General features: G+C 63.8%; 86 protein-coding genes, 2 tRNA genes and 4 pseudogenes (2 of these 92 only partly in view). 57 read left to right on the forward strand and 35 right to left on the reverse strand.

The window, feature by feature from the left end; genetic code table 11:
* From ACTXG5_RS15350 to ACTXG5_RS15370, 5 genes and pseudogenes are all read right to left on the reverse strand, one after another.
* Window positions 1–533 carry the 5' portion of an NAD-dependent malic enzyme gene (locus ACTXG5_RS15350; RefSeq protein WP_445159626.1) on the reverse strand. The gene continues 1114 nt to the left of window position 1, outside the view, so only the first 533 of its 1647 coding nucleotides appear in the window; it begins with the start codon at window positions 531–533; its stop codon lies off the left edge, out of view.
* 96 nt (window positions 534–629) lie between these two features.
* Window positions 630–1221, reverse strand: a pseudogene (locus ACTXG5_RS15355) (rhodanese-like domain-containing protein).
* A 93-nt stretch (window positions 1222–1314) separates the two neighbouring features.
* Window positions 1315–2664 (reverse strand): MBL fold metallo-hydrolase, encoded by a 1350-nt coding sequence (locus ACTXG5_RS15360; RefSeq protein ID WP_445164436.1) that lies wholly within the window; start codon window positions 2662–2664, stop codon window positions 1315–1317.
* Window positions 2665–2808: 144 nt separating this feature from the next.
* Window positions 2809–3069 (reverse strand): hypothetical protein, encoded by a 261-nt coding sequence (locus ACTXG5_RS15365; RefSeq protein WP_445159627.1) that lies wholly within the window; start codon window positions 3067–3069, stop codon window positions 2809–2811.
* A 120-nt stretch (window positions 3070–3189) separates the two neighbouring features.
* A complete protein-coding gene (locus tag ACTXG5_RS15370; protein ID WP_445164437.1) occupies window positions 3190–7347 on the reverse strand; it encodes a molybdopterin-dependent oxidoreductase in 4158 nt (1385 codons plus the stop codon).
* A gap of 367 nt (window positions 7348–7714) precedes the next feature.
* Between ACTXG5_RS15370 and ACTXG5_RS15375 the strand changes: the two genes are divergently transcribed.
* Together ACTXG5_RS15375 and ACTXG5_RS15380 are read left to right on the forward strand one after the other, a co-directional pair.
* Window positions 7715–8182: an LppP/LprE family lipoprotein gene (locus ACTXG5_RS15375; RefSeq protein WP_445164438.1), complete on the forward strand. Its 468-nt coding sequence runs from the start codon at window positions 7715–7717 to the stop codon at window positions 8180–8182.
* A gap of 111 nt (window positions 8183–8293) precedes the next feature.
* Complete coding sequence (locus tag ACTXG5_RS15380) at window positions 8294–9703, forward strand: nitrate/nitrite transporter (RefSeq protein WP_445159628.1); 1410 nt, start codon at window positions 8294–8296, stop codon at window positions 9701–9703.
* A gap of 30 nt (window positions 9704–9733) precedes the next feature.
* Here ACTXG5_RS15380 and ACTXG5_RS15385 read toward each other — a convergent pair whose 3' ends face one another.
* Window positions 9734–11674 (reverse strand): acyl-CoA dehydrogenase family protein, encoded by a 1941-nt coding sequence (locus tag ACTXG5_RS15385; RefSeq protein WP_445159629.1) that lies wholly within the window; start codon window positions 11672–11674, stop codon window positions 9734–9736.
* Between the two features lie 59 nt (window positions 11675–11733).
* Between ACTXG5_RS15385 and ACTXG5_RS15390 the strand changes: the two genes are divergently transcribed.
* Entirely contained in the window at window positions 11734–12456 is a 723-nt protein-coding gene (locus tag ACTXG5_RS15390; RefSeq protein ID WP_445159630.1) for a VIT1/CCC1 transporter family protein, read from the forward strand.
* A 72-nt stretch (window positions 12457–12528) separates the two neighbouring features.
* Here the strand turns inward: ACTXG5_RS15390 and ACTXG5_RS15395 are convergent, their stop codons facing one another.
* Window positions 12529–15186, reverse strand: coding sequence for an ATP-binding cassette domain-containing protein (locus ACTXG5_RS15395; RefSeq protein WP_445159631.1), 2658 nt, complete (start codon window positions 15184–15186; stop codon window positions 12529–12531).
* A gap of 101 nt (window positions 15187–15287) precedes the next feature.
* On the reverse strand, window positions 15288–15764 hold the full coding sequence (locus ACTXG5_RS15400) for a MarR family winged helix-turn-helix transcriptional regulator (protein WP_445159632.1): 477 nt from the start codon (window positions 15762–15764) through the stop codon (window positions 15288–15290).
* A gap of 117 nt (window positions 15765–15881) precedes the next feature.
* Here ACTXG5_RS15400 and ACTXG5_RS15405 point away from each other — a divergent pair, with 117 nt between their 5' ends.
* The 4 genes from ACTXG5_RS15405 to ACTXG5_RS15420 are packed head-to-tail and all read left to right on the forward strand — an operon-like array spanning window position 15882 to window position 21061.
* Window positions 15882–17924, forward strand: coding sequence for an ATP-binding cassette domain-containing protein (locus ACTXG5_RS15405; protein ID WP_445159633.1), 2043 nt, complete (start codon window positions 15882–15884; stop codon window positions 17922–17924).
* Window positions 17921–18787, forward strand: a complete 867-nt coding sequence (locus tag ACTXG5_RS15410) for a CbiQ family ECF transporter T component (protein WP_445159634.1) — start codon at window positions 17921–17923, stop codon at window positions 18785–18787. Before ACTXG5_RS15405 ends, ACTXG5_RS15410 begins: the two co-directional genes overlap by 4 nt.
* 32 nt (window positions 18788–18819) lie before the next feature.
* Window positions 18820–19272, forward strand: coding sequence for an SRPBCC family protein (locus ACTXG5_RS15415; RefSeq protein WP_445159635.1), 453 nt, complete (start codon window positions 18820–18822; stop codon window positions 19270–19272).
* Window positions 19265–21061: a sulfatase-like hydrolase/transferase gene (locus ACTXG5_RS15420; RefSeq protein WP_445159636.1), complete on the forward strand. Its 1797-nt coding sequence runs from the start codon at window positions 19265–19267 to the stop codon at window positions 21059–21061. The genes ACTXG5_RS15415 and ACTXG5_RS15420 overlap by 8 nt, the downstream gene beginning before the upstream one ends.
* 75 nt (window positions 21062–21136) lie before the next feature.
* On the opposite strand, the gene ACTXG5_RS15425 is transcribed toward ACTXG5_RS15420, so the two are convergent.
* On the reverse strand, window positions 21137–21583 hold the full coding sequence (locus tag ACTXG5_RS15425; RefSeq protein ID WP_313863507.1) for an Lrp/AsnC family transcriptional regulator: 447 nt from the start codon (window positions 21581–21583) through the stop codon (window positions 21137–21139).
* A 122-nt stretch (window positions 21584–21705) separates the two neighbouring features.
* Here ACTXG5_RS15425 and ddaH point away from each other — a divergent pair, with 122 nt between their 5' ends.
* From ddaH to ACTXG5_RS15445, 4 genes are read left to right on the forward strand one after another with little or no spacing between them, the layout of a single operon-like run.
* A complete protein-coding gene (gene ddaH / locus ACTXG5_RS15430) occupies window positions 21706–22584 on the forward strand; it encodes a dimethylargininase (protein ID WP_445159637.1) in 879 nt (292 codons plus the stop codon).
* The gene (gene rocD, locus ACTXG5_RS15435; protein ID WP_445159638.1) at window positions 22581–23822 is read left to right on the forward strand and encodes an ornithine--oxo-acid transaminase; all 1242 of its coding nucleotides are present in this window, start codon (window positions 22581–22583) and stop codon (window positions 23820–23822) included. Before ddaH ends, rocD begins: the two co-directional genes overlap by 4 nt.
* A gap of 29 nt (window positions 23823–23851) precedes the next feature.
* Entirely contained in the window at window positions 23852–25291 is a 1440-nt protein-coding gene (locus tag ACTXG5_RS15440) for an amino acid permease (protein ID WP_445159639.1), read from the forward strand.
* Window positions 25288–26166: a universal stress protein gene (locus ACTXG5_RS15445; protein WP_445159640.1), complete on the forward strand. Its 879-nt coding sequence runs from the start codon at window positions 25288–25290 to the stop codon at window positions 26164–26166. Before ACTXG5_RS15440 ends, ACTXG5_RS15445 begins: the two co-directional genes overlap by 4 nt.
* Window positions 26167–26171: 5 nt before the next feature.
* Here the strand turns inward: ACTXG5_RS15445 and ACTXG5_RS15450 are convergent, their stop codons facing one another.
* The 3 genes from ACTXG5_RS15450 to ACTXG5_RS15460 are packed head-to-tail and all read right to left on the reverse strand — an operon-like array spanning window position 26172 to window position 29201.
* Entirely contained in the window at window positions 26172–27509 is a 1338-nt protein-coding gene (locus tag ACTXG5_RS15450; RefSeq protein ID WP_445159641.1) for an ABC transporter substrate-binding protein, read from the reverse strand.
* On the reverse strand, window positions 27506–28330 hold the full coding sequence (locus ACTXG5_RS15455; RefSeq protein WP_445159642.1) for a carbohydrate ABC transporter permease: 825 nt from the start codon (window positions 28328–28330) through the stop codon (window positions 27506–27508). The genes ACTXG5_RS15450 and ACTXG5_RS15455 overlap by 4 nt, the downstream gene beginning before the upstream one ends.
* Window positions 28317–29201 carry a carbohydrate ABC transporter permease gene (locus ACTXG5_RS15460; protein ID WP_445159643.1) on the reverse strand — a complete coding sequence of 295 codons (885 nt, stop codon included), beginning with the start codon at window positions 29199–29201 and terminating at the stop codon, window positions 28317–28319. The genes ACTXG5_RS15455 and ACTXG5_RS15460 overlap by 14 nt, the downstream gene beginning before the upstream one ends.
* Before the next feature lie 58 nt (window positions 29202–29259).
* Here ACTXG5_RS15460 and ACTXG5_RS15465 point away from each other — a divergent pair, with 58 nt between their 5' ends.
* Genes ACTXG5_RS15465 through ACTXG5_RS15480 form a run of 4 tightly spaced genes read left to right on the forward strand, consistent with a single transcriptional unit; the run spans window position 29260 to window position 33349 of the window.
* Window positions 29260–30777 (forward strand): TldD/PmbA family protein, encoded by a 1518-nt coding sequence (locus ACTXG5_RS15465; RefSeq protein WP_445159644.1) that lies wholly within the window; start codon window positions 29260–29262, stop codon window positions 30775–30777.
* Complete coding sequence (locus tag ACTXG5_RS15470) at window positions 30774–32147, forward strand: metallopeptidase TldD-related protein (RefSeq protein ID WP_445159645.1); 1374 nt, start codon at window positions 30774–30776, stop codon at window positions 32145–32147. The genes ACTXG5_RS15465 and ACTXG5_RS15470 overlap by 4 nt, the downstream gene beginning before the upstream one ends.
* Before the next feature lie 16 nt (window positions 32148–32163).
* Window positions 32164–33030, forward strand: coding sequence for a carboxymuconolactone decarboxylase family protein (locus tag ACTXG5_RS15475; protein WP_445159646.1), 867 nt, complete (start codon window positions 32164–32166; stop codon window positions 33028–33030).
* Window positions 33031–33067: 37 nt separating this feature from the next.
* Entirely contained in the window at window positions 33068–33349 is a 282-nt protein-coding gene (locus tag ACTXG5_RS15480) for a CDGP domain-containing protein (RefSeq protein ID WP_445159647.1), read from the forward strand.
* Window positions 33350–33468: 119 nt separating this feature from the next.
* On the opposite strand, the gene ACTXG5_RS15485 is transcribed toward ACTXG5_RS15480, so the two are convergent.
* Entirely contained in the window at window positions 33469–33699 is a 231-nt protein-coding gene (locus ACTXG5_RS15485; RefSeq protein ID WP_445159648.1) for a ferric uptake regulation protein, read from the reverse strand.
* Between the two features lie 508 nt (window positions 33700–34207).
* On the opposite strand from ACTXG5_RS15485, the gene ACTXG5_RS15490 reads away from it, so the two are divergent.
* Complete coding sequence (locus ACTXG5_RS15490) at window positions 34208–34633, forward strand: MmpS family transport accessory protein (RefSeq protein WP_445159649.1); 426 nt, start codon at window positions 34208–34210, stop codon at window positions 34631–34633.
* Window positions 34630–37566, forward strand: a complete 2937-nt coding sequence (locus ACTXG5_RS15495; RefSeq protein ID WP_445159650.1) for an MMPL/RND family transporter — start codon at window positions 34630–34632, stop codon at window positions 37564–37566. Before ACTXG5_RS15490 ends, ACTXG5_RS15495 begins: the two co-directional genes overlap by 4 nt.
* A 326-nt stretch (window positions 37567–37892) precedes the next feature.
* Here the strand turns inward: ACTXG5_RS15495 and ACTXG5_RS15500 are convergent, their stop codons facing one another.
* Window positions 37893–38303: a DUF6130 family protein gene (locus tag ACTXG5_RS15500; RefSeq protein ID WP_445159651.1), complete on the reverse strand. Its 411-nt coding sequence runs from the start codon at window positions 38301–38303 to the stop codon at window positions 37893–37895.
* Between the two features lie 511 nt (window positions 38304–38814).
* On the opposite strand from ACTXG5_RS15500, the gene ACTXG5_RS15505 reads away from it, so the two are divergent.
* From ACTXG5_RS15505 to ACTXG5_RS15515, 3 genes and pseudogenes are all read left to right on the forward strand, one after another.
* On the forward strand, window positions 38815–39831 hold the full coding sequence (locus ACTXG5_RS15505; protein WP_445164439.1) for an alpha/beta fold hydrolase: 1017 nt from the start codon (window positions 38815–38817) through the stop codon (window positions 39829–39831).
* Between the two features lie 313 nt (window positions 39832–40144).
* Window positions 40145–40218, forward strand: a tRNA-Ile gene (locus ACTXG5_RS15510).
* Between the two features lie 112 nt (window positions 40219–40330).
* A pseudogene (locus tag ACTXG5_RS15515) lies at window positions 40331–40693 on the forward strand (helix-turn-helix domain-containing protein); the annotation flags it as partial.
* A 125-nt stretch (window positions 40694–40818) separates the two neighbouring features.
* Here ACTXG5_RS15515 and ACTXG5_RS15520 read toward each other — a convergent pair.
* The 3 genes from ACTXG5_RS15520 to ACTXG5_RS15530 form a co-directional block, all read right to left on the reverse strand.
* A complete protein-coding gene (locus ACTXG5_RS15520) occupies window positions 40819–41751 on the reverse strand; it encodes a hypothetical protein (protein ID WP_445159652.1) in 933 nt (310 codons plus the stop codon).
* A gap of 70 nt (window positions 41752–41821) precedes the next feature.
* Entirely contained in the window at window positions 41822–42292 is a 471-nt protein-coding gene (locus ACTXG5_RS15525; RefSeq protein ID WP_445159653.1) for a hypothetical protein, read from the reverse strand.
* 770 nt (window positions 42293–43062) lie between these two features.
* Window positions 43063–43638 (reverse strand): hypothetical protein, encoded by a 576-nt coding sequence (locus ACTXG5_RS15530; protein ID WP_445159654.1) that lies wholly within the window; start codon window positions 43636–43638, stop codon window positions 43063–43065.
* Window positions 43639–43806: 168 nt separating this feature from the next.
* On the opposite strand from ACTXG5_RS15530, the gene ACTXG5_RS15535 reads away from it, so the two are divergent.
* From ACTXG5_RS15535 to ACTXG5_RS15550, 4 genes are all read left to right on the forward strand, one after another.
* Window positions 43807–44979 (forward strand): hypothetical protein, encoded by a 1173-nt coding sequence (locus ACTXG5_RS15535; RefSeq protein WP_445159655.1) that lies wholly within the window; start codon window positions 43807–43809, stop codon window positions 44977–44979.
* Window positions 44976–45422 carry a hypothetical protein gene (locus ACTXG5_RS15540; protein ID WP_445159656.1) on the forward strand — a complete coding sequence of 149 codons (447 nt, stop codon included), beginning with the start codon at window positions 44976–44978 and terminating at the stop codon, window positions 45420–45422. The genes ACTXG5_RS15535 and ACTXG5_RS15540 overlap by 4 nt, the downstream gene beginning before the upstream one ends.
* Before the next feature lie 1051 nt (window positions 45423–46473).
* Window positions 46474–47019 carry an MmpS family transport accessory protein gene (locus ACTXG5_RS15545; protein WP_445159657.1) on the forward strand — a complete coding sequence of 182 codons (546 nt, stop codon included), beginning with the start codon at window positions 46474–46476 and terminating at the stop codon, window positions 47017–47019.
* Window positions 47016–49946: an MMPL/RND family transporter gene (locus ACTXG5_RS15550; protein WP_445159658.1), complete on the forward strand. Its 2931-nt coding sequence runs from the start codon at window positions 47016–47018 to the stop codon at window positions 49944–49946. Before ACTXG5_RS15545 ends, ACTXG5_RS15550 begins: the two co-directional genes overlap by 4 nt.
* Window positions 49947–50096: 150 nt before the next feature.
* Here the strand turns inward: ACTXG5_RS15550 and ACTXG5_RS15555 are convergent, their stop codons facing one another.
* Complete coding sequence (locus ACTXG5_RS15555; protein WP_445159659.1) at window positions 50097–50573, reverse strand: EXPERA domain-containing protein; 477 nt, start codon at window positions 50571–50573, stop codon at window positions 50097–50099.
* A complete protein-coding gene (locus tag ACTXG5_RS15560; RefSeq protein ID WP_445164626.1) occupies window positions 50570–50719 on the reverse strand; it encodes a hypothetical protein in 150 nt (49 codons plus the stop codon). The genes ACTXG5_RS15555 and ACTXG5_RS15560 overlap by 4 nt, the downstream gene beginning before the upstream one ends.
* A gap of 309 nt (window positions 50720–51028) precedes the next feature.
* On the opposite strand from ACTXG5_RS15560, the gene ACTXG5_RS15565 reads away from it, so the two are divergent.
* Window positions 51029–51931, forward strand: a complete 903-nt coding sequence (locus ACTXG5_RS15565; protein ID WP_445159660.1) for an SAM-dependent methyltransferase — start codon at window positions 51029–51031, stop codon at window positions 51929–51931.
* An 82-nt stretch (window positions 51932–52013) separates the two neighbouring features.
* Window positions 52014–53426: an FAD-dependent oxidoreductase gene (locus ACTXG5_RS15570; protein ID WP_445159661.1), complete on the forward strand. Its 1413-nt coding sequence runs from the start codon at window positions 52014–52016 to the stop codon at window positions 53424–53426.
* 275 nt (window positions 53427–53701) lie between these two features.
* Here the strand turns inward: ACTXG5_RS15570 and ACTXG5_RS15575 are convergent, their stop codons facing one another.
* Window positions 53702–54628 carry a class I SAM-dependent methyltransferase gene (locus tag ACTXG5_RS15575; RefSeq protein WP_445159662.1) on the reverse strand — a complete coding sequence of 309 codons (927 nt, stop codon included), beginning with the start codon at window positions 54626–54628 and terminating at the stop codon, window positions 53702–53704.
* A gap of 517 nt (window positions 54629–55145) precedes the next feature.
* Here ACTXG5_RS15575 and ACTXG5_RS15580 point away from each other — a divergent pair.
* Window positions 55146–55796: an HAD-IA family hydrolase gene (locus ACTXG5_RS15580; RefSeq protein WP_445159663.1), complete on the forward strand. Its 651-nt coding sequence runs from the start codon at window positions 55146–55148 to the stop codon at window positions 55794–55796.
* A gap of 788 nt (window positions 55797–56584) precedes the next feature.
* Window positions 56585–57787: a cytochrome P450 gene (locus ACTXG5_RS15585; RefSeq protein WP_445159664.1), complete on the forward strand. Its 1203-nt coding sequence runs from the start codon at window positions 56585–56587 to the stop codon at window positions 57785–57787.
* 37 nt (window positions 57788–57824) lie between these two features.
* Here the strand turns inward: ACTXG5_RS15585 and ACTXG5_RS15590 are convergent.
* A pseudogene (locus tag ACTXG5_RS15590) lies at window positions 57825–57911 on the reverse strand (hypothetical protein); the annotation flags it as partial.
* 103 nt (window positions 57912–58014) lie between these two features.
* Between ACTXG5_RS15590 and ACTXG5_RS15595 the strand changes: the two are divergent.
* From ACTXG5_RS15595 to ACTXG5_RS15635, 9 genes are all read left to right on the forward strand, one after another.
* Window positions 58015–58743: a mycothiol-dependent nitroreductase Rv2466c family protein gene (locus ACTXG5_RS15595; RefSeq protein ID WP_445159665.1), complete on the forward strand. Its 729-nt coding sequence runs from the start codon at window positions 58015–58017 to the stop codon at window positions 58741–58743.
* Window positions 58744–58792: 49 nt separating this feature from the next.
* Window positions 58793–59452 (forward strand): TetR/AcrR family transcriptional regulator, encoded by a 660-nt coding sequence (locus ACTXG5_RS15600; protein ID WP_445159666.1) that lies wholly within the window; start codon window positions 58793–58795, stop codon window positions 59450–59452.
* Complete coding sequence (locus tag ACTXG5_RS15605; protein WP_445159667.1) at window positions 59449–60267, forward strand: maleylpyruvate isomerase family mycothiol-dependent enzyme; 819 nt, start codon at window positions 59449–59451, stop codon at window positions 60265–60267. Before ACTXG5_RS15600 ends, ACTXG5_RS15605 begins: the two co-directional genes overlap by 4 nt.
* A 303-nt stretch (window positions 60268–60570) precedes the next feature.
* Window positions 60571–61362, forward strand: a complete 792-nt coding sequence (phnC, locus tag ACTXG5_RS15610) for a phosphonate ABC transporter ATP-binding protein (RefSeq protein ID WP_445159668.1) — start codon at window positions 60571–60573, stop codon at window positions 61360–61362.
* Window positions 61359–62240, forward strand: coding sequence for a phosphate/phosphite/phosphonate ABC transporter substrate-binding protein (gene phnD / locus ACTXG5_RS15615; protein ID WP_445159669.1), 882 nt, complete (start codon window positions 61359–61361; stop codon window positions 62238–62240). Before phnC ends, phnD begins: the two co-directional genes overlap by 4 nt.
* A complete protein-coding gene (gene phnE / locus ACTXG5_RS15620; protein WP_445159670.1) occupies window positions 62237–63076 on the forward strand; it encodes a phosphonate ABC transporter, permease protein PhnE in 840 nt (279 codons plus the stop codon). Before phnD ends, phnE begins: the two co-directional genes overlap by 4 nt.
* On the forward strand, window positions 63073–64098 hold the full coding sequence (locus ACTXG5_RS15625; protein ID WP_445159671.1) for a phosphonate dehydrogenase: 1026 nt from the start codon (window positions 63073–63075) through the stop codon (window positions 64096–64098). The genes phnE and ACTXG5_RS15625 overlap by 4 nt, the downstream gene beginning before the upstream one ends.
* Before the next feature lie 555 nt (window positions 64099–64653).
* On the forward strand, window positions 64654–65964 hold the full coding sequence (locus tag ACTXG5_RS15630; RefSeq protein WP_445159672.1) for an NtaA/DmoA family FMN-dependent monooxygenase: 1311 nt from the start codon (window positions 64654–64656) through the stop codon (window positions 65962–65964).
* A 235-nt stretch (window positions 65965–66199) separates the two neighbouring features.
* Window positions 66200–67114, forward strand: a complete 915-nt coding sequence (locus ACTXG5_RS15635) for an alpha/beta fold hydrolase (protein ID WP_445159673.1) — start codon at window positions 66200–66202, stop codon at window positions 67112–67114.
* Window positions 67115–67120: 6 nt separating this feature from the next.
* On the opposite strand, the gene ACTXG5_RS15640 is transcribed toward ACTXG5_RS15635, so the two are convergent.
* Complete coding sequence (locus ACTXG5_RS15640; protein ID WP_445159674.1) at window positions 67121–68089, reverse strand: C1 family peptidase; 969 nt, start codon at window positions 68087–68089, stop codon at window positions 67121–67123.
* A gap of 120 nt (window positions 68090–68209) precedes the next feature.
* Here ACTXG5_RS15640 and ACTXG5_RS15645 point away from each other — a divergent pair, with 120 nt between their 5' ends.
* From ACTXG5_RS15645 to ACTXG5_RS15665, 5 genes are all read left to right on the forward strand, one after another.
* On the forward strand, window positions 68210–68713 hold the full coding sequence (locus ACTXG5_RS15645; protein ID WP_445164440.1) for a hypothetical protein: 504 nt from the start codon (window positions 68210–68212) through the stop codon (window positions 68711–68713).
* A 32-nt stretch (window positions 68714–68745) separates the two neighbouring features.
* Complete coding sequence (locus ACTXG5_RS15650) at window positions 68746–69657, forward strand: TPM domain-containing protein (RefSeq protein WP_445159675.1); 912 nt, start codon at window positions 68746–68748, stop codon at window positions 69655–69657.
* 46 nt (window positions 69658–69703) lie between these two features.
* A complete protein-coding gene (locus ACTXG5_RS15655) occupies window positions 69704–70708 on the forward strand; it encodes a glycoside hydrolase family 6 protein (RefSeq protein WP_445159676.1) in 1005 nt (334 codons plus the stop codon).
* A 66-nt stretch (window positions 70709–70774) separates the two neighbouring features.
* Window positions 70775–71425, forward strand: coding sequence for a LysR family transcriptional regulator substrate-binding protein (locus ACTXG5_RS15660; RefSeq protein WP_445159677.1), 651 nt, complete (start codon window positions 70775–70777; stop codon window positions 71423–71425).
* 75 nt (window positions 71426–71500) lie between these two features.
* Window positions 71501–71992, forward strand: coding sequence for a nitroreductase family deazaflavin-dependent oxidoreductase (locus tag ACTXG5_RS15665; RefSeq protein WP_445159678.1), 492 nt, complete (start codon window positions 71501–71503; stop codon window positions 71990–71992).
* A gap of 88 nt (window positions 71993–72080) precedes the next feature.
* Here ACTXG5_RS15665 and ACTXG5_RS15670 read toward each other — a convergent pair whose 3' ends face one another.
* A complete protein-coding gene (locus tag ACTXG5_RS15670; protein WP_445159679.1) occupies window positions 72081–72761 on the reverse strand; it encodes a class I SAM-dependent methyltransferase in 681 nt (226 codons plus the stop codon).
* 256 nt (window positions 72762–73017) lie between these two features.
* Window positions 73018–73689, reverse strand: coding sequence for a C39 family peptidase (locus ACTXG5_RS15675; RefSeq protein ID WP_445159680.1), 672 nt, complete (start codon window positions 73687–73689; stop codon window positions 73018–73020).
* A gap of 193 nt (window positions 73690–73882) precedes the next feature.
* Between ACTXG5_RS15675 and ACTXG5_RS15680 the strand changes: the two genes are divergently transcribed.
* The 3 genes from ACTXG5_RS15680 to ACTXG5_RS15690 all read left to right on the forward strand — a co-directional run bounded on the left by ACTXG5_RS15680 (window position 73883) and on the right by ACTXG5_RS15690 (window position 75864).
* Window positions 73883–74206 carry a hypothetical protein gene (locus tag ACTXG5_RS15680; RefSeq protein ID WP_445159681.1) on the forward strand — a complete coding sequence of 108 codons (324 nt, stop codon included), beginning with the start codon at window positions 73883–73885 and terminating at the stop codon, window positions 74204–74206.
* Between the two features lie 141 nt (window positions 74207–74347).
* Window positions 74348–74662, forward strand: a complete 315-nt coding sequence (locus ACTXG5_RS15685; RefSeq protein WP_445159682.1) for a YchJ family protein — start codon at window positions 74348–74350, stop codon at window positions 74660–74662.
* Window positions 74663–74718: 56 nt separating this feature from the next.
* Complete coding sequence (locus ACTXG5_RS15690; protein ID WP_445159683.1) at window positions 74719–75864, forward strand: zinc-binding dehydrogenase; 1146 nt, start codon at window positions 74719–74721, stop codon at window positions 75862–75864.
* 23 nt (window positions 75865–75887) lie between these two features.
* On the opposite strand, the gene ACTXG5_RS15695 is transcribed toward ACTXG5_RS15690, so the two are convergent.
* Window positions 75888–76202 (reverse strand): DUF732 domain-containing protein, encoded by a 315-nt coding sequence (locus ACTXG5_RS15695; protein ID WP_445159684.1) that lies wholly within the window; start codon window positions 76200–76202, stop codon window positions 75888–75890.
* Between the two features lie 217 nt (window positions 76203–76419).
* Window positions 76420–76490: transfer RNA gene (locus ACTXG5_RS15700), tRNA-Cys, on the reverse strand.
* Between the two features lie 400 nt (window positions 76491–76890).
* Between ACTXG5_RS15700 and ACTXG5_RS15705 the strand changes: the two genes are divergently transcribed.
* Entirely contained in the window at window positions 76891–78135 is a 1245-nt protein-coding gene (locus ACTXG5_RS15705) for a fatty acid desaturase family protein (RefSeq protein ID WP_445159685.1), read from the forward strand.
* A gap of 86 nt (window positions 78136–78221) precedes the next feature.
* On the forward strand, window positions 78222–79154 hold the full coding sequence (locus tag ACTXG5_RS15710) for an SAM-dependent methyltransferase (RefSeq protein WP_445159686.1): 933 nt from the start codon (window positions 78222–78224) through the stop codon (window positions 79152–79154).
* Between the two features lie 36 nt (window positions 79155–79190).
* Here ACTXG5_RS15710 and ACTXG5_RS15715 read toward each other — a convergent pair.
* Window positions 79191–79372, reverse strand: a pseudogene (locus ACTXG5_RS15715) (glutathione peroxidase); the annotation flags it as partial.
* 59 nt (window positions 79373–79431) lie between these two features.
* On the opposite strand from ACTXG5_RS15715, the gene ACTXG5_RS15720 reads away from it, so the two are divergent.
* Both ACTXG5_RS15720 and ACTXG5_RS15725 read left to right on the forward strand, forming a co-directional pair.
* A complete protein-coding gene (locus tag ACTXG5_RS15720) occupies window positions 79432–80487 on the forward strand; it encodes an alpha/beta hydrolase fold domain-containing protein (RefSeq protein ID WP_445159687.1) in 1056 nt (351 codons plus the stop codon).
* Between the two features lie 153 nt (window positions 80488–80640).
* Window positions 80641–81696 carry an aldo/keto reductase gene (locus ACTXG5_RS15725; protein ID WP_445159688.1) on the forward strand — a complete coding sequence of 352 codons (1056 nt, stop codon included), beginning with the start codon at window positions 80641–80643 and terminating at the stop codon, window positions 81694–81696.
* Window positions 81697–81740: 44 nt separating this feature from the next.
* On the opposite strand, the gene ACTXG5_RS15730 is transcribed toward ACTXG5_RS15725, so the two are convergent.
* The 3 genes from ACTXG5_RS15730 to ACTXG5_RS15740 form a co-directional block, all read right to left on the reverse strand.
* Window positions 81741–82229 (reverse strand): glutathione peroxidase, encoded by a 489-nt coding sequence (locus ACTXG5_RS15730; RefSeq protein ID WP_445159689.1) that lies wholly within the window; start codon window positions 82227–82229, stop codon window positions 81741–81743.
* A gap of 69 nt (window positions 82230–82298) precedes the next feature.
* Window positions 82299–83696 (reverse strand): aldehyde dehydrogenase family protein, encoded by a 1398-nt coding sequence (locus ACTXG5_RS15735; RefSeq protein WP_445164441.1) that lies wholly within the window; start codon window positions 83694–83696, stop codon window positions 82299–82301.
* Between the two features lie 324 nt (window positions 83697–84020).
* Window positions 84021–84143: a hypothetical protein gene (locus tag ACTXG5_RS15740; RefSeq protein WP_445159690.1), complete on the reverse strand. Its 123-nt coding sequence runs from the start codon at window positions 84141–84143 to the stop codon at window positions 84021–84023.
* 118 nt (window positions 84144–84261) lie between these two features.
* On the opposite strand from ACTXG5_RS15740, the gene ACTXG5_RS15745 reads away from it, so the two are divergent.
* A complete protein-coding gene (locus ACTXG5_RS15745; RefSeq protein ID WP_445159691.1) occupies window positions 84262–88398 on the forward strand; it encodes a SpoIIE family protein phosphatase in 4137 nt (1378 codons plus the stop codon).
* Window positions 88398–88742, forward strand: coding sequence for an STAS domain-containing protein (locus ACTXG5_RS15750; protein ID WP_445159692.1), 345 nt, complete (start codon window positions 88398–88400; stop codon window positions 88740–88742). The genes ACTXG5_RS15745 and ACTXG5_RS15750 overlap by 1 nt, the downstream gene beginning before the upstream one ends.
* 49 nt (window positions 88743–88791) lie before the next feature.
* Here ACTXG5_RS15750 and ACTXG5_RS15755 read toward each other — a convergent pair whose 3' ends face one another.
* A complete protein-coding gene (locus tag ACTXG5_RS15755) occupies window positions 88792–89508 on the reverse strand; it encodes a Type 1 glutamine amidotransferase-like domain-containing protein (RefSeq protein WP_445159693.1) in 717 nt (238 codons plus the stop codon).
* Between the two features lie 287 nt (window positions 89509–89795).
* Between ACTXG5_RS15755 and ACTXG5_RS15760 the strand changes: the two genes are divergently transcribed.
* Window positions 89796–91409 (forward strand): MFS transporter, encoded by a 1614-nt coding sequence (locus ACTXG5_RS15760; protein WP_445159694.1) that lies wholly within the window; start codon window positions 89796–89798, stop codon window positions 91407–91409.
* Between the two features lie 36 nt (window positions 91410–91445).
* On the opposite strand, the gene ACTXG5_RS15765 is transcribed toward ACTXG5_RS15760, so the two are convergent.
* Window positions 91446–91988, reverse strand: coding sequence for a GNAT family N-acetyltransferase (locus tag ACTXG5_RS15765; RefSeq protein WP_445159695.1), 543 nt, complete (start codon window positions 91986–91988; stop codon window positions 91446–91448).
* 325 nt (window positions 91989–92313) lie between these two features.
* On the opposite strand from ACTXG5_RS15765, the gene ACTXG5_RS15770 reads away from it, so the two are divergent.
* A complete protein-coding gene (locus ACTXG5_RS15770; RefSeq protein ID WP_445159696.1) occupies window positions 92314–92520 on the forward strand; it encodes a hypothetical protein in 207 nt (68 codons plus the stop codon).
* A 292-nt stretch (window positions 92521–92812) separates the two neighbouring features.
* On the forward strand, window positions 92813–94159 hold the full coding sequence (locus ACTXG5_RS15775) for an alpha/beta fold hydrolase (protein WP_445159697.1): 1347 nt from the start codon (window positions 92813–92815) through the stop codon (window positions 94157–94159).
* Between the two features lies 1 nt (window position 94160).
* On the opposite strand, the gene ACTXG5_RS15780 is transcribed toward ACTXG5_RS15775, so the two are convergent.
* Complete coding sequence (locus ACTXG5_RS15780) at window positions 94161–95876, reverse strand: aldehyde dehydrogenase family protein (RefSeq protein WP_445159698.1); 1716 nt, start codon at window positions 95874–95876, stop codon at window positions 94161–94163.
* Window positions 95877–96120: 244 nt separating this feature from the next.
* Here ACTXG5_RS15780 and ACTXG5_RS15785 point away from each other — a divergent pair, with 244 nt between their 5' ends.
* The gene (locus ACTXG5_RS15785) at window positions 96121–97926 is read left to right on the forward strand and encodes an N-acetylglutaminylglutamine amidotransferase (protein ID WP_445159699.1); all 1806 of its coding nucleotides are present in this window, start codon (window positions 96121–96123) and stop codon (window positions 97924–97926) included.
* The gene (ngg, locus tag ACTXG5_RS15790; RefSeq protein ID WP_445159700.1) at window positions 97923–99716 is read left to right on the forward strand and encodes an N-acetylglutaminylglutamine synthetase; all 1794 of its coding nucleotides are present in this window, start codon (window positions 97923–97925) and stop codon (window positions 99714–99716) included. Before ACTXG5_RS15785 ends, ngg begins: the two co-directional genes overlap by 4 nt.
* 12 nt (window positions 99717–99728) lie before the next feature.
* Here the strand turns inward: ngg and ACTXG5_RS15795 are convergent, their stop codons facing one another.
* Both ACTXG5_RS15795 and ACTXG5_RS15800 read right to left on the reverse strand, forming a co-directional pair.
* The gene (locus ACTXG5_RS15795) at window positions 99729–114113 is read right to left on the reverse strand and encodes a BTAD domain-containing putative transcriptional regulator (protein ID WP_445164442.1); all 14385 of its coding nucleotides are present in this window, start codon (window positions 114111–114113) and stop codon (window positions 99729–99731) included.
* A gap of 111 nt (window positions 114114–114224) precedes the next feature.
* A complete protein-coding gene (locus tag ACTXG5_RS15800; protein ID WP_445159701.1) occupies window positions 114225–114920 on the reverse strand; it encodes a glycoside hydrolase in 696 nt (231 codons plus the stop codon).
* 153 nt (window positions 114921–115073) lie between these two features.
* On the opposite strand from ACTXG5_RS15800, the gene ACTXG5_RS15805 reads away from it, so the two are divergent.
* On the forward strand, window positions 115074–115343 hold the start of the coding sequence (locus ACTXG5_RS15805) for a class I SAM-dependent methyltransferase (RefSeq protein ID WP_445159702.1). The gene runs 654 nt beyond the window's last position; 270 of the gene's 924 nt are visible here — the first part of the coding sequence; the start codon lies at window positions 115074–115076; its stop codon lies off the right edge, out of view.

Below are 115343 nucleotides of genomic sequence, written 5' to 3' on the forward strand. Positions count from 1 at the left end.
CCGCCGCCGGCGGTGTAGAGCGCCAGCTTGCCGACCGCGATCTGGATGCCGCCCACACCCCAGTCACCGATACCCAGGATGGCTTCGGCGTCGGTGCACACGATCAGGTCGACGTCGCCGGCTCCCAGCCCGAACGTTTCGAAGGCGTCGTCGATCTCGTCGGGTTCGTCGATGCTCAGGAATAGCCCGCGCTGCCCGCGATATGCATCGGAGAAGCGTTGGATGGCCTCCCCGACGGTGGGCGTATAGACCACCGGCATCAGCTCGGGCAGATGGTCTTCCAGCACTTTGTAGTACAACAGTTCGTTCCGGTAGTGCAGCTGCTCGAGAAGCAGATTACGGCCCAGATCGGTTGCCATGCTTTGTAATTGACGCCACACCCGGTCGGCTTGTTGCTCGAGGGTGAGAACGGCCGACGGCAGCCGGCCGGTCAATCCCAGCCGCCGGCGCTGCTCGTGCGTGAAGCCGACTCCGCGATTGAGGCTCGGCGAGGACATCGCGAGGGGGATCCGGGGTGTGTGGGCGTCGCTCATCACACCCTCCGTCCGATGACTGGGGGCATGACGTCACGGTAGCGCTGACCAGGTGAACGCACCCTGAATGGCAGTTGAAGGACAGCCGCGCCCGCTTTAGCCGCGGGGCGAGGCGTCGAGTTGAGACAAGATCGTCTCGGCATCCGACGTTGCGCCGCGGTTGTACGGCAATTTTGACAGCGCCGTTCCCATCGCGCAGGTGTTGGAGACGGCGGCATACGTCAACCCCGCGCCGATCGCAGCGGCCAACCATTTGAGCCGGGGGACGGCGACGCTGCCGAGAACGGACGAAAGCACGACTGATCCTGCGACCAGACGTACCTGGCGCTCGAGGTCCCATCGCTGCGCGCCCCGGTCAACGGCGAAGCCCCGACCCTCCCAATCGGTGATTCCGTTCTCCAGCACACGCCCGCTGGACAGTCCCGCGTTTCGCAGCAGGGTTTTGGGCCTTGGTTGAGCGTTGACCCGAACGGCATACCAACACCACATCGCTGTGTCCGTCGAGGCGCCGCGCGATCTCGGGACCGAGCTGATCAACGACATCGAGCGGAACGTTGTAAGACCCGGCGATGTGCGAGGTTTCGAATTCGGCAGGAGTACGAACGTCGACGACGCGCGGAGCCGTGGGCGATTCCAGCAAGGTGTGCAACTCTGGCGAGGTGATGACGTCGGTGGTCGGTGCGCTCATTCTCGGCTCCCTGTTCGGTGGCAGTGCGTTCTCAGTACCCGGGCCCGCGGAAAACTATAGATTTTTGTTCACAGTGAAGTTTTCGGCGAGGCCTTACGTTGACGTTGTGATATTTAGCTTTTCGGCGTTGTCGTAGGCGTCGTTGATCAACACGACGCGGCGATCGTGCCGGTCGAGTAGCGCGGCGGCGACCGACGCGCGATAGCCACTTGCGCAGTGAATCCACAGTTCGCGGTCGGCGGGTATCTCGGCGATGCGCTCGGCCAAGTCGTGCAGCGCGACGTTGACGGCATCGCGCACATGGCCGCTGTCGAACTCATCGTTCTGGCGGACATCGAGCACGAGGACACCGTCCGCGCCGTGCACGGCCGCAAGTTCGCCGAAGTCGGCGACGCGGTAGCTGCGCAGCTGCTCCCCGTCGGCCAGGTCGCGGATGTCGCCGCTGGCGCTGCCGGTGAGGCGCTCCACGCCGATACGGGAAAGCTCACGCTGCGCGTCGGCGATCTGCTTGGTGTCGTCGCCGATCAAGGTCAGCGGCGCGTCCCAGGTGTACAGCCAGCCGAGGTAGTTGACGAAGGAGCCGGACAGCTCGAATCCGTATGTGCCGGAAAGGTGTCCGGCCGCGAACGCGGTCCGGTTGCGTAGGTCGACGACCCATTCGCCGGCGTCGATCCGTCTGCGAACCTCGCGTGGGTCGGCCGTCGCAGGAGGCGATAAATCCGCGGCCGCGGGACCGCTCCGGTTGAGCACGCCCATATGCGCGTAGTAGGCGGGGAACGCCGACAGCCCGGCAAGAAGCTCGTCGACGTAATCCTGCTCATCCTGAGTGAGCGCGGGATTATTGCTGCGCTGATCTCCGATGGTGGAGGAGTCGCCGTCGGTGGGTGCGGCCGAGCAGAAGCTACCGAAGCCGTGAGTGGGATAGACCGGAGTCGATGCGGGCAGCTCGTCGGCCAGGCGCCGGACCGAATGGTATTGCAGCCGAGTCAATTCCTCGGTGTTCTCGTCGCCGACCAAGTCGGTTCTTCCGGTGCTGCCGAAGAGCATCGACCCTCCGGTGAAAACCCCTACGACGTCGCCGGACTCCTCGCGCAGCAGGTAGCTGACGTGATGGCGGGTGTGGCCGGGTGTGAGTAGCACTTCCAAATGGATTGCGCCGCTGTCGATGCGGTCGCCATCGCCAACGGCCCGGCGGGAAAACTCGACGTCTTCCCCTGCGGGAAGAACGTATTCGGCCCCGACCGCGGTGGAAAGTGCCAGCCCGCCGGTCACGTAATCGTTGTGGATGTGCGTCTCTAACACATGAGTGATCCGCACGTCGCCGGCCAGCTCCAGCAACCGATCGATGTCGCGCTGCGGGTCGATGGCAACGGCTACTTCGCCATCACTCACCAGATAGCTGCGATCACCCAACCCGGAGGTCTCGATAACCGATACATCCAACATGTTTGTGCCCTAATCGCGGAGGTCCCTTGAAGCTACTTGCCCGCGATCGGGATGGGCAGCGGCGGCGCCCGCCGGCGGCATGTGCCATTTGACAAACCGCGGCGGCACGAAATCTGCTTAGTGACGCCCGCAGGACAGGCGCTACTGCTGACCGGCGCTCAGTGACCGGATATGGGCTTGGCCCGCATCGGCATCGAGGGGCCGGAATTCGGCCGCGACGCCGCGCTCGTGTGCTTGTGCGCCGTTCCGTAACGATCGCCAGCGGTTGCGCATCAGGTGCTGTGCATAGACCTTGTCGCGCTGCGCCTGGGAGAACGCCCAATCCAGGTTGATGGGCAATCCTGCCCATGCGACCTGTTCTGCCGTCGATTCCTGGTCAACCAGGTGATCTTCAGTTGCCACGTGTGCACACCTCCATCGAGTACGCACCAGTCATTGAGCACATGGTGCGACAGCGATGTTTCGGCCACGAGTGTCCGGCGTTTCGGCCGTATTACGGGTTGTCCGCGCGGGGAGGGGTGATTAGTAGACGTCGCGGTGGTAGCGCTTGTCGGCGCTCAGCGACTGGACGTAGGCCTTCGCCGCGTCTGGGTCGAGGTGGCCATGCTCGGCAGCGATTTCGCACAGCGCGTGATCGACGTCTTTGGCCATCGGGTCGGCGCTCCCACACACATACAGTTGTGCGCCGTCCTGCAGCCAGCTCCACAGCTGGGCCCCGCGCTTGCGCATCAGGTGCTGGACGTAGACCTTCTCCCGTTGATCCCGGGAAAACGCCAGGTCCAGCTCGGTGAGGAGCCCGTCGGCGTGCATCTTCTCGATCTCTTCGCGGTAATAGAAGTCGGTCGCGGCGTGCTGCTCGCCGAAGAACAGCCAATTGGGCCCGGTGTGGCCGAGCGCACGACGTTCCTGCAAGAAACCGCGGAAGGGTGCGATACCGGTCCCGGGGCCGACCATGATCATCGGCGTGTCTGAATCCCTCGGAGGCCGGAAATTGCTCGATGGCTGCAGATAGACAGCGACTCGATCGCCGGGGGAGCGGTCGGCAAGGTAGGTCGAGCACACCCCGCGGCGTGGGATGCCCTGGTAGTTGTAGCGCACCGGCGAGACCGTCAGGTGAGCTTCCCCCGGGCATTCTTTGGGGCTCGACGAGATCGAGTACAGCCGCGGCTGAAGGCGTTTGAGGACCCTCAGCCACTCGTGAGCCGATGCGGAGACCGGCAGCTGTGCCAGCAGGTCGATGGACTGGCGTCCCCATGTCCAATTGCTCAGGTCGGCCTTGTTTTCCGGCTTCAGCAGCTCCGCGAGTTTCGGGTCGCCGGTGCGCTCCTGCACGAACCGCACCAGGTCCCGGCTGATGTGGGCGATCTCGATTCGCTCGGTGAGCGCGGAGCGCAACGACATCAGTCCATGCTCGCCGACCTCGACGGGGGTCTGTGCGTCAAGTCCGGTGACGGACATCCATTCGTCGACCAGCCGGTCGCTGTTGCGTGGCCACACCCCGAGCGCGTCACCGGCCTCGTAGCTCACGGTTTCTTCCGGCAGGCTGAAAACCAAATGCCGCACGTCTTTTGTTGATTTCGGCTGGCTCAGCACGGTGTTGCGGACCATGCCGGTGACCAGCGGGCACTTCTTGCTGTACGTAGGTGCCCCGGGACGGGTTGCCGGGCGCGGGGTGGCTGGGGCCGGCGCCGGTGCGCCACTGCCCTGGCCGACCCGGGTGGGTGTGCGCGTCAGCGTCTCGATGACCCCGCCCAGCCACTCGGCGGCGGCCTCTTCGTAGTCGGGCTCGCAGTCGACGCGGTTGACGATGCGGGTCGCGCCCAGCTCTGCGAGGCGCTCGTCGAGCTTGCGTCCATGACCGCAGAAGTCGTCGTAATTCGAGTCGCCCAGGGCGAGGACGGCGTAGTGGGTGTCGGCCAATTGCGGTGCGCCGTCGCCGGTGAGCGCCCGCCAAAGGCCGGCGCCGTTGTCCGGTGCCTCGCCGTCACCGGTGGTGCTCGTGATCACCAACAACTCTCGCGTTGTCGCCAAGTCGGCCACCGGGAAGTCGTCCATGCTGTGCAACGTGGCCGGCAGCGTGGCCTCGCCGAGCCGGGCGACGACATCGGCGGCGAGGTCTTCGGCATTGCCTGTCTGCGACGCCCACAACACCACGATCGGAACCTGCTTGGGGTCGGCCTCGGCCGCGGGGGCTTTCGGTGGTTCAGGCGTTGCGGCGACCGGCGTGATCGCCGGCATCGAGGCAGGCGGCTCGGTGCGCGCGAACATCCCGGCGAGCAGACCGTCCACCCACAGCCGGGTATTGGTGTCGAGCGGGGCGTTGAGCGGCAGAGTAGGCACCCCGGCCGTGCGGCGGCCTACTTCCGTACGTAATCCGGCCAGCACCCCGGCCAGGTAGATGCGGCCCAGTGGACCAAGCGCAGGCGCCGGTTCTGTCACACCGAGGATTTCGGCGAGGGCGTCAACCTGTGACACGCTGATTTCCGTAACCTCCGTAGGTGCGGGGTCTGCTGTGCCGGTGGCCATCGAAGGCTCGGGCTCGGTGCCGAAATCCGTTGTGGTGACGGCGATTTTCGTGACAGTGACCGCACACGCCTTGAATTCCGGTTGGTAGGAAACCGGATCCACCGCGTCGTTGGTGACCGCGTTGATCGACAAGTATTCGCCGAAGGCGTCGTTCCAGTGGAAGGGGGCAAAGCAGTTGCCGGGCCGGACCCGGTCCGTGACCACGGCGGGCAGCACGGCTCGGCCACGGCGCGAGGCGATTTCGACGTGGTCGTCATCGGTGATCTCGAGCCGGGCGGCGTCGTCAGGGTGGATTTCGACGAACGGTCCGGGATTGAGTTTGTTGAGTTTGGCGACCTTGCCGGTCTTGGTCATCGTGTGCCATTGGTGCGCCAGGCGCCCGGTGTTGAGGAGGAACGGGTAGTCGTCGTCCGGCATCTCTTCGGGTGAGAGGTGCGGCCGGGCGAAGAACATCGCGCGACCATTCGCCGTGGCGAAGACCAGCCGTGGCACGCTGCCGTCCGCACGGACCAACCGGCTCTGGCTGACACCGTCGTTGCGGTAGCGGATCGGGTTGCGATCATCGGTGCTTCCGGGTGGGCACGGCCACTGCAGCGGGGTCTGTCGCAGCCGGCTGTAGCTGGCGCCGCGCAAGTCGTAGCCCGTCTTGGGATTCGAGAACCGCTTGATCTCCTCGAACACGTCTTCGGCGGAGGCATAGCTGAAAGAATCTGAAAAGCCCATCTCGCAAGCGATCCGGGCAATGATCTGCCAGTCCGGCATTGCCTGACCGGGCGCCTGCACGGCCGGCTGAAACAGTGTCATGTTGCGCTCGGAGTTGGTCATCACGCCTTCGGACTCTGTCCACAGGGCGGCGGGCAGCAATACGTCGGCGTAGCCGTTGGTCTCGGTCTCGAAGAAGGCGTCCTGGGCGATCACCAGCTCGGCACTCTCCAGTCCCGCCAACACTGTCTTGCGATTGGCAACGCTGGCAACGGGATTGGTGCAGATAATCCAACAAGCCTTGATCTCTCCGTTGGCCATGCGGGAGAACATGTCGACGGTTCCGGTGCCGACCTCGTCGCGCAACGACCCCCGGGGGATGCCCCATTGGTCCTCGACGAAATCGCGGTCGGCCGGTGACGTCACCGCACGCTGGCCCGGCAGACCCGGCCCCATGTAACCCATTTCGCGCCCGCCCATCGCGTTGGGCTGCCCGGTGAGCGAGAAGGGGCCGCTGCCCGGCTTGCAGATCGCGCCGGTTGCCAGGTGCAGGTTGCAGATCGCGTTGGTGTTCCAGGTGCCGTGGGTGCTCTGGTTGAGTCCCATCGTCCAGCAAGTCATGAAGTTTTCGGCTTCGCCTATCCAGCGGGCCGCGGTGCGGATGTCTTCTGCGGGGATGCCGGTGATTTCGCTGACCTTGTCCGGGGTGAACTGCTCGAGGAAACTCGGCATCTCGTCCCAGCCGTCGGTGAATTCGGCGATGAATTCGGGGTCGGTGTGGCCGTTTTCGACGATCAGATGTAGCAGCCCGTTGAGCAGCGCGAGGTCGGCGCCGGACGAGATCTGCAAGAAGAGGTCGGCCTTTTCCGCGGTTGCGGTCCGGCGCGGGTCGACGACGATCAACTTGGCGCCGGCCTTGACGCGGTCCATCATCCGCAGGAACAGAATCGGATGGCAGTCAGCCATATTGGCGCCGATGACGAAGAAGACGTCGGCCTGCTCGAAGTCCTGATAGGAACCGGGTGGGCCGTCCGCACCCAACGACAGCTTGTAGCCAGACCCCGCGCTGGCCATGCACAGCCGAGAGTTCGACTCGATCTGGTTGGTGCCGATGAATCCTTTGGTCAGCTTGTTGGCCAGGTACTGCGCTTCCAGCGACATCTGTCCGGATACGTACAACGCGAAGGCGTCCGGGCCGTGCTCGTCGACGATTGCCCGCAACTGCTTCGCGGACTGGGTGATCGCGGCGTCGATGTCGATCGGCTCGAGGGACTCGCCGCGCTCGGCCCGCACATAGGCCGAATCCATCCGGCCCGGTGCGGCCAGCATGTCCGCGGTGGTGGCGCCCTTGGTGCACAGTCGGCCGAAGTTGGCCGGGTGGCTTTTGTTTCCAACAGATTTCGTGACGTGACGGCGGTCGCTCGTCGGATCCGTTGTGACCTGCAGCACCATGCCACAGCCCACGCCGCAGTAGGCGCACAAGCTGTTCACGGTGCCTCGACCGTGTTCCGCAGCCACGCCTACGTCCTCCTTTCGAGAGCGCAAGGGTCTATCCGCTAAATAGTGCGGCAAGGATGTTTCGGTGCCGGGCGTCCGATGTTTCCGCCGTTTTACGGCTTGATCTCACCGGAGCCGAACGCATTTGTGAGGTTGTCTGGAAAACCCGCAACCGCGCAGGTAACCGCAGGTCAGCGTCGATCTGCGACATTGCCCAGATTACCCGCGGAGTGTGTCGAATTGCCCCTTAGAACAGGGGTTCCGACGAAACAAAGGGGACATTCACAGTTTTCGTTAAGCTCACAATGTGCGTCGTCTGTTTGTGATTTTTCTGATTTTGTTGGCCTCGGCTTGCGGCGGAAAGCCAACGACACCGCCGGCGTCGCGGGCGGATACCTGCAAGGAGTCCGACGGACCCAGCGCCGATACGGTGCGACAGGCCATCTCGTCGGTTCCCGTCGAGGTCGCGGGCTCGAGCTGGGTTGAGATCGGCCGCGGACATACCAAGAATTGCCGGTTGTACTGGGTGCAGATCATCCCGACCATCGCCAGCGAATCGACTCCTCAGCAGCTAATGTTCTTTGACCACAACAGATCGCTGGGCACACCGACGCCAAATCCCAAGCCGTACATCACCGTGCTGCCCGCCGGCGACGATGCGGTCACGATTCAGTATCAGTGGCAGGTCGGCAACGAAGAACCCTGTTGTCCCAAGGGAATCGGCACCGTTAAGTTCCAGATCGGACCGGACGGCAAGTTGCAAGCGCTCGGCAAGATTCCGCACCAATAGCGTTACGGCACAATGACATCCAGCAGCATTACCGCACGTCCTCAGCATGTTGAGGGAGCGACTGTCCGACAAGCCAATCCGGAGGCCAACATCATTCGAATGGGCAAGTGAGTGGGTAGGTCACGTCACATCTCGCATTGGGACGCAGAAGATCTGGTTGCCTGGGAAGCGGGTGGCAAGACCATCGCGCGGCGCAATCTCTTCTGGTCGGTCGTGATCGTGCATCTCGGCTACTCGATATGGGCGCTCTGGCCGGTGATGGCTTTGTTCATGCCCCGGGAGGTCTACGGGTTTTCGGCCGGCGACAAGCTCCTGCTCGGTGTGACCGCGACGCTGGTGGGGGCATGTCTGCGGCCGGCCTATGCCGTGGCGACCGCGGTCTTCGGCGGTCGTAACTTGGCGATGTTCTCGGCTTTCGTGCTGCTGGCTCCCGTTGTCGGCGCGATGGTGCTGTTGGCTCACCCGGGGCTGCCGTTGTGGCCGTACCTGGTTTGCGCGGCGGCCAGTGGGATGGGCGGTGGTAATTTCGCGGCCTCGGCCAGCAACGCCAACGCGTTCTACCCGCACCGGCTCAAGGGCGCGGCACTGGGGATTGCCGGTGGCATCGGCAATCTCGGGGTGCCGATGATGCAAATCGTCGGGCTCCTGGTCATCGCCACGGCTGGCGATCGGCAGCCGTACTGGGTGTGCGCCTTGTATCTGGTGCTGCTCATCACCGCAGGCATCGGCGCGACGTTGTTCATGAACAACGTCGTCCAACATCGCGTCGAGCCCGCACGTGTGCGTTCGGTCATTGCCGCGGTGGTCTCCACTCGCGACACCTGGCTGCTCTCGCTGCTCTATCTGGGCAGTTTCGGCTCGTTCATCGGGTTCTCGTTCGCGTTCGCTCAGATCCTGCAGACCAGCTTTGTCGCCGGCGGCCAAAGCACATTCCACGCCTCGCTGCACGCCGCCCAGCTGGCCTTCATCGGGCCACTGCTCGCCGCGCTGGCCCGCATTTACGGCGGCCGGCTGGCTGACCGGATCGGCGGCGGCCGCGTCACCCTGATGGTGTTTGTGGCGATGGTCCTGGCCGCCGGGATGTTGATCGTGGTCGGCACGTTCGAGGATCCACACGCGGGTCCGGTCAGCGGGTCAGCGATGGCCGGTTACGTGGCGTGCTTCATCGCCTTGTTCATCCTGGCCGGGTTGGGCAACGGATCGGTGTACAAGATGATCCCCACAGTCTTCGGCGCGGCCAGCCGGAACCTGGACCTGAGCGAGACCGAACGCCGTGAGTGGGCCCGGCTGATTTCCGGGCTCGTCATCGGGTTCGTCGCCGGTCTGGGCACCCTCGGCGGGGTCGGCATCAACCTGGCGCTGCGACAGTCTTACGTCAGCACTGGCACGATGACGTCGGCATTCTGGATCTTCATGGCCTTTTATCTCTTCGCGGCCGTGCTGACCTGGGCCAGGTACGTTCGCCGACCGCTCGCGACACCGTCGGAAGAGAACGCGCCCGACGCGGTCGGAGCCGGCTGAATCACTTGGTGACGCTGGCCAGTCGCTAGCTCAGTCGGCCAGATTCTCCGGGTGCAGCATCTCGGCGTAGCGCAGCGAGTCCGGTATGCCGAAACCGTCGACCAGCGTCTTGGCATGCGGGCGAAGCGCCCGGCATCGGTCGTTGATGCCCCGGGTCACCGCCTTGGCCCGCTCGGTGGACAGATACCGGTGCTCGATGAACCACGCTTTGTCATCCTCGATCACCGACAACGCGTACAGGTCGCAGAGGATCCCGAGCAGGTCGCGGGCGTCCTCGTTGTCGCAGGCGTCGATCCCGGCGACGAAGGCTTCCAACACTATTCGGTCGATGTGTGCACCCGCGGCATGCAGCACGTGGTCCTGCACAGCATTGAACGCGTCGAACGCCGACATCTCTTTGGCTTTGCCCTGCAGCCGGCGCGCGACCGACGACAGCAGGTAATTCTCCCGCTCCTCGAACATGTTCACCTGGGTGCCGCGGTTGAACAGGCTGCCCTCTTCTTCGCTGTCCTGCCGTGCGTCCACGATCCGCTGCATAATCGCTTCGGCCGCAGTGCGTTTCATCACCCGGTCACCGACGGTGCTGGCGGCAAACCGCACCCAGTCGACCGGGCTCATGCCCTTGATGTCGTCGGCGTAGGCGGTCAGCAGCTCCTTGGCCACCAGCTGGGTCAGTACGTGGTTGTCGCCCTCGAAGGTGGTGAACACGTCGGTGTCGCCCCGCAGCGCGATCAGCCGGTTCTCGGCCATGTAGCCCGCGCCGCCGCATGCCTCCCGGGCCTCCTGAATGGCCCGGCTCGCGTGCCAGGTGTTGGCCGCCTTCAGGCCGGCGGCACGCGATTCCAGCTCACGCTGCTCCTCGGCATCCGCGACGTCCGAAGTCTGCAGGTCGTGACACTTCGACACCAGCTCGTTCTGCGCGAACTGGAGCGCATATGACTTGGCGATCAACGGGAACAGCCGCCGCTGGTGCACCAGGTAGTCCATGATCAGCACTTCACCCTCGTCGTCGGGTGCGCTGAATTGCCTGCGCTCCAATGCATATCGGGTGGCGATATCCAGCGCGACGCGGGCCGCGTTGCCGGCGGCGCCCCCGACCGTGATCCGGCCACGGATCAGCGTGCCGATCATCGTGAAGAACCGGCGGTTGGGGTTCTCGACCGGTGAGGTGTAGGTGCCGTCCGGCGCGACGTCGCCGTACTTGTTCAGCAGATTGACCCGCGGCACCCGGACCTGGTCGAACATGATGCGGCCGTTGTCGACGCCGGGCAGGCCGCCCTTGTACTGGCAGTCCGACGTCGTGACGCCGGGCAGATCGTTGCCATCTTCGTCACGGATCGGCACCAGGAGGCAGTGCACGCCGTGATTGACCGGCTCACCATCCTCGAAGGTGATCAGCTGCGCGAAAACCGATGCGAAACGCGCGGTTTCGGCTGCCCCGCCGATGTAGTCCTTCCGCGCCGACGGGGTCTCGGAGTGGATAACGAATTCCTCGGTCTCGGCGTCGTAGGTCGCGGTCGTCTCCAGCGCCTGCACGTCGCTGCCGTGACCCGTCTCGGTCATCGCGAAGCACCCGAGCATCTCGAGGTTGATGATCTTCTTCACATACGCCTCGTGGTGGCGTTCGGTGCCCAGGTTCTCGACGGCGCCGCCGAACAGACCCCACTGCACTCCGGCCTTGACCATCAAAGACAAGTCCGACATCGCCAGCATCTCGATCATCGTGACCGCCGCGCCGACGTCGCCGGTGCCACCGTGCTCCTTGCGGAATCCCTCGTCGGAGATGCCCGCGCCGGCGATGAGCGCCATCTGCTCCGCCACCTTGGCGCGGGCCAGCACCGTGTTCGGCGTGTAGTGCGGGCGGAACTGTTCACGCGACAGCCATTCCCGCGTCTGGTTCTTCACGTCGCGGAAACGCCCGTCCAATGCGTTACGCAGGTATTGGGCAGTGGTTGTCGTTTCTGGCGCCATAACCCGACGGTAACCTGCCGCTGGCGCCGCGGGAATAACCCGAGGTATTAGATAGCGTCATGTCCCAGCCCGACACCCCGTCTCCGAACCCGGCGTACGACGTCGGGCACACCCATCCCGATGTCAGCGGCGGCTGGCTGCGTGCGGCCACCTTCGGCGCCATGGATGGCCTGGTCAGCAACAGCGCCCTGATCGCCGGTGTGGCCGCCGCCGACAGTGTCCGCGCCGTAATGGTCAGCGGCATCGCCGGCCTACTAGCCGGCGCATTCTCGATGGCCCTGGGCGAGTACTCATCGGTGACCACGGCCAATGAGCAGATCGAGTCCGAGGTCTACGTCGAACGTCGCGCCCTGCGCACCCGCCCGAACGCCGAGCGCGCCGAACTCGTCGGCATGCTCGTCGACATGGGCATGAGCGAGAAAACGGCCGCGACGGCCACCGACGAAATCCACCGCGACGAGAACCGCGCCGTCGGCTTCCATCTCGTCCAGGAGATCGGCCTGGATCCGACCCAGAAGCCCTCGGCCCGGCTGGCCGCAGCCGCGTCCTTTGTGATGTTCGCTATTGGTGCGGTAATTCCGCTGATCCCTTACCTTCTCGGATACGGGTCCTTGGCAATCGGTCTGGGCTGCGGTGCGGTCGGTCTGCTGATCGCAGGTGGCTTGACCGCTCGGTACACCCGCAAACCGGTGTGGTGGGCGGCGGGCCGGCAGCTGATGTTCGGCGCCGTTGCCGTCGCCGCCACCTACCTGCTCGGTCTGCTCGTCGCGTCACTGATGTGATGCCGGCGCCGGGCCGGTTGCTTATCGTGCCGAAATCGGTTCTGCCACAGATGTATTGACCATGTCGACGAGCTAAGGCGTCACGCTGGGGAGTTCCTGCTGTTCGCGATGTACTGGCCGCTGGCGGATTTCGCGTGTCGGTTGCCGAAGCCGGTACCGGACAAACCCGGCCCACGCCGCGCCGAAGATGGCGAGCACGATCATGTCGAACATCCACCAGCCCGCATAGTGGGTCCACATCTGGACATCGCCGGCTTGGGCGTCGACCCGGTGCAGATCGACGGTTGAGGCGGAGGCGGCGAAACCCCACTGGGCCGGGATGAACCACGAGATTTGGTCGTAGCCCCAGGTGCCCACCAGGGTGATCAGGCCGCCGGCGAACAGCAGCGACGCCAGGACCACCGGCACGGCCAGTGGCAGGACCGCTCGCAGCGACTTACCCAGCGTTGACAGCGCCAGACCGACGATCGCCGAGACGATAGCCGTCAGTGCCACGCTCACGTACAGCTCGACGGTGGCGTTCGGCAGCAAGGCGGCGCTGTGCACGGGCCGGCCTTTGTCGGCGATCACGATCGTGAACAGGATGGCCGTCAGGAGGGCGGCGGCCACGCTGAAGAAGACGATCTTGGCGGCCAGGTAAGCGGACGTCGAAAGCCCGACAGCTTGCTCGCGGCGGAACACGCGCCGCTCGCTGACCAGGTCGCGAATGGTCAGCGCGGTGCCCAGGATCACCGCGGCGATGTTGAGCGCGGCCAGGATCTCGACGGCCTCATGCAGGTAGCGGCTCGTCGGGGCGGGTCGGTCCAGGCCCGAATCGCCGGGAATCAGCAGGGTCAGCGCTGCCAACGCGAACGGCAGCGCCACCAAAAACAGCGAGTAGACCGGGTCGGCGATCAGCAGCCGGGCTTGGCGTCGGGCGACCAACAAGGCTTGGCGTGTCCGGGTGAGCGCTGGCTGCGGCGGCCAGGGTGCGGACACCTCGGGCGGTACCGGCGGGTGTTGTGCCTGTTGTCGGGCGCTGAACGCGCGGTGGGCACCGTCGGGATCGGCACGTATCTGGGTGAGGACTTCGGACCAGTCGGCGGTGCCCATCGCGGATTCAATCTGCAGGGGAGCTCCGGCGAAGGCCATGCTCCCGGCAGGCGTGAGCAGCAGTACCTGGTCGCACATGTTGAGGTGGGTCAGCGACGTGGTTGCCATGACCACGACACAGCCGAGGTCGGCCTGGCGTCGCAACACCGTCATCACGTGAGCTTCCTGCGCCGCATCCAGTCCGGCGCTCGGCTCGTCGACTACGAGCAGTGTCGGTCTGGTGATCAGTTCGATCGCCACCGATGCGCACCGGCGCAGCTCCGGCGACAGTTTGCCGATTCGGGTCGTGCGGTGCGGCGTCAGCTCGAGCTCGTCCAGAACCTGGTCGACCACGCGGTGGCGTTGCTCCCGCGGGGTGTCGGGCGGCAGCCGCAGTTCGGCGGTGAAACTCAGGGCTCGTTCCACGGTCAGCCGTCGGTGAATTCGTTCGTCGCGCGGCACCACCCCGATGTGGGTGCCCATGGACTCGGGTTCGGCGTACACGTCGTGGCTGTCGACCGTGACCAGCCCGGCGCTGGGCGCCCTGGTGCCGGCGAGCACTGTGAGCAGCGCCGAATTGCGTGCCGCCGACTGCCCGGCGACCGCGGTCAATGTGCCCGGACGCGCCGTGAACGAGACATCCGTCAAGACTTCGTGCCCGTCGGCGGTAAGGGCCAACCGGTGTGCGTTGACGCCGAACGTGCGCGCGCCGGCCTTCAGTGGCAACCGATGGGTCGTGCTCGGCTCTTCGGTGCCGGTGCCGGTGCCGGTGCCGGTGCCGGGGGCGGGGGCGGGGGCGGGACGGCTCGCGCGCAGCTTGCGTGTCGCGTCGCCCATCCGCTCCATCAGACCGCGGCCTTTCGGCTGCTCCTCCGTCGCGATGGGCGGCTCCGCGGGTGGCGGTGGTTCCAGCGGCGGTGCCTGTGGCGGTGGTTCCGGCGGTGGTGCTTGTGGTGGTGGTGGTGGTGCTTGTGCCGGTGGATATGACGGCGGCGGCGCGAACGTCGCGGTGGGCGGCACCGGCGGCGCGGTGGGCGGCACCGGTGGCGCGGTCGGCGGGCCTGGCGGCACTGGTGGGGTGATCGGCCCCGCGGGGGGCGGCGCAATCGGCGGGACAGGCGGCTCGACGGTCGGCGGTCGCGGCGGGGTTATCCGCATTCGCTGGGTGGGCTGCTGGGTCGGAACCTGCTGAGGGGGCTGTTTCGGCGCGACCGGCGGCGGCTGTGGAGGCGCGACGGGCGGCGGCTGTGGAGGCGCGACGGGCGGCGGCGGAGGCGGTGGAACCGGCGGCGGCTGCAGAGGCGGTGGCATCGGGGGAGGTGCGTATTGCGGCGGACCGGGTGGCGGACCGGGTGGCGGTCCGGGTGGGCCGGCCGGCGAGCCAAGCCGGAAAACCAGCCGCGGCCCTAGCTGGGGATCACCGAGCGCGATCGCCTGGCCGTCGCGGATATCGATCGTCGGCACCCGAGCGCCGTCGGTGAAGATGCCGGTCCGGCTTCTATCGATGCCGACCCAGCGGGTTCCGGCAAAGCGCAGCAGCAGATCGAGGGGCGGAACCGGCGGGGGCGGGAACGCGAAGCCAAGCCGGTCCAGCGGGATGTCGCACCCGCTGCCATACCCCACGATCACGTCACGGCCCGGGGCGAAGACGTACCTCATCGAGCCGACAAAAACCGTGAGCGGGGAGGCTGGGAACGCGGAAGCCACCGACTAAGTGTCTACCCGCGCGCGGTGGTCCACCCGCAAGGGGTGCGGGCCGGTCACAGCGTGTTGCGCCGCGGCGTGACCGCAGCATTGTCGAGAAGCCGGCGTAACACCTGGACGGCGTCGACCAGCACCTGGCGGTCGCCCGGTTCGAGCATGGCCAATTGCGGTTCGATCGCAGCGGCGCGGTCGGCCCGAACCGCGTTGAGAGTGCGTCTGCCTTGGGCCGTAATCCGGATCCGGACCGCCCGGGCGTCGCCGGGGTCGACGCTTCGGCTAACCAGGCCGGCGTCTTCGAGTCGTCGCACCTGAGTGGTCATCGTCGGCTGAGAACAGTGATCGACGGCAGCCAGGTCGCCGATGCGTGCTTCCCCATGCACCTCGATGGTCGCGAGCAATCTGGCCTGCGCCGCCGGCAACGGCATCTGGATGCGCTGCGTAGCCAGCCGGTTCAGCCGCGCGACCACAGCGAGCAGGTCCGCCCCTAATCCCTGCAGAAGTGCGGTGTTTGCGGTGTCGACCACTTTGTCCATGTACCCATGGTTGCATAGCTTTGCTATGCGAGACCAGCCGCACACACTTCGCCCGAGAGCCAGCACGACAGCGTTGATTGGCGGCGGGTGGGATTTGGACCTGGCACAATCGGGAAAGTGACCGCGCGCAGCAGTCGGCACCGCACGGGGGGACCGTTGCAGCCGAACGAGTTAGCCCAGGCTGCGGTGATGGGGGCGCTCTGTTCAGTGACCGCAATCATCGCCGCGGTCATCCCCTTTGCTCAGGGGTTAGGGGTGCTGGGCACCGTACCCATGGGTCTGCTCGCGTTCCGCTATCGCCCTCGGGTGCTGATCGCTGCGGCGGTCGCCGCCACCGTGATCGCCTTTCTGATCTCCGGGCTGGGGAGTTCGGCGATGGTCGTCGATGCCGCCTGGGTCGGCGGAATATGCGGGATCGTCAAACGCAAGGGCCGTGGCGTACCCACCGTGCTTGTCTCGTCGGTGATCGCCGGATTGATTTGGGGCACGGCATGGGTCCTCGTCTTCGCGGTGCTGACTCGCTTGCGGCAGCTGATCTTTGGGGTGCTGACCGCGAACGTCAACGGCGTCGCCGCATTCCTTGGCTGGATACACCTACCGGGGGTTGCCGACGCGCTCAAGCGATACGTCGCCGATGGGCTGCATTACTGGCCGTGGCTCCTGCTGCCCTACCTGGTCTTCGTCGTCGTCATCGTGACGCTGATCGGTTGGTCGGCGCTATCCCGTCTGCTGGAGCGGATGGGCGACATTCCCGATGTCCACAAATTGGATCCGCCCGAAACCGCCGGGGCCCAGGACGACCGGATCGGTCCGGTGCCGGTGCGGTTGGACGACGTTCGGTTCCGCTACCCCAACGCCGTTAAAGACGCACTGCACGAAATCAGCCTCGAAGTTCGGCCCGGGCAGCATCTCGCGATCACCGGTGCCAACGGCTCGGGGAAGACGACGTTGATGCTGATCCTGGCTGGCCGGCAACCGACCTCGGGCAGCGTGCATCGCCCCGGCACCGTGGGTTTGGGCGAGCTGGGTGGGACGGCCCTTGTCTTGCAGCACCCGAAGAGCCAAGTGCTGGGCACCCGGGTCGCCGACGATGTGGTGTGGGGTCTACCCCCGGACGCCCACGTCGACGTAGCTCGGTTGCTGAGGGAGGTCGGCCTCGAAGAACTCGCCGACCGGGACACCTCAAGCCTGTCGGGTGGGGAACTGCAGCGCCTGGCGCTGGCCGCGGCACTGGCGCGGGAACCGTCGCTGCTCATCGCCGACGAGGTCACCTCGATGATCGATCAGCAGGGCCGGGATGCCCTACTTGACGTGTTGTCGGGTCTCACCAAGCGGCACCGGGCCGCTTTGGTGCACATCACTCACTTCGACAACGAGGCCGCATTCGCCGACAGCGCGATCAATCTCAGCGACACATCGGATAACACCACTGCGGTCGAGGTCGCGGACGCGCCGGTACCGACCCCCGCGCCGGGTCAGCCGCGCAAGGCCGGGACGATCGAACTCATTGGCGTCGGGCACGAATATGCCAGTGGCACACCATGGGCCAAGGCCGCGCTGCGCGACATCAACTTTGTCGCCGAGGAGGGCGACGGGGTCTTGATCCACGGCCACAACGGCTCGGGTAAGTCGACGCTGGGGTGGATCATGGCCGGGTTGACCGTCCCCACCACCGGCTCCTGTCTCATCGACGGCGAGCCCACCGATGAGCACGTCGGTGAGGTGGCGCTGGCATTCCAGGCGGCCCGACTGCAATTGATGCGCAGCCACGTCGACCTGGAAGTGGCGTCGGCAGCTGGCTTTTCGCATCGTGACGAAGACCGGGTCGTCGCGGCGCTGGGCCTGGTCGGACTGCAACCGTCGTTGGCCAAACGACGTATCGACCACCTCAGCGGCGGCCAAATGCGCCGCGTGGTGCTGGCCGGACTGTTGGCGCGTTCGCCGCGAGCGTTGATTCTGGACGAGCCGCTGGCGGGATTGGACATCGGTAGCCAACGCGGCTTGCTGCGGCTGCTGGAGCGCCTGCGCCGTGAACAGGGTCTGACGCTGGTGGTTATTTCCCACGACAGCGTCGGCCTGGAAAGTGTGTGCCCGCGCACGCTGCATCTGCGCGACGGCGTACTGGACACGGTGTCGACCCCGACAGGGGGCGTGGCATGACCGCAGATCCGTCAGCAGTCGCCGCCGAAGAAGGCCGGACCCGGCGCCCCCATCGTCCGGTGGTGCTGCTGGTTCCGGTGCCCGGAGATTCCCGCATCCATCGCTTGTGGGCCGGCACCAAACTGCTGGTTGTCGCCGGTGTTGCGGTGCTGCTGACGTTCTATCCGGGTTGGGTGAGCATCGGATTGCTCGGAAGCCTGGTGGTGGCCGCCGTGTGGCTCGCGCACATTCCGCGTGGCGCGTTGCCGTCGGTGCCGCGCTGGCTGTGGCTGGTGATTGCGGTGGGCTTTGTGACCGCTGCCCTCGCCGCCGGTAGCCCGGTGATCTCGGTGGGCGGGGTTCACGTCGGACTCGGCGGATCGTTGCATTTCCTTCGGATGACCGCGCTGACGCTGGTGCTGCTCGTGCTGGGCGCGCTCGTGTCGTGGACCACCAACGTCGCCGAAATCGGGCCCGCACTAGCAACTTTGGGCCGTCCGCTCAAACTATTCAGGATCCCGGTCGACGAGTGGGCGGCGACGTTGGCGCTCGCGCTGCGCGCCTTCCCGATGTTGATCGAGGAATTCCAGGTGCTCTACGCCGCCCGTCGGCTACGTCCCAAAGAGATGGCGCGCGGACGCAGGGCTCGCCGCCGCCAGCAGGGCCGTGAGGTGATCGACCTGCTCGCGACGGCCATGGTCGTGACGTTGCGACGCGCTGACGAGATGGGCGATGCGATCACCGCTCGTGGTGGGGCCGGTCAGCTGTCCGCATCTCCGGTCCGGCCGAAAGTCGCGGACTGGGTGACCCTTGGCCTGTTTACCGCGGCGGGCGTCGCCTCGGTGGCGGTCGAGACAATCATGCACATCACCCCGATTGGATAAGCCGGTTGTCGCTCGTCGCGTAGCGTAAGCGCGTGGCCGACATCCAGCGCACTCGTATCATTGCGGCTCGCGGGCAAGAGGTCTGGAATGTCCTGGCGGACTTCGGCGCAATCAGTTCGTGGGCCGACAACGTCGACCACTCGTGCATCCTGTCTTCTGGCGTCGACGGAGCGCCGGTCGGTACGACCAGGCGAGTCCAAGTCAAACGTGACACCCTCGTCGAGCGGATCATCGAGTTCGACCCGCCACACGTGCTCGCTTACGACATCGAGGGCCTGCCCCGCCTACTGCGCCGGGTGACCAACCGCTGGACACTCGCGGCGAGTGCGGATGATTCGTCCGTCGTGACCCTGACCAGCACGGTCGAAATCGGGCCTCGCCCACCTCAAAAGCTTGCCGAACGCCTGGTGTGTCGCTTCATGGCACGACAGTCCGACTCGATGCTCGCCGGGCTCGCGAACCGATTGGAGAATGCGCGTGTCTGATCGCCCCGACATCGTCATCCTGATGACCGACGAGGAACGTGCGGTGCCGCCCTACGAGACGCCCGAGGTGCTTGCGTGGCGTGATCGAATACTGTTGGGGCGCAAGTGGTTCGATGATCACGGCGTCAGCTTCGGCCGGCACTACACCGGTTCGCTTGCCTGCGTGCCCAGCCGCCCCACCATCTTCACCGGGCACTACCCCGACTTGCACGGGGTCACCCAGACCGACGGCATCGGCAAGACGGCCGACGACTCCCGTATGCGTTGGCTTCGCCCGGGCGAGGTGCCCACCCTGGGCAACTGGTTCCGCGCGGCGGGATACGACACCCACTACGACGGCAAGTGGCACATCTCGCACGCGGATCTCGTCGACACCAACACCGGCCATTCGCTGGCGACCAACGACGACGACGGCGTCGTTGACCCGGTCGCGGTGCGGCGCTATCTCGACGCGGATCCGTTGGAGCCGTATGGCTTTTCCGGATGGGTGGGCCCGGAACCGCACGGCGCGCTGCTGGGCAATGCCGGCATTCGCCGCGACCCGCTGATCGCCGATCGGGTCGTCGCGTGGCTCACCGACCGTTACACCCGCCGTCGCGCCGGCGACCCCGCCGCCCTGCGTCCATTCCTGCTTGTCGCCAGCTTCGTCAATCCGCACGACATCGTGCTGTTCCCGACGTGGTCGCGCCGCGGCCCGGTCAAGCCGTCACCACTGGACCCGCCGCCGGTCGCCCCGGCGCCCACCGCCGACGAAGACCTGTCGACCAAGCCGGCCGCGCAGATCGCGTTCCGCGAGGCCTATTACTCCGGCTACGGTCCGGCGCCGATGGTCAATCGGACCTACGATCGCAAGGTGCAGCAATACCGCGACCTGTACTACCGCCTGCATGCCGAGGTGGACGGACCGATTGACCGCGTCAGACGAGCCGTCACCGAAGGTGGTTCGGATGACGCCGTTTTGGTGCGTACCGCCGATCACGGCGATCTGCTGGGCGCCCACGGCGGGCTGCACCAGAAATGGTTCAACCTCTATGACGAGGCCACCCGCGTTCCCTTCGTCATCGCCCGCATCGGTTCGGGTGCTACACAACCCCGGGCGGTGACGGCCCCGACCTCACATGTCGACCTGGTGCCGACACTGCTGGGCGCCGCGGGCGTCGATGTCGCGGAGGTCGCAGCCACGCTGGCGGAGTCGTTCTCGGAAGTCCACGAGCTGCCGGGCCGCGATCTCATGCCGATCGTCGACGGGGCCCCGGCCGATGAGACCCGGGCCGTGTACCTGATGACCCGCGACAACATGCTCGAAGGAGACAGCGGCGCATCGGGTCTGGCGCGCCAGCTGAAGCAGACGGTCAATCCGCCTGCGCCGCTGCGTATCCGAATTCCGGCCCACACCGCGTCGAATTTTGAGGGCCTGGTTGTCCAGGTTGACGATGCCGGGGGTGCCGGACACCTCTGGAAGCTGGTCCGCACTTTCGACGATCCGGGGACCTGGACCGAGCCGGGTGTGCGCCATCTGGCGGCCAATGGCGTTGGGGGAGAGGCCTATCGGACATCTCCGCTCGATGATCAGTGGGAGCTCTACGATCTGACCGCAGACCCGATCGAAGCCGACAACCGTTGGACGGATCCCGATCTGCATGACCTTAGGCAGCACTTGCGGATGCAGCTGAAGCAGGCGCGGGCAAGTTCCGTCCCGGAGCGAAACCAGCCGTGGCCCTATGTAACTCGCCACCCGGCAGCCAGGCCCTCGTGGCGCCGCATGCTCACGAGTCGCTCGCGAGCCTGACCGCACGGCGAAAAATCGACCCGAATCTCGCAGTGTGGTTAGGCTCGCGGTGCCAGGCGGCGCCCTGACCGTTCGCTAGGTCCGCATCCGGTCGATGAGGTTTGACAGCACGACGATGCTTTCGCTGCGTTCGATGTCGGCACTCTCCCGGATGCGTTCAAGCGCCGACTCGAGGTGGCGCATGTCGCGGGCCAGAACATGCAGGATGGCGTCGGACGTACCGGTCACCGTCGCCGCGCTGACCACCTCGGGCATGTCCACCCATGCCGCCCGCAGCTGATCGGGCGCAATCGTGCCGTGGCAATACACCTGCACGTAAGCTTCGGTGTTCCAGCCGAGCGCGTTGCGGTCGATGATCGTGGTGAAGCCCCTGATCACGCCATTGTCGAGCATCCGGTCAACGCGACGCTTCACCGCCGGCGCCGACAAATTCACCTTCTCGCCGATCTCGGCGAAGGTGGCCCGCGCATGCTCGGTCAACTCGGCGAGAATGCGCCCGTCGGTGTCGTCCAGCCGGTCCATCGCGCTCCCGTCCCGTCGTACGCAACAAATCGTTGGATCCACTACTCTAGCGCAATAAATCGCTGATAGACACGCAAGAATCGGCGTTTGATTGTGTGGCGGCGGCCAAATATGGTTGATCTATGACGGATTACTATGTTGCCGACCCGGCGCCTCGCGCCGCGCCCGCGGCATGGCAAGACGCCGCGGCCAACCGGTCCGGAACAGCTCAGACACGTCGGTATGCGATGACGCCGCCGGCCTACTTCGCGGTCGAATACGCCATCAACCCCTGGATGGACGTGAGCACACCCGTGGACGTCGAGGTCGCGCAAGCGCAGTGGGAGGGTCTGCGCCAGACCTACCTACGGCTCGGTCACCAGGTGGACATCGTCGAGCCGGTACCCGGCCTGCCGGACATGGTCTACGCCGCCAACGGCGGGTTCGTCGCCGGCGACGTCGCCATCGTGGCCCGATTCCGCTACGAGCAGCGCGCCGCCGAGGCGACGGCCTATGCCGACTGGATGTCGTCGATGGGCTATCAGCCGGTGACGACGCGTTACGTCAACGAGGGGCAGGGCGACCTGCTGATGGTCGGTGAAATGGTGTTGGCGGGTTATGGCTTCCGCACCGACCGGCGCGCACATGCCGAGATCTCCGCGGCGCTGCGCATGCCGGTGGTTTCGCTCGAGCTGGTGGACCCGCGGTTCTACCACCTCGATACGGCACTGGCCGTTCTCGACGATCACACGATCGCGTTTTACCCTCCGGCATTCAGCGCGGCGGCACAGGAGCAGCTGCACGCGCTGTTCCCCGAGGCTATGGTGGTGGGGAGCGCGGATGCCTACGTGCTGGGCCTCAACGTGGTTTCCGACGGCCTGCATGTCGTGCTTCCTTCTGCCGCAACGGGTTTCATCGCCCAGTTGCGGGAAGCGGGCTTCGAGCCCGTCGGCGTCGATCTCTCTGAGCTGCTCAAAGGGGGCGGTTCGGTCAAGTGCTGCACATTGGAGGTGTTTCAATGACGATTCTCGACGACCCGACCTCGGTGGCTGCCGACGGAACCGAGAACGCGATCGCACTCGTCGAAAAGTATGCAGCGCATAATTATTCGCCGCTGCCGGTGGTGGCGGCAAGCGCCGAGGGCGCGTGGATCACCGACGTCGACGGCCGGCGCTACCTGGATTGCCTGGCCGCGTACTCGGCGGTCAACTTCGGGCACCGTAACCCCGAGATCACCGCGACAGCCCATGCCCAACTTGACGCCGTCACGCTGGTCAGCCGTGCCTTCCATTCGGACAATCTCGGTCCGTTCTGTGCTGCGCTTGCCCAATTGTGCGGCAAAGACATGGTGTTGCCGATGAACTCGGGCGCCGAGGCCGTCGAGAGTGGCCTCAAGGTTGCGCGCAAGTGGGGCGCCGACATTAAGGGCATCTCCGAGGGTCGCGCGAACATCATCGTGGCCGAGAACAATTTCCATGGACGCACGATCAGTATCGTCAGCTTCTCGTCGGACCCGACGGCGCGGGGCGGTTTCGGTCCGTTCACCCCCGGATTCCGTTCGGTGCCATTCGGTGACGCCGCGGCACTGCATCAAGCGATTGATGAGAACACCGTCGCGGTGCTGCTCGAGCCGATCCAGGGCGAGGCGGGCATCATCGTCCCGCCCGATGACTACTTGCCGGCAGTCCGTGCGATGTGCAGCGACTACAACGTGCTGATGATCGCCGACGAAATTCAGTCGGGACTCGCGCGCACCGGCCACACGTTCGCCTGCGACCGCTGGGGCGTGGTGCCGGACGTGTATCTACTTGGTAAAGCGCTGGGTGGCGGCGTGATGCCACTGTCGGCGGTTGTCGCGGACCGCAGGATCCTCGGCGTGCTGCATCCCGGCGAGCACGGCTCGACGTTCGGCGGCAACCCGTTGGCCGCGGCGATCGGTACCACGGTGGTTGCCATGCTGGCGCGGGGTGAATTCCAGTCCCGCTCAGCTGAATTGGGCGCACACCTGCATCGGCGCTTGCGGGACTTGATCGGCGACGGTGTCGTGGCGGTGCGCGGCTTTGGCCTGTGGGCCGGCGTCGACATCGAACCCACGCTGGCCACCGGCAAGGAGATCAGCCTGCGTTTGGCCGAGCGTGGTGTGCTAGTGAAAGACACCCACGATTCGACGCTGCGGTTCGCACCGCCGCTGGTGATTACCAAGCAGGAAATTGATTGGGCCGTTGACCAGTTCGCCGCAGTATTGCGGGAGGCAGCATAATCAGCTGATCCAGCACTAGGGGGCGCGATTTGCCAGCCAGCTCGATCAGCCTGACAGCACAGATGCTGCGGCGCCGCCCGGTGACCGGCGCGCCCGTCGCGCACGGGGCCGCAGACCACCTCAAACGCGGCATCGGAGCGTTCGAGCTGACCATGTTCGGGGTCGGCTCGACGGTCGGCACCGGCATTTTCTTCGTGCTGTCGCAGGCGGTGCCGGAAGCCGGCCCCGGGGTGATCGTCTCCTTCATCATCGCGGGGATTGCGGCCGGGCTAGCGGCCATCTGTTACGCCGAATTAGCGTCGGCCGTACCGGTTTCGGGTTCGTCATACTCTTACGCGTACACCACGCTGGGTGAGGTGGTCGCGATGGCGGTGGCGGCCTGCCTGCTGCTCGAATACGGGGTGGCCACGGCCGCGGTCTCGGTCGGCTGGAGCGGCTACGTCAACAAGCTGCTGCACAATTTGTTCGGATTCCAGATCCCGCATGCGTTATCGGCCGCACCGTGGGATTCCGACCCCGGTTACCTGAATCTGCCGGCGATCGTCCTGATCGCACTGTGTGCGCTGTTGCTGATCCGCGGCGCCAGCGAATCGGCGCGGGTCAACGCGATCATGGTGCTGATCAAGCTGGGTGTACTGGCGATGTTCGTGATCATCGCATTCACCGCTTTTGACGCCAACCAGCTCAAGGACTTTGCCCCTTTCGGTGTTGCGGGCATCGGCTCGGCGGCGGGCACCATCTTCTTCTCGTTCATCGGTCTCGACGCGGTGTCGACGGCGGGTGACGAGGTGAAGGACCCGCAGAAGACGATGCCGCGAGCGCTGATGGCGGCGCTGGCGACGGTCACCATCGTTTATGTTCTCGTCGCGCTCGCCGCCGTCGGCACCCAGCCGTGGCAGAACTTCGCCGGGCAGCAGGACGCCGGACTGGCCACCATCCTCGACAACGTCACGCACCAAGGCTGGGCCAGCACGATTCTGTGCGCGGGCGCGGTGATCTCGATCTTCACCGTCACGCTGATCACGATGTACGGCCAGACCCGCATCTTGTTCGCGATGGGTCGCGACGGGCTGCTACCGACGCGATTTGCGTCGGTGAGCATGCGCACCATGACCCCGGTGACCAACACCGTGATCGTGGCTATCGCGGCCGGCGCGTTGGCCGGCCTCGTCCCGCTGGACAAGCTGGCGGACATGGTGTCCATCGGCACGCTGACCGCGTTCATCGTTGTGGCGATCGGCGTGATCATCCTGCGGGTGCGCGAGCCGGACCTGCCGCGCGCGTTCAAGGTGCCCGGTTACCCTGTCACGCCGGTGCTTTCGGTGCTGGCATGCGGGTACATCCTCGTCAGCTTGCACTGGTACACCTGGATCGCGTTCAGCGGGTGGATCTTCCTCGCATTGATCTTCTACTTCCTATGGGGTCGTCACCACAGCGCGCTCAACAATGCCGCTGAAGAGGCGTTGTGACCGTCGTCGTCGGCTACCGGGCCAGCAATCTCGGCCTGTCCGGGCTGTACCTGGCCGTGCGTATCGCGCGGACGCTCGGTACCTCACTGACGGTGGCGACGATCGTGCCTGCGCCATGGCCGACACCGTCGCTCGCCCGCGTCGACGCCGAGTACGAAAACTGGGCGGGCCAGCTGGCAGCCGAATCCGCCAAGGAGGCCGCGGGCCATCTCGATGATTTGGCCGACGGGATCGGAGTCAGCTTCGTCCACCGCGCTCACCGGTCGGTGTCGGGTGGGTTGATCGAGGTGGTCGAGGAATTCGGCGGCGAGATCCTGGTGCTGGGATCGTTGCCCAGCGGTGGACGCGGTCAAGTCGTGATCGGCTCGACCGCCGAATGGCTGCTACATGCGTCGCCCGTGCCGGTGGCGCTCAGCCCTCCCGAATACCGTTCCCACGCGGGCAAATTGACCAGGCTCACCTGCGCCTACTCCGCTACGCCGGATTCGATTGACGTGGTGCGGGGGTGTTTCGAGACCGCGCAGCGGTTCGGAGTGCCTGTTCGGGTGCTGACCTTCGCGGTTCGCGGCAAGACGATGTATCCACCGGAGGTGGGGTCCGAGGTCGAGGATTCGATCTTGGAGGCCTGGGCGTCCCAAGCGCGGGAAATCCTGCAAGACCTCAAGACTGAGGGAGTAGTCAGCGAGGACGTCGCGCTGCAGGTGTCCACCGGCGGCACCTGGAAAGAGTCGATCGATAACGCTGACTGGCAGGACGGCGAGATTCTCGCACTGGGCACGTCACCGCGCGGCGACATCCGCAGGGTGTTTCTCGGGTCCCGCAGCGCGAAGATCATCCGCGAAAGTTCGGTGCCGGTGTTGGTGCTGCCGGGCTAGGGTCGTCAACGACGAGCGGCGGCGTTGGCCGCGGCCTGAGCCTGGCTCAGGGTTGTCGCGACGTCGCCGCGGCCGAGGAACATCTCGTCGAAATAGCTTTGCACCGCGGTGTTTCCGGCGGCGAAGCCGGCGCCGCCCGGTGCCGGGATGCGTGGGCCCTCCAGTACGGAGAAGAAGGATGTGACGTCGACGCCGCGCTCCGCCCAGTAATTGAAGTAGACCTGCTGGGCTGACCGCACCGCGGGGATCGCCGCGCCCTGATCGCCGAGATAGGCGTTGCCTTCGTTGCTACCCATCCAAGCCAGCACCTGACGCACCGCGTCGGGATGCCTGGTAGCCGAATTGCCGGCCGCCGCAATGCCGTTGGTGACACTGATCCGGCCCGCGGGACCGATCGGCAGCATCGCGACACCCCAGCGGAAGCGCGCGTCGCGCGCGATCGCCGCGAGGTTGTAGGTGCCGGACTGGAAGAGCGCCATCCGGCCGGCCAGAAATTGGTTACGGGAGAAATCGCCGTTGCCGTTGGTGTCCGAGGCCGGTGGCGCGACGTGGTCGACGTTGATCAGACCCACCAGGTAGCGGAAGGCCGCGATGGCGCCGGGGTTGTCGAACGCGAACTCGTCGCCGCGCTGGAACACCCCACCCGCCGAGCCGATGTAGTTGAGGTAGATCGCCTGCGGGTCGTTGGCCGCGTTGTAGCCCCACTGCCGAACCCGGCCGGGGTCGAAACCCGCCGTGCCCGCACGATTTCCGTTGGCATCGACGGTGAGCCGGGCCGCGAGCGGGCGCAACGTGTCGTCGCCGTTGGGATCCCAGCGCAGGCTGTTCAGCTGACCGGGATCGATGCCGGCGGCGGCGAGCAGATCCGCGTTGTAGTACACGGCGATGCCGCCGTCGGTCAGTTGCGGCACACCCCACAGCGCTCCGCGGCGGGTGAACTGGTCGACCACCGCGGGTTCCCAGTCCGAAATCTCGTCGTCGCTCAGGGTTTTGCCGATGTTCAGAAGCCGGCCGTTGTCGGCGTAACCCGCGAAGTAGGCATTGGAGAGCCAGAAGATGTCGTCGGCGCTGCCGCCCACGACGTCGGTGCGCAGCGTGTTGAAGTACGTCGAGTACGCCACCAGGTTGATACGAACTTCGATGTTGGGATGCGTGCGGTTGAATGCCGCGAACGACTCCCGGTAGGCCTCGGCGATCGGGGTGCCCCAGATCCGTACCCGCACCACGATTTTGTTGCCGTGGGGCTCGCCGGAGTAGTTCAACAGCACGGCGATCGCGGCCAGCAGCACCGCGACCAGTCCCAGCGCACCCGCGGCGAGCGTGGAGAAGCGCGGCCGGCTCACTTGACACCCGAGAGGACGATCGTGGAGACGATGTGTCGCTGGGAAGCGATGAACAGCAGGGCCAGCGGCACGATTGCGATCGTGGTTGCCGCCATCACCAGCGTCCATTGCGAGTTGAAGCGTGACTGCAGCTCGGCCGTAGCCACGGTGAGCACTCGCCACTTGTGACCGCTGGTGATCACCAGCGGCCACATGAAGTTGTTCCATTGCGAGACCACGGTGATCAGCGTCAGGGTCGCCAGCACCGGCCGGCTGGACGGGATGACCACATGAGCGATCACATCCAGCGTGTTGGCGCCGTCGAGGCGCGCAGCGTTGATCAAGTCGTTGGGGATCTGGCGAAAGTGCTCGCGCAGCAAGAAAATCGCGTACGGAGAGCCGAACATGAACGGCAGTACCAAAGCCCAGAAGGTATTGCGCAGCCCCGCTTGGGCCATCATCAGATACAGCGGCACCACGGTGACCGTCCCGGGCACCATCAGCGTCGCGATGTAGACCCAAAACAGCACATCGCGGCCGGCGAAGGTCAGGCGCGCGAATGCGTAGCCTGCCATTACCGAGAATGTCATTTGACCGACCAGCACGACCGCCGTCATCAAGGCGGTCACCGCCGCCGCGCGGCCGAATCCGGCACCGGCCAGGTCGCCGTAGTTGGACAGCGTGGGTGGGTGCGGAAGTTGCAGCGGCGTACCCGTCGCGAACTGGTGCGCCGAGGTGAACGAGGTCAGTAGGCCAAGCGCGAAGGGCAGCAACGTGATCAGCGCACCCACCGCCAGGCCGGTGTAGATCATTGCGTTCCCGACGCGGCTAGACGAGGTCATAGGTGATCCGCCGCCGGAAATACAGATGCTGAACGATGGTGATGCCCACCAGGATCACGAACAGCACCACCGCCATCACCGACGCTCGCCCGATGGCCGCCGAGCCGAACGCCTCGGCGTAGATGCGGTGGGCCACCAGGTCGGTGCTGCCGCCAGGTCCGCCGTCGGTCAACGCGTACACGGTGTCGAAAACCTGTGCCGTGCTGACGATCCCGGTCACCAGCACGAAGAACATCGTGGGCCGCAGCATGGGCAGCGTGATGCGCCAGAACCGTTGCCACGCAGTGGCGCCGTCGGTGCGCGCGGCGGCGTGGATCTCGTTGGGAATCGCGAGCAGGCCGGCCAGGAAGGACAGCGAGTTGTAGCCCACGTTCATCCAGATGACGACCGCTGACACCAGTGGCAGCGCAAAGGTGGGATCCGACAGCCACTCGATGCTGTGTCCCAGCAGGGTCGCGATCGCGCCGTCGGTCGGAGCCAGGATCCAACGCCACAACACGGCGATCGCCAGCGGCGCGCAGATCCACGGCAGCACGAAAACCGTGCGAAAGAAGCTTGTCCCCGGAAGCAGCCGGGCCAGCATGGAGGCGGCCAGCAGTCCCAGCACGGTCTGCGTCGGGACCACGATCGCCACGAAGATCGCTGTGACGATCAAAGAGTTGGCGAAGTCGGAGTCGGCCAGCACCGAGCGCCAGTTGGCCAGGCCCACATAGTGCAGCGGGCCCAGCAGATCCCAGCGGTACAGGCTGAGCCAGATCACCACGAGGATGGGCAGCAGCAAGAAGGTGACGACACCGAACAGGCTCGGCGCCAGCAGCCCGTAGGCCAGCACGCTGGATCGCGGCTGACTCTTGGGTGCGGCGCTGGCCATGCAGCTTATTAAAGCGGGCTCCGCAGGGTTTGGAGTGCACGGTCGATACGGTGGAGCCGTGACACCGAATCGGGGGATCGATGCCGACTTCCTAGACCTGCCGCGACACGAGCTCGCCGAAGCCGCATTGTCGGCGGCCACCACGGCCGGGGCCAGCTACGCCGACCTGCGAATTCACCGCATCAACACCGAGATCATCCAGCTGCGCGACGGCGAGCTCGAGACAGCGGTGGTCAGCCGTGAGGTCGGCCTGGCGGTGCGGGTCATCGTTGACGGCACCTGGGGATTCGCTTCCCACGCCGAGCTGGCGCCGTCGGTCGCGGCCGAGACCGCGCGCCGGGCGGTACGTGTGGCCACCACGCTGGCGGTGCTGAACACCGAACGCGTCGAGCTGGCGCCCGAGCCGGCGTACGCCGACGCCACCTGGGTGTCGAACTACCGGATCGACCCGTTCGACATTCCCGCGGCCGACAAGATCGCCGTGCTCGAGGAGTACTCCGGGAGGCTGCTGAGCGCCGACGGCGTCGACCACGTCTCGGCCATGATGACCGCGGTCAAGGAGCAGACGTTCTACGCCGACACCTTCGGATCCGCGACCACCCAGCAGCGGGTGCGGATCATGCCGGCGCTGGAGGCGGTCACCGTCGACCCGGCGGCGGGCAGCTTTGATTCGATGCGCACGCTGGCACCGCCGATGGGCCGGGGCTGGGAAGGGCTGGCCGGCGACGAGGTGTGGAACTGGACCGACGAGTTGGCGCAGGTGCCGGTGCTGCTTGCCGAGAAGGTCAAGTCGCCCAGCGTGACTGCGGGCGTTAGGGATCTGGTGATCGACCCGACCAACCTGTGGCTGACTATTCACGAATCCATCGGCCACGCCACCGAATATGACCGCGCCATCGGCTACGAGGCCGCCTATGCGGGAACCTCGTTCGCTACCCCGGACAAACTGGGCACCATGCGTTACGGCTCGCCGGTGATGAACGTGACCGCCGACCGCACCGTCGAATTCGGTTTGGCCACTGTCGGTTACGACGACGAAGGAGTGGCGGCGCAAAGCTGGGATCTGGTGCGCGACGGAATCTTCGTCGGCTACCAACTCGACCGCGTGTTCGCGCCGCGGCTCGGGCAACCGCGCTCCAACGGCTGCTCGTATGCCGACTCGCCGCACCACGTGCCGATTCAGCGGATGGCCAACGTGTCGCTGCAGCCCGGCCCCGACGACCTGAGCACCGCCGACCTGATCGGCCGGGTCGAGGACGGCATCTACATCGTCGGCGACAAATCCTGGTCAATTGACATGCAACGCTACAACTTTCAGTTCACCGGTCAGCGTTTCTTCCGCATCCGCGACGGCCGCCTGGACGGCCAGTTGCGCGACGTGGCCTATCAGGCCACCACGACCGATTTCTGGAATTCGATGGAAGCCGTGGGCGGGCCGTCGACGTGGCGGCTGGGCGGTGCGTTCAACTGCGGCAAGGCGCAACCCGGTCAGGTCGCCGCGGTCAGCCATGGGTGTCCGTCGGCGTTGTTCCGGGGCGTCAACGTGCTCAACACCCGGACCGAGGGCGGTCGATGATCACTGCGCAGCACGTCGTCAACATCGTTTTGGGCGAGGCGGCGAAACAGGGCCGCGCTGACGAGACCATGGTGCTGGTCACCGACAAGGTCGAGGCGACGTTGCGCTGGGCGGGCAATTCGATGACCACCAACGGGGTTTCGGTCAGCCGCAACATCACCGTCATTTCGATTGTGCGCAAGGCCACTAGCGCGTTCATCGGTACGGTGGTGTCCGCCGAGGTGGACCCGCGGGTGATCCCGGGTCTGGTGGCGGCGTCGCAGGAAGCGGCCCGTTCCGCGCCGGAGGCCGGTGATGCCGCGCCGCTGCTGGCCGATACCGGGGTGCCTGCGGATTGGGATGCGCCGGTCTCCGGTACCGGGGCCGAGGTGTTCGCCGACGTTGCCGGGTCGTTGAGCCGTGGGTTCCGGGGCGCCGACCGGCTGTACGGCTTTGCCCACCATAGTGTTTCGACGACGTTCCTGGCGTCCTCGACCGGGCTGCGCCGGCGTTTCACCCAGCCCGCCGGCGCGGTGGAGATCAACGGCAAGCGCGGCGACGCCAGCGCATGGGCGGGCATCGGAACGCCCGATTTCGTTGATGTGCCCACCGATTCGTTGCTCGAGGACCTGTCGATGCGACTGGGCTGGGCCGAGCGCAGCGTGGAGCTACCGGCGGGGCGCTACGAGACGATCATGCCGCCGTCGACGGTGGCCGACATGATGATCTACCTGGGCTGGTCGATGGCCGGCCGGGGTGCGCAGGAGGGGCGGACCGCGTTCTCGGCGCCGGGCGGCGGGATCCGGGTGGGGGAGCGGCTGACCGATTTGCCGTTGTCGTTGTTCTCCGATCCGATGGCACCGGGGTTGGCTTGTACGCCGTTCGTGGCGGCGAGCAGTTCCTCGGAGACCGTGTCGGTGTTCGACAACGGCATGGAGATCAACCAGGTCGACTGGATCCGCGACGGGGTGATCAACGCGTTGGCCTATCCGCGGGCCACCGCCGCCAAATTCGACGCCAAGGTCGCCGTCGCGGCGGACAACCTGGTGATGACCGGCGGGGAACCCGACCTCGCCGACCTGATCGCCGGCACCGAGCGGGGCCTGCTGCTGACCACGCTGTGGTACATCCGCGAGGTCGATCCCACCACGCTGTTGCTCACCGGGCTGACCCGCGACGGGGTGTACCTGATCGAAGATGGCGAGGTCACCGCCGCGGTGAACAACTTTCGCTTCAACGAGAGCCCGCTGGATCTGCTGCGCCGCGCGACCGAGGCCGGCGTCAGCGAGAAGACCCTGCCGCGGGAGTGGGGGGATTGGGTCACCCGGGCGGCGATGCCGTCGCTGCGGATCCCGGATTTCCACATGTCGTCCGTGAGCCAGGCGCAGTAGTCGTAACGTATCGGGCATGGCGGCTCCGGTTTCGGTTCGAGAAAATCTGCTGACGCAGTTGGTGGCGCTGTCTCCGGGATCTCCCGGCGACGCTCGCGTGGTCGGTCTGGTGCGGCGGGTGTGCGCGCAGACGCTGTCGCTGCCGCCGCTGCCCGTTGAGATTGCGGCAGACGAACCCGAATCGGAGGCCGAGGCCGTCGTCGCTGAGTTCGCCGAGCAGTTCAGCACCGACGTTTCAGCGATCACCGCTGAGCAGCGGTCACGCCTGTTCAAGTCGTTGGGGGACAGCACCTTTGGTGTCGTAGTGGCGATGTACCTGGCCGACTTCGTCCCGCGGATGCGGGCGGGGCTCGAAGCGCTAGATGTGGGTGCGCAATATCTGGGATGGACGCGCGGACCGATCGAATGGGATCACGCTACGGATCCGTCCGATGTCGTGTTCAACCGCTTTCTGCCCGCGGTAGGCGCGATGCGCGCTCTTGACCCGGTGACGTCCGAGGTGGTGCGGCTGCGCGGCGCGGCTCAGCACAACTGCCGACTGTGCAAATCGGTGCGGGAGAGCAGGGCGCTGGATGCCGGGGGTTCGGAGACGCTGTACGACGACATCGCGCGGTTCGAAGAGTCGAAGATGCTCGATGATCGCGCAAAAGCAGCGCTGCGGTATGCAGATGGGCTAATTTGGACGCCGGCGCACCTCGACGCCGACGTTGTCGCCGAGGTGCGCGCTCGGTTTTCCGAGGTCGAAGCCGTCGAACTCACCTTTGATGTCATGCGTAACGCCAGCAACAAGGTTGCGGTGTCGCTGGGCGGGGACGCTCCCCGGGTCGAGAGCGGCACCGAGCGCTACCTGCTCGACGTCGACGGTCAGACGGTATTCAGCTGAGCGCATCGGCATCATGGCGATGTGACGGGGGACGACCATGAAGCACCGCATCGTCGGAGGACTGGCTGCTGTGCTGATGGCCGGAGGGCTGATCGTTTCGGCGCCGGCGGCCAGCGCCGGATGCCAGTACGGAGGACTCGTTGCCAGCAAGTGCGATGGACCCGTCCAGCCGGACGGCACCTGGCAACGTTGCGTGGTAATTACCACATCGCACAGCGGCCCCAGTTACCAATGGACCCCAGACTGCAAATTGATGGGCCCTGACCAGCACCCTTTGGGTCTCGCCTACGCTGACCCGCCAACGCACATCGACGACTGAGCCGTCAGAGTGCACCGATCCGACATGCATCGTGAAGACTCGATGGTCGGGAATTAGGCTTCAAACAGGCCAATTCACTGCAGAAAATGACGAGTCCGTTAATTTAGTGCAAGCGCAGATCAGCGCGCCGACTTGGCGGCTTCGCGCTGAGCCTTCCCCTTCACGTGGGTCGAGCAGCAATGCACCATCTCGCAGTGGTACCGGTCACTGCATTCACGCGAACAATAAACTGACGCGGCCGGATCCCAGGCCGGATCGGACAGGTCGCGCCATCGGTCGCTCGGGTCGAACGTGTGACCGCAATGCACGCAGGTCTTGACCTTGGCCTTGGTCTTGGTATTGGTAGCCATGCCGATCAGGGTACGCGCGATTGGCCTAAAATCGGTGCCCGTTTCAGATCGACAACAATCAACGTCACGCAAAACAAATGGCGTGTAATTCCAGCGAATTAATTACTTTCTGAAACTAACTCGGCCGTCTCCGATTCTCGCTATCGCCGCAGGTCAAGGCGAAAGGCACGCGGAGACAGTTGTTGAGTCGGAGACATGGAACCATTATGCGCTACAGGCGATTTCCTATGAGGCGCTGACTTTCTACACACGGTTGTGCGTATCGCTCTGTTGAGCGTCGCTGTCTGCTGTCCACGCGCGAGTAGCCCACCCGGGCGTCACGTCGTCGCATAGCAAACTTGATCAGGCGGAGCAGCAACGAGAGGTGCGGCCCGGGCGGGCGGCGCGGCTCCGACCCGACGGCGCACCGCAGGAATTAAACCGGCAGCTACGGCGTACGACTAGCGGTGGCGGACGCGACGAAATGCCTTAATATCAGCCAGTCGAGCATTCCTAATCGGGGGGCGCGGTGTTAAGGCTTCTGAAGCGGACATGGGTTCTGCTGGTCGTGGTCGCGGCACTGATCATCGGCGGCGTTGCAGTGGACAGACTCAACGGCGTTTTCCCAGGTCCCGGCGTTCCCAAGCCCGATCCCCGGGATGCGACGCCGCCGTACGCGGCCAAAACCGCCATCTACGAAATCCTGGGACCGCCCGGGACAACAGGCGTCGTCAACTGGATGGATGCGGATGCACAACCGCAGAAGGCCAACTTCACCACGTTGCCGTGGTCGCAGACGATAGTCGCCGAGATGCCCGGCATCTTCGCGTACGTCGTCGCCCAAGGTGACAGCCCCTCCATCGGTTGCCGGATCACCGTCGACGGCAAATTGGTCGATCAACAACAGGCCAACACGCGCGACGCGCAGGTTTCCTGCCTGGACAAATCCGCGTGAGCGACGACGCCAGCGACACGGACGAAATCCCCGTCGCGCAGCGCACCGAAGTTGAGCGCAAACCGCGGATCGCCCGCACCATCCGCATCCTGGCGCTGCCGATCATCGTGATCTGGCTGCTGATCGCGGTCGGCGTCAACGTCTTCGTCCCACAGTTGGAGGCGGTTGCCGAGGACGTCTCGGTGCCGCTCTCGCCCTCCGACGCGCCTTCGGTGACCGGGATGAAGCACATCGGGGAGAAATTCAAGGAGTACGACTCCGACAACCTCGTCCTGGTGACCCTGGTCGGTGAGAAACCTCTGGGGGAGGACGCTCACCACTATTACGACGATCTGGTCAAGAAGCTGCAGCAGGACACCCAACACGTCGAACATGCGCTGAATTTCTGGGGGCAGCGCTTCACGTCCTCGGGTGTCGAGAGCTACGACCACAAGGCCGCCTACGTCCAGGTCAACCTGCGCGGCGACCAGGGCGGCGCCGTCGGCGACAAGTCGGTCGACGCGGTTCGCAAGATCGTCGCGGACTCAAAGCCGCCGCCGGGGGTGAAGGCCTACGTCGCGGGTCAGGGAGCCCTGACCGACGACACGATCGTTGTCGGTAACGCGAGCCTGTTCAAGATGACGATCATCACCGTCATCATCATCGCGATCATGCTGATGTTCGTCTATCGGTCCATCGGCACGGTGCTGCTGACGATGGTGATTCTGTTCGTCGGACTGGCCACCGGCCGAGGCGTGGTAGCGCTGTTGGGCGACACCGGCATCATGGGGCTGTCGACGTTTGCCGTCAACTTGCTGACGGCGCTGGCCATCGCGGCCGGGACCGACTACGCGATATTCATGGTGGGCCGCTACCAGGAGGGGCGCGAGCGGGGACTAGACCGCGAAGCCGCCTACTACGACACCTTCGCCGGGGTTACCAAGGTGGTGATGGGCTCGGGGTTGACGATCGTCGGGGCGCTGGCCTGTCTGCATTTCACTCGGCTGCCCTACTTCAGTTCGCTGGCGTTTCCGTGCGCAATCGGTCTGCTGGTGGTGGTGGCCGCCGGGGTGACCCTGACACCGGCGCTGATCGTGTTCGCGAGCGGCTTCGGTCTCTTCGATCCGAAGCGAAAGTTCAACTACACCCGGTGGCGCCGCCTGGCGACGGCCATCGTGCGGTGGCCGGCACCCATCCTCGCCACCTCCGTCATCCTGGCGATTGTCGGCGCAATGGGATTGATGGGCTTCAACCCGCGCTACAACGACCTGTACTACCTACCGCAGAGTGCGTCCTCAGTTCAGGCGTACACCGCGGCCGATCAACACTTCACCCAGGCACGTTTGAATCCGGATCTTCTGATGGTCGAATCGGACCACGATCTGCGCAATCCCACCGACATGCTGGTCCTGGACAAGATTGCCGGAGCCATCTTCCGGGTGCCCGGCATCGAACGGGTGCAGAGCATCACCAGGCCGCTCGGCCCGCCAATTCAAGACGGATCCATTCCGTTCCAGCTCAGTGTGCAGAGCGCGCCCATCCGCGACAACCTCAATTACCTGAGGGCCCGTGTCGGCGACATCAAGAAGATCACCGGTTTCCTCGACACCCAGATCGCCCTATTAGAACGCCAGTACAAGGTGACCCAGGATCTCGCGAACGCGGCGGACGACAGCTCGAAAACCACGGGCGAGACGGCGGCGATCACGGATGAAATCCGGGACCACATCGCTGATTTCGATGACTTCTGGAGACCGATTCGCAGTTACTTCTATTGGGAGAAGCACTGCTACGACATCCCGATGTGCTGGTCGCTACGAAGCCTGTTCGACGCCCTGGACGGGTTCGATCAGCTCGCCGAGCATTTCCACACACTCACGAAAGACCTCACCGACACGGCGAGATCCACGCGCGAACTGCTGGCGATTATTCCTGAGAATATCGCTGTCTCGAAGTCGATCCGCGATACGACGCTGACCATCTACAGCACGTTCGACAGCCTGATCGATCAGTTCGACCGGCTCACCGACACGAACGCCGTGATGGGCAAGTCCTTCAACGATTCTCAGGTGGAGAGCCTCTTCTACCTGCCGCCCGAAATCTTCCAGAACTCGGACTTCCAGCTGGGGTTGAAATTGATGGTGTCGCCGGACGGCAAGGCCGCTCGCTTCATCATCACGCACGCAGTGGATCCGGCGACGACCGAGGGAATCGCGTCCGTCAATCAGGAGCGCCAAGCGGCCAAGGAGGCGCTGAAACTCACCTCGCTGCAGAACGCCGACATCTACCTCGGCGGTACGGCCGCAACGTTTTACGACATCGCCAACGGCGCCAAGTACGACCTGATGATCGCCGGGGTGGCCTCGATCGTGCTCATCTTCATCATCATGGTGATCGTCACCCGTGCATTGGTCGCCGCGGGCGTCATCGTCGGCACGATCGTGATGTCGCTGGGGGCCGCCTTCGGGTTCTCGACACTGATCTGGCAGCATCTTCTTAATTTCCAGTTGCACTGGGTGGCAACCGAATTCGCGTTAATCGTGCTCTTGGCGGTGGGGTCGGACTACAACCTGATGCTGGTGTCCCGGATCGAGGAGGAGATCGGAGCCGGCCTGAAAACGGGACTCATCCGCGGCATGGGTGTTACCGGCCCGGTGGTGACTGCCGCCGGTGTGGTGTTCGCCGCCACCATGGGCACGATGATCACCAGCGATCTCCGAGCGATCGGCCAATTCGGCACGACGATCGGCATCGGCCTCCTATTCGACACCTTCGTCGTCCGAACGCTCATCACGCCGTCGATCATGACGGTGATGGGACGCTGGTTCTGGTGGCCGAAGCGGGTACGGGTCCGCCCGGCCAGCCAGATGCTTCGGTCCGTCGGGCCGCGCCCGCTGGTTCGTGCACTGTTGTACCAGCCGCGGCACGCGGTCCCGCCGGATCCGCAGACGTAACGGCCTGCAGCACAGCACGCGCCCGCCGAGCGCAGATTGCGGCGCCCTGTTGAAGTGCGCCGTCAGGGCTTCGGATGAGCTACCCGACGATCCGAACGCGTTGGTGTTCCCCTTCCTTGAACCACCCGCCCTCGGGATGGCGAGATAGTCGGAGTGCTCGCGCCCATTCGGGAAGTTCGCTCATCGCCATATTGCCTCGTCATCAGTCGAATCTGGCCGTCAGCACAGATCGTCTAACGTCACGGCACTCAGATCATCACAGTGGACTCCGGTCCGAATTGCGAGTCGGGATCGCTGGAATTGGTTGCGTGCCAGCAGATTGCGATTCAGTGCGGGTGTTGTTCGCTAATGTCGGGTACGACGAAGCTAACGGCGGCACGGTCGAGAAGATGGTGGTTGGCGTCAGCCAGGATCACATCGATTTTGTGCGGCCCGGGTAGCAGCCCGACGATGATGAGCGGCTCACCGCTGGCGTCAGCCCAGTGCCACGGAGCGTCGTCGAGAGTTACGTGAATGTGGCCGATCCGAGGTGTGACGGCGAGTGCGTTTGGGCCGAACACCGGTTCAATGCGCAGGTTCTCGGCTCGATACTGGATGAAAACCTGTCCTTTGGCTAGTGCTTCGGGGACCGGCTGGTCAACAACGATCTTCGCTGGTGGCTGCGGTGCGGTGAGGGGTACGACTGCCGGCGGGCCGAGCACGTCACGGGCACTCTCGGTGGTCGCTGTAGCAGGCATCACGGTGCTACGCCCCAAAATAAACGTTGCCAAGGCCAACGCCGACCATAGTGCGAGTACTAGTGATTGGCGCACCAATCGCTCCTTTCTCGGCGGAATTCGGTGGTCCTCGCAGCAGTCGGGTTGAGGGGTTGACGAAAATCCATGAGATTACTGTGGTCGGCATCCGAAGCGGCCAGGACTCAATGCGCGTCAACAACCGTCTAGATCGCGCCAACGTTGTAAGACGTTGCCGGCGTCTGGTCCCTCCGCCCCGCCAGCTGTGATCGAATAGCATTGACCGTGTGGCCGAAATATGTTGGAGTATAACATATTACAAATGGCGGTTCTGTAATCGTGCCATGAACTCGTCGCGACAGTTGTCCGGTTGACGGGCCAGGTCGATGATTGGGTACCAACGAAGTGGATCTGAATGTTATGCCGCCACAGAAGACGATCCGCAACGACCTGTCTTGTCGGAAAACTCGTGCGCCCACCACGCGCACACTCTCTGCCTGGAAGGAATGAGGCTGTGATCAATCGTCGTGATTTCGCAAAGGGTATCGGTGTGGCGGCAACAGCAGGCGTCGCTGCGTGTTCTATGGGTTCGCGTGCGGCGCGGTCCACGACGGCAGGTCCCGCGTCGGCACCACGGACGTCCTTCGGGGCGCTAAAGCAAATCGACGCTGGCCTACTGAATGTCGGGTACGCCGAGGACGGACCACCTGATGGGCCGCCGGTAATCCTGCTGCACGGTTGGCCGTACGACATCCACAGCTACCTTGATGTAGTACCCCGGCTGGCCGCCAAGGGGTACCGGGTTTTGGTGCCGTATCTGCGTGGCTTCGGCAGCACTCGGTTCCTATCCGAGAGTACCGTTCGTAACGGCCAACAAGCCGCGCTGGCAACTGATGTCATCGATTTCATGGATGCCTTGAGGATCGAGACCGCGGTGATCGGCGGTTTCGACTGGGGTGCGCGTAGCGCTTGCATTGTCGCCGCCGTGTGGCCGCAGCGCACCAAGGCACTGGTGTCGGTCAGCGGTTATCTCATCGTCAACCTTGAAGCCAACCAGCAGCCACTGTCACCGCGGGCGGAGCTGGGCTGGTGGTATCAGTACTACTTCGCCACCGACCGCGGCAGGCGCGGCTATCAGCAGAATACTTCCGAATTCAACGAGCTGATTTGGCACACCGCCTCGCCCACCTGGAATTTCGATGCCGCGACCTATGCTCGGACGGCCGCGGCGTTTTCCAACCCCGACCACGTTGACGTGGTGGTCCACAATTATCGCTGGCGGCTCGGCCTGGCCCAGGGCGAAGCGCGCTACAACGACCTCGATGCCAAACTTAAACCCAGTCCTGCGATTACAGTCCCGACGATCACCATCGGCACCGATTTCGACGGTGCAGCCAAGAGCGGCTTGCCTTACCGACAAAGGTTCGCCGGCAAGTACGATCACGTGATCCTCGATGGCGTCGGGCACAATGTCCCGCAGGAGGCGCCCGAGGAGTTTGCTGGTGCCATCATTCGCGCCGATAGCTTGTAACGATCATCGCGGATCTACGAAGTGGCCTCTAGCAATCGCTTAGCAGTGGGCGAGCTGAGGCGTCGGGCGGGCGCCGTCCGCGGTCGGAGCGGTTCAGTGCGCCACTGATGCGATGCTTCGGTCGAATACCCCCGCACCCTGGCTATGAGAGCTACCGCGCCAGCTGCGGGTCCCGCGAGATCAGGACTCTTCCGCCTCCGCCCTAATCGTCGCCTCGGGCGGGGGAGCCGGGCCGCCTAGTGGCGGCACCAACTCAGGCACACCACCGCATTGCGATCGGTGCTGGCGCTAAGGTCGACGTCGTGCCACACCAGGGGCGGTAGCTCAGTTGGTTAGAGCCGCGGACTCATAATCCGTAGGTCGCGGGTTCGAGCCCCGCCCGCCCCACCTATTGTCTTGTGACTTCGGCTGATGCTTGACATTTCTGTTTCGGGTGATGCCTGACGGTGTTTCGGCTGATGGTTGACAGTTACTTCGGTTGATCCTTGACACTCCCTAGATGAGGGAGTTGAGCGTGGCCGAGCAGAGGTATGCGGCTGTGTTGGCGGTGATTGCCGATGGGTTTTCGGTGTCGCAGGTTGCCGAGAAGGTGGGAGTTCGCGCCAGACGCTGCACTCCTGGTTGGCCCGGTATGAGGCGCAGGGTCTTGAGGGGTTGGTGGATCATTCGCATCGGCCGGTGTCGTGTCCGCATCAGATGCCGGCCGTGGTCGAGGCTGCGCTGTTGGAATTGCGGCGCTCGCGCCCGTATTGGGGGCCGCTGCGGTTGGTGTTCGAGTTAGCCAAGCGTGGTGTGGTGCCGGTGGTCTCGGAGTCGGGCGGCCTATCGGGCGTTGGTGCGGGCCGGGTTGATTGACCCGAGTAGGCCGCGGTGAGGATTTTCTTTACTGGGATCGACAAGGACAGTGGTTCGACTCCCCGCCACTCATTTCTATCTGTCACGCCCTATCCTGCTCGGTTAGAGAGCACCTCCGCGGAATGAACTGTCTTATTCGCGATGGCTCGCGATCCAGAGTCTCAGTGCTTCGTTTCCTATGTCCCGGCTCTGCCTTCGCGTCATTGCGCGAGAGCTAGCGATCTCGCGGACCTCGTCCACGAGTTCAGGCGCGACAGACCACGGCAGGTTTTGGGGGTTCCCCGGCTGGGCCCGCACAGGGGCCGCAAGCAACTCTTGGCGAGGAAACAGGCTGACCAGCGACATCATCTGCTCGAGTGATATTTCGATTTTTTGCCCATCGGCAAACCACTTGAGTAGGCCGTTACCGGCGCTAGCATCGACGACTCCGTGTTTATGGACAACGTCATTTCGGATGTTCCGTATGTCGCCAAACAAGGGGCTCCGGATATCGAAGCGAGTCCAGGACGCGCCATCACTGTCTGATCCGTGTGCCGTTGCGAGTCGTCGACGATACGACTCCTCCCACAGGGCATATATGTATGTAAACCATTGGCTATAGAGCATGTACTGGACTTCCGGATATTTGTCACGGGAGCGGAGTCCCTGGCCTATGAGAAAGGTCGTGATCCCGGCGTCCGTGGCTTCGTGTATATCCCGCATGTGCAACCGGCCTGGGCCGCCCTCGCTGACGAGGCGAAACGAGGCAATATCGAGGTAGTCACCCTTCTTACCCTGCTCCCACTCCGCCAGAGTCCTGGCTATGGTTCCTTGGCCGGTCAGCGTCACGGCGAGCGACAAAAGATAGTTGCGCTCGAGATCGTCTACGAGTTCCGACACCGTTTCTGAATCTGGTTCCATAAGCCTCATACGTCCGATAGCGGCATCGATCGCGGGAACAATAAGGCTAAGGTCTGCCGCGACTTGATTCGTGCTCCACGGCGGCGGTTGATCGAGAAATTCCCGTACATCCTCGACGACATCACTAAGTGCGCGATCTAACTGACATCCAGGAGGGAGATGCATTGCATCGTACTCACGTACCATACGCCCCGGTTGGATCGTCCATAAACCCGGTCCCGTTCCACGAGTGAATTTATTTGGGCGAGGTGCATTCGTGATTTGATGACGCAACGCGTCCAACACGAACCGTGCATCTTGCAATATGTCGATCCAGCGTGCCTTCATTGCGCGGGTCACTCGCGGTTGCGGTCCAGAAGCGGCGCCAGGCGAACGTTGCCCGCGTCGATTCCGCCGTCTCTTCGACACGATCCGGGTCTAAAACCGGGACTGTTGCGGCTAACCGGCCTAGAGCCTCATACGAGCGATGACGGACTCGGTGAACCAACGTGCCAAGCGGTGCTTTAATGCCCGATACGGCACGCTGATCCGTGCGCGCTGCCGGCCTTAGCTCCACGATCTGACCATCTTGCGGGTTGAACGCGAGCTTTTTGGCGTCCACTTGCCAAACGCCCGGTTGGCCATCTGCGCCCTTAGTCACAACGAACTCGCCGATATCAATCAGTTCAACTGCGACCTGTTCGAGATCGTTTTCTGTGAGAGCCACGCTCCTGAACGTAGCTCGCGGCCCGAGGATTTCTGCGTATGGCGTCTGCATCACGTCCGATGTCGGTCGAGGGCGGCGCCTCGGTTGACATTGAGCGGCTGCGTTCTTAACCATGGACAACCGCCCCGATCCAGGGGCCCTGTACGTCGCGCGCGACAAGGCTTCTTGACCGGGCCGTCCTCGCGTGAGCCCCTGACTCTTAATCAGCGGGTCCGGGTTCGAAACCTGACAGGGAACCGTGGGAAAGCCCTGCTTAGGCCCGCGCAGGTCCTTAAGGCCCAACCCCTGTTGTGCCAAGAGTGTGCAAACACAGCACGACAATCCTGGGACAGTGTGGACGCGAACCGACCGCCGAACTGGGCATTTCACGACACGATGACAGTGCATGGAACGCGCTAGACCGTCTGGCTCGGATTTACACGCCAGCTGCTGGCGGTTCGGCACTACAACAAACACTCCCGAGCCGCTCAAAGTGAGTACGCGATCGCAGCCGCTGTCACAACGTTGTCACAACTGGGACCGAACTGAAGGAGTCGTCGGGGGACCGCGAGGATGCGGTTATCGCTGGTCAGGTGGTGTCGACAGCTATTGTGAGACAACGAAATTCGGCTTACGTCCGGCTGGGGGTCAAGTGGTCGCAGGTTCAAATCCTGTCAAACCCGATGGAGGGGATGGCAGGTGAGACCAGATTCATGAGGAATCGGCTCCGTCCTCCAATGCTCCTTGGGGGTACGGCCGGCAACATAATTTCCGATAAGCGCTTCGCCCAATCACGATGCGAACAGTTCACCGTTCCAGTCCGAGGGTCGCGCGGGCGGCTTGGCGAAACGGACTGGCACGCCGCCAATATGAACACCATTTGTCAGGTCGCTTGATCCGGTAATGAAGTGGACATGCTGGATCAGCCAGCGAGATTCCCGGAGACGATTGGTGAGGAGCGAGCGAGTGACCACAAGTGAGGCTCCGCTCTTCCTGATCCCGGTCCGCTTGATACTGGGGCCTGTCATGTAGTTATTCCAGAGCACGATTTTGTTGGGGCCGACCCGCTCCGTGTAAGTGCCGTGCGCCGCGAAATCGCGGACGTGTTTGACTCGGTCGAATACGTCTCCAAAGTTGGACACATCAGCCGCCGTGCCTAGCTCTTTGGCGATAGCCGTTACGAGTCGCGGTCTTTGACGGTCAGGCAGTCGGGTGAGAACATTCTCCTCGTTGAGAAACGCTGCCAGACTGGGCGCGTGTTTTTCGACGTAGAGGCTGACCAAATGGTCAGCCACGACCTGGAGCTTTGAGAATTCGCCGACTAGTTCCAGTGCGAGTGCCGACATGTCGCGCTTCCCTGGCGTCATGGTCACTACTCCTGAAGGTGGTAGGGCATGGCTCAATATTCTTAACGTAGCGCCGACTGGGGTGACGGTCGATGCATTTTGTCGCGCAACACGCCCTTGTTCAGCGCTGAGCAGTCGCGGAGGCTGAATTGCTGGAGACAGGCGATATGGTAGCGCGGTGGGAAATTCATGAGCATAGACGTGCTCATTAGCGGCACGGCGACGCCAATCGACCGCGCTGTGTTCACGGCATTGTTGGAGGATTCCGTCGCCAGCACCTACGTCGCCTATGGCAAGGCGCTTTCTGCCGGGGTGATCTCATTCACCGACCTCGTAAAGTTAGCCCGACACGGAGAGATCCCGTACTCGTTGTTCTTCGCGCCGCCTCCCCTGGTGCAGTGGCAGCTTGCGGCCAAGACTCGTAAGCTGCTGGCCGGTCTGACGAAGACGACGTTCTCGGTGAACTCGCGCGACATCGTGCAGTTGCGCGACATCGAACTCATTTTAAAGGATCTGCTGCGAAAGCAGGAATTGCTCAAGAAGCACGACGCAACGCTGGCCAGGAATGCCATTATCGGTCTTCTGGCTAAGCCCGGTAGCAGCGTCAAGTCTGACGCCGACAAGCTGATGCGTGCGCTCGGCCTCACTCGCGATGCAATGCGTTCCGTGGGGGATAAGGATGCGATGCTGGCATACCTAATAACCCATATGGAGGCGAAGCAGATCCTCATCTCGCAAAGCGCCAGCACTGTGATGCCTCAGCGGCTGAAGGTCAAGTTCAGCGGGTTGACCGTTAAGGACAACAAGATTCCGTACATCTTCCTCAAAGGAGGCGACCCTGGCGATGATCAAGAACCAAGCGGCCGCCGTATCTTTACGCTGACGCTGCTCGCGGTACTCGTCGCACGCAGGATCTTCGCTCCGGTCACGTACGACGGAAGCAGCATTGGTCCGAACGTAGGCCGTGAGTACGACATCGTCGGTGAGATCCTCATGCCTGCCGCGGACATCCGTGTCCACAACCTTGCGTCTCTAGAAGATGTGAAGGCCCTAGCCGACGAGTTCAATGTGACTCCGAGCGCGATGACGGTAAGAGCCATGCGGCTCAACATGTTCGCCGGCGAAAGCGCAAAGTCCTACCTTGACGAACTGGCGCGGGAGTACGGCCGCCGCGACAAGCCCAGCATGCGGTCTCCGCTGGCCGTGAATGCCGTCCGCAAGTACAACGGCCGAGAGTTCTCGGTCCGGATGCTCGGCGCACTTGACTCGCAGAAGCTCTCCCGCAAGGAGTTCTGCCGGTCGGTGTGCCTCAACCACATCAAACCCACCCAGATCGAAGACTTCCGAGCGGCAGTGCGTTGACCGACCACCAGTACTTGGTCGACAGCAACGCGCTGTCCGTCTTGTCGAAGAACCAACGGGGAGGCGTGTTCTTTCGCACCCACTGCCACATTCCGGACGAAGTGCTCTATGAGGCCAGGGGTTTTCCAGACATAGGTGAACTCAAAGCATGCAGGTACGAGACGACCACCAATGTTCTCCGATACTTGATCACAGTGATGGCCACAGTCCCTTACGCCGATACCAAGCTCGTTGATGTCTACGCCAACCGCGGCAACGCCGACCCGCTCATCGTCGCGTGCGCACTGGATGCGCAGGGATGCGATGAGGGCATGCTCTTCGGTCCCGTGTGGGTGGTGGTTTCTGACGATGACGCCGTACGGGGAAAGGCAGCCGAGTTCAAGATCGAGTTGCGGACCAGCGGGGAGTTCTCGGCGATTCTCGACGCTGCGCAAGCCTCCTGAGTCAGCTCGACACACACCAACCTTGGCGCCTTTCTTTATCCACGCGGCGCAGGTAGCAACATGCCCAACTCGTTGACGCATGGCTCGCAACCCGCCGGGCTGCCGTATCGGACACCCTGCATGGCCCGAAGAGTCGCGGAAGGAATACAGCTGCTCAGGACGCCTAAATCACGCAATTCTAACGACGACGCCGACGACAGTTGCTTGCTCAACTGCGCCCACAACACAGCATTCGGTCCGCCAAAAGCCTGTTCACGGCACCTGCCCGGTCCTTGCGGTCTGGGAGTCGGTGTCGCGCGCGATGGTGCCAGCGGCGGGTGTCTTCGTGTAGTGGTTATCGGCGGAGTTGGCGGTCACCGTTTATTCACCGCCAATGGCCGGGAAACAACCCGAATTGGCCGGATTCGGCTAGTGTTGTGAAAACTCAATCCGTTTGTTGCGCAACGATAGTCAGGGAGTAGCGGGTACTGTCGGGATAGCGGGATTGGTAATCCGTTGGTCGCGGGTTCGAGCCCCGCCCGCCCCACTTCAGGGCTGGCACCCCCAGCCGGTCGCACCAAACGCACTCCCACAAAACACTTCCGAAGGATCCTTGCCAATGACGACCGCGCCCACACCATGCACATCGTCGCCGCAAACACCGACCTGCGGCTGCTGCCCGACATCGTGGCGGCCTCAGTAGACCGCAACGAGCGACGACGCACCCAGCGCGCACGCGCATGGCGCCGCGAAAGTGCGCAAACTCGAGCGCGTCAAGCTGCGTATCAACGCTTCGCCATCGCCAGATAGCAGGCGGCTGCGCGTGAGCGTAGCCGAACCAAGAACTATGGCTACGAGCGCGAATTATGAACGAGGGGTGGGTAATCGTTCCGCCGCACTTGTGTTTCACAAGTTGTCCTTGGCGAAGCAGCGACGGTCCAGGGAGTGTCTGAGTTCGCGGACGGCTCAGTTCGATGTGAGGCCCGGACTATCTCGTTGTAGGTTAGAGTGCCTAAGCTTACTTCTAAGCTAATTAGTTGAGTAGCCTTCGCCCCTGGTTAGGAAAGCGCCCATGACGACCACCGAGCCGCGGAGAGAGTCGCGGGCTTCTACGGTGCCCCCAAGCGCCGAGGAAAAAGTCGGCCCACAGCGCGCCAAGAAGCAGGGGCTGCTGGGCCGTTTCTGGCTGGTGCTCACGATCGTGGCCGTCGTCGCGCTGTCCGGGTTCGTCGTGCACCGGCTGCATGACATCTTCGGCGTCCACAGCGGTTCGTTCGGTGGTGGCACGTCGGGCGAGGTCCTCGACCAGTTCAACGCCAAGACCATCACGCTCGAGGTCTGGGGCTCACCGGGCAGCACGGCAACCGTTAACTACCTCGACGAGAACTCCCACCCGCAGCAGGCCCTCAACGTCCCCTTGCCCTGGAGCACAGTATTGAAGTCAACGAAGCCCGGCATCCCGGCAAATCTGGTAGCGCAAGGAGACGGGAGTTGGATCGCCTGCCAATTCGTCGTGGACAACCACGACGGGCGCGGTGAGGTGATCAAGGGTGCCAATCAATCGCCCCCCAACGAAAACGTCAATGCCTTCGTCTACTGCCTGGACAAGTCCGCATGAGCGAGACCACCGAGGCTGCGCGGCGCGTTGATCAGCCGCTGATCCCGCCGTTCCTGCCGCGGATGATCCATCGGCTTGCACTGCCGATCGTCCTGATCTGGCTGGGCATCGTCTTCGTCAGCAACACCATCGCGCCGCAGCTGGAGGTCGTCTCCAAGAACCACGCGGTGTCGCAGAGTCCCAAGGACTCGGTGTCGTTCCAGTCGATGATGCGCGTCGGGTCGACGTTCAAAGAGTTCAGTTCCGACAGCTCGGCAATGGTCCTGCTGGAGGGCGACAAACCGCTGGGGGCAGAGGCCCACCGCTATTACGACGAGATCGTCAAGCGACTCGAGCAAGACAAGAAACACGTTCAGCACATCCAGGACTTCTGGAGTGATCCCCTGACCGCCGCGGGCTCCCAGAGTCACGACCAAAAGGCCGCGTACGTCCAGGTCTACCTCGCCGGCAACATGGGCGGCGGGTTGTCCACCGAGTCCAGCGAGGCCGTCCGCAAGATCGTGAACTCGGTGCCGGCTCCGCCGGGGATCAAGGCCTACGTCACCGGGGCGGCTCCGTTGTTTGCCGACCAGTCCCATGCGGGTGAGAAAGGCGTCGCGAAAGTCACTCTGGTCACCCTGCTCGTGATTGTGGTGATGCTGCTGTTCGTCTACCGCTCGATAAGCACCGTTCTGATCATGCTGACGATGGTCTTCATCGAGTTGGCCGCGGCCCGCGGTGTCGTCGCGACGCTCGGAAACTACAACATCATAGGGCTCTCCACGTTCGCCAATAACATGCTCGTGCTGATGGCGATTGCCGCCGGAACGGACTACGCGATCTTTGTCGTCGGCCGATATCACGAGGCCCGCGGCCTGGGCGAGACGCGTGAAGAAGCGTTCTACACGATGTTCCACAGCACGGCCCATGTCGTGCTGGGGTCGGGGCTGACCATCGCCGGCGCGATGTACTGCCTGAGCTTCTGCCGGTTGCCCTATTTTGAGTCACTCGGTGTACCGTGCGCCGTCGGCATGCTGGTCGCGGTCCTGGGGGCCTTGACTCTGGCACCGGCGATCCTGACTGTGGCATCGTTCTTCAAGCTGCTGGACCCGAAGCGAAAGCTGCAGACCCAGGGCTGGCGACGCATCGGCACCGCCATCGTCCGCTGGCCCGCACCGGTTCTCGCGGTCACCATCGCCGCCGCATTAGTCGGCCTGCTCGCTCTGCCCGGCTACAAGACGGACTACGACACCCGCCACTTCCTGCCGCAAGACACCCCGGCCAATATCGGTTATACGGCTGCTGACCGGCACTTCAACCAGGCTCGGCTGAATCCTGAGCTGTTGATGATCGAGACCGATCATGACCTGCGTAACCCGGCCGACTTCATCGTCCTGGACAAGGTCGCCAAGGCGATCTTCCACATCCCCGGTATCGGCCGGGTGCAGACCATCACCCGGCCGTTGGGCACGCCGCTCGACCACAGCACCCTCGGTTTTCAGATGGGTGCACAGGCCGCAGGGCGGCTCCAGACCCAGCACTATCAGGAAGAGCAGGCGAAAAACCTGCTGAACCAGGCGGACGAGCTCAAGAAAACGATGGCAACGCTGCATGAGCAGATGCAGGTCACCCAGGATCTGAGCAACACGACACACGAAACCACCAAGCTCACCAAGGAAACGGTGAAGATCACCGAGGCGTTGCGCGACGACATCGCCAACTTCGACGACTTCCTCCGGCCGATCCGTAGCTACTTCTACTGGGAGAAGCACTGTTACGACATCCCGGCCTGCTGGGCAATCCGGTCGGTGTTCAACGCGCTCGACGGCATCGACCAGGTGGCTCAGAACATCGAGAACCTCAGCGCGAATCTCGACAAGCTGGATCAGATCCAGCCCAAACTCGTAGCGTTGATACCCCCGCAGATTGAGAGCCAGCAGCACAACCTCGACACCATCATGTCGAACTATGCGATCACAAAGGGTCTCAACGACCAGGCGAAAGCGCAGGCCGACAACGCCACCGCGCAGGGCGATGCCTTCGACAAAGCGAAGAACGACGACACGTTCTACCTTCCGCCAGAGGCGTTCAAGAGCCCGGATTTCGCGCGGGGTCTCAAACAGTTCATATCGCCGGACGGGCGCGCTGTCCGGTTGATCATCTCGCATGAAGGCGACCCGGCGACGCCTGAAGGCGTCAGCCACATCGAGCCGATCAAGCAGGCCGTGCACGAGGCGATTAAGGGCACGCCCTGGGAGGGCGCCAATGTCTACCTCGGCGGTACCGCCGCGACGTACAAGGACATGCACGACGGCTCCAACATCGACCTGTTGATCGCCGGAATTTCCGCGGCCACACTGATTTTCGTCATCATGTTGGTGATCACCCGAAGCGTCGTTGCGGCCTTCGTGATCGTCGGTACGGTGTTGCTCTCGCTGGGCGCCTCGTTCGGACTCTCCGTGCTTCTATGGCAGTACATCCTGGGGATCAAGTTGCACTGGATGGTGCTGGCGATGGCGATCATCCTGCTGCTGGCGGTCGGCTCGGACTACAACCTGCTGCTGATATCGCGGTTCAAGGAGGAAATCCACGCCGGGCTCAAGACGGGGACGATCCGCGCGATGGCCGGTTCGGGCTCGGTGGTGACCGCCGCCGGTCTGGTGTTCGCCGCCACCATGGCCACGTTCATGTTCAGCCCGCTACGGGTGATGGCCCAGGTGGGTACGACGATCGCGCTGGGTCTGTTGTTCGACACCTTGATCGTGCGGTCGTTCATGACCCCGTCGCTGGCCACCTTGCTCGGGCGCTGGTTCTGGTGGCCGCAGCATGTGCGTCCACGGCCGGCCAGCACCATGCTGCGACCGTACGGACCGCGTACGGCCGTGCGCGCGCTGATCCTCAACGACGTTGACGAAAGCCCGCCGGGCGGACTGGTCAAAAAGCGCTAAAAGCGATGTCGAAGACCTGATTCGAGCGCTGGGAGCTGCCAACGTAGCCGTCCGTCAGCGCGACGATGGCCGATGGTGACCGCACTTGTATCCGCGGGCCACGAATTCGCCTTCGAAAAATGTGCGGACGTTGATGAGAACGCCTCCTGCTCAGGCTATGCGAGGCCAGAATCGATACGCCACCAGCAGCGGCACGATCACCCAGGGGAGGTTGAGCGGCAGGTAGGTCGCCAGGTGTGAGGGACTGTCAGGTCCGAGGAATGTCTGCATGAAGTAGAAGTACATGTTCACCACCGCGCTGACGGCGTACGCCATGGCCAGTGCAGGCAGCCACGGCCACGATTTGAGCTTCCACACGCCGATGGTGAGCACAACGAGCAGCGGAAGTTGCACGAAACCGTCGTACAAAAGCGAGGCCCGCAAGGCCGGCGGCATGACGAGATGCTGCGGCTCTTGCTCGACACCCCAGGTGTGTAAAGCACGCAAAGGTGGCCACGGGCTGTCAGAGGCGACGGGAACTCCGAGGCCTTCCGGCAGACTCAACGCAAGCGCGTTGATGATGCCGAGCACGAAGGCTGGGAGCAGGAGGTAGTCGAGCCGGCGCCGGACAAGGGTGCGGGAGTTCATCGGGAATCCGTTGCCGGGTCGGCGGAATTGGCTCGGCCAGTGCGCATGTCGGCCGCGGGGGAGGCAGCAATGTCCTCGTCGAGCGGGCGTGCGCAAAAGTTGGCCAGGAGATCGCGCTGCATCTGCTCATCTTGCATCACAGTCATTGGTTTCGAGCTCAACAGCGCCGGTACGATGGGTTGGCGCACACGAGAATCATTGAGATCTGTTCGGCGACGGCATACCCGCAGCATCTGGGTTCCCGTCTCTAACAACACTTCCCGCAAGACAGCCTTGGCTCGTTCCGCCTCGACCGGCATCGGCTGTTGTCTTTGCGGTCTTGCGTCTGGGCGCGGGCGTCCAGGGTCGGTATCGTCATACCGTATTCATATACCGAAGGTCGCAGGTTCATCTGTTGGCGGGTGTGAAGAGGGCACGACCTTTGGCCCGGGAAGGCTTGCTGTCAAGGAGCGGATGTGGCGCGGACCGATGACGATAGTTGGGATCTGAAGACCAGCGTGGGTGCGACGGCCACCTTCGTGGCCGCCGCGCGAGCCATCGCCAGCACGCAGCCAGACCCCCTAATCAGGGATCCATTTGCTGCCGAGTTGGTTCGCGCCGTTGGAATCAAGCTTCTTACTCGCGTAGTTGATGGTTCGATCGAGCTCGCGGATATTGGAGCCGGATGGTTTCCGGCCTGCTTTGGCATCCGCGGCTGGGCGATCGATAATTTCGTCGCCGATGCGTGCCGAGAGGGCATTCGACAACTGGTGATCCTGGCCTCGGGATTAGATTGCCGCGCTTACCGTTTGGACTGGCCGCCGGTAACGACGGTCTATGAATTGGATCAGCCCGCGGTCATTGAGTGGAAGACGAGCACCTTGGCGAGCCTGGGCCACGTATCGGCAGCCGAGCACCGCTGCGTGGGAATCGATCTTCGGCAAGATTGGCCAGTAGCGCTGCGGCGAGCGGGATTCGATCCTGCAAGGCCCACCGCGTGGATCGCCGAAGGGCTTTTCCTCGGTTATCTACCCCCGGCGGTTCATGACGAAATAATCGATGCGATCACGGTGTTGAGCGCTCCGGGCAGCCGGATCGTCGCCGACTATTTCCATGTTGGCCGTCCGAACGCGCTAGGGGAAATCCTGGACTATCTGCACGAAATTTGGTCCAAACATGACCCTGAATTGGAGCTGCGTAGCCTCGGTTTCTCGGGAGCTCGCCACGATGCCGCGGTGTACTTGGCCCAGCGTGGATGGAACGTCAACGTCGCTTGTCTGGATGAGCTTTTCCAAGCGGCTGGTCGGTCGTCACCGGTATCAACGCAGTTCCCTTCGGCTGCAAGGACGCAGCTCTTAGTTCGCGGAACTCGCTGCTAGGCACTGGCTTTCGTTCACACCGAGGCGTGTTTCGTCAAGAACCGGCCAGCGCGGGAAGCCGCGTTGAAAAGAGGACATTGAAGTGACCGTGAAGCCTGACTCCGCCCGTGCTGTTTTCGACCGTCTGATCCGAACCGACCTCCCAGCGCATACGCCCGTGCTCTTCGATACCGCTTGCGTGTTGGGCGGCAGCATCGCGGGCCTGTTGGCCGCTCGGGTGCTCGCTGATCACGCCCGCAGGGTGGTGATCATCGAGCGCGATGCAGTGAACGCCGACGGACGCTCACGGTCCGGGGTTCCACAGGATCGTCAGGGGCACGGTCTGCTGCCGGGGGGCCGTACCCAGCTCGAACGATGGCTGCCTGGCTTCACCCGCGAAGCACAGGATCTGGGCAGTGTGCTTGCCCGCCCCGACCAGCAGGCCATCTACCTGGGGGACCAGCAGCAGATGCAGAGCCGCGAAACCACGATACTGACCGGCACACGGCCATTCCTGGAATCCCGGATCGGCAGCCGCGTCCTCGCGCTGCCCAACGTGACAACCCTGTCCGGTCAGGCAGCAGGCCTCGACTTCCGCGACGACGCGGTACGCGCCGTGCGCCACATCGCCGACGGCATCGAGCGAGCACTCGACGTCGATTTCGCAGTGGACGCCATGGGACGGTCGAGCAAGATATCGGACTGGGTCGAACGAGGCGGCTACCAGCGCCCGCAGCTACAACGGCTCCGAACCGACATCAACTACGCGACCGCACTGTTCGAGCGGCAAGACGACGCGGCTGAGCTGTCAACTGCTTGTGCACTCGCGCGTCCAGGCGGCCCATCAGCTCCGGATGGAATATCGGTTGCCGCGGCAGTGGCGGTGGAAGCCAATCAATGGATGGTGATGATGATGGCCTACGAACCTGACCGGCCGCCCACGTCGATCGAGGCTCTTCGGTCGACGTGCGCCAAGCTCCCGATGATCTTCGGGCACGCGGTAAGTGGGAGGGTCACCCGCGACATCGAAACGTACCGACAAGCGGACAGTCGCCGCCGCGACTTCACGGGACTCACACGATTCCCGGCCCGCCTGGTCAGTGTCGGAGACGCTATGGCATCGTTCAATCCAGTTCACGGCCAGGGCATTTCGTCAGCTGCGCTGCATGCAAGCTGCCTATCCGATTACCTGGTCAGTGTCCCGCAGGTCACCCGCGCGGCGACAGAGTTCTTCGACCTGCAATCGGTCGTGACCGACGCCGCTTGGATGATGTCGGCAGGCGACGATGCCGCCCGGCTCGACGCCATCCGGGGCGTCGATGTACCCGAGGATGTCGCAGTCCAGAGGAGGGCCTTGCAGCAATTGCTTGAAGCCACGCTGGTGGACCAGACGGTCGCCGATGCTTTCGGCAATGTCACATCGATGCTTGCCCATCCCTCGTCGTTGGCCGAACCGGCTCTGCTCGAACGAGCAGCAGCGGCAAACCAGCTCCGCGCAACCAGATCCCCGCAGTAATGCACCGGCCGCCGTTAGGTGGTGACGGCCAAGGGGATCTGCTCGTCGCGACCCCGCTGCTGTGCTGAGCGGCGACGGCGCCGGCCACGCCAAGTGGGATGCGTCACATCGAACGCGACTACTGCTGAAAACCGCTGTTGTCCCGATTGATCTGACGCACTGACCGTCGAACGCAGTGTGTGATTTTGCTCACCGGAAACTCGGGAACCTAAAGGTTGCTACACATCATGGAGACGCGCTTTGTGGCATGAATTCCACTGCGCTGCTCAGTGCTATTACAATTCTTCGCGATCAACGACGAAACGTACCTGACAGGTCTTGTGAATATTACCTGGGCGGAAACCCACGGTTTCTGTATCTACAATACGGAAGCCAAGGCTATCAAATAATGAATGCCACTCGCTAATTCGCTTGAACTGACAACCGAAATTCATATCAACAAGTCCTTGAGCGACGGCGTTACCAAAAAGATCAATCAATACGAGTACCCCGTATTGATTGCTATCATCCAATTTATTAAATTCGGTCATTTCAATCTGTCCGACCGCGGCCCCGAGTGACGCTGCTGGGACAGCGTAAGTGTCCTCCTCGATAATCAACCGCCGTGCAACACGCCGCAAATTGATCAACAGCGGAATTAGATCGGGTGCATCAACGTGATGGAGGACGGTTTTGACGATCGCACTGTCGAACATGTCGTCCGCATAGGGGACATCAGCAGGTGACGCCATCTGCCGAAACGGTAGATGACCAGCGTCCGGGCCACGGTAGTCCATGACGTCGGTGGTGTAGCAGTCAAAGCCGGCGCGGGCGATCAGCGCAGCTAAATGACCGCGTCCGCAGCCGAAGTCGAGTACTGTGCTACCTCTAATGGCTTCTGCAAGATTATTGAAATCCTGTGTCGGCTTACGCTGCGACTTATATGCCGAGTAGCCCTCGCTGAACCATGACCCGATTCCTTCGGATGTGAAGAATTGCCCGTGCACCTCTTCAGCTGCTTGATACAGTTCACCGCCGCTACCAGCTGCCAGCAAATACTTGCAGGCGTCCGCTAGGAGCCCACTCACATCGCTGGCATGGTCAGGAAAGTGGGATTTATAACTTTTTTCCAACACTGACATGGTGAAGTCCAGTGCCGCCGTTTCATTCTGCAAAATGTCATAAATGAAGTCGTATTGAGCTCGTTTGGTGGCTGTCAACACCAAGAATCCTTTCGTTGCCCATGCTTCAAATGCCTGACGCCGCGTCGTTGGGTATCGGCAGGCAGTGGGGCTCAAGCAGTGATTGATCTCATGATATCAGTCCAATGCACATAGAACATGTTCGACCCAAAGTAGGTGAATTTCCTTTCATTCACCTTTACAAAAGTGCGTAACCCGCGTAACAGCAACGATGACCAACACGATGGGTCGCATCTCTTTTACTCAACGCTGTTTAGAAGAGCCCGTTTGACGTGCGGTTTTCACTGCAGAGGACCCAGCGGTCCGTTCATGCCGACCTAACATTGCCGACCACCGTCGTCGAGCGCAAACCGAGCCCGACCGCAGTCGCCAGGTGAACCTCTGGTCGCGGCATGCGAGGCACCAGGGCGTTGTGCTGTGCCTACTGGTGCTGTTCGCGCGTGTGGAGACCCGCCCATGTGCGCTAACCGGTTGGGCGCATGTTCGTCAGCGACACATCTTCGGATGCACGTGCCCTACCCCATTAGGGTTGCCGTCTATGGCGGTGCTGCACGGCAAGAGAATTTTGTTCGACATCGATGGCACCTTGATCGACTCAACCGCCACGGTCGAAGGGTCCTGGGGTACCTGGGCCAAGGAATACGGCGTCGACTATGACGAGGTACTCAAGGTCTGTCATGGCAGGCGAACCGAAGACACGGTCGCGCAATTCGTCGCACCAGGGCAGCGAGCCGCAGCGACAGCTCGGCAACTCGCCCTGCAAGAGCTGGCTGATCTCGATGGTGTCGTGGCGCTACCGGGAGTACGCCGACTGCTTGATGCCCTACCGCCTAGTCACTGGGCCGCGGTGACCTCCGGGCCGCGCTCGTTGATGGCTGCGCGACTAGTGGCAGCGCGGCTCCCGGCTCCGCAGTTGCTGATCGGCGCAGAAGATGTATCAGCTGGCAAGCCAAGCCCCGAGAGCTACCTCAAGGCGGCTGCCGCGCTGGGCTTCGAGGCACGGGAGTGTCTGGTGGTGGAGGATGCGCCCGCGGGCGTCGGTGCTGGCCGGGCCGCAGGGGCGCAAGTACTAGCCGTCACGACCACTCACCGCGCCGCCGAACTGGCGGACGCCGACGTCATCGTGACCGATCTATCCTGCGTGAGTGTCGAAGTCACTGATAGTGGTGTCGCCTTGCTGATCGCCTAAAGCGGTTGACAGCATGGCATTTAACGCCGCGAATGCTCCGCAAACGGAGAGTTGTTCGGCGACATGCTTGATTACTACGCTTGAGTTCCCGAGCTTGCACGCTTAGCGCCCTCGATGACGGCTCGTGGTTCATCGCCCGGAATGAACGGCACGGCCGCCACGAACGTTGAAGTGAATGGGGCTTTATGGGTTGTCAGCCCTGGAATAGGCCTGGTCTTCGCCACCTCCGGTGCCATGAATTTGGCCGTCCCCAAAAGACGCCCGGCCCTCAGGGGTTCGAGTTGGGTTGACGATTTCAGTTCGGGCACAGTGGTATTCGTGGGATTGACGGATTACTGACGGCCTGGCAATACTCGCACCCGCGGTACTCGGATTTCGCCCCTGTTGGCGGCAGCGGTTGGGATAGCGGGCGTGTCGACCGGGGCCGAATCCCACGTGGGCTCGTCGCGCTGGGGTGGTCGGGGGTGACGCAAACCGGCGCGAGCCCGCGTACCACGCGGATCTGCTCAGGTGAGCCAGATATGAAGATGTTGATCTGAGCTAGCGCGAAGTTCTCTTTCGAGCAAAAGTGATGCGCACCTTCATAGTTCGCCGTAGACTCATCGCGAAATGGTGAGCCCGGGCGGGAGCAGTTAGTTGGCCTCGCCGTTGACGCAGGAGTGGTGCTGTTCGCGCCTTCAGTTCAGACCGCCTGTTGCTCAATATAATTCGTCCATAATGTACTACTGGTGATGTCAAATCGGTTGTGCCCCTGTGCGCGGCTGATCGCTGGCTGCAAGATGGCGAGCATGACCGACGCTATCGAAACACTGCCTCTTCTTGACCCGTTCACAGCAGACGACCCCTTCGAGTTTTTCCGGCGCGCCGGCACCGAACACCCCGTCGCCCGGCTGGCCGGCTTGGGTGCTTACCTCATCAACGATTACCACGAGATCTTGGCCGCACTCAAAAACCCCGCGCTCATCAGCGCGACGGCAACCCTGGCAATCAGCCGGCTTAGCTCATCTGATCAACAGAAGTTCGGGCGCGCGCGCCGATCGATCGGCTTGTGGATGGGCGGAACCAGTCGGGAAGACCACCGTCGATTACAGCAGCTGCTAAAGCACTACTTCACTCCGGGGACGGTCGAAAGTTTACGGCCGCGGGTCAGGCAAATGACCAACGAGCTGCTCGACAAGGTGCAGCGTCTGGGCAGGATGGATGTGGTGGCTGATCTGGCTTTTCCATTGCCAGCCAATATCATTGCGGACTTGTTGGGTATGCCGCGCGACGATTATGAGCTTCTGCGCATGTGGTCTAACGCTATGCACGAGGTCTTCCTTGGCGTCGATTTGGAGGCCGCGCAGGACAGCATCGTGGAGTTGGAAGACTACCTGCGCGACATTGTCGCGGCGCGGCGGCGAGATCCACGGCAGGACCTGATCACGATGTTCGTTGAGGCCGAACGTGCGGGACGGGTGACCGAGGACGAGATTGTTGCCAATTGTGGCGCGTTGTTATTCGCCGGGCACGAGACGACAGCTTTTGCGACCTCGATCGGGTTGTCGTTGCTGATGGCCCACCCTGAGCAGCTTGCCATGGTGAAGGCGAGGCCGGAGCTTATTCCGAGGGCAGTGGAGGAGATCCTGCGTTTTGATGGCCCCACCGCGGGTGCCATTCGGCAAAGTGTGGAGCCGGTGGTCATCGCCGGTTATGAGTTTCCGGCCGGCGAGCACTTTTTCCTGTCGGTGTTGTCCGCCAACCGCGATCCGCGGGTGTTTGCCGACCCCAACCGGTTTGATATCACTCGAATCGACAACGGGCATCTGACATTCGGTATTGGCGTGCATTTCTGCCTGGGTGCCGCCCTGGCGCGTCTTGAGCTCAGCGAGTGTTTCGGTGCCGTGTTGGAGCGCTTACCGAATCTGCGGCCGGCCTCCGACGCCCCGCCGATCATGACCATCCGGCCGCCGCTTGGTCGCTGGTTGGAGTCGCTGCCCGTCGAGTTTTGACCTAGCTAGTTGTTGGCCACCACAACGGCGTCTACTTAACGGCCACACCTTCGAAAGGCTCGTCGAGTTCGACGCCCCAGATGACATCGTCTATGCCGTCTCGCAGCGACAGCAGAGGGGCCTTCGCCCGCCCCACTTCAGAAGTCGTCAATCTCTTCTGTCTTCCGGATAGCCTGAAGTTGACCGATCGGTACAAGAAATTTAACCGGTCTGTTAGCATAGTTGGCGTGCCTGACGCTGATTTGCACTTCTACTTCGACCCGGTGTGTCAGTTCGCGTGGATGACCAGCAAGTGGGTGCGAATAGTCATGGCGGCCCGGGACTACCGGGTGGAGTGGCGGTTGATATCGCTGCGCATGGTCAACGAGCACATCGACTACGACGCGCACTTTCCGCCCGATTACGAGGCTTACCACAATGCGGGGCTGAGGATGCTTCGCGTGGCGGCCCGCACCCGAGCCGAGCTTGGGCCGCGGGCTTTGGACGTATTGCAGGCTTCCTTCGGCGCCCATATCTTCGACCGGCCGCCTTGGCGCGACATGCAGGAACGGACCGACACTGTAGGGCAGCCCACGCAGGTCGCGGCGATCCTGGCCCAGGCTGGACTGCCTGCGGAATTCGTTGAGTCCCTTGACGATGCTTCGTGGGATGCCGAGATAGCCGCTGAGACAACGCAGGCCCGTGCGATGACCGGGAAAGACGTGGGGACACCGATCATGCACGTGGACCCGCCCGGGGGCGTCGCGTTCTTCGGGCCGGTGATCAGCCGTCTACCCACATCAGATCAGGCCGTGGAGTTGTGGGACCACGTCGTTGGGCTGGCTCGCTTCGGTGGCTTCTCTGAACTCAAACGCAGCCTGCGCGAGCAACCTCAGTTGGAGGTGTTCGGCAATTCGACCAATGCGGCGGGCAAACAGGAGGACTGGCACCAAGGCAGCCGACGCCTCAAGCACTAGCCGCCCATGCACAACATGCACCACCCGACCCGCCGAAGAGGAAATGGCGATGGCACAGGAGATGTCAGACGTGACGAACACCCCGGTGGCCCTGCAGCCGCCCACCGAACCAAGGACGGATGCGACCAAAGATCGCATCGTGCGCGCAGCGGCCAAGCTGTTTCTGGCCCGCAGTTACCACAGCGTCGGGGTCAACGAGATCTGCGAAGCGGCGAAGGTCAAGAAGGGCAGCTTCTACCACTTCTTTGAGTCCAAGAGCGACTTGGCCATCGCGGTGATCGATCATCACGCTCGAGCGATGTGGAGGATGCTCGACGAACATGAACGGGCCGCACGGGGCCCGGTCAACAAGATGCGCGCTACCGCGCAGGTCACGCGGACCGTCCACGAGGGTTTGGTCAAAGTATTCGGACGAGTCGTTGGCTGCCCGCTGGGTAATCTCGCGCTGGAACTGGCGACCACCGCAGACGAAGCCGGCAAGCACGCCGCCAATGTCCTCGCGGAGTGGGAAGCACGCATCGCCGGACACGGCCGCGACGCTGAGGAAGTCGGATTGCTTGCGCCCGGAACCGATCCCGACGAACTTGCCCACGTGATCATCGCCACCATGCAAGGCATGATCCTGCTGGCGAAGGTGTCCAACTCTGCGGTGACACCAATCTATGAGGCGATGGACCGCGCAATCGACCATGGCGTTCGACGGATATGACCCCAAATTCCGACCAGACCAACGCGACGGTACAGGTGTTTCGACCAACCCTCAGCGACGGCGACTACGTCGATGCCCTCGATGCCGAGGGCCTTCTGTTACTCGACGTCGCCGAGTCCCGCAGCTTCGACGCCGCGATCGCATTCTGCCCGGGATGGATTCTGAGCGAGCTGATCACCCATCTCGGCTACATCTACCGTTGGGTCGGCGTGATCGTCGGCCAGGGCCGCCTGGAACCCCCCGGGCGCCAAGAGTGCACCGCGCTGCAGGACCCCGACCCGACCGACTACGCTGGTACGCTCCGTCGGCTACGGTCGGCGCACACCGCGTTGGTTCGGCTGCTGAGACAGGCTCCACCCGAACTCGCCAGCTGGACGATCTGGCCTGCCCCCTCGGCCCGTACATTCTGGGCGCGTCGGATGCTGCACGAAACGCTGATCCATCGCGTGGATGTCCAGAATGCTGGTGCCCCAGCACTTTACGGTGGCGAGAACTTGGCAACAACCACTGCCACCGACGGTATCGACGAGATGATTTGCGGATTCGCCCGCCGATACACCAAGACGCTTCGAAGCCGGCAACCCGCGGCCCTGGCGTTGACCGCAACTGATACTGGACAACAGTGGTGGGCCCAGATCAGTTCGGAGGCGCCACGATTTGGACGGGGCAACCCTCCGGTCCCGGCCGACACTGAGGTACGCGCACATTCCGGTGAACTCCTGCTACTCCTGTGGAACCGCCGCCACCCCGACAGGCTGACGATTGCGGGGCGGACTGAGGTGCTTGACATCTGGGCGCGTGAAGCCCACCTATAGCCGCCTGCGATGACCCCGGTCGGTTCGCCGACATGCTTTTGCTCGTCGCCATTTTCCGCTAACAGCCGACTGCGGCGTCTCGTTAACGCAACCGACTACGTGTCTTGTCTAATCAGGATCACATTGCGGCAGAACCACTATCGGCGATAGATTTCAATATTCTGCCGAATGCACATACCATTTCTTTGGGCGGGCGCCGTTCATCCGATAGATCAAAACGTTCCGTCGTTAATGGCCGCACCGTTGTCAAAAGTTCATGATCGGGCCTTAGTTTCCAAGTGATTTATACAAACTTGGAGATCTGTGATCCAGCTATACGACGTCAGCGTTCGGTACCAAGCCACCCTCGCTTTGCACCCGCTGACCATCCGTTTCGAACCCGGCAGCTTTTCGGTGCTGCTGGGTCCATCGGGGGCGGGCAAGTCGACTCTGCTGCGCTGCATGAACCATTTAGTGACGCCCACCACTGGATTGGTCGAGGTGGCCGGCGTCGGACCGCTCAACAGCAGCTCGAGGATTCGCGCGCACCGGCGGCGCACCGGGATGATCTTTCAGCAGCATCAATTGATCGGCCGGCACACAGCGCTGCGCAATGCTCTTCTCGGGACCGTGGCTTCCACCGGTGTGCTGCAAGGGTTTTTGCGGTCGAGTCGTCCAGATACATACCGCGCACTGGCCGCCCTCGACCGAGTGGGACTGCTGGGCAAGGCCATGGTTCGCACCGACCGGCTCAGTGGGGGTGAGCAACAGCGGGTCGGGATCGCCCGGGCGCTGACCCAAGAGCCTGACATCGTCCTGGCAGACGAACCGGTGGCCAGTCTCGACCCGGAAACCGCAGTCACCGTCCTGAGCTTGCTTCGTGAGATCTGCCGACAGGACGGCATCACCGTCGTGGTCAGTCTCCATCAAGTCGACCTGGCTCGCCGTTTCGCGGACCGAATCGTCGGTCTGTCAGCCGGTCGGGTGGTAGTCGACGAACCACCAAGTTGCCTCGATGCCGAGCAAATTGCCCAGATCTACCGCCAAACCAGTGACCGCTCGCCCACGACCCCGTCGGCGACGCTGACCGCCCCGACCGCAAAGGGAACCCGATGAAGGCCGCTCGTATTTTGCTGACCACACTGCTGGCTTTTGTTCTTGCCGGCTGTTTCGGCTCGCACACGCAGACGACGTCGAACCCGTCAACACTGCGAGTTGCCTTGCTGCCAGACGAAAATGCCACCACCGTCATCCAGAACAACCAACCGCTCAAGGACTACCTGCACGCCAAACTCGGTAAGCAGATCGAGTTGGTGGTTACCACCGACTACTCATCGATGATTGAGGCGATGCGGCGCGGCCGAATCGAGCTTGGCTACTTCGGCCCGTTGTCGTTCGTGCTGGCGAAATCGAAGGACCCCGACATCGAACCGTTCGCGGCACTTCTCGAGCAGGCCGGTGGGCCGCCGGTCTACCAGGCCCTGGTGATAGGGAATATCAGCCAGCACATCAACACGATCGCCGACCTCACCAACAAGACGGTGGCTTGGGGCGACCCCGCAAGCACATCGAGTCATCTGATCCCGAAATCCATGCTGGCGGACCAGGGACTGCGAGCCGGACAGAACTATAGTGAACAGTTCGTGGGCGCTCACGACGCGGTCGCTTTCGCGGTACAGAACGGAAATGCGGCCGGCGGCGGTATCAGCAAGCCGATCTTTGAAACGTTAAGCCAAAGGGGCACAATCGATCCGGCTAAGGTTCATATCCTCGCCGAGTCCAAGCCCTACCCGAACTACCCCTGGACCATGCAGAGCAGTCTGGACGCTGGACTCAAATCCGCTATCCGGGAGGCCTTCCTGAACTTGCGCGATCCGAAGGTGCTCAAGCCGTTCAAGGCCGCCGGATTCGCGGCGGTGACCAATGCGGACTATGACGTAGTCCGCCAGCTGAGCAAGCAACTAGGGCTGGATCTGTCGTCCTTGAGCAAATGACAGTTGTCGAGCGCCGGGGCCGGCACAACCCGCCGGCCGCGAATGCCGAATACGGTGAGATTGCCCGCCTCGAACAGAGACGGCGCATGCGCGCGGCCCTGTGGGCCGTGGCGATTGTCGGGGTCGTGCTCGCTTGCTCCGACTACGTCGGGCTGTTGGATGCCCGACGGCTCAACGACGGAATCCCGGCCCTGTTTTCCTTGCTCGGTGAGATGTGGCCTCCGGACTTCACGCGCGCCGGTTCCTGGGTGGTACCGCTGCTGGACACCCTGGCTATGAGCGTGGCCGGGACAGCGCTATCCATAGCCCTGTCGTTGCCTATCGGACTTGCCGCGGCGCGCAACACAACTCCGCACCCGGTGCTCTATCACTTGGCCAGGGCGATCCTCAATGTCCTTCGGGCGATTCCTGATCTGATCATGGGGATCGTTTTCGTGGCAGCGGTTGGCTTTGGCGCGCTCCCCGGTGTGCTGGCGCTGGGTTTGCATTCGGTCGGCATGGTGGCCAAATTCTTCGCCGAGGCCATCGAACGCGCCAGCCCGGCCCCCATTGAAGCCGCGCGTGCCGTTGGGGCGAAGCCGGTCCAGGTGATCATTTACGGCGTGCTTCCCCAAGTTCTTTCCCAATTGGCTGACGTGTCGATTTACCGGTGGGAGTACAACTTCCGAGCCTCGACGGTCCTCGGTCTGGTGGGCGCCGGCGGTATCGGTTTCGAACTCATCGCCGCCTTGCGGACACTGGAATATCGGCAGGTGGCCGCCATCATGGTGGTCATCTTGGCAACCGTCACTATCGTGGATGCCATCAGCGGCTGGCTGCGAGGGAAGTTTCTGTGAATCTGCCGGAGGCACAACCATTTCGGGTGGTCATCACTCATCGGGTCTACCCCGAGGTGCTCGAGCTGCTGGGCCAATCGTGTGAGGTGATCGCGAACCAGACACCGAACACCCTCACCCGAGACGAATTGCTCGCCAGGTGCGGCGATGCCGATGCGTTGCTGGTGTTCATGCCCGACCGCGTCGACGAGGAGTTGCTGCGACAGAGCCCGCGGTTGAAGATCGTGGCCGGGGCATTCAAGGGCTACGACAACATCGACGTCGCAGCGTGCACTGATCGTGCGATTTGGGTCAGCTACGTCGGGGACCTGCTCACCGCTCCCACTGCCGATCTCGCGCTCGGCCTGTTGATGGCGCTGGATCGGCACCTTCTCAGCGGCGATAGCTACGTGCGCTCCGGTCGGCACCAAGGCTGGCGGCCCGAACTGTATGGCGGCGGGCTCAGCGGGCGCCACGTCGGGATCGTCGGCATGGGGGCCGTGGGACGTGCAGTGGCACATCGGTTGCGCGGGTTCGACGCGCAATTGCGCTATGCCGATCCCACGCCGCTATCCGTTGCCGACGAGAGCGAATTGGGTGCACAGTCAGTGTCGCTGGAAACGTTGCTGACGAACAGCACCGCCGTGGTTCTCGCCGCACCGTTGACTTCGGGTACCCATCACCTCATCGGTTCGGAGGCGTTGCGGCGCCTTCCCGCTGGGGCGCTACTGGTCAATGTGGCCCGCGGTTCGCTGGTCGACGAGGATGCTGTCGCCGACTCGCTGCGTGCGGGCCATTTGGGCGGCTACGCCGCCGACGTCTTCGCATTCGAAGACTGGTCGGATCAACAACGACCTCGAGAGATTTCGCCCGTGCTGCTCGCAGACGAGCGCACCGTGTTCACTCCGCACCTAGGCTCGGCCGTCCGCGACGTTCGCCGCCGGATTGAAAGGGCGGCAGCGCAAAGCATCCTCGATGTTTTCGCCGGCAAGCCGCCGTCCACTGCCGCGAACGCCAGCGAAATGTCAGCTGGGCGGACCTGACATTTCCCTATCAAAGACCCTGCCGCTCACTCGGATCGCCATCGGCGGCCACTGAGCAATAGAGAAAAGGGCAGGGGCGCAAATCATTTCGTGTACACAAAGGCGGCCGCACCTTCTACGTGAGGCCGTCCTCCAGGTAGCGCAGCGAGTGTCTACCCTGCGATTGGGAGTCACTCTCAGACAGCCAGAGGATCCTCTCCTGAATTGCCTCCGTCGACCCATAAATCCGGCGATTGCAACCGGGGCAAGTCAGGTATGTGTACATTCTGTCGCCGCCTCGCGGCCATTCTTCGCGTGCACCGTCGGGCAACTGGATCCCGATGGTCTGTTGCCCAGCGTCCTGAATCAGCTGGCCCGCCATGTGGCCCTCCGGACACGTCAGGTCCATGGCCATCAGTCCTCGGTCGCTCATTTGGCACCTCTTCAGTCGCTGATATCCAGCTAACCGTATCCGCTGATCGCACGATTGAGCCTGCTCGTCCCACAGAGGGAGGACTATTTCGACCTCAGACCGCGTTGCGCCAACAGATTGACGCGCACGAAGGAGTCGAACTTATGAGCACGCGGCCTCTGCACTTCAACGCTTTCATCTGGCCGAACGGCTATCACGAGGCCGCATGGCGCGTCGTGGACGGCGATGTGCGCAATGTCCTCGGCCTGTCCTACTACACCGATATCGCGCGGATCGCTGAACGCGGCTTGATGGACTCGATCTTCTTGGCCGACAACATCGCCATCGCCGAATATCGCGCCACGTATCTCCCGCAGACTCAATTCGACCCGATCTCGGTGCTATCGGCGCTGGCCGCGGTCACCGATCGCATCGGACTGATCGGGACGGGCTCGACGACCTACAGCAAGCCGTGGGAGCTCGCCCGCCGGTTTGCGACGCTGGATCATCTCAGCGGCGGCCGTGCCGGCTGGAACATCGTCACCACCGTCACCCCGCTGGCCGCGGCGAACTTCGGCGAACGGTTCCACCCTGAGCGCGCCGACCGTTACGCGCACGCCCACGAATTCGTCGAGGCCGTCACGCGCGTCTGGGACAGCTGGGAGGACGACGCGATCGTCGGCGACCGCGAACGCGGCGTGTGGGCAGACCGCGCCAAGTTGCACGCGCCGCGCTTCCACGGCCAGTACTACGACGTCGAAGGGGTCCAGCCATTTCCCCGCACCCCCCAGGGGCACCCGGTGCTCGTTCAGGCAGGACAGTCTGCGGCCGGCGTCGGGCTGGCCGCGCGATACGCCGAGGTGGTGTTCTCCGGGGCACCGTCGCTCGAGGCGGCGGTTGCCTTCCGGGCCGATCTCCACGCGCAGGCAGCAGACGTAGGTCGTAAGCCCGGGGAGGTGCTGGTGCTGCCCGGGCTAATGGTGACGCTGGGGGGCACCGTAGCCGAAGCTCAGGCACGAGCACAGCAGCTAGAAGATCTGGCAAGTCCAGAGTTTCGATGGCAAAACGCCTTATATACGGCCGGGCTGGACCCAGATGCTTTCGATCCGGACGAACCGCTGCCCGCCAAGCTTTGGGCTGAGCAGTCGACACCGTCAAGCTTCGCCGAACGGCTCTATGCGGCGGCGCGTGCGCAACCCGAGGCTCCCTTACGTGAGGTCGCCCAGCAAGTGACTGGCGGCGCGGGGCCGACGCATTTCGTCGGCACTCCCGAGCAGCTGGCCGATCATGTGATCGCTTGGCACGACGCAGGTGCTGTCGACGGATTCACGTTTATGGGATCGACACTGCCGCATGAGCTCACGACGTTCGTCGATCATGTCGTGCCCATCCTGCAGCGCCGTGGCCGATTCCGCACTGAGTACACCGGGCCCACGTTGCGCGATCATCTTGGGCTCGAGCGGCCGGGTAAATAGATCACTCGGGTCAGACGACCGGAGTCGTTCACCCGGTGCGGGGAGAATTGTTCTCATGAGGGACTCGATGGCCGTTAGTCGGCGGCTTGTGCTGACTGGGGCGCTGGCTGGTGGGCTGCTCGTTTCCGGATGTCACACCGTGCCCACAGGGCCCAGCGAGGGTGAGCCAGTGATCCCGTGGCCCGCTGACGACACTCTTGGTATCGGCTTGGAGAGCTACCCGTATCCGCACCCCGTGCACTATCTGGATGTCAGACACGTCGCCCAGGCGGACTGGATCGATCGCCAGGCCCCGGACTGGGAGCAGCGCGCGCGTATGGCGTACATGGATATCCCGCCCGACAGCGCGCAGTCGAAGGGGGTTGTCTTGCTGGTGCACGGCAAAAACTTCTTCGGCGCGTACTGGACGGGAGTGATCGAGGCGTTGTGCCGCCAGGGTTACCGGGTGATCGTTCCGGATCTGATCGGCTGGGGTAAGTCCACCAAGCCCTCAACGTTGACCGCGGCCTCGTTGGTGACGCATCTGCGCACGCTGTTAGATCAGCTGAAGGTGGATTCCTTTGCGTTCATTGGACATTCGACAGGGGGGCTGGTCGGCATGCACATGGCGCGGGCGCTACCCGAGCGGGTGCACGCGTTGGTGCTGGAGAACCCGATGGGACTCGAAGACTATCGAAACGGCCTGACGCGGCAGGTTCGCCATGAAGACTTCGCGCAGGACGAGCGCTCCATGACCGCCGATCAGATCCGCCAGTACATCGCGCACTATTTCGTGAAGAAAGAGCCTCGGCTCGTCGAACCGTTCGTCGCGGTACGGATGGCCGTCGGGCGAGGGCCCGAGTTCGAGCGCTGGGTGCAAAGCTCCGCTGCGGCCTCTGACATGCTTCTCAATGAGCCTGCCGTGGACTTCGTCGCTTCTTTAGCGACCCCAACGCTATTCGTCTGCGGCCTGTCTGACCGCACCTATGTGGGCGCGAAATACACTGCGCCCCAGGACCAAGGGGCGAAGGGGAATATCGCGGAAATGGCCAAAGGGTTCGCCGCGCGGATGCCCAAGGCCCGATTCGTGGGGGTGCCCAACGCCGGTCATATACCGCATCTGGAGATACCGGCCGCGTTCAGTACAGCCGTGCTCGAATTTCTGCGGTGAACGCCCTTAGACGTCATCGGGCACAAAAAACCCTTGCCCCTGGGACATCGCCTCAAATGTGCGATAACTCATCCACACGAAACCCTTGTCGCCCCAACCTGTCCCAAAGCTGTTCTGGACTTTGACCGCACCCGTTCCGTCCTTGAAGTCGTTGTCATAGGCGACGATCAGCATCACATGGCCAACCTTCTTGCCCTGGTTCTCCATGAATTTTCCACTGCCGACATAGGGCGAACGTTCGCCGCGGTAGTGCGGAAAGTCGGTGTAGAGGTTGACGCCAAAGGCGATCGGATTACCCCGTGCGATGACGGTGCGCATGTTTTCGAGGCCTTCTTTTCCTGTGATGGTCGTCGCTTTCCATTCTGGGATAAGGAATTTCGGGTCGGGCGGGATCGGTTGCGAACCATATTTCGTCCAGTTGACATCGCACGACGATTCGGATCCCTGCTTGCCGAAGTTCGGCGCCGCAGCTAACGATGGGGTCCCACCATTGGCTTTGAGCCAGTTCAGCACCTTGCTAACTTGCCCTCCTTGACAGGTGTTGCGCGCCATCTTTATCGAGGTCTGGTATCGGATGTAGGCGTAGTCCGGGCTGGCCTGCAAGTCGGGGGTGGTTGGGGGCGAGTTGTTCTTGCGCGCCGCATAGAACGTCGCCAGACCGTAGACGGAGGCCCACACGAAACAGTTCGGCATGTGTTGGTCGCCGACCGGCGGTAACCATTCGGCTCGTACCGATGCATTCGACGGCACCTTGTCAAGACGTCGCGGCCTATCCATCGGCACCGCCTCCGGAACGGAGGCATCGTATCCGTAGTCGGTGAGCTCATAGGCCTCCTGGCTGGGAGCGCCGGACGGGCTCGTGCAGCCCGGCAGAGCCGCCGCGAGGGCGCCGGCCGCTGACAGCGCCAGCATCGCGCGGCGGTCGAAACATTGATTCATGTTTAACCCCTCTGTCGGCGCTGAGGTTACCGTCACAGCCGCGCTCAAAGCCCGAATGCGTGAATGGCACCAAGATCAGAAAGCGTGGCCTCGTCGAAGGCGCGTTATCGTCTGCAGGTGGCCATACCTATTCCTTTGAGCGCAGCGCTCGCGGCGATGATGGCGATAACCGCGTGCATAACGGCGCCCCACGGCACCGCTGACCCGACAACCCAACAGTCGCCGTTCACGACCGGAAAATCCGGCACCACCATCCACGTCACGGAGTACAGCACCGCGACCGCCGACGTCACGCTCAACAACGCGACCTGGGTCTCGTCCGGCTGCTCCGGCGGCGGGGGCTGCAACGTCATCGAGCTCACCATCGTCGGCAAATCCGACGCGCCCTTCAGCTACAGCGAGACCTCGATAACCGCCGCCTCTTCCCCCTGGCGGCAAGACCCATACCGGGATATCCAGGGCGGCTCATCCATGGTCGATTACCAGAAGATCAACAAGACGCCGCCCCTGCGCTCGGGCAGCGTCACCAATGGCCAAACCGCCCACGGATTCATCGGCTACGGCGGCAACGTGAACCAGGGCGACGTTTACATCGAGTTCAACGACCCCAACGCTCCGGCGGCACCCACCCCGTTGGCGGGCTGGAAAGTCCACACCTAGCTCGCGTCAGATCGCGGGCTAGATTTGTCCGTATGCGGATTGCTCGCCTGTTCGGTGTAGTCCTGACGATCCTCACAACGGGATTGCTGCTGGCACCCCCCGCCGGCGCGCAACCGCCGTCCAAGCTCTTGGACCACCTCACCGACAACAGCAGGGTGTTGACGGCTTCCGATCGCGCGACGGTCAACTCGGCCATTGACCGGCTGTCTAGCGATCGGCACATCCAACTGTGGGTGGTCTACGTCGACAACTTCAACAGGTTCAAACCCGACAACTGGGCCGACAAAACCCGCGACGCTAGCGCGATGGGCGACCACGACGTGCTGCTGGCCATCGCCACGAACACCAAGCTGTACGCGTTCAGCGTGCCGCCCCAGGTGCAGGGCGTCACAGCGGCCGAAGTAAACAGCCTGCAGACCAACAAAATTGCACCGGCGGTGAGCGCAAAAGACTGGACCGGTGCCGCGATCGCTGCGGCCGACGGGCTGAACAAAGCTGACGGGTCGACCACATCGGTAAGCCCGCCAAAGCACACCTGGCTGCCGATCGCGATCGGGCTCGCCGTCCTTGTGGTCGTCGTTGTGGTGATTCTCCTGCTCGTTCGTGCGCGCAGCCGCCGGCGAGGCGCGCGGCCGGTTGACCCCAGCGACGGGCAAGCGACCATCGGCGGGCGCGATGACTCCTTGGGGCAGGCGCTGTCCAGCGCGGAGGCCAGAGTGCGCCAAATCTCCGACTACGTCACCAAGCATCGCGAGAGCATCGGCACCGAGGCCAAGACCCGATGCGACGAGGCGAAACGGCATTTGGCAGCGGCGCACGGCAAGGAATCAACCAACGCTTCCGAAGCAATTGCCCATGCCAATGGGGCATCGACGCTGGCCGCTCAGGCGCAAACGCTGGCAAATGCGGACGTGCTCGCAGCGCACCGCACGCGACAACATTGAGGCACGCGATTGGCGCTCAACGTTCTGGAGCAGCTAATTTCCTGAGGTGATGTTCTCAGCTGCTGGTGCAGTCGCGCGGTGGACCGCCCCGTTCCTGACGGTTGCGGCCGTCGCCGGCATGAATCTTCTTGCCCACCCGGCGCAGGTCGGTCCTGCTCCGACCGTGCGCTTGGTCAGTGATGGCGATCCGTTGGCTGGAGCGCCGTTCTACGTCAACCCCAATTCGGCGGCCATGCGTGCCGCGCAGAGCGCCGATCCGCCGAATCCCCAGTTGGCCGCCATCGCCAACACCCCGCAGGCGTACTGGATCGTCCCGGGCGGTTCGGCGGCCACGGTCGGGAAGTACACCGGCGACGCGGCGGCCGCTGGCGCCATCCCGGTTTTGTCGATTTATGGAATCCCGCACCGCGACTGTGGCAGCTTCGCTGCCGGTGGCATGGGGTCGGCCGACGACTACCGCGGCTGGATCGACGGCATCGCAGCCGGCGTGGGCGCTTCGCGGGTGGCGATCATCCTCGAACCCGATGCACTCGCCATGGCCGATTGCCTATCGGGTGATCAGCGCCAAGAGCGGTACGACTTGATTCGCTACGCCGTCGACACCCTGACCCGGGATCCGAACGCAGCCGTGTACGTCGATGCCGGTCACTTCCGCTGGCATAGCGCCGAGGACATGGCCGCCAGGCTCAACCAGGCCGGCGTCGGCCACGCGCGGGGTTTTAGCGTCAACACTGCGAACTTCTTCACCACCGGTGACGAAATCGGTTATGGCGAGGCAATTTCCGGTCTCACCAACGGTTCGCACTACGTGATCGACACGTCGCGAAACGGCGCCGGACCAGCGCCCGACTCCGAGCTCAACTGGTGCAACCCCAGCGGCCGAGCGCTGGGCACTCCGCCGACCGCGGCCACCGGGGGCGCGCACGCCGACGCCTACTTGTGGATCAAACGTCCCGGTGAATCCGACGGATCATGCGGCAAAGGCGATCCGCCGGCGGGCAACTTCGTGAATCAGTACGCCATCGAGCTGGCTCGCAACGCGGGGCAGTAGGACGTAGACGGAGTCGCAGGCTTTACAGCGCGGGTATTACTCGCTGCCTCCGCAAGGGCAATAGAGATGGGGAAAAGGGTCGCCCGAGCCGATGCGGGCAGCATTCGGATTTCGTGCGCGGAGACGATGACCACGTGGCTGCTGGCTCCGGTACTGCGCCAATGGCGTTCGCAGCGTCGTGAGGTACAGCTCGACCTCTCCGAGTTCACGAGCGCAGACGCGATGGTGGCGCATTTGGAAGCAGGGGATGTCGACATCGCCATTGGTCCTCGGCCAACCAGAACCACCGCCCACGTCAGTGTTTTCGGCACAGAGGAGATGGTTGTTGTCGTCCCGCCTGGTCACCGTTTCGCGCAACGGACGGAGGGGGTTGCCGTCTGTGAGCTGGCTGATGAACCCTTTGTTCACTATGGCCTGGACAGCGGCAAGGCGGATTGGGTGGATGAATTTGCTGACCGTCACAACGTGGTACTGAATCCTGTCTTGCACACGCACAGTCCGCGCACAGCAGCCCAATTGGCCGCGGCAGGATTCGGTGTCGCCCTCGTTCCCGTATCGGCTTTGGCTCCTGAATCGCCCGGAGTGGTGCGGCGGCTCCGGCCGAACGTCGATCGCGAAGTCATTGCGGTGGTCGCCGCTCCGTCCGACGCACTTGTGCGCCAATTCCTCACCGATATCCACCGTCGCGGTCTACCGACCTGGTCGGGCCCAAACTAGTGGATACACGGAAAGCCCAGGCGCATATATAGTTTCGTCAATACATTGTTCATGGGAACGGGTAGAGTGAACAATATGCAAAGTGAAGCGCCGCTGCCGGAGATTCCCCGAGCAGGTGTAGACCTGAGAGTGTTGCCTGACGAGGGGTGGATCTACGGCCAGAACCAAGCGCTCAAACAGCTGGATGAATCGGGGACCACACAGACCCTCGCTGTTGAGCTCGACCAAGACGACAAGCGCGTCATCGTATTGACTGTTCGCGGCGCGAAGACCGGTCAGCCACGGCGTATTCCGTTGATGCGGGTTGAACACAATGGTTGTTATGCGGCTATTGCTTCCAAGGGCGGCTCGGCCAAGCCTCCGGCTTGGTACTACAACTTGAAGGCACATCCCGATGTGCAGCTACAGGATTTGACGGCGATCGGTGATTTTTCGGCGCGCGAGCTCGTCGGCGACGAGCGGGCGGTCTGGTGGGATCGGGCGGTTCAGGCCTTCGAGCCATTCGCGGGGTACGCGGAGAGGGCAGGTCGAGTGATTTCCGTCTTCGTTCTCGAACCCACCAACTAAGGGTGGTCGAAGATGATCCGGAAGTCCGCTAACATTCGAGCCATCGCGGGGGCTGAGGTCTGCTGAGGTGCGGGCACGCCGATCGCTCCTAAGGCGAATCCTGGTGCGGTTTAGTCCATGTGACCCGCCATAACCGTCGTGGCAGGTCTCCTTCTTCGAAGGCGTGCATATCGTCGCGTATCCAGCCATCGGTCAATGCCTTGATGAATTGCTCCGAAAAGAAGTGCACCGCGAATCCGCCGTGCTCGTAAATATCGTCACCGTGCGGATTCCCTGCACCGTAGTGTGCGTCGCCGACGTGCCGAACGGTGTAAACAAACGTTCCGCCTGGGCGAAGCACGCGCCGGATCTCATTCACTACGGCATGTATTTCGTTGGTTGATAGGGCCATACACAAAGCCATGTGGGCATACACCGCGTCGACGGATCCGGTCTTCGGAGGTAGGGGGTCGCGCAAATCGTGCACGACCGCCGAGATTCGCTCGGTTAGACCTTGAGCTTTGGCAGCTGGTTGGATCTGGGCGACGGCAACACCACTGAAGTCGGTGGCCAACACCCTGAATCCCTGCTGGGCAAAATAAAGGGCATCGCGCCCGTGGCCGGCCGCCAACTCCAGTACCTGCCGGGCACGGGCCTTCCTGAACACTTGCGCCGCATACATTGCCGACGCCGACGGCGTGGACCCGTACATACCTGGGTTATCCCGGTAGGTGTTTTGCCAATGCTGGCGTTGCGCTTTGGCCAGACTCGCACGTTCGGTCGGCGCCATGGCGACTCTCCTTGGCTGGGCGGTCTCGATTCGGCAATGGGTGCCGAGGGCGATGCACACGCCGGGACCACGTCGCCGCTTCCGAGGCTAATCATGTTGGTAGACAATGCAATATGATCCACGTTACATCGCACACTGCCGAAGGGCATCGCATCGAGGATTCGAAAAAACTAGGCGCTTGCACGGAGACTTGCATGCCGTCGAATCCGTGTTCTTTTGCCGAAACAGCTATCGCAGCTTGATATCGGCTGCCGGTTTAGGTGGTGACGGCCATGAGGTTATGGCCGGCGCCCCAGGCTTGGAGGAAGACCGCGATGGGGATCTGGTTGTCGCGGCCCTCGCGGCTACCGCTGTCGTTGAGGTGCACGACGTTGTTGGCGGTGTCGACGCCGGTCACGACCACGGTGTGGTCATGCGCGGGGTTGCCATTTCTGTCTTTTTGTTCGACGGGCTTTTGCCAGACGAGTTCGCCGTTGACGCTGGCGAGCACCTTGTGTCCGGCGCCCAATTGCTGCTCGAGTCCTTCTAGGTCGCCATGAGTGATCACGGCGCTGACGTTGTACTGCGCCAGCAGCGTGGGGATGTCCCGAAACCACGTGCCCTCGCCCGAATTCGGGTCATTCGGGTCGGCCGGCCTGGTGTAGATCGGGCCAGGGCCCTGTGAGCTAGGGGTCGCCTGGGCCCTGTTGATGATGTCCTCTTCCGAGGGCTCCACGCCGGTGACTTCGCCGACCACATCGGCGCTTGCCATCAGGGTGCAGTCGTCCCAGTACTGCTGGTAGCGCCAGTATTTGGCGGCGGCCACGGGGTCGCCGTACATGGTGCCAGAAGTCGCGTGCGCCGGGCCGGCCAATCCCAGTGCGACGCCAATCGCTACCACAGCGACGAAGGTGGCCTTGGAGATGGTGGTGATCTTGACGGCCCTCATGGTTTGTCCTTTTCTCCTCCCCGGTTTGCCACGGGGTAGCTAAGAAAAGTGTCGGACGTCGGCCTTCTCGATTTCTCAACGATTTCTTGGAGTCCCGCGGACGACGCCGCAACGTTGGGATCGGTAGCGGACCGGCCTCGGTGTGATTGCCAAGACAACGCCGATGCCGGCGACGCACTGAACAGGAGGCAACATGAACCGAATCGTTTACCAAGCGCTGCTGTCCGGCACCGTGGCGCTGGCCACTCTGGGGCTCGGCACAGGCACCGCCCAGGCCGACCCGTCAACGGGCATCTGTAACCAAATGGGGATGTGCAGCTACGTGTGGTGCCCCGGCGGTGCTTTGCCGATGCCGGACGTGGTGTGGGACATGAATGTCTGCCACCACTACTACGGCGGCAGCCTCGGTCATCGGGGAACCGAGGGCGGCATTCAAGTCGGTGCGCACATTCTCGAGGGAGATCCTTCCCCGGCGAACACCTGCGCCGGATCGCCAATCTGCTTGCCCGGCCTGTAACTGCAGTCAAACCGCCGCGCCGCCGGGGGAGCACCGGGCGTCTGTCAGGCTCTTGGCGTGGACGAAGTCCTCGGGCCGTCGTGTCCCTGCGGCAGTGACGAAAGCTATCGCGCTTGTTGCGAGCCGTTTCACCATGGCGAGTTGCAGGCCCGATCGGCCGAGGAATTGATGCGATCGAGGTATTCGGCATTCGCCTACGGTGACGCCGATTACCTATTCCGCACGTGGCACCCGCGAACGCGGCCAGTCGACGTCACCGTCGACCCATCCATCACCTGGACCGGTCTAGAGGTGATCGCCACCGTCGCTGGTGGCCCAGACGACGATCGTGGTGAGGTGGAGTTCAGGGCCCAGTTCGAGTCCGCGGGCCGCGCCGACAGCATGCATGAGCGCAGTCGCTTCGAGCGCCGCGCCGGCCGCTGGTTTTACCTGGACCCCGTGACGGAAGATCGGTAGGCGTCTTAAGCGTTGACACGCTTGAGACGACCCACAACAGGAACGAGGCACCGCCCATGACCGCAGATTTGCCCGGCGAAGCACTGGAATTGCGTTCGTTGGTGACGTCCGGTGGCACGCTCGAACTCTCGCTGCACGAGGTTCCGGTTCCGGTCCCCGGCGACAACGAGGTGCTGGTGCGTGTGGAAGCCTCGCCGATCAACCCCTCAGACTTGGGCCTTCTTGTTGCTGGCGCGGACATGACCGCGGCGACGGTATCGGGGACCCCCGAACGTCCCGTCGTCACCGCCCCGCTCGGACAGGCCGCCGTCGCGGCGCTGTCGGCGCGACTCGACCAATCGCTTGCGGTGGGCAACGAGGGCGCGGGCACCGTGGTGGCCGCCGGGTCATCCTCAGCAGCCCAGGCCCTGATCGGAAAAACGGTGGCAATTGCGGGCGGCGCGATGTACTCGCAATACCGAGCGTTCGACGCTTCCGCATGTCTGGCCCTGCCCGAGGGCGCCACGGCGCGGGACGGAGCGTCATCGTTCGTCAATCCGATGACGGCACTCGGAATGACGGAAACCATGCGCCGCGAAGGACATTCGGGCCTCGTGCACACCGCCGCGGCATCGAACCTGGGCCAAATGCTGGTCAAGCTCTGCCAGCAAGACGGGATACCGCTGGTCAATATCGTCCGCAAACCCGAGCAAGAGGAGTTGCTGAAGTCGCTCGGCGCAACCCACATCCTCAACTCGACATCGCCGTCGTTCGCGACAGATCTCGTCGAGGCGCTCAACGCGACATCGGCGACCCTTGCTTTCGACGCCACGGGGGGTGGAACGCTGGCAAGTCAGATTCTCGACGGTATGGAGAAGGCGGCCAGTGCGACCGCGGGGGCGTACTCGCGCTACGGGTCGACTGTCCACAAGCAGGTGTACATCTACGGCGGACTCGACACCGGCCCGACGGTGCTCACCAGGAGCTACGGCATGGCGTGGGGCGTCGGAGGCTGGCTGCTCACCCCATTTATTCAAAATGCAGGAGCCGAGACCTTTGGCCGGCTGCGCGCTCGGGTGGCCGCGGAACTCACCACCACGTTCGCGAGTAGCTACACCCGGGAGGTGTCACTTGCCGGCATGCTCCAGCCCGATGCGTTCAACGAGTACGTCAAGCGGGCGACCGGAGAGAAGTTCCTCGTGACTCCGCACGCCGCGCCCTGACCCCAGCGGCGGTAATCACGCCGTCATGTGCAAAGGCTAGGGGCGTCGCACACATTGCCGGGGCAATAGGTCGAGTGCGCGGCGTCGACCATGGTTCCGACATCCGGCAACGTCACGCTCCTCTTGTCCAGGTGCTGGTGAACCTCGTCGGCAATCTGTTGCGGCGTCCAACCCCACGTGAGGTCGTAGCAGATGAGGTGGGCCTCCCCGATGAGTGCCTCTTCCGTCTGCGGTGGCCATGAGAGGCCGACGGCACGCAGTTGCGCGAGGTAAGCGTCATCTTGAGCAGTAGTGGCAGTCGCTATTGCGGCGCTACCAACCAGGGCAGCGCCAGCCATGATGGGGACGCCAAGTCTGGCCAGCCAGCGAGGTGAGGGCATTCGATTCCCTTTTCTTCTTCTTGGCGTTAGCAAGCCCGCCAGTTGGTGTGCGGGGTCCAAGCAGCAAATAAGAAGAATAGCGAAAGCTCGGTAAATTCTCAGTGCGTTGACGAGTGTGTCGAATGCGCTCATCCCGGGACGGTTCACACCGTCGTCAAGGGCGCGACGTTCTCGGAGCGAGTGACGGGATTCGAACCCGTGTGTACGGCTTTGCAGGCCGCTGCCTAGCCTCTCAGCCACACCCGCGCGAACCGCAACCCTGCCAGCGCAAGCCGCCGGAGCCCAGTGTTTTCCTCGGCACGATCATTTCGGTCTAGCAACGCCGCGGCAACAGCCCGGCGCCGGGAGCGAGGGGACACGCCGTCGACGGCCACCGCCGCTATCACTAAGCCGCCGCTTATCTTGTACCAAGCCGCCCCCCATCTCGCGAGCCGCTGGCTACCAAGTCGACGAACAGTGTTGATTCGCAAACACATTGGCTTCACCTGCAGACATTAGGAAAACGTAAGTACGCCGTCGGCAAGGAACCGCAGAACCGTTAGCCGCGTTAAACGATCAAGGGAGCGGCTTCGTCCGCCGATTGGGCAGGTGCCAATCGCATCTGAACGCGGGGATCCCGGCCTAGCTGTCCAAGGGGAGGAAAACCATGGCGATTACTGATGTTCCGGCCTTCGCCCACTTAACTGAGGCTGACATCGAGAACCTGGCTTTCGAGCTGGACGCGATCCGGCTGGACGTTGAGGATTCGCTGGGCGAACGCGATGCCCGCTACATCCGGCGCACGATCGCTGGGCAACGTGCCCTGGATGTGGCCGGTCGACTGATGCTGGCCGGCAGCTCCAAGCGCTGGGCGTGGTGGGCGGGAACCGCGACCTTGGGCGTTGCCAAGATCATCGAGAACATGGAGATCGGCCACAACGTCATGCACGGTCAGTGGAACTGGATGAACGATCCCGAGATCCACTCCACGACGTGGGAGTGGGACATGAGTGCGGCGTCAAAACATTGGATTGCCGCTCACAATTTTCAGCACCACAAGTACACCAACATCCTGGGCATGGACGACGATGTCGGCTACTTCATCCTGCGGGTCACCCGTGATCAGCCCTGGGAGCGCTACAACATCGGCAATCTCTTATTCAACTTTCTTCTCGCGATTGGGTTCGAGTGGGGAATTGGTTTGCAGACGGTTGATTTAGAGAAACTCTTGAAGGCTGGCCCGGAGCGCGACACCATCCTCGAGCGGACGCGCGAATTCTCCGTCAAGGCCGGCAGGCAGCTCGTCAAGGACTATGTCGCGTTCCCGGCGCTGACTTCGCTGTCACCGGGGGCGACCTACACATCGACATTGAAGGCCAATGCGGTGGCCAACGTGATGCGCAATATCTGGGCTAATGCGGTGATCTTCTGCGGGCATTTCCCTGATGGCGCAGAGAAATTCACCAAGACCGACATGATCGGGGAATCGAAAGGCCAGTGGTATCTGCGTCAGATGCTGGGCAGTGCCAACTTCGAGGGCGGGCCGGTGCTGCGGTTTATGAGCGGCAACCTGTGCCATCAGATCGAGCATCACCTGTTTCCCGATTTGCCGAGCAACCGGCTGCACGAGATCTCGGTGCGAGTGCGTGCGGTGTGCGACAAGTACGACTTGCCTTACACCACAGGTTCTTTCCTGATGCAGTACGGCAAGACGTGGCGCACCATCGCCAAACTGTCGCTGCCGAACAAGTACCTGCGCGACACTGCCGACGACGCGCCCGAAACCCGCAGCGAGCAGATGTTCGCCGAATTAGAGCCCGGTTTCGCCGCGACCGATCACGTGACAGGACGCCGTCGCGGGCTCAAGACAGCGATCACAACGGTCCGCCATTGGCGGCGGGGAGTGAACTGACCCTGGCCTCGCAATTGCACCGCACCCGCCGCAGTTTGTTAAGCTATCTAAGTATCACCCATATGCCGACATTGGAGAACAGGCGCATGCCACGCACAGACAACGACACCTGGAACCTCGCGACCAGCGTGGGCGCGACGGCCACGATGGTGGCGGCTGCCCGCGCGATCGCCACCAAGGCCGACAACCCGGTGATCGAGGACCAATTTGCCGAGCCGCTGGTCCGTGCCGTCGGCGTGGACTTCTTCACCCGCTGGGCCGACGGCGAGATTGACGCCGCCGACGTCGACTACCACGAGTCCAGCTGGAAGCTCGGGCACATGCCGGATGCGATGGCCGCCCGGACTCGCTTCTTTGACACATTCTTTCGCGACGCGACCCAGGCCGGGATCCGTCAGGCCGTGATCTTGGCGTCTGGTCTCGACGCGCGTGCTTACCGATTGGCCTGGCCCGAGGACATGACGGTGTTCGAGATCGACCAGCCTGAGGTGATCGAGTTCAAGACCACCACACTGGCCGGGCTGGGCGCCGCTCCGAAAGCCGACCTGCGCACGGTTGCCATCGATCTGCGGCAGGATTGGCCGACCGCTCTACTCGAGGCCGGCCTGGACAAGAGCCGGCCCATCGCGTGGATCGCCGAGGGGCTTTTCGGGTATCTGCCGCCGGCGGCCCAGGATGCCTTGCTGGACAACATCACCGCGCTCAGTGCAGAGGGCAGTCGGTTGGCCTGCGAGGCCTCCCCGGACAGGCCGCAGGTCGACAAAGAACGATCGCGAGAACTGTTGCGCAAAGCCAGTGCCAAATGGCGTGAGCACGGCCTCGAGATGGACTTCACCGATCTTGGCTTCGAGGGGGAGCGCAACGACGTCGCGTCTCACCTGGAGAGCCTTGGCTGGCAATCAGTCGGTACCCCGATGCGCCAGCTGTTGGCCGACAACGGTCTGACGGCGATCCCGCAGCGCGACGACGCCGTGTCGGTCGCCGACACCGTCTATTACAGCTCCGTGCTGGCCAAATAACCGCAGTGCCCGCTATCGGGTCAGCACGGCCTCGATGACCCCGACGACCGTCAGGCCCCGCTCGCCGTAGTCCTTGGCCAGCTTCTCCAACGCCGTGTACTGCGGAGTGAGTCCGCACTGGAGGCTACGTTCACGACTAGCGTTGCGCCGTCGGATAATTCGGCGAGCGTGGTCGGCTTGCCATCCAGGGTGGTCAGGGCGATGTCTTTGAGGGTCACGCCAATGACGCTAACTACTGCCCGCGCCGTCGTCTCAGCGTCCGCTGTAAAGTCGCAACATGGCTAACGGTCGTCTCGCTGATCCGGATTGTTGTCTCAGGACCGACCCTCGGGCGGACCCGCGAATGGTCGGAGCCCTCGCACCAATGGGACTCGACAGCAATGCACCGGCGGTGCCACTGACCATCGATTCCCCGCTTGAGGAGCGGCTCGCCTACGCGGCGATGGCTGAGGACGGGATGGGCGCCCTTCTGGGGCTCTTCGCGGCCGGCGTTCCTGATGCGAGCGGTGTGACGACGACGGCGACCACGATCACCGGCGAAGACGGCAACGACGTCACGCTGTACATCAGCCGCCCCGATGTTGACGGTCGGTTGCCTGCCGTTGTGCACTTGCACGGCGGCGGCATGGCCATCGCCAGCGCCGCCGATGACACCTACATGCAGCTGCGTGAGCACTTGGCAGCCACCGGCCTTGTCGTCATCGGCGTTGAGTTCCGCAATTCCGCAGGAAAGCTTGGGCCGCACCCGTTTCCCGCCGGATTGAACGACTGCGCGGCCGGCGTTCGCTGGGTTGCGGCGAATCGCGCAGAACTTGGCGTCAGCCATCTGATCGTTGCCGGCGAGTCCGGCGGCGGCAATCTCACTCTGACCGTGGCGCACAAAGCAAAACGCGAAGGTTGGCTGGACGAAGTCGCGGGCTTCTACGCGCAGTGCCCGTACATCTCCAATCGGTGGCACGACGCTCCCGACGAGTTGCCGTCACTGCGCGAATGCGACGGCTACTTCATCAGCCTTCAACACTTGGAGCTCCTGGGTTCGCTCTACGACCCCGACAATCAGAACTCGAACGATCCCACCTGTTTTGCCGGCGTCGCGACCGACGACGATCTGAACGGCCTACCACCGCATGTGATCTCGGTGAACGAAGTCGACCCGTTGCGCGACGAAGGGCTGGACTATTACCGCCGGCTGGTGCGTGCGGGTGTGCCCACTGTGGGCCGGTTGGTCGCGGGCACCTGTCATGGGGGCGATCTGATATTCGCGGGCGTGATGCCCGACGTTTTCGCGGCCAGCGTGCGCGATCTCAGTGGGTTCGCCAAGAGCCTCGGTTAGTCGCGGCGCTCACTGTCGGAATGAGGAGCAGGGGATGCCCGGCGGCGAGTTCAGCAGCGAGTTGGGGGATTAGCCACGTACGCGTCGATCAGGTCGTACGGGATTCGCGCTTCCACTGCCGGCGCGCATAACTCCGGCGCCTAGACTCGGTGTGTGGAATATCGCAGCTTAGGCCGAACCGGAATCCAAGTCAGCCCGCTTTGCCTGGGCGCCATGATGTTTGGCGCGTGGGGCGAGCCGGATCATGAAAAGTCGATCGCGACGATCCATGCGGCGTTGGACGCCGGGATCAACTTCATCGATACGGCAGACGTCTACTCTCAGGGCGAGTCCGAGGTCATCGTCGGGAAGGCGTTGGCCGGGGCTCGGCGTGATGACGTGGTCGTGGCCACCAAGGTCCACGGGCAAATGGGTGTTCCGTTGGGCGCCCCCGGCGGGGACCCCAACATGCGCGGCACCTCGCGCCGCTGGATCGTGCGGGAAGTCGAGAACAGTCTGCGCCGGTTGGACACCGACTGGATCGACCTCTACCAGGTGCATCGGCCGGATCCGCACACCGACGTCGAGGAGACACTTTCCGCACTCACGGATCTGCAGCGGCAAGGCAAGATCCGGGCCTTCGGCTCCTCGACCTTTCCCGCTCACCAGATGGTGCAGGCGCAGTGGGTCAGCGAGCGGCGCGGCCTCGGCCGGTTCGTCACCGAGCAGCCGCCCTACTCTTTGCTGGTGCGCGGAATCGAGGCCGACGTCTTGCCGGTGGCGCAGGACTATGGGATGGGCGTACTTCCGTGGAGCCCGTTGGCCGGTGGCTGGCTCTCCGGCGGCTACCGCAAGGACAAGGAACTGCCGGACTCCATGCGCCGCAGCCGGATACCGGGACGGTTCGACATGTCGAGTCCGGAAAATCAGCGCAAACTCGACGCCGCCGATGCGCTCGGGAAATTGGCCGACGACTCCGGCCTATCGCTGATTCACTTGGCATTGGCTTTCGTCATGCAGCACCCGGGGGTCACTGCGCCGATCATCGGCCCGCGCACTATGGACCATCTTCAGTCGCAAATCGGCGCGACCGAGGTGACACTGTCGACGGACATCCTCGACGTGATCGATGAGATCGTGCCGCCCGGCGTGACGGTCTCCAGTTTCGACGGCGGATATCAACCGCCGTCGCTCAGCGACTCGTTCCTACGACGCCGTCGCACCGCCTGAGTTCCAGGGTCCCGAAAAAACGGGAGCGCAACGGCTTACACGCCCTATCGGGTCAGCACCGCCTCGATGGCACCGACGACCTCGGGCGCGTCCGGTTCGGTCCTGGGGCGAAATCGATTGAGCACTTCACCGTCGGGTGCGACGAGGAATTTCTCGAAGTTCCACTGGATGTCGCCCGCCTGGCCATCGGAATCGACGGCCTTGGTCAGCTCGGTGTACAGCGCGTGGCGGTCGTCGCCGTTGACGTCGGTCTTCGCCAGCAACGGGAACGTCACCCCATAGGTCGTCGAGCAGAACTCCTGGATCTCATCGGCGGTGCCTGGTTCCTGGCCCATGAACTGGTTGCACGGGACGCCGACGACCGTCAGGCCCCGGTCGCCGTAGTCCTTGGCCAACTTCTCCAACGCCGTGTACTGCGGAGTGAGTCCGCACTTGGAGGCTACGTTCACGACTAGCGTTGCGCCGTCGGATAATTCGGCGAGCGTGGTCGGCTTGCCGTCCAGGGTGGTCAGGGCGATGTCTTTGAGGGTCACGTCGATGACGCTAACACTGTCTATCGCCGCAGCCGACGGGCGCAGATCGGATTCGTACAGGCGACCCGATCAGTGGCTGATGTAGACGGCCTTGGTGTTGAAGTAGGCCTCGATGCCCTTGCGACCCCGCTCGCCGCCCCAACCCGACTGTTTGTGGCCGCAGATCGGCATCGAGGGGTCGGCCCCGAGCGCGCAGTTCACCCAGACCTGGCCGGCGCGAAGCTCGTTCGCGACGCGATGGGCGCGGCCGAGGTTTTCGGTCCAGATGGCGCCGGCCAGCCCGTACTCCGTGTCGTTCGCGGCGGCGAGCGCCTCCTCTTCCTCGTCGAACGGGATCACGCAGCCAACCGGCCCGAAGATCTCCTCGCGGATGAGCCGCATGTCGGGCGTGGTGTTGGTGACGATCGTCGCCTCGTAGAAGAAGCCGCGGCGGTCCATCGGCTTGCCGCCGGTCACAACCTGCGCGCCGGCCGCCACGCCCTGGTCCACGATGCCCGCCACGCGCTGCCGCTGCTTCTCGCTGATCAGCGGCCCGAGGACAGAGTCGGGATCGTCGCTGCCGCCCATCGGCAGCATTTTGGCGAATGCGACGAGGCCGTCCACGACCTGGTCGTAGATGCCGCGCTGGACGTAGATGCGCGAGGTGCAGGAGCAGTTCTGCCCCGAGCCCGCGAGCAGGCCCAGACCCGCATTCATGATCGCCTTGTCGAGGTTGGCGTCGTCGAACATGATCAGCGGTGACTTGCCGCCGAGCTCGAGGGTCAGGCGCTTGAGGTTCCCCGCGGCCGCTTTCACGATCAGCCGTCCGACCTCCGTCGACCCAGTGAACGCGATCTTGTCGACGTCCGGATGTGCGGCGAGCGCCGCGCCCGCGGTCTCGCCGTAGCCGGTGATGACGTTGAAGACGCCGTCGGGCAGCCCCGCCTCGCGGAAGATCTCCTCCAGCTTCAGCGCGGTGAGCGGCGTCTCCTCGGCGGGCTTGAGCACGCAGCTGCAGCCCGCCGCGAGGGCTGGCGCGGCCTTGAGCATCGCGACGAAGAACGGCCCATTCCAGGGGATGATCAGGCCGGCGACGCCGACCGGCTCGAGCTGAGTGAAGTTGTGGTAGTTCTCGAAGTGGCCGAGCAGGCCGTCGGACACGACGTTGCTCGACTCGCCATGGATCTTGCCGACCCAGCCTGCGTAGTACAGCAGCATGTCCATCGACACCTTGATGATCTGCTGCGCGGCCACCGGGTTCATGCCGTTGTCCTTGGACTCGAGCCCGGCGAGCTCGTCGATGCGTTCCTTGACGATGGCCGCGGCGCGGAAGAGCACCTCAGCGCGGCGGGCGGCGGGCAGCTTGCGCCACACCCCCGACTCGAATGTCTCGCGGGCCCGGGCCACCGCGGCGTCGACGGCAGCCTGGTCGGCATCGACGACCTCGAAGATCTGCTCCTCGGTGGACGGGTTGAAGACCGGAATGATCCCGCCCGAGCCTTGGCTTTCGACCGCGGGGTCGATGTCGGTGGCGTTACTCGTGGCGTTATTCAAAGTCCTTGATCCTTTCGTCGAGCCGCTCCGACATGGAGAAGCGCGATGCCTTCAATCGTTGGGAAACCTGGGCCCTGCCCAGAACGTCGGTCTGGATCTCGATGTCGTAGGGACCGAGGGAAGTGGATTGTGTCGTGCGGCAATACATCCCGGGTAGTCATTCGCTCAGTGAACACGGTCGCTGCAGGCGTGGTGAGACGCCTAACTTGAGTGAGGTTACGCGCTTAACCTAGGTGCGTCCAGTAGGTCTTCGGCGGCTCAGCGGACATCGCAAAAGCCCATGCCGGTGGACGACACGTCACCTAACGCCATGCTGCCTTTGGCGGCCGCCGCAAACCGGATAAACGATGTACCGAAGCCGCCCGCCCGCCAGAACGTCACATTTATCCCTCTTCCAGCGAAAAGCTGGCGACGCGAGCGCGGTGAATGATTGTCTTGACGGAACCGCAACGGGCAGCGGTAGGCGACGGCCCCTGGGCTTGGTGACATTTCGAAAGGGATGGCAGTGGTTTTCCGGGCAGATCAGGAGATCGGCCGCGATCTCGCCGCCGTCGCCTGGGAATCCACCCCGCTCGGACCCGTGGACGGATGGCCGCAAAGCCTCCGAACGGCCGTGAACATCCTGCTGTCGTCGCGGTTTTCGATGTGGATGGCGTGGGGCCCGGAGTTGACATTTTTCTGCAATGCCTCCTATCGCCGCGACACCCTCGGCCGCAAATACCCCTGGGCGCTGGGTCGTCCCGCCAGCGAGGTGTGGGCAGAGATCTGGGATGACATCGGTCCGCGGATCGAGAGCGTGTTGGCGACCGGGGAGGCGACCTGGGACGAGGCCCTGCTGCTGATCATCGAGCGGTCGGGCTACCCCGAGGAGTCGTATCACACGTTCTCCTACAGCGCGCTGCGTGACGACGACGCGCGCGTCGTCGGGATGCTCTGCGTGGTCAGGGAAGACACCGATCGGGTGATCGCTCAGCGCCGGATGGCGACGCTGCGGGACCTGGGCTCTGATCCGAGCGTCGTGCGCACCGAACGTCAGATGCTGGATTACGCCGCCCACCAACTGGCCAACAACGCCTACGACCTCCCGTTCACGCTGACCTATCTATTTGGAGAGAACGGGGACGCGCAGCTGGCCGGGGCCAGTGGAATCACGCCTGGACATCACGCGGAGTCGGAAATACTCACCGCGAGCGGCCTTTCCGCCTGGCCCACCGAGAAGCTGGCGCACGGCGAAACCGAACTCATCGAGCTCGACGGTGACAGATCGAATCTGCCCACCGGCCCCTGGTCGGAACCGCCCGCTCACACCCTTCTGGTGCCGCTGTTACGCCATGGCACGGCGCCAGTCGGCTTCATGGTGGCCGGGCTGAACCGGCACCGACGGCTCGACGACGGCTACCGCGGTTTCGTGGAGCTCGTGGCCGGGTACATCGCCGCGGGCGTGAGCAGCGCGCGCAGCTATCAAGCACAACAGCAGCGTGCCGAGGAGCTGGCCGAACTCGACCGGGCGAAGACGGCGTTCTTTTCGAACATCAGCCACGAATTCCGCACTCCGCTTACCTTGATCCTTGGACCGGTCGACGAGTTGCGTGGTCGGGCGACTGATGTCGATAAGCAGGCACTCCAAGAGCTGGAGCTTGTTCACCGGAACGGCCTGCGGCTGGCGAAACTGGTCAACACACTGCTGGACTTTTCGCGCATCGAAGCGGGGCGAATGCGGGCCCGATTCGGGCCCGTCGACTTGTCAACCGTTACCGCCGATCTGGCCAGCGTCTTCCGTTCGGCGATTGATCGGGCCGGCTTGGCGTTCAACGTGGACTGCCCGCCGCTGGACGAACCGGTTTATCTGGATCGCGAGATGTGGGAGAAGGTGATCCTCAACCTGCTCTCCAACGCGTTGAAGTTCACCTTCGAAGGTTCGATCACGGTCGGGGTGAGCCGCAACGACACCGAAGCCATTGTCACGGTGACCGACACCGGGATTGGGGTGCCCGCCTCGGAGATGCCCCGGCTCTTCGAGCGTTTCCATCGGATCGAAACTGCACGTGCGCGCTCCACGGAGGGCAGTGGCATCGGGCTCGCGCTGGTCAAAGAGCTCGTCGGGCTCCACGGTGGCACCATCGCTGTCGACAGCCGGGAGGGCGTCGGAACACGCTTCGTCATCCGTTTGGCCTTCGGCGCGGCCCATCTGCCGACCGACGAAGTCTCGGCACCACCGGGGGTGCATCCGATACCCGGCGCGATCGCCGAACCGTATGTGCAGGAAGCCCTCCGTTGGCTGCCCGGCGACACCAGCGTCACACCGTCCGACACGAGTACCACGGCGATGATGACCGCCACCGCACCGGCCGGGAAAAACGGCGAGCGGACACGCGTGTTGATCGCCGACGACAACGCCGACATGCGGGAATACCTGACCAGCCTGCTGCAGACATCCGGCTACCAGGTCAGTGGCGTCACCGACGGGCAGCAGGCGCTGGAGGCCATCCACGCGCAGGCTCCCGACCTCGTCATCAGCGACGTGATGATGCCCGGTCTGGACGGTCTGCAACTGCTCGCGGCGCTGCGCAGTGACCCGCGCACCGCTGCGTTGCCCGTCCTGCTGCTTTCCGCACGCGCGGGACAGGAGGCCTCCATCGAAGCCTTCCTGGCCGGCGCCGACGATTACCTCGTCAAGCCATTCGCCGCCGCCGAGCTCCTTGCCCGGGTGCGCGCCAACGTCGAGCTGTCTCGGTTGCGCAGCCACCACGCCAGGTGGCGCACCGCCCTGGTGGATTCGCTGCAGGAAGGGTTCTTTGTCTGCGACGAGCACGGTGCCGTCATCGAGATCAACGCCGCGTTCACCGAGATCCTCGGCTACGGCTCCGAACAGTTGCCCTATGAGGCTGCCCATCCCTGGTGGCCGGACGCCGACACCGAACCCGACGCTCACCGGCAAGTCGAGTCGGTCTTCGGCCAGCTGCTCAACGAAAACCACGGTGCTTTCACCGCTCCGGTAATCCACCGGGACGGGCACCGGCTGTGGGTCGCGGCGAGCTTCAGCCACGTCGACGACCCGGACACCGGCCGTCGAATCATGGTCGGCACCCTGCGCGACGTCACGACCGAGCACTACGTGGTGCAGAGCCAGGTTGCTCTCGCCGGATTGAATCAGCAACTGGCGCAAGCAGAGTCGCTTGATGGCACCCTGCAGGGCGCGGCCGAAGAATTACGCCAAACGTGGAACGCTCGTCGCGTTCTGGCCGCGACGTTCGCCCGCGACGCTCCTCAAGATGCCGCGCCGGAACTGGTGTGTGCCGGCGAGCCCTGCGACTGGGCCGAACTCCCGCCACGCCACCGGCAGCTGATCGAGTCGCTCCGCGATTCCGATTTGCTCACCACGGTCACCGGAGAGCCTGGTACGGCAGGCATTTCACTGCAGCATCCCCGAGGAGTGCTGGTCGTTTGGGTCGACTTGTCGGAGCAACGTCCATTCACCCCGGAGGATCACAACCTGTTGAAGGTCCTGGCCGGGCGGCTCAGTCAAGGCCTGCACCGCGTCTACCAGTTGGACGAGCAACGCGAAACCGCCTTGGCGCTGCAGCACGCGATGCTCGGCCCGGCGACTCTGCCGGGAGGCTTTGCGGTCCGGTATCACCCCGCCAGCCACCCGCTGCAGGTTGGCGGCGACTGGTACGACGTCGTCGATCTCGACGACGGGCGCGTCGCGCTGATCGTCGGCGACTGTGTCGGCCACGGCTTGGCCGCCGCGACCGTGATGGGTCAGCTCCGAAGTGCGTGCCGTGCACTGCTGCTCGACCAGCCCAGTCCCAGCGCCGTCCTCGCTGGTCTGGACCGCTTCGCCGCGCGTCTGCCCGGCGCCCGCTGCACCACCGCATTCTGCGCGGTGCTCACCCCCGACACGGGCGAATTGGTGTACTCCAGTGCGGGCCACCCACCGCCGATCATGGTGCTTGCCGACGGAACCGCCCTGCAGCTCGATGGGGGACATGGGCTTCCGCTGGCCCTCCGCGTGGAGTGGTCTCGTCCCGAAGCCCACGTGACGATGCCGGCGCGGGCGACGCTGTTGCTCTACACCGATGGTCTGGTCGAACGCCGCGGCCGTTCGATCGACGACGGAATCGCCAGTGCTACCGATCTCATTCAGTACGGCCGTTCGCAGGCGCTCGACGAGGTGGCCGACCATCTCATGTTGCGGCTCGAGCCAGGAGGCGGCTATTCAGATGACGTCGCCTTGCTGCTCTACAGGCAGCCCGCCCCGCTGGCGATGGAATTCACCGCCGACGTCGATCACCTCGCCCCGAGCCGTGCTGCGTTGCGCAGCTGGCTAACTCAGGCGGGGGTCGAGCCCGATCAAATTCAAGACGTACTCACCGCCGCAGGTGAAGCCGTCGCCAACGCGATCGAACACGGGTGCCGCGATCAAGGCGAGGGCACCGTGTCGTTGTGTGCGACAGCCGTCGTCGATTCGCTGCAGGTGACCGTCACCGACAGCGGCACCTGGAAGGCGCCGCGCGTGGTCCCCGGCGTCAATCGGGGCCGCGGCATCACCCTCATGCGGGGCCTGATGGAGGACCTCACGATTCACGCCACTGACGCCGGCACCACCGTTCACTTGTTCGCGAGGATCACCTAATGGCCGCAGAGCTCAGCCTGACCATCGACCGCGGCCCTGACGGGATGGCCCGGGTGACTGCAACGGGGGAGATCGATCTCAGTAACGTCGCCCAGCTCATTCATGCACTCAACGCGGCGAGCGAGGGAAGCCGCAGGCCAATCACCATCGATCTCAGCACGGTCAAGTATTTGGACAGCGCAGGAATCAATGTGCTCTTTAACCACGCCGACAAAGTCGACCGTGTGCACATCATCGTCCACCGCTTGCTGATTCGGGTCCTCACCATCTGCGGTCTCGACAAGGTTGCGACCCTCGAAGCTGCGCCGGAACCTCCACCGCCACCGGTGGGCGGCGGCGGCTAGACGGGCGCAGCTCTCGTATTGCGTTGTCGCAGAAATTTTTCCGGTCTTGTCAGCTGCCCTCTTCGGCGCGCAGCAGTGAGTGCGTGACGTGCGTGCCCTCGAAACGGAATTGGTGCGCGGGACGCCGCAGAGGCTCGATGGTGCGATCGGTGTGCACGATGACCCCGCTTCCGGAGGGGATTCCGAGCCCGGTGGCCGTTCCGGCCAGCGACTGAATCGTGCGCGACAGCCGCGCCCAGTTGGCTCGTTCATCGTGCGTGTCGATGACGACCGCGGGGACGAGATTGAAGACGTCGAACAATTCGGGCGCAGAGGATTCCGGTGTCTCGACGATTCCATAGTGTCCGAGCTGGACTGCGCCGGCTGAAATGCCCACCAGGATCGCCCCACGGGTATACCGGTCCAGGATTGCGTCTTTCATCCCGGTTTGCTCGAACGTCGTCCAGCCGAGCCGTACATCGCCGCCCGCGAGGACGATCAATTGGGCGCCTTCCAAAAAGGTGCGGTCGTCGGGGCCGAACGACGAGTCGATCATGCGGCGGTTGGTGATTCCAATCGCATCCATCGCCGACTCGAAGATCTCGTAGAACTCCGGACGATCCCCGTTGGAGGCACCGACATAGGCCGCGCTGAGTCGCGTGTCCCGAGCCAATCCGTCCAGTGCCGCCTCGAGCAGGGGCCGGTCCCGGTGCTTCCAGAACAGCAGCTGGCTGTCTGCCAGCAAATAGAGCGGTTGCAGCCCCAATTCGCGATCGGCGTCGGACATAAGAGTCACCTTATCGGCGCGGCGACTTGTCGGCGCCTGCCGTCCGGCGGCTGAACCGGCAGACAGCCAGACTCGTTGTCTCACATAATCCTTGGTAACGGGCTTAGGCGCCCGCTTGCTCGACTTCGGGGCTCCTTTTTGGAGTGGGGATCCGTGGTGCGAGCGCTGGGTGTGTGTGTCTTAAACTTTTAATCCATAAGGCAACGCGTTGCCCGCACGTTGGAGAACGCCAGTCAGCTTCCTTAACGCGTACTGGCCGAGCAGAGGGGCTCTCGACCATCGACTCTGTGCTGATTCAGGACCAGGAGCGTGCCGACGGTGGGAAACCGTCCACGTGGGCGCCGTTGCGCAATCGCGTGTACCGGGGTCTGTTTATCGCCCAGTTCGTCTCCAACATGGGGACGTGGATGCAGGCTGTGGCGGCGCAATGGTTCCTGGTGGAAAACCACAGCAGTGACGTCATCGTCGCGCTGGTTCAGACTGCGAGCCTGGGGCCCACGCTGCTTCTGGGATTGTTCGCCGGCGTGCTAGCCGATCTGTTCGACCGGCGCCGGTTGCTGATCGTCCTGCAGTCGTATGCCGTGCTGGTCGCGCTCGCCCTGGCACTGCTGACCAATCTTGGCCGCCTCACCCCGACCGCACTGTTGCTGTTCACCTTGGCTATCGGCTTTGCTGCTGCACTTACCGGACCGGCCTGGCAGGCGATTCAGCCGGAAGTTGTCCCACGCGAGCAAATACCGGCGGTATCGATTTTGGGCAGTGTCTCGGCCAACGCCACCCGTGCGATCGGGCCGGCAATCGGCGGCATCGTGGTGGCATGGCTGGGTCCCTCGGCGGTCTTCGCGATCAACGCAGTGTCGTTCTCGGCAATCATCATTGCGCTGCGCGCGTGGAATCGGCCGAAGCAAATCGTGCCACTCGAGCGGGAACGCATCGGGCCGGCCATCGTCACCGGGCTGCAATACATTGGGAACAGTCCAATTTTTCGCAGGATCCTCTTGCGCACAGCCCTTTTCCTGTTTCCTGCCTCGGCCATCCTCGCCTTGCTGCCGGTGGTGGCCGCGCACAAGTGGCACCTGGGAGCCGGCGGCTACGGTGTGGCGCTGGGGGCCATCGGTTTTGGCGCCATTCTCGGCGTCGTAGCCGCGGGACCGTTGCATGACAGAATGTCGGACAACCTGCTGCTCGCGGTGTCGGCCGCCGCGTACGGTCTTGCGCCGTTGGCCGTGGTCTGGTTGCCGTTCACCGCGGCGATCCCATTGTTGATGTTGTCGGGCATGGCGTGGTTGCTCACCTTGACGACGTTGAATGCAGCAGCGCAACTGTCTTTGCCGCGATGGGTTCGAGCTCGCGGATTGTCGGTGTATCTCTTGGTCTCCACCGGATCTCAGGCAGTTGGCGCCTATCTCTGGGGTGCCCTTGCCACGCGGTGGGGCCTTGACGACGCGATGCTGTGGTCGGCGGGGGTGCTGGGCGTGGTTGCCCTCAGCGTCACCGCGCTGGGGCTGCGACCATGCACCGGGACGGAGAGCGTCGAGGTTTCCAGCGCCTGGCCGACACCGACGCTGGTGTTTGAACCGTGCCCTCAAGACGGACCGGTGCTGGTAGCCGTCCGCTACCAAGTGCCGCCCGAGAACCTCGATGAATTCGTCGAGGCGATGAGGGAGGTCCGGCAGTCACGGCTGCGAACGGGCGGTCACAGCTGGCGGCTCTATCACAGCGTCGAAGAACCCAACTCGTTCCTCGAGAGGTTCACCGTGACGTCCTGGAGCGAATTTGAGCGTCAGCGCACCGAGCGCTGGGTGGATGTCGATCATGACGGGGTCACCAAGGCGATCAGCTATACCGTCGACCAAACTCGACGGCACGAGTACTACGTTGCGTTGCGTACGCGCCGATAAGAACCGCACTATGCGGCTGTGGCGCAACGTGATCCGCTATCGAAGAGTTGGACGCGGCGGTGCCTGTTGCTCGCCAGGGCCGAGATCGAGTTGCATCCACCCGACGTCGTGCCAGCGGTCGTTCTTGAAATAAACCCGCGGCCAGGCGCCGACATCCTCGAACCCGAAGGATCGGTGAAATGCGTTGCTGGCCTCGTTCGGTTGGGTGATGCCGGCGAAGGCGCGCCGGTAGCCACGCTCGGCGAGTCGGTGCAGCACTTCTGTGTAGAGCCTGCGGCCCCAGCCTGAGCGGTGGTGGTCGCTGCTGATGTATATGCCCGTCTCAACCGACCACGTGAAGGAAGGCAGGCTGATCAATGCGTGGCCGTAGCCGAAGCCGATGACCTGATCGTCATGTTCGAGGACGAGCCATTCGTGGGCCTTTTGCGCCGAGGCGATCCGCGAAGCCATCTCGTCAGGGCTCGGGGCTTCCAGTTCCCAACTGATCACCGTGTTCTCGACATAGGGGCGGTAAATCGCAACGCACGCGGCCGCGTCCTGTGGGGACGCCGAACGCACGGTGCAGCTGATCGCTTGCATGCCAGCAGTCTTCCAGCCGCTCGGTTCACGAGCGAATCGCGGGTTCAGTTATCGCGGCACCAACAGATTTGCAATCACGCAAATCCGATCCAGGCACATTTCGCCAAAAAACAGACCAGATGGGAACGAGCGCCCGAGTGCTGGGGCGCACGGCTGCCCCAAAGCACTAATCATCCAACGGGCCGGCCGAGGTCTATCGGGACGTCCGCATACGCCGGCGAAGCCCGCTAAGACTCGAATGCCTCAACGGGACAAACGCCGCGCACCTCCCGGCGCCCCATGGTCACGCGATGAAAGTCCAAGGGGCGCAGAAGAAAAGAGTTGTTTGGCTTTACCGGCCGCCGCCGGCGCCGCCACCACGGCCACCACCTGCGCCACCGCCACGACCGCCGCCGGCGCCGCCACCACGGCCACCACCTGCGCCGCCACCACGACCGCCGCCGGCGCCGCCGCCGCGGATGGACATTGTCCCGATGCTGTTCTTGATCATGACCCCCACCCTATCGCCGAATCCGATGCGGCCGCAATATGATTCACGGCGCACGCCCGCCCAGATCAGTAGGTGAACGTTGGCGGTAATTCCGTTTAACAAACGGGGTGAGCACCGTGCCCGATGAGCATCCTCGCCAACGAGTGAGTCAGCGTGCATGGTCGTTGCCGCTGCCGCTGATCCCCTTTGCTCAGGTCTCTTCGGACCAGTGCTCGCCGCCCGACGCTTCGGACCGCTGCTCGCCGCCCGACGGTTCACGAGGCCGCGAGCCCGATAAGGCGAACGCAGGCCGATTAACAGGCGGTTTGCGTGGATTGCTGTCATGCTCATGGGCATGGCGGTCATCCCCCAAACCGTCTACGCACGGGACGGTGACGTCAACCTCGCGTACCAGGTCGCCGGTAGCTCAGGACCCGATCTGCTGTTCGTGCCCACGCCCCGGTTTCCCATCGACCTGATTTGGGACGACCACACGGTCGCCGACCACCTTCGCCGACTCGGCTCGTTCGGCCGATTGATCCTGACCGACCTGCTGGGGGTGGGTAGCTCCGATGCGGTGGCGATCCACGAGCGGCCCGCGATGCAGGCATGGACGGACGGGCTGATCGCGGTGCTCGACGCGGCCGGCAGCGAGCGCGCATCCGTGTTCGGGATGGCGGGATCGGCGCTTCCGGCCATGCTGTTGGCGGCAAGCCATCCCGAGCGGGTGCGATCACTTGTTTTGTGGAGCCCGTACGCGTACTTCCTGCGCACGCCCGATCAGCCATTCGCCATTCCGGAGCGGGCCTTAAACAACCTGTCCGACGTTGTCGGCCAGACCGCGGGGACCGGTGCAGCGCTTGAGCTGCTGGCGCCGAGCTGGAGCCGGGACGTGGCAAAGCGGCGCTGGTATGGCCGCGGTGAGCGACTCGCTGGGGGCCGGGGATATTTCAAGGCCGTCAGCGATCTGTTTCAGCACACCGATATGCGGCCGGTGTTGGAGAGCATTCAGGCACCGACATTGGTAGTGCACCGGCGAGGCGACCGTTTTGTCGTCCCGGGCCACGCCAAGTACGTGGCAGAACGGATTCCCCATACGCGACGGGTCGAGTTCGACGGCGATGACCATGAGTGGTTCGCGGGGGACTCCGACCTGGTACTCGACGAGATAGGTTCCTTCCTGACCGGCGCCCGACGGTCCAGGCCGAGCAATCGTGTGCTATCCACGGTGCTGTTCACCGATATCGTCGGATCGACCGAGCGCGCAACGGCTTTGGGCGACCACGCCTGGAACTCGATCCTTAACGCGCATAACCAAGCCGTCGCGCGAGAGGCGAACGATGCGCGCGGCAAGGTCGTCAAGTTCACCGGTGACGGTGCACTCGCGACATTCGATGGGCCGGCTCGGGCAATCAACTGCGCGTGCGCAATTCGAGACGCTGTCGGGGATCTGGGCCTGCATATCCGCGCCGGATTGCACACCGGTGAGGTGGAGGTCGAGGATGGCGATGTGCATGGCATCGCGGTCCACATCGCGGCACGGATCATGGGGATCGCGCAACCCGACGAGGTTTTGGTATCCGGCGCCGTCCCGCCGCTGGTGCTGGGATCCGGGCTCGCGTTCGACGACCGCGGCAGTCACCTATTGAAAGGCGTGCCCGACCGGTGGCCTGTCCTGGCCGTGCACGGCAGCCCGATCTGACTTACCCACGCAGTGCGGAGGCCAGGATGCCGGGCAGAGCAATGGGGTTGTGGTGTACGGCGAAGTTGACCAGTCGCCGCACTGTGGTCTCGGCCGTTTTGTTGGTGATGAAATACACCGGCTTGGGTGAGAGTGTCAGCTCGCCGCCGAAGAAAGAGCGTGGCGCCGGCCGGAACGGGACCTCGAGCACGGCCTTCTGCGGCCTCGTCAGCATGAAGGCGTTGTGGACCATGCCGACACCACTGCCGATGTTCTGCGGGGTATTGCCGGGATATGCGCCCCAGGTTGCCAGTGCGAAAACCATTCCGGTCCATACATTGATGCCGACAGCGCCGTAGTGCAGGCGTGAGATTGCGTCATCAAAAGCTTCAGCGTTGTCCTTGCGGGTTTTGGGATCGATGACGACGATCGCGCCGAGGGACCCGGGGAGTACGTCGTTGGCGAATTCAACGGCGTTGTGCAGGAATTGCTGTGGTGTCTGGCCGGGAATGCGCACGATGCCAAGGACACTCGCAAAAACCTCATCTGTCAGGATGCTGGCGGCGCTGGCGGGGTCCACGTCGGGGATCAGGGCGCGGCTCTTGTCGCCGCAAAGAAACTCGGCGCCGGTCATTCCGTCACACGCTTTGGCGGTCTTTTCCTGCGCGCCTGGGTAATACGGTGGACGCGGTTCGGCATTGCGCATGACCGCTCGGACTTCGGCAACAAGCTTGTCGGCCAGTGGCCAGTCCTGCGGTAGGACAAGGACTTGGGCGGCGTTGCAGTTGTGGCCGCCGTTAATGAGTTTGGCCGACGCGATGTGCTCGGCCTGGAACTTCAGGTCGGCATCGGTCCAGTCCCCGGGGACGACGATCAATGGGCTGATGCCGCCAAGTTCGGCGGTTATCGGCTTATCGAGGAGTGGTGTGTTGTCGGCTTTTCGCGTCGCGGCGCGGTCATCGGTGCCCCAAGCAATGGCGTCGTAGGTGGTCGCTGAACCGGTCATGTGGATCGCGTCGATCTTCGGGTGCTGGGCTAGGTGGCCACCAACGTCGGCGCCGCCGTACAGGATGCGAAGCCAGCCCCGCGAGATGAAGTCACTGAAGATCTGTTCGTAGAACGGCCCGAGATAGTCGTTCACCGGATTCAACTTCACGGCGCAGACGCTGCCCCGCACGTACAACTGGTCGATCACGTCGAGCGTCGTGATGGAACCCAGATTGCCTGCACCCAGCGCCAGGCAGACTTCGGCCCGGTTCGGGGTGTGCCCGCGGTACATCTTGGCGGCATCCTCGCGCGTCTGCTCGGCGCTCCTGCCCGGTTCGATCCACACGGTGGCGTGGTAGCCGTGGAAGAAGAGGCGGTCGTAGGGCGTGAGGGGGAAGACGTCGACGACGACTTGGCCATCGGGCCGGGTGTGCAGGGCGTCGGCGCCGATCGGGTCCTTACCGGCAAGAATCCGCTTGAGGACGAGCAGTTGCGTGTTGATGCCTTGGATGGGCAGCCAAATGCCGGTTGCCCATTCCTCCGCGGCCCAGGTCGAGGTCGGCGAAACACCTTTGGCGTCGAGCGCGGCGGCCACCATCTGCGGTGCAACGTCAAGAATTTTGCGGGGCAACGCTTCCAGCAGCGCAACCTTTTTGGTCAACGACAAAGCCGCCCAGCGGGGAGCGCCAGAACATAGGTCGTCGAGCGCTTTTTCCAGTGCAGGCGTGTCCGTCGTCGTCCCTGTGGTCATTGACGCCCCTCGTGAGACATGGACCAGATCCGGCCCCCTGGGGCAGAATAGGCCTGGATCTAGACCGAATCCACGGTCGCGGGTGATCGGCAACGGCGATTGTCACCGGGAGTGATGATGTGCGGCGTTCCTGCGATGACTGACCACGCGCCCGAGTGGCTTTTCCGGCGAGGTAGCGGGCATCGAGTGCGCAGCTGCGGTCCTGACATCTCCTTTTCTTCCTGCCGCAGGTAGGGTCGAAACGGTGTGCGGAGCCACCGGTGAGGTGCGACTCGACGGTCGGGTGCCCGATGTAGCTGCGGTATCGGCGATGGCTGCTGTGATGGCACCACGGGGGCCGGACGGTGCGGGCGTCTGGTCACAGGGACGCGTTGCCCTGGGGCATCGTCGCCTGAAGATCATCGACCTGACCGAGGCGGGTGCCCAACCCATGGTCGACGCCGACCTGGGCCTGACGATCGCCTGGAACGGCTGCATCTACAACTACAAGCAACTGCGCCGCGAGCTCCAGGGCCACGGTTACCGGTTCTTCTCGACCAGCGACAGCGAGGTCCTGCTCAAGGCCTACCACCGCTGGGGCGACGACTTCGTCGGCCACCTCAAGGGCATGTTCGCGTTCGCCATCGTTGAACGTGACAGCGGCCGGGTGTTGCTCGGTCGGGACCGGCTCGGCATCAAACCCCTCTACCTGTCCGAGGACAGCAAACGCATCCGGTTCGCGTCAACGCTGCCGGCGTTGCTGGCCGGCGGCGGCGTGGACACCCGGATCGACCCCGTCGCACTGCACCACTACATGACGTTCCATTCCGTGGTGCCCGCGCCGCTGACCATCCTGCGCGGAGTGCGCAAGGTCCCGCCCGCCTCGCTCGTCGCCATCGAGCCCGACGGCCGGCGTACCACGACGACGTACTGGACGCCCGACTTCACCAGGCACGATGACCGATCCGACTGGTCGGAGCGGGACTGGGAAGACGCCGTGCTGGCCTCGCTGCGCCTGGCGGTCGAGCGCCGACTGGTCGCCGACGTGCCGGTCGGCTGCTTGCTGTCCGGCGGCGTCGACTCCAGCCTGATCGTCGGGCTGCTCGCCGAGGCCGGACAGCACGGGCTGTCGACCTTTTCCATCGGCTTCGAGTCGGTCGGCGGCGTCGAGGGCGACGAATTCCGCTGGTCGGACATCATCGCCGAACGCTTCGGCACCGATCATCACCAGATCCGCATCGGAACCGACCGCATGCTGCCCGCGCTCGACGGGGCGATCGGCGCGATGAGCGAACCGATGGTCAGCCACGACTGCGTCGCCTTCTACCTGCTCAGCCAGGAAGTGGCCCGCCACGTGAAGGTCGTGCAGTCGGGTCAGGGCGCCGACGAGGTGTTCGCCGGCTACCACTGGTACCCGCCGATGGGTTTACCGGCCGCTGCGACCCTGGAGGGTTCGGTCGCCCAATACCGTGGCGCCTTCTTCGATCGCGACGCGGCGGGCGTTGCGGCCATGCTGGGGCCGGGGAGCGTAGCGCCGGGCGATCCCAGTGAGCGCTTCGTCAGTGAGCACTTCGCGCGCGCCGGCGCTGAAACCGGTATCGACCGTGCCCTGCGGCTGGATACGACGGTGATGTTGGTGGACGACCCGGTGAAACGGGTAGACAACATGACCATGGCCTGGGGATTGGAGGGTCGGGTTCCTTTCCTCGACCACGAGTTGGTCGAGCTGGCTGCCACCTGCCCACCGGAGCTGAAGACCGCGCACGATGGCAAGGGCGTCCTCAAAGAGGCCGCGCGGCGGGTGATCCCGTCGGAGGTCATCGATCGGCCCAAGGGATACTTCCCGGTTCCCGCGCTGACCCACCTCGAAGGGCCCTATCTCGATCTGGTCCGTGACGCGCTCTATGCGCCAGTTGCCAAGGAGCGCGGGCTGTTTGACGCCGAGGCGGTCGACGCGCTGCTGGCCGACCCGAACGGCAAGCTGACCCCGTTGCGCGGCAACGAACTCTGGCAGATCGGCCTGCTCGAGCTGTGGCTGCAGCGCCACGGTGTGACAGGACCCGCGGCATGACGGTCATCGATCCTGCGGACGACCATCCCGAGGCGATCACGCTCGGCCTGCACGACGCGTCGCCGCCGCACATGGTGGACGCGATGGCCAAGGACGTCGAGCTCGAATTAGGTTGGGGCAGGCTAATTTTCGGGCAGACCTTCGCCGACCCCGACACGCTGTCCGAGGCATTGCGACGAGAAGCACCCGGTCGCCGCGACATTTGCATCTACGCGCGCGAGTCTCACGTGGTGATCGCCAGGGCACCGACCGAGCTCTTCATCGATCCCAGTCACACCTATCGACTGCGTTTCACTTCCGAGCACGACGAAGACTTGGCGCCGTCACCGCTCGGCGTGACGGTGCGCACGCTGAACGACCCGGCCGATGCCGAGGCGATGAACCGCGTCTTTGTGCGCTGCGGAATGGTTCCGGCGCCGGTGGAGACGATTTGGGACAACCATCTGCACGCGGAGGCGGTGACCTACCTGGTAGCCGCGCGTGACGAGGACGGTGCGGTGGTGGGCACCGTGACCGGCGTCGACCATGAGGTGTTGTTCTCCGACCCGGAGCACGGGTCGAGCCTGTGGACCCTTGCGGTCGACCCGGCTGCCGCGCTCCCGGGGGTTGGTGATGCCCTGACCCGGGCGATGGCTGAGCACTTCCGTAGTGCGGGCCGCGCCTACATGGACCTGTCGGTCGGGCACGACAACGCGGCCGCCATCGCTCTTTACGAAAAGCTGGGTTTCCGCCGCGTTCCGGTACTGGCGATCAAGCGGAAGAACGCGGTCAACGAGCCACTGTTCACCCAGCCGCCGGAGACGGTCGAAGACCTCAACCCCTACGCGCGCATCATCGCCGACGAGGCGCTGCGCCGCGGAATCTGGGTCGAGGTCCTTGATGCCGAGACCGGTGAGATGCGACTCAGTCACGGTGGCCGTAGCTTGATCACCCGCGAGTCGCTGTCCGAGTTCACCTCGGCGATCGCCATGTGCCGGTGCGACGACAAGCGCCTGACCCGGCGCCTGGTCTCCGAGGCGGGCATCACCGTGCCGCCTGCCCGCCTGGCCACTTTCGACGATGACGACTACGCCTTCCTACAAGAGGTTGGCGAGGTCGTCGTCAAACCGACTCGCGGAGAACAGGGCAAGGGCATCACCGTGGGCGTCACCGCCGATAACGGTCCCGACGAGCTTGCTGTCGCCCTGGCACGGGCGCGCCAGCAATATCCGGAGGTGCTCATTGAGCAGCGGGTGCAGGGCGATGACCTTCGGCTAGTGGTGATCGACGGCCGAGTCGTTGCCGCCGCACTGCGGGTGCCTCCCGAGGTCATCGGCACCGGCGAGCACAGCGTGCGGGATTTGATTGCGGCCGAGAGCCGTCGGCGCTCTGCCGCCACCGGCGGCGAGTCTCGCATCCCGCAAGACGACCTCACCGAGTCGACGGTCCGCGATGCCGGTTGGACGCTGGACGACATGCTGCCCAAAGGAACCCGGCTGCGCGTTCGCCGTACTGCCAACCTCCACCAGGGCGCCACGATCCACGATGTCACCGCCCAAGTGAATCAGGAACTGTGTCGGGTGGGGGTGGCGGCGGCTGCGGCGATCGGTATCCCGGTGACGGGGATCGACCTGCTTGTCCCCGACGTCACCGGCGATGACTATGCATTCATCGAAGCCAACGAACGACCAGGGCTGGCCAACCACGAACCGCAACCCACGGCTGCTGCCTTTCTCGACTACCTCTTTCCCGGTCAGCCCGGTCAGCCGCTGGTCTGGACTCCTGAGGAGCCACCACCTCACCGCGATTGATCGTGCGGTGAACTAACTTTCGAGCTCGTCGAACCTGGCAAGCGCGGTGTCGAGGTCTGCCTCGTCGAACAGCTCGGAGCGGTTGACCCGATCGCCTTCGACCGTGGTCAAGATGAGCATTCGCCACTCGGCGTCGAAGCCCTGTTGTGACGTCCCCTTCGCCACGTGGGTGACGACCGTGCCGAAGCCGGTCAGCCGATGGACAGCCTCAGCGTAAAGGATGTCGAAGCGGATGTTGTCCGTTGAGTCGCCGAACGTGGAGCCGAGGTACTTAACCAGGTCACCGGGCGCCAGCTTTGCCCCAAGTCGATTGTCGATGTCGACCGAATCGGGTGTCAGCGCCGGTATTTCAGCTCGATTCAGAGCGCCATAACCCCGCGCGATAACCGACCACGTATGCGCGTGGACGGCCGCTTCGCCGGCGAGATACCGGGCCTCGAGTTCCTCGAAGGCGGCAACCATATCGTCGGGATCGAAGTTCACGGTGGCGTGCATCAGGCCGTCGTCGCCGAGTTCCGTAACGTGCAACAGCTCGACGGCGATCGGTCGATCGGCAGCATCGCTGTCGCGATAGCGCCCCCGGGTCAGCGAAAGGCGGGAGCCCCTAATCGCGATGGGCTCGACCTCGAGGCGCCAGCCGCTCGGTACGGTCTCGAACATGGTGTGGACGGCCTTCTTCCGTCCTGCACCATCGAATTCATCTTGTAGGCCTTTGCGCCGGTCCTCGAATCGACCATCCTCACTGCCGACGGCGAGGAGACCATTTTCGTCGCGGCGGTTGAAGGAGTCGACGACCGTCGCCCAGACTCGGATCGCGTCGTTCTCCAGTAGTGGTCGTGGCCGATCGAGGTCTTCGAATCTCGCGAGCGCGGCGTCGAGGTCCGTCTCGTCGAAAATCTCGCAGCGGCTGATCAGATCTCCTTCGACGATATAGACGCTAGTCATGCGCCACTCGGCCTCGAAGCCCTCCTGTGTCGTCCCATGCGTCACGTTGGTGACGACCGCGCCGCGGTCGGTCAGCCGCGGAACGGCCAAAATGCGGAGGCTGTTGCGCACCGAATCGCTCAACGCGGTGCGGAGGTATGCCATCAGATCACCGGGTTCCATCGTTGCCCCACTGCGGCGGTCGGCGTCTTCGAAGTCCGTTGTCGTCGTCGGCAATTCGCCTCGATTCAGCGCGTCGTACGCTTCCGTGACGATCGACCAAGTGTGCGCGTGGGCTGCGGCTTCGCCGGCGAGGTAGCGGGCGTTGAGTTCCTTGAAGGCGGTGTCCATGTCATCGGGATCGAAGGCTACGACGTCGTGCATGAACCCGTCCCCGATGATTTCCATGATGCGTAGTAACTCGATGGCGACCGGTCGATTGGCGTCATCGATGTCGCGGTAGCGTTCGCGGCTCAACGTGAGGCGAGATCCCCTGATGGCGATGGTTTCATGCTCCATCCGCCAACTGCTGGGTGCGGTGTCGAACATTACCTGGAGGGCCTTCAGCCGTGTCGGACCCGCGTGTACAACACGAAGGCCTCTTCGCCGGTCCTCAATTCGACCGTCCACGCTGGTGAGGGCGAGCAGACCGGCGATATCGCGGCGGTTGAACGTAGCGGCTATCCGCGCCAAGGCCCGGGTCGCGTCGTTCTCCAGCAGTGGCCGTGGCCGATCGAGCTCGTCGAATTTCGCGAGTGCCGCATCGAGGTCTGCCTCGTCGAACATCTCGCAGCGGCTGATCAGGTCACCGTCGACCGTAAAAACATTGATTATGCGCCACTCGGCGTCGAACCCCTCCCGTGAAGTTCCCGTAGCGACGTGGGTGACGAGCGCGCCGAGGTCGGTCAGCCGATGAACGGCCAGAACACGGAGGCGGCTGCGCGCCATGTCGTCTAACGCGGCACGGAGGTATTCCATTAGGTCACCGGGCGCCAGCGTTCCACGGCGATGGTCGACGTCCTCGAAGTCCGGTGTCGTCACTGGCATTTCGCCTCGATTGAGCACGGTGTACGCCTGCGCGATGACCGACCAGGTGTGCGCGTGCGCAGCTGCCTCGCCGGCGAGGTAGCGGGCGTCGAGTTCCTCGAAAGCGGCGTCGATGTCGTCGTTGTCGAACATCGCGACAGCGGTGGTCTGACCGCCGGCGTTGATCTCGACGATTTGAAGAACATCGAGCTGGAAGGCGTCGGGCTGCTCAGCGTGTCCCGACGCGTGGACAAGCATGAGTGCGAGGCGTTCGCCGCGGGTCGCTATGAGCGTCGAGGTCGTGTGCGTGAACCCGACGTCCACGGCCGCCCGCATGTCGTCGATCGCGACCTGCAGACCGTGCCGGATTCCGGCGTTGGCACCGCGCCGGCGATCGTCGACGAGAACGTCGGCTGCCAGTAGCTCTGCTATGGCGTCCCATTCGCGCGCCGTCATGTGAGCCGGAAAACGCTCGGCGACTTGGCTTGCCGCGTTTTTCAGCCGCGGCGCCTGTGGCCGCAACTCCTCGAAACGGGCGAGCGCGGCGTCGAGATCTGCCTCGTCGAATATCTCGCAGCGTTTGACCAAGTCGCCCTCGACGGTCACGAGGTCGACCTCCCGCCATTCTGCGTCGAAGCCCTCGCTCGATCTGCCGCGTACCACGCGGGTCGTGATCGCTCCGAGGTTGCTCAGCCGATGGACGGCTTCGATGTAGAAGTTGAAGCCTCGGATAAGTTCCCACGTGACACGGATATTGGTGGTCAGATCGCTCGCGTTAATTCGTTGGAGCGGCCGATGGTCGACCCAATCCGGCATCGTCGGGGGGAGTTCACCCCGGTTGAGCGCTGCGTACTCCCGCGTGATTACCGACCATGCGCGCGGGTAGGCCGCCGCTTCGCCGGCGAGGTAACGGGCGTCGAGTTCCTCGAAGGCAGCGACAATGTCCTCGGGGTCGAACGCGACGGCCGCTATGGACCGATGTTCTGCATTGATTTCGATGACGAGCAGGATTTCTACAACGAACGCTTCTAGCTCTTGATCCCGAGCTGAGTAGCGGGCACGGCTGAGGACGAGGCGCTCGCCGCGGACGGCAATGACGGTCGGCATTGCGTGCGTGACTCCGAGGTTCACTTGCATTTGCACGCTGGCGATCTCGGCATCTCGACCGTAAACCCCGCCGCCTACCAAGTGACGACGATCGTCCGTGTGGTAATCGTCGGCCAGCACCTCCGCCATCGCGTCCCAGTCGTGGGCGATGGCTCGTTCTAGATACCGTTCGAATGCTCGACTCGCCCCGTTCTCCAGCCGCGGCGCCTGTGGATGCAGCTCCTCGAAGCGGGCGAGTGCGGTATCGAGGTCTGTCTCGTCGTACATCTCGCCGTGGTTGATCAGGCCGCCGTCGGCTGTCATAAGGCAGATCATCCGCCACTCGGCGTAAAAGCCCGCTCGTGACGTCCCTTTGGCCACGTTGGTGACGACCGCACCGAGGTTTGTGAGCCGATGAACGGTCTCGATGTAGATGCGGTTTTCCGCCGAGTCTTCGAACGTGGCACGGAGGTACGCCTTCAGGTCACCAGACCCGATCGCTGCAAGCGACCGATGGTCGATGTCTGTCATATCGGTTGTCGTGGTAGGGATTTCACCTCGATTAAGCACGACATAGCTCCGCGTGATGGCCGACCAAGCCTGCGCGTGGGCGCCCGCTTCGCCGGCGAGGTACCGGGCTTCGAGTTCGGCGATGGCCGCATCGAAGTCGTCGGGCTCGAACAGGATGTGCGCCGCGATCCGGTCGTCGGTGTCGATCTCGACGATGCCGAGCATCTCGCTCCCGAACTCCCCGTGCCGCAGATCGCGATTCGGGGAGTAGAAACGAGTGAGGGCGAGGCCCTCCCCGCGAGATGCGATGACGGTCAACGTCATGTTCGCGCCAACCTCAGCCAGTGCTCGCATATTTGCGATCACGACATCACGGCCGTCCCAAAATCCGGCATTCACGGTGCGTCGGCGATCGTCGACGAAACTGCCGTCCGCCAGGGTCTCGGCCACGGCCGCCCAGTCGCGGGCCCGCCAAAGAGCGAAGAATCGATCATTTACTCGGCTTGCCGCATTCTGTAGCCGTCGGTCGTGCGGGTGCAATTCCTCGAAGCGGGCGAGCGCGGCGTCGAGGTCTGCCTCCTCGAAGATTTCGCAGCGGTTGACCGTGTCACCATCAGCCGTCACGAGGCAGACCTCTCTCCACTCGGCGTCGAAGCCCTCGCGCGAGGTTCCATGCGACGTGTGGGTAACGACCACCCCGAGATCAGTCAGCCGGTGCACCGCCTCGATGTAGCTCCTTGTTTGCGGTGCGAGGTTCCACGTGGCACGCATGTACGGGATGAAGTCGCCGGGCGCGAAAGCTATCCCGCGCCGGTGGTCGACGGTCGCTGAGTCCGGCGTCGTCGGGGGGATTTCGTGCCGGTTGAATGTGGCGTGAGCTCCCGCGATCACTGACCAGGTGTGCGCGTGGTCGGCTGCTTCGCCCGCGAGGTACCGGGCATCGAGCTCCTCGAAGGCGGCCTCGATGTCCTGTGCTTCGAACCCGATGCGTGCGACGATCCGGTCGTCGGTGTCGATCTCGACGACGCCGAGCATCTCGCTCCCGAACTGCCCCTGCTGCAGGTCGCGATTCGCGGAGCAGATACGAGTGAGGGCGAGGCGCGCGCCGCGGGTTGCGATGACGGCCGACGTTATGTTCGCGCCAACCTCGACCAGGGCTCGCATATTTGCGATCACGACATCGCGGCCGTCCCACAATCCGGCGTTCACGGTGCGACGGCGATCGTCGACCAAACTACCGTCTGCCAGGGTCTCGGCCACGCCTGCCCAGTCGCGGGACCGCCAACGAGCGAAGAAGCGGTTATCTACTCGGCGCGCGGCGTTTTCCAGCCGCGGCGCCGGCACGGTGAGCTGTTCGAACTTCGCGAGCGCGGCGTCGACATCGCCTTCTTCGTACACCTCCATCCTCGGCTCGTCGGAAACGAGCAAAATCGTACGGGCCCACTGTAATTCGTTCCCGTGTTCGTCGGCACCTTCGATGATGAGGCTGGCGACTACGCCATGGGCATCGAGCGCATGCACTTTTGTCACCCGGTAGCGCGCATCGGGTACGAGAGACCACAGATCCTCGACCGCCCGACCGAAATCCCCTGGCGCGAACGGAACTCGTCGATGATCGGTATACGCAAGTCCCGTCATCATCGGCCCCGGCTCGTGACGGTTGGCCTCGCCCAGCGTGTCGATCGCGCGTTGCCACACGGGCGCGTGGGCGGCCGCTTCACCGGCGAGGTATCGGGCATCGAGTTCCTCGAAGGCAGCGTCGACGTCGTCGAGGTCGAATACGACCACCGCCGCAATGCGGTTACTTGCGGTGATCTCGATGACGACGAGCAGCTCCATGCGGAACGGCTCGGACTCCTTGTCGCGACTCGACAAATGCATACGACCGAGGACGACGCGCTCTCCACGGGTCGCGATGACGGTCGACGACATGCTCGTGAATCCGACGTCGGCGATCGCCCGATAATTATCGATCGCGGCACCCTGACCGTGTCGGACACCCGCGCCCACCACGCAACGCCGGTCGTCGCTGTAATAGCTGTCGGCCATGGTCTGGACCATTGCGTCCCAGTCGCGGGCCGCAAAGTGCGCCCGGAAGCGATCGACCACTTGGCTTGCCGCGTTTTCCAGCCGGGCTGCCTGCGGATGCAATTCCTCGAAGCGGGCGAGGGCGGTATCGAGGTCTGCGACGTCGAATAGCTCGATGTGGTTGATCAGGTCTCCGTCGACCATCGCCACAACGGTCTCCCGCCACTCGGCGGCGAAGCCCTCTCGCGAGGTTCCTTTCACCAAGTGGATGAAGACCGCTCCGAGGTCACTCAGCCCGGGCACAGTCTCGACGTGGCTACTTGCTTGCGGCGCGAGGTTCAATGTGGCGCGGATGTACGGGATGAGATCGCCGGGCGCGAAAGCTATCCCGTGCCGGTGGTCGATGTTCACCAAGTCCGACGCCGTCGGGGGGACCTCGTGTCGGTTGAACACGGCGTGGGCTCCCGCGATCACCGACCACGTGTGCGCATGGGCAACCGCTTCGCCGGCGAGGTAGCGAGTTTCGAGTTCCGCAAAGGCGGCGTCCAGGTCGTCTATGTCGAACACATCGCCCGCTGCGATCCGATTGTCGTCGTCGAGTCCGATGATGCTGAGCAGCTCGGCACCAAACTCCCCGTGCCGCAGGTCACTGTTCGAGGAACAAACACGAGCTAGCGCGAGGCGCTGCCCGCGGGTCGCAATCACAGTCGACGTTATGTTCGCCCCGATCTCGGCGATGGCTTTCATGTTCCTAATTTGGACGTCTCGACCGTGCAGCACTCCGGCGTTCAGTATCCGACGGTGATCGGCGATGCAAAACTCTTCGGCCAGAATCTCGGCGATGGTGTTCCAGTCGCGAGCCGCGAAACAGTTCCAATAGCGCGCGTCCACTTGGCTTGCCACGTTTTCCAGTTGCCGCGCCGGAGCAGTGAGCTCCTCGAACCTCGTGAGGGCGGCGTCGAGGTCCGTCTCGTCGAATAACTCACAGCGGTTGATCAGGTCGCCATCGAGAGTCGAAAGGGTGACCTCGTGCCACTCGGCGTCGAAGCCTTCGTGCGAGGTTGCATACGCCGCGTAGGCGACGACCGCTCCCAGGTCACTCAACTGGTGTACAGCCTCGATGTAGGGTCCGGTCTGTTTTTCGAGATCCCGCCCGGCACGGATGTATGCGGTCAGCTCTCCCGGCGAGAACGCTGCCGCCCGGCGATGGTCAATAGTCACGCAGTTGGGCGTCATCGCGGGTAACTTCCGCCGGCTCGTAGCGGCATATCCACCCGCGACGACCGACCACGTGTGCGCGTGGTCGGCCGCTTCGCCTGTGAGGTAACGGGAATCGAGCTCGGCGATGGCGGCGTCGAAGTCGTCGAGGTCGAACGTGATCACTCCCGCGATCCGCTCGTCGGCATCGATTTCGACGACTTGCAGGACATCGTTTTGGATCGCACCGGGATCGCGCCCCGAGGCGCGAATACGCGTCAAAGCTAGACTGTTGCCACGGGTCGCCGTGACGCCCATCATCTTTATCGCGAAGCCGATGTCGGCCGCCGCCTGCAACTCTTGGATTCCGGCATTGCGGCCGTGCCGCACACCGCCATTCACCACTCGCCGGCGATCGTCGATCAACTCGTCGTCGGCCACCAGGTTGGTTAGCGCTATCCAATCCTGGGCTCTGAAGTACTCCCACATGCGCTCGTACACTTGGCTGGCTGCGTTTTGCAGCCGCGGTGCCGACCGGCTGAGCTGATCGAATCGCACAAGCGCGGCGTCGAGGTCTGCCTCGTCGAAAAGTTCGCAGCGACTGAACATATCGTCTTCCACCGTCAGCAGGTGGATATCTCGCCACTCGGCGTCGAAGCCCTCGTGTGATATCCCGTGCGCCACATGGGTGACGGCCGCTCCGATGTTGCTGAGCCGATGCACCGCTGCGATATAGATCTTGGTGTCAGGCGAGTCGGCCCATGAGGCTTGGAGGTACGCGATCATGTCGCCGGGGGCGAAACCTGCTCCGCGGCGGTGGTCGAGGTCCTCGAAGTCTGGCGTCGTCGCGGAGAGTTCGCGCCGGTTGAAGGCTGCGTAGCTGCTAGTGATGACCGACCATGTCTGAGCATGCGGGGCCGCTTCGCCGGCGAGGTACCGCGCATCCAGTTCTGCGAGGGCGGCGTCGATGTCGTCGGGGTCGAATGCGACACGTGCCACGATCCGCTCGTCGGCGTCGATCTCGACGATGCTGACCACTTCGGCGAGGAACGCCTCGGGCCGCTGGTCCCGGACCGAGAAGTGGTCACGACTGAGGGCGAGGCACTCCCCGCGGGTCGCAATAACTTTCGACGTTACGTTCGTGATCCCTACGTCGGCGACAGCCCGCACGTTGGCGATCACGACGTCCCGGCCGTGTCGGACGCCGGAGTTCACCACTCGTCGACGATCGTCGTCGAATGCGTCCTCCGCCATCATCTCAGTCATCGCGTCCCAGTCGCGGACCGCGAAGTGCGCGTTCAAGCGCTCGGCCACTTGGCTTGCCGCGTTCTCCAATCGCCGCGCCTGCGAATGCAATTCGCCGAGGCGGGCGAGCGCGGCGTCGAGGTCTGCCTCGTCGAAGAGTTCACAGCGGTTGATCGCGTCGCCGTCTGCCGTCACCAGGTTGACCGCCAGCCACTCGGCGTCGAAGCCGTCCCGCGAGGTCCCATTCGCCCAGTGAGTGACAACCGCTCCGAGATCACAGAGCCGATGCACCTTCTCGACGTAGATGTTGGTGTTTTGGTTTTGATCGAACGCGGCACGAAGATATCCGATCAGCTCACCGGGCGCGAACGCTGTCCCTCGGCGGTGATCGGTGCTCACGAAGTCCGGTGTGGTCCGGGGCAGCTGGTGGCGGGTAAGCGCGGCGTAGCCAGCCGTGATCACCGACCACGTCTGCGCATGCGCTGCCGCTTCGCCAGCGAGGTAGCGGGCGTCGAGCTCCGCGAAGGCGGCGTCGATGTCTTCGAGATCGAACACGACCCAGGCCTCGATTCGGTCGTCCGCGTTGATTTCGACTATCCCCAAGAGCTCTGCGCTGAACGCCTCCGAATCCTCGTCGCTTTGCGAGTATCGGTAACGCGTGAGGGCGAGACGTTCTCCGCGGGTGGCAATGGTGTTTGACGTCGCGTGCGTGGCTCCGAGGTCGGCGGCCGACCGGAAATCTTTGATCTCAGCGTCACGGTCCCGTCGAACGCCTGCATTCACCACCCGACGACGATCCTCGGTAGTAATGTCCTCTGCCAGGATGGCGGCGACGGCTTCCCATTCGCCGGCCGAAAAGCAAGCCAGAAGTCGCTCATTCACTCGGCTTGCCGCGTTTTCGAGCCGTCGCGAATGGGGCTGCAACCCCTCGAACGTCGCGATCGCGGCCTCGAGATCTGTCTCGTCGAAGACTTCTAAACGATTGATCAGGTCGCCTTCAAGCGTGAAAACGCTGATCACCCGCCACTCGGCGTTGACGCCATCGGGTGACGTCTCATGCGACATCGAGGTGATCACAGCTCCAAGGTTGTTCAGCCGATGCACAGCATCGATGAATGAAAAGCTGGTCACGCCGGGTGCGAGGTTCCACGAGGTGAGTAATGCGGGCAAATCACCAGGCGCAAAAGATGTCCCACGCCGGTGGTCGACGTTGGCCCAATCGGGCGTCGTCGGAGGAAGTTCTCCCCGGTTGATCGAGGCGTATCCCTGCGTAACGACGGACCATGTCTGCGCGTGGGCGGCGCCTTCGCCTGCGAGGAAACGGGAATCGAGCTCCGCGATGGCGGCGTCGATGTCTTCGATATCGAACACATCAACCACGGCGATCCGCTCATCGGTGTCGATCTCGACGATGTTGAGGGCATCGTTTTGAATGGCCTCGGGGTCGCTGCCGGAGGCGCGAACACGTGCGAGGACGAGACGCTCCCCGCGGATCGCCGTGGCGCTCACCATCGATATCGTGAAGCCGACGTCGACGGCCGCCTGCAAATCTTGGACCACGGCATCTCGACCGTGTTGGATTCCGGCATTCACCACCCGTCGGTGATCGGTGCCGGAATAGTTGTCGGCCACGGTGTCCGCCAGGGCGTCCCAGTTGCGAGCCGCGAAGTGCGACCAGACGTGCTCGAATACGAGCGCTGCCGTGTTTTCGAGCCGACGCGCTTGAGGGTGGGCCCCCTCGAATCGGGCGTGGACGGCGTCGAGTTCGGTGATGGCGGCCTCGATGTCATCGACGTCGAACCACACCTGCAACGAGATTCGGCCTTCGTCGTCGAGGCCGATTAGCTGGAGCATCTCGTCCTGCGGAGCCCCGGGACTTACATCTGCGGTGGCCGACTCAAGTCGGCAGAGAACCAGGCGCTCGCCCCGCACGGCGACGATGGTGGGACGGTTTCGCACCATACCCAGCTCGAGATAGCGCCTCACTTCGAGTGGCCATTGGCGCGACGGGAGGTCGAACCGGGCAAATCCGACGATCTTCCGGCGACTCTCGACGCTGACTTCGGACGCGAGCAGCGCCCTCACCTCGTCCCACGCCTCGCGTTCGACAGCGTCGATGACCTGGTAGACCGCTCGTACGCACGCGTTGTCCGGGGTTTCCTCAAACCGTGTGTGCGCCGCGTCGAGTTCGGCAACGGCGGCTTCCATGTCTTCGATGTCGAAAGACACTTGCGTTGCGATTCGGCCCTCGTCGTCGAGCCCAAATAGCTCCAGCATCTCGTCGTGCGGCGCCCCCGGGCTCACGTCGGCAGTCCCCACTTGTAGTCGGGCGAGGGCCAAGCGCTCGCCTCGTACTGCGATAACCACGACTCGGAGTCGCAGTGCGCCATTCTCGGCGAGGCGTCTTGCTTCGTTGGGCGAAAAGTCTTCCCGGATAAAGCCGCCGGTGATCTTGCGGCGACTTTCGGTGAAGACCTCTGGTGCAAACAACTGCTCGAACTCGTCCCAGGCCTCGCGGTCCGCAGCAGCCTCCCCGCGCCGGATCGCCCGCACGCACGCATTGTCCGGCTCGGCGCTCGGCGTTTCGGCTGGAGCCGAGGGAGGCGGAACGGGGCGCTCGCTGAGGATGCCGCGTGCCATGTCAGCGAGTGCGACAGCCCCTTTTCGTTCGTACAGGTCGATCGCCCGCTCGGCCGCCGCACGCGCCCCCGCGCTGTCGCCGGCGGCGCCCAAAACTGTTGCCAGGGTGAAGCACGCGTCGCCGTGATCGACCAAGGCGTCGGTGCGTTCGGCCAAAGTGACGGCAGCCTCGGCGATCCGCCGAGCCGCGTCGTGGTCGTTGCCTCGCGCCAGCAGGTGCGCCCGAAGCGTGCGCCAGGCGATGGACGCCTTCAGCGCATGTCCGGCGAGACGCTCACTCTCCGTGCATAATTCGTCTGCCTCGGCATCTCGACCGAGCGCAAGGCAGGTGCGGCCCAGCAGTGCGGCGGTCTCGGCGGTGTCGGCGTCGAGGCCCATGCGGCGGAAACCGTTGTAGGCCTTTCGCAGATGCGCCTCGGCCGCGGCGGGCTCGTTAGCGATGAGCTCGACAATGCCGGCGAACTGTTCAACCTCGAGCACCGCGTGGCGCAAGCCGAGCTCGGTAACCGTGCGCCGGGCCGAGTCGATCATCCGTCGGGCCGCGGCAGCGCGTCCGCGAAACGCCTCCAACACGGCCTGGCACCGCGTCGAGGTCGCTTCGACCGCGGGGGAGTCGGTCGTGATGCGGAGCAGCCGCACCACGTCAAGACACCGCCCGCCTGCGCGCGGAACCGGGTTGGGACCCCACAGCGCCGCGAGCGGTGCGCCCGCCAAAACCGCGTTTACCCAGCGGTGTTCACGCGCGCGTCGCGCCGCGGTCAGAGCGTCGTCGAGGGCGATTTCGCAGTCGGCGACTCGTCCGAGGCGGAAAAGGCACCCTGCCCGGACGGTGTGCGCCTTGGCTTCTCCGGCGGCGTCGCCTAGTTCGGCCAGTTTGGCGGCAGCCGCGCCTAACGCGGCTTCGACCTCGTCTAACCGCTCGGGGTGAATCAACATCGAGAGCTGGCCGTCGAAGCATGTTGCCCAGGCCGCCAGCCGGGCCGAATCGACTGTCGCTTGCTGCAATTGGGAGACCGCGCCCGCCGCCGAGGCCACGTCACCCGCGGCGAGCAGAGCCTCGCAGCGCGCGACCAGTAGCTCAGCGGTCTGGTCGTCGCGGTCGGGCAGCTCGTCGTCAATCTCCTCCAGCGCGTGTATGGCCCGGTCGTAGAGGTCGGCGGCGCCTTCGTAGGCGAGTCGTGCCATCGCCTGATCAGCGGCGCGCCGACAGTACTCAACGGCCTTCACCGCGTTTCCCGCCCAGGCACATTCGAAGTAGTGGTGAGCCAGTTCAGCCAGCAGCTCGTCGTCGGCGCCGGGCTGAGCTTCCAGCGTCGTGGCGATGCGCTGGTGCAATCGCATGCGCCGCACGGACGCCAGCTCGGCCAGCAGTGATTGTCGGACGATGGCGTGGTTGAACCGGTAGTTGCCGCCGGGCTCTTCGATGACGATGCCAGCCTGGCACGCCTCCTCGAATGCATCGATGAGGTCGTTCCCGACGACCTGCTCGACCAGCTCCACGGCGAACCGGCTACCGACAACGGCGGCGGCGGCGAGGGCCTTGTTGGTCTCGACCGGAAGCCGGGAGAGCCTGCGGCTCACGGCTTCTCGCACGCCCTGCGGCAGGGTGCTCTGATCCCACACGCCGCCACTCTCATCGACGTGGCGCAAAGCCTCGATGAGGAAGAACGGGTTCCCGCCCGTGACCGCGGCCAAAGCGTGGGCGAGTTCCTCGTCGTCGTAGCCGGCCTCGGCGACGTAGGTGGTCACGTCGTCTTCGTCAAGCCCACTGAGATTCAGGCGATTAGCCGTCCCGTCGCGGTGCAGATCGGCGAGCATCGCCGCCAAGGGGTGGGAGCGGTCAAGGTCGGTGCTGCGGTACGTCCCGACGATCTGCACGCGGGCATGGTCGCCGAAACGCAGCAGATGCCGCAACAGAAGCAGCGTGGGCTTGGCCGCCCAGTGCAGGTCGTCGAGTATCAGAACGATCGGCGTGCTGGAGGAAGCGATTTCAAGCAGCGCGACGAGCGCATCGAAAAGTGCGTAGCGTTCGGTGTCGGGGTCCGCGCGAGTCGGGGGAGCGAGATCGGGCACCACATCGGTCAACCCGGGCACCAGCGGCAGCAATGCTTCGACCCCGCGTAGTCCGCGCAGCCGGTCAGCGCCCATGCACGGCACGAGCGCACGTAGCGCTTCTGCGAACGGCTGATACGGCGCGCCGAGGTCCTCGTCGCAACGGCCGTACAGCACGACCGCTCCTTGTTCATAGGCCTGTTGCGACCATTCACCGGCCAAGCGCGTCTTGCCGACGCCAGGTTCGCCCGCGATCAGCACGGTGCGCACACCACCTGCGAGCGCGGTCTGCCACGCAGAGAGCAGCCGTTCGAGTTCGTCGCCACGCCCGACGAATGGGCCGGCCCCGACCAGTACCGCGGGGAGGCCGGGACGTTCCATCGGCGCTTCGGTTGTCTGTGGTGGGGGGCGGTCGTCGGTGGTATCCAATCGCAGCTCGAAGACATGCTCAGGGCGTGCGAGATTTTTCAGCTGACGCATCCCCAGGTCGGTGAGCATGACGTCGTCAGACAATGAATCGATGACGAGTTCGGCTGTCGCACCGGAGCAGAGGATCTGGCCACCCTCGGCCAGCGAGCGCAGGCGCGCAACCCGGTTCACCGCCCGGCCGAAATAGTCGCCGTCGCGCAGCTCGACCTCGCCGGTATGCAGCGCCATGCGAATCCGGATGGGCTCCCGCAACGCCCACGGCTCGTGAGTGATGGCTTCGTGCAACTCAATTGCCGCGGAGGCGGCCCCCGAGGGCCGTTCGAAGACCGAAAACGTCGCGTCGCCCTCGCCGCGTGTTTTGATCAGCCGTCCGCCGCGCGACGTGACGACCTGTTCGACGAGCTCGTCGTGGCGTGCGAGGGCCACCGCCATCGCGTCGGCGTCGGCCTCCCAGGCCGCTGTCGATCCCTCGATGTCGGTGAGCAGAAATGTCACGGCGCGCATTACCGATGGAAGGTTTTGTGCGACAGCAATATCCAGCGACGTGTCCTGTGCGACGATCGCCGCTTCGAGCCGCCGAAGCTCCGGTCCGGGATCGACCCCCAGCTCGTCGGCGAGCAGCGACCGGGCCCGTTGATAGGCGCCAAGCGCCTCGCCCTGCCGGCCGGCCCGGTAGAGGGCGAGCATCAGCTGGCTCCATCGCCTTTCACGCAGCGGCGCCTCGGCCACGGCCGCCTCGAGATCTCCGATGACTTCCGCGGCGCGGCCCGTGGCCAGCAGCGCGTCTGCCCGATCCTCCACGAGTGCGGCGTGGCTTTCGATCCAGCGTGTCTTCTCGGATAGCCCCCGCTGGCCGTCGGGCAGTTCGGGGATGCCGCGCCAGAGGACCAGCGCTTCCTCGAAGCGTGTCACCGCTTGGCTGGTGTCGCCGGCGGCAGCGGCATCACGCCCCCTCTTGGCCGCCCGTTTGTAGCGCGACGCATCCACCTCGGGGCCTTTTAAGGTCCAACCCGCTCCCTCGGTCACCACGACGCCGTCGCCAAGGGCGCGGCGCAACGAAGAGATATGGGTCTGCAGGGCCTTGGCGGCGGTCCGCGGCGGATCGTCGCCCCACAGCAAATTGATCAGCACGTCGGCCGGCACGACCGACCCGGTGTGCAGCCCGAGCATCGCAAGGATGGCGCGCGGTTTCGCGCCCGGGATAGTGACGGGCCTGCCGTCCTGCCGGACCTGGAGAGGTCCCAAAATCCCCAGTTCCACCGATGGAAGCGTACTCACGTCTGCCATCGTCTGTGAAGTAATTCAATACCTGGTCAAGATCGAGTAAAGGCCCCGCGTGGCAAATTCACGAGTGTCCTCATCCGGACGTCTCTACTCTGGCGGCGCAGGGGTCATGGAACCGATGTAATAGATTTCGTTGCCCTTGGGATATCCGCCACCCCCGGTGGCGATATGAACGTGGTCGTAGTGGTTGGCGGTTTCCGAGCCGAGGTCGGCCGTCCAGGCTCCTGAGTTAGGGCCGGGGTAGATCTTCTGCCGCCAGATCACATGGTTGATGCCCCAGCGCTTCGCATTCGCCAGCGCAAATCCGGCGATCTGATTGCCGAGTTCGATGCCCTGCGGGCTTTCGTGGTTTGGGATCATCACGTCGATCGCCAGCCCGTTGGGATGCCACGGCAGTGCATCCTGCCGGTACCCGTAGATGGTCGTGATCTGCGGAAACAGCACGCTGATGACGCGGGCTGCCCAGATGGTCTTGACCTGCAACCTGTCCTCTGACGCGACGCCAGGAGGTAACGGGAACTGGAAGTTCTGCGCCCCGGTAGGCGCGCTCGAGGCCAAGGCCGCCAACGATTCCGCTTCCGCGGGAGTGGCGACGTGCGGGCCCCGCCCGGACCCTGGGTCTTTCGGGGGCGCTGCCGCGGTCACGGTCGGAGTCGCCGTAGGTGTCTCAGCGCAGCACGGGGACTTCGTTCCTTGGCCGTAAATCATGGCGCCAGAAACGACGAGCGAGGCCGCGATTGCCATCCAGCGGCTCCGGCCGATGGCTAACACGTTCCTGCTCACGAACAGCACTCTAGTGTCGCGTGCGACGCGTGTGGCGATCTTTGTCGTTTCTTGTTGCACTGCTTCCTGCGGGTCATGCTGATGCGATCCAAGTTATGGTGACTGATATCGAATTTCTGCCCGTGTGGGTCGGTTTCAGGATGGGGGGTAACGGTGTCATCGGATGGTGCGGCGCGTACCGAAGGGGACAGCTGGGACCTGGCCTCCAGCGTGGGAGCGACCGCGACAATGGTGGCGGCGTCTCGGGCGCTGGCTTCACGCGGTCCGGATCCGCTGCTCGACGATCGGTTCGCCGAGCCGTTGGTCCGGGCGGTGGGGCACCCATTCTTCACTCGCATGCTCGACGGCGATATTCCTCTTGACGACGAAGACGTGCCCTTGACAGAGCGGCAGCGCTGCGAGCAGATGGCTGTGCGCACAAGG

It is taken from the genome of Mycobacterium sp. Dal123C01, assembly GCF_052566995.1.

What these genes read in the sequence shown, in the direction of transcription:
- ACTXG5_RS15695 (WP_445159684.1), bottom strand. Translation starts at nt 76,202, where the DNA reads ATGGCTGGCGCTGCCCTGGTTGGTAGCGCCGCAATAGCGACTGCCACT.
- ACTXG5_RS15530 (WP_445159654.1), bottom strand. Translation starts at nt 43,638, where the DNA reads ATGACGCCAGGGAAGCGCGACATGTCGGCACTCGCACTGGAACTAGTC.
- ACTXG5_RS15555 (WP_445159659.1), bottom strand. Translation starts at nt 50,573, where the DNA reads ATGAACTCCCGCACCCTTGTCCGGCGCCGGCTCGACTACCTCCTGCTC.
- ACTXG5_RS15585 (WP_445159664.1), top strand. Translation starts at nt 56,585, where the DNA reads ATGACCGACGCTATCGAAACACTGCCTCTTCTTGACCCGTTCACAGCA.
- ACTXG5_RS15545 (WP_445159657.1), top strand. Translation starts at nt 46,474, where the DNA reads ATGACGACCACCGAGCCGCGGAGAGAGTCGCGGGCTTCTACGGTGCCC.
- ACTXG5_RS15385 (WP_445159629.1), bottom strand. Translation starts at nt 11,674, where the DNA reads ATGGCGCCAGAAACGACAACCACTGCCCAATACCTGCGTAACGCATTG.
- ACTXG5_RS15485 (WP_445159648.1), bottom strand. Translation starts at nt 33,699, where the DNA reads ATGGCTACCAATACCAAGACCAAGGCCAAGGTCAAGACCTGCGTGCAT.
- ACTXG5_RS15780 (WP_445159698.1), bottom strand. Translation starts at nt 95,876, where the DNA reads ATGACCACAGGGACGACGACGGACACGCCTGCACTGGAAAAAGCGCTC.
- ACTXG5_RS15400 (WP_445159632.1), bottom strand. Translation starts at nt 15,764, where the DNA reads ATGGACAAAGTGGTCGACACCGCAAACACCGCACTTCTGCAGGGATTA.
- ACTXG5_RS15580 (WP_445159663.1), top strand. Translation starts at nt 55,146, where the DNA reads ATGGCGGTGCTGCACGGCAAGAGAATTTTGTTCGACATCGATGGCACC.
- ACTXG5_RS15480 (WP_445159647.1), top strand. Translation starts at nt 33,068, where the DNA reads ATGAAGCACCGCATCGTCGGAGGACTGGCTGCTGTGCTGATGGCCGGA.
- ACTXG5_RS15390 (WP_445159630.1), top strand. Translation starts at nt 11,734, where the DNA reads ATGTCCCAGCCCGACACCCCGTCTCCGAACCCGGCGTACGACGTCGGG.
- ACTXG5_RS15370 (WP_445164437.1), bottom strand. Translation starts at nt 7,347, where the DNA reads ATGGTGCTGCAGGTCACAACGGATCCGACGAGCGACCGCCGTCACGTC.
- ngg (WP_445159700.1), top strand. Translation starts at nt 97,923, where the DNA reads ATGACGGTCATCGATCCTGCGGACGACCATCCCGAGGCGATCACGCTC.
- ACTXG5_RS15475 (WP_445159646.1), top strand. Translation starts at nt 32,164, where the DNA reads ATGGCGGCTCCGGTTTCGGTTCGAGAAAATCTGCTGACGCAGTTGGTG.
- ACTXG5_RS15755 (WP_445159693.1), bottom strand. Translation starts at nt 89,508, where the DNA reads ATGTCCGACGCCGATCGCGAATTGGGGCTGCAACCGCTCTATTTGCTG.
- ACTXG5_RS15775 (WP_445159697.1), top strand. Translation starts at nt 92,813, where the DNA reads ATGGCGGTCATCCCCCAAACCGTCTACGCACGGGACGGTGACGTCAAC.
- ACTXG5_RS15710 (WP_445159686.1), top strand. Translation starts at nt 78,222, where the DNA reads ATGCCACGCACAGACAACGACACCTGGAACCTCGCGACCAGCGTGGGC.
- ACTXG5_RS15605 (WP_445159667.1), top strand. Translation starts at nt 59,449, where the DNA reads ATGACCCCAAATTCCGACCAGACCAACGCGACGGTACAGGTGTTTCGA.
- ACTXG5_RS15720 (WP_445159687.1), top strand. Translation starts at nt 79,432, where the DNA reads ATGGCTAACGGTCGTCTCGCTGATCCGGATTGTTGTCTCAGGACCGAC.
- ACTXG5_RS15410 (WP_445159634.1), top strand. Translation starts at nt 17,921, where the DNA reads ATGACCGCAGATCCGTCAGCAGTCGCCGCCGAAGAAGGCCGGACCCGG.
- phnD (WP_445159669.1), top strand. Translation starts at nt 61,359, where the DNA reads ATGAAGGCCGCTCGTATTTTGCTGACCACACTGCTGGCTTTTGTTCTT.
- ACTXG5_RS15665 (WP_445159678.1), top strand. Translation starts at nt 71,501, where the DNA reads ATGCAAAGTGAAGCGCCGCTGCCGGAGATTCCCCGAGCAGGTGTAGAC.
- ACTXG5_RS15395 (WP_445159631.1), bottom strand. Translation starts at nt 15,186, where the DNA reads ATGAGGTACGTCTTCGCCCCGGGCCGTGACGTGATCGTGGGGTATGGC.
- ACTXG5_RS15425 (WP_313863507.1), bottom strand. Translation starts at nt 21,583, where the DNA reads ATGGACCGGCTGGACGACACCGACGGGCGCATTCTCGCCGAGTTGACC.
- ACTXG5_RS15690 (WP_445159683.1), top strand. Translation starts at nt 74,719, where the DNA reads ATGACCGCAGATTTGCCCGGCGAAGCACTGGAATTGCGTTCGTTGGTG.
- ACTXG5_RS15670 (WP_445159679.1), bottom strand. Translation starts at nt 72,761, where the DNA reads ATGGCGCCGACCGAACGTGCGAGTCTGGCCAAAGCGCAACGCCAGCAT.
- ACTXG5_RS15630 (WP_445159672.1), top strand. Translation starts at nt 64,654, where the DNA reads ATGAGCACGCGGCCTCTGCACTTCAACGCTTTCATCTGGCCGAACGGC.
- ACTXG5_RS15520 (WP_445159652.1), bottom strand. Translation starts at nt 41,751, where the DNA reads ATGCATCTCCCTCCTGGATGTCAGTTAGATCGCGCACTTAGTGATGTC.
- ACTXG5_RS15455 (WP_445159642.1), bottom strand. Translation starts at nt 28,330, where the DNA reads ATGACCTCGTCTAGCCGCGTCGGGAACGCAATGATCTACACCGGCCTG.
- rocD (WP_445159638.1), top strand. Translation starts at nt 22,581, where the DNA reads ATGACGATTCTCGACGACCCGACCTCGGTGGCTGCCGACGGAACCGAG.
- ACTXG5_RS15650 (WP_445159675.1), top strand. Translation starts at nt 68,746, where the DNA reads ATGCGGATTGCTCGCCTGTTCGGTGTAGTCCTGACGATCCTCACAACG.
- ACTXG5_RS15645 (WP_445164440.1), top strand. Translation starts at nt 68,210, where the DNA reads ATGATGGCGATAACCGCGTGCATAACGGCGCCCCACGGCACCGCTGAC.
- ACTXG5_RS15745 (WP_445159691.1), top strand. Translation starts at nt 84,262, where the DNA reads ATGGCAGTGGTTTTCCGGGCAGATCAGGAGATCGGCCGCGATCTCGCC.
- ACTXG5_RS15500 (WP_445159651.1), bottom strand. Translation starts at nt 38,303, where the DNA reads ATGCCTGCTACAGCGACCACCGAGAGTGCCCGTGACGTGCTCGGCCCG.
- ACTXG5_RS15460 (WP_445159643.1), bottom strand. Translation starts at nt 29,201, where the DNA reads ATGGCCAGCGCCGCACCCAAGAGTCAGCCGCGATCCAGCGTGCTGGCC.
- ACTXG5_RS15705 (WP_445159685.1), top strand. Translation starts at nt 76,891, where the DNA reads ATGGCGATTACTGATGTTCCGGCCTTCGCCCACTTAACTGAGGCTGAC.
- ACTXG5_RS15750 (WP_445159692.1), top strand. Translation starts at nt 88,398, where the DNA reads ATGGCCGCAGAGCTCAGCCTGACCATCGACCGCGGCCCTGACGGGATG.
- ACTXG5_RS15660 (WP_445159677.1), top strand. Translation starts at nt 70,775, where the DNA reads ATGGGGAAAAGGGTCGCCCGAGCCGATGCGGGCAGCATTCGGATTTCG.
- ACTXG5_RS15600 (WP_445159666.1), top strand. Translation starts at nt 58,793, where the DNA reads ATGGCACAGGAGATGTCAGACGTGACGAACACCCCGGTGGCCCTGCAG.
- ACTXG5_RS15560 (WP_445164626.1), bottom strand. Translation starts at nt 50,719, where the DNA reads ATGACTGTGATGCAAGATGAGCAGATGCAGCGCGATCTCCTGGCCAAC.
- ACTXG5_RS15535 (WP_445159655.1), top strand. Translation starts at nt 43,807, where the DNA reads ATGAGCATAGACGTGCTCATTAGCGGCACGGCGACGCCAATCGACCGC.
- phnE (WP_445159670.1), top strand. Translation starts at nt 62,237, where the DNA reads ATGACAGTTGTCGAGCGCCGGGGCCGGCACAACCCGCCGGCCGCGAAT.
- ACTXG5_RS15675 (WP_445159680.1), bottom strand. Translation starts at nt 73,689, where the DNA reads ATGAGGGCCGTCAAGATCACCACCATCTCCAAGGCCACCTTCGTCGCT.
- ACTXG5_RS15765 (WP_445159695.1), bottom strand. Translation starts at nt 91,988, where the DNA reads ATGCAAGCGATCAGCTGCACCGTGCGTTCGGCGTCCCCACAGGACGCG.
- ACTXG5_RS15550 (WP_445159658.1), top strand. Translation starts at nt 47,016, where the DNA reads ATGAGCGAGACCACCGAGGCTGCGCGGCGCGTTGATCAGCCGCTGATC.
- ACTXG5_RS15470 (WP_445159645.1), top strand. Translation starts at nt 30,774, where the DNA reads ATGATCACTGCGCAGCACGTCGTCAACATCGTTTTGGGCGAGGCGGCG.
- ACTXG5_RS15680 (WP_445159681.1), top strand. Translation starts at nt 73,883, where the DNA reads ATGAACCGAATCGTTTACCAAGCGCTGCTGTCCGGCACCGTGGCGCTG.
- ddaH (WP_445159637.1), top strand. Translation starts at nt 21,706, where the DNA reads ATGACGGATTACTATGTTGCCGACCCGGCGCCTCGCGCCGCGCCCGCG.